General features: G+C 44.4%; 117 protein-coding genes and 1 pseudogene (1 of these 118 only partly in view). 33 read left to right on the top strand and 85 right to left on the bottom strand.

Going from position 1 to position 114,783, the window contains the following annotated elements; genetic code table 11:
• Together JI665_RS17475 and JI665_RS17470 are read right to left on the bottom strand one after the other, a co-directional pair.
• On the bottom strand, positions 1 to 169 hold the beginning of the coding sequence (locus JI665_RS17475) for a response regulator (protein ID WP_206841573.1). 518 nt of this gene lie to the left of the window's left edge; 169 of the gene's 687 nt are visible here — the first part of the coding sequence; its start codon is at positions 167 to 169; its stop codon lies beyond the left edge, outside the window.
• Positions 159 to 1,751 (bottom strand): ATP-binding protein, encoded by a 1,593-nt coding sequence (locus JI665_RS17470; RefSeq protein WP_211202622.1) that lies wholly within the window; start codon positions 1,749 to 1,751, stop codon positions 159 to 161. Before JI665_RS17470 ends, JI665_RS17475 begins: the two co-directional genes overlap by 11 nt.
• An 89-nt stretch (positions 1,752 to 1,840) precedes the next feature.
• Here JI665_RS17470 and JI665_RS17465 point away from each other — a divergent pair, with 89 nt between their 5' ends.
• Positions 1,841 to 2,896 carry a TRAP transporter substrate-binding protein gene (locus JI665_RS17465; RefSeq protein WP_206841564.1) on the top strand — a complete coding sequence of 352 codons (1,056 nt, stop codon included), beginning with the start codon at positions 1,841 to 1,843 and terminating at the stop codon, positions 2,894 to 2,896.
• A 59-nt stretch (positions 2,897 to 2,955) separates the two neighbouring features.
• Here the strand turns inward: JI665_RS17465 and JI665_RS17460 are convergent, their stop codons facing one another.
• The 3 genes from JI665_RS17460 to JI665_RS17450 form a co-directional block, all read right to left on the bottom strand.
• Complete coding sequence (locus tag JI665_RS17460; protein ID WP_206841550.1) at positions 2,956 to 4,149, bottom strand: class I SAM-dependent rRNA methyltransferase; 1,194 nt, start codon at positions 4,147 to 4,149, stop codon at positions 2,956 to 2,958.
• A 107-nt stretch (positions 4,150 to 4,256) separates the two neighbouring features.
• On the bottom strand, positions 4,257 to 5,789 hold the full coding sequence (locus JI665_RS17455) for an acetyl-CoA hydrolase/transferase family protein (protein WP_206841547.1): 1,533 nt from the start codon (positions 5,787 to 5,789) through the stop codon (positions 4,257 to 4,259).
• A gap of 132 nt (positions 5,790 to 5,921) precedes the next feature.
• Positions 5,922 to 6,566, bottom strand: coding sequence for a LytTR family DNA-binding domain-containing protein (locus JI665_RS17450; RefSeq protein ID WP_206841545.1), 645 nt, complete (start codon positions 6,564 to 6,566; stop codon positions 5,922 to 5,924).
• Positions 6,567 to 6,704: 138 nt separating this feature from the next.
• On the opposite strand from JI665_RS17450, the gene cbpA reads away from it, so the two are divergent.
• On the top strand, positions 6,705 to 7,349 hold the full coding sequence (cbpA, locus tag JI665_RS17445) for a cyclic di-AMP binding protein CbpA (RefSeq protein ID WP_206841541.1): 645 nt from the start codon (positions 6,705 to 6,707) through the stop codon (positions 7,347 to 7,349).
• 131 nt (positions 7,350 to 7,480) lie between these two features.
• Here cbpA and JI665_RS17440 read toward each other — a convergent pair whose 3' ends face one another.
• From JI665_RS17440 to JI665_RS17375, 14 genes are all read right to left on the bottom strand, one after another.
• Entirely contained in the window at positions 7,481 to 7,936 is a 456-nt protein-coding gene (locus JI665_RS17440; protein ID WP_206841538.1) for a hypothetical protein, read from the bottom strand.
• A gap of 60 nt (positions 7,937 to 7,996) precedes the next feature.
• Positions 7,997 to 9,205, bottom strand: coding sequence for an L-2-hydroxyglutarate oxidase (gene lhgO / locus JI665_RS17435; RefSeq protein WP_206841534.1), 1,209 nt, complete (start codon positions 9,203 to 9,205; stop codon positions 7,997 to 7,999).
• Positions 9,206 to 9,223: 18 nt separating this feature from the next.
• Complete coding sequence (locus tag JI665_RS17430) at positions 9,224 to 10,489, bottom strand: (Fe-S)-binding protein (RefSeq protein WP_206841532.1); 1,266 nt, start codon at positions 10,487 to 10,489, stop codon at positions 9,224 to 9,226.
• Positions 10,482 to 11,897, bottom strand: a complete 1,416-nt coding sequence (locus tag JI665_RS17425; protein ID WP_206841529.1) for an FAD-binding oxidoreductase — start codon at positions 11,895 to 11,897, stop codon at positions 10,482 to 10,484. The genes JI665_RS17430 and JI665_RS17425 overlap by 8 nt, the downstream gene beginning before the upstream one ends.
• Entirely contained in the window at positions 11,894 to 12,613 is a 720-nt protein-coding gene (locus tag JI665_RS17420; protein ID WP_206841514.1) for a FadR/GntR family transcriptional regulator, read from the bottom strand. The genes JI665_RS17425 and JI665_RS17420 overlap by 4 nt, the downstream gene beginning before the upstream one ends.
• Before the next feature lie 13 nt (positions 12,614 to 12,626).
• Entirely contained in the window at positions 12,627 to 14,591 is a 1,965-nt protein-coding gene (locus JI665_RS17415; protein WP_206841511.1) for a TRAP transporter permease, read from the bottom strand.
• Positions 14,592 to 14,604: 13 nt separating this feature from the next.
• Entirely contained in the window at positions 14,605 to 15,621 is a 1,017-nt protein-coding gene (locus JI665_RS17410; RefSeq protein ID WP_206841508.1) for a TAXI family TRAP transporter solute-binding subunit, read from the bottom strand.
• Positions 15,622 to 15,853: 232 nt separating this feature from the next.
• Entirely contained in the window at positions 15,854 to 16,351 is a 498-nt protein-coding gene (locus JI665_RS17405) for a GNAT family N-acetyltransferase (protein WP_206841503.1), read from the bottom strand.
• Positions 16,352 to 16,369: 18 nt separating this feature from the next.
• A complete protein-coding gene (locus tag JI665_RS17400) occupies positions 16,370 to 17,653 on the bottom strand; it encodes a M20 family metallo-hydrolase (protein ID WP_206841486.1) in 1,284 nt (427 codons plus the stop codon).
• A gap of 272 nt (positions 17,654 to 17,925) precedes the next feature.
• Positions 17,926 to 18,378, bottom strand: a complete 453-nt coding sequence (locus JI665_RS17395; protein ID WP_048010782.1) for a hypothetical protein — start codon at positions 18,376 to 18,378, stop codon at positions 17,926 to 17,928.
• Positions 18,371 to 19,192, bottom strand: a complete 822-nt coding sequence (locus JI665_RS17390; protein ID WP_035326022.1) for a DUF3100 domain-containing protein — start codon at positions 19,190 to 19,192, stop codon at positions 18,371 to 18,373. The genes JI665_RS17395 and JI665_RS17390 overlap by 8 nt, the downstream gene beginning before the upstream one ends.
• A gap of 26 nt (positions 19,193 to 19,218) precedes the next feature.
• Entirely contained in the window at positions 19,219 to 20,079 is an 861-nt protein-coding gene (locus tag JI665_RS17385) for an NAD(P)-dependent oxidoreductase (protein WP_206841484.1), read from the bottom strand.
• A gap of 11 nt (positions 20,080 to 20,090) precedes the next feature.
• The gene (locus tag JI665_RS17380) at positions 20,091 to 21,587 is read right to left on the bottom strand and encodes an aldehyde dehydrogenase family protein (protein ID WP_206841480.1); all 1,497 of its coding nucleotides are present in this window, start codon (positions 21,585 to 21,587) and stop codon (positions 20,091 to 20,093) included.
• Between the two features lie 107 nt (positions 21,588 to 21,694).
• Positions 21,695 to 23,281: a helix-turn-helix domain-containing protein gene (locus JI665_RS17375; RefSeq protein WP_206841479.1), complete on the bottom strand. Its 1,587-nt coding sequence runs from the start codon at positions 23,279 to 23,281 to the stop codon at positions 21,695 to 21,697.
• A 181-nt stretch (positions 23,282 to 23,462) separates the two neighbouring features.
• On the opposite strand from JI665_RS17375, the gene treR reads away from it, so the two are divergent.
• On the top strand, positions 23,463 to 24,185 hold the full coding sequence (treR, locus tag JI665_RS17370) for a trehalose operon repressor (protein WP_206841476.1): 723 nt from the start codon (positions 23,463 to 23,465) through the stop codon (positions 24,183 to 24,185).
• 37 nt (positions 24,186 to 24,222) lie between these two features.
• Here treR and JI665_RS17365 read toward each other — a convergent pair whose 3' ends face one another.
• Positions 24,223 to 25,956, bottom strand: coding sequence for an amylo-alpha-1,6-glucosidase (locus JI665_RS17365; RefSeq protein ID WP_206841474.1), 1,734 nt, complete (start codon positions 25,954 to 25,956; stop codon positions 24,223 to 24,225).
• Between the two features lie 126 nt (positions 25,957 to 26,082).
• On the opposite strand from JI665_RS17365, the gene JI665_RS17360 reads away from it, so the two are divergent.
• Positions 26,083 to 27,528, top strand: coding sequence for a PTS transporter subunit EIIC (locus JI665_RS17360; RefSeq protein ID WP_206841470.1), 1,446 nt, complete (start codon positions 26,083 to 26,085; stop codon positions 27,526 to 27,528).
• A gap of 126 nt (positions 27,529 to 27,654) precedes the next feature.
• On the opposite strand, the gene JI665_RS17355 is transcribed toward JI665_RS17360, so the two are convergent.
• From JI665_RS17355 to JI665_RS17330, 6 genes are all read right to left on the bottom strand, one after another.
• Positions 27,655 to 28,047, bottom strand: coding sequence for a MazG nucleotide pyrophosphohydrolase domain-containing protein (locus JI665_RS17355; protein WP_244671240.1), 393 nt, complete (start codon positions 28,045 to 28,047; stop codon positions 27,655 to 27,657).
• A gap of 56 nt (positions 28,048 to 28,103) precedes the next feature.
• Positions 28,104 to 29,309, bottom strand: a complete 1,206-nt coding sequence (locus JI665_RS17350) for a benzoate/H(+) symporter BenE family transporter (RefSeq protein WP_206841452.1) — start codon at positions 29,307 to 29,309, stop codon at positions 28,104 to 28,106.
• 104 nt (positions 29,310 to 29,413) lie between these two features.
• The gene (locus JI665_RS17345) at positions 29,414 to 30,199 is read right to left on the bottom strand and encodes an STAS domain-containing protein (RefSeq protein ID WP_206841437.1); all 786 of its coding nucleotides are present in this window, start codon (positions 30,197 to 30,199) and stop codon (positions 29,414 to 29,416) included.
• Positions 30,186 to 30,830, bottom strand: a complete 645-nt coding sequence (locus JI665_RS17340; RefSeq protein WP_206841434.1) for a cobalamin B12-binding domain-containing protein — start codon at positions 30,828 to 30,830, stop codon at positions 30,186 to 30,188. The genes JI665_RS17345 and JI665_RS17340 overlap by 14 nt, the downstream gene beginning before the upstream one ends.
• Position 30,831: 1 nt before the next feature.
• A complete protein-coding gene (locus JI665_RS17335) occupies positions 30,832 to 31,197 on the bottom strand; it encodes a hypothetical protein (RefSeq protein ID WP_206841401.1) in 366 nt (121 codons plus the stop codon).
• Positions 31,194 to 31,499, bottom strand: coding sequence for an antibiotic biosynthesis monooxygenase family protein (locus JI665_RS17330; protein ID WP_206841398.1), 306 nt, complete (start codon positions 31,497 to 31,499; stop codon positions 31,194 to 31,196). Before JI665_RS17330 ends, JI665_RS17335 begins: the two co-directional genes overlap by 4 nt.
• Before the next feature lie 466 nt (positions 31,500 to 31,965).
• On the opposite strand from JI665_RS17330, the gene JI665_RS17325 reads away from it, so the two are divergent.
• Together JI665_RS17325 and JI665_RS17320 are read left to right on the top strand one after the other, a co-directional pair.
• Positions 31,966 to 35,025 (top strand): efflux RND transporter permease subunit, encoded by a 3,060-nt coding sequence (locus JI665_RS17325; protein ID WP_206841395.1) that lies wholly within the window; start codon positions 31,966 to 31,968, stop codon positions 35,023 to 35,025.
• A gap of 131 nt (positions 35,026 to 35,156) precedes the next feature.
• On the top strand, positions 35,157 to 35,453 hold the full coding sequence (locus tag JI665_RS17320) for a hypothetical protein (protein ID WP_206841391.1): 297 nt from the start codon (positions 35,157 to 35,159) through the stop codon (positions 35,451 to 35,453).
• Here the strand turns inward: JI665_RS17320 and JI665_RS17315 are convergent.
• Complete coding sequence (locus tag JI665_RS17315; protein ID WP_206841389.1) at positions 35,450 to 36,001, bottom strand: CBO0543 family protein; 552 nt, start codon at positions 35,999 to 36,001, stop codon at positions 35,450 to 35,452. The genes JI665_RS17320 and JI665_RS17315 overlap by 4 nt on opposite strands.
• Positions 36,002 to 36,243: 242 nt before the next feature.
• Here JI665_RS17315 and JI665_RS17310 point away from each other — a divergent pair, with 242 nt between their 5' ends.
• On the top strand, positions 36,244 to 36,462 hold the full coding sequence (locus JI665_RS17310; protein ID WP_206841374.1) for a hypothetical protein: 219 nt from the start codon (positions 36,244 to 36,246) through the stop codon (positions 36,460 to 36,462).
• On the opposite strand, the gene JI665_RS17305 is transcribed toward JI665_RS17310, so the two are convergent.
• Entirely contained in the window at positions 36,437 to 37,198 is a 762-nt protein-coding gene (locus JI665_RS17305) for a MerR family transcriptional regulator (RefSeq protein ID WP_206841370.1), read from the bottom strand. The genes JI665_RS17310 and JI665_RS17305 overlap by 26 nt on opposite strands.
• A gap of 100 nt (positions 37,199 to 37,298) precedes the next feature.
• Entirely contained in the window at positions 37,299 to 37,670 is a 372-nt protein-coding gene (locus JI665_RS17300) for a hypothetical protein (protein ID WP_206841367.1), read from the bottom strand.
• Positions 37,671 to 37,814: 144 nt separating this feature from the next.
• Here JI665_RS17300 and JI665_RS17295 point away from each other — a divergent pair, with 144 nt between their 5' ends.
• The gene (locus JI665_RS17295) at positions 37,815 to 38,069 is read left to right on the top strand and encodes a DUF3949 domain-containing protein (RefSeq protein WP_206841363.1); all 255 of its coding nucleotides are present in this window, start codon (positions 37,815 to 37,817) and stop codon (positions 38,067 to 38,069) included.
• Positions 38,070 to 38,228: 159 nt separating this feature from the next.
• Here JI665_RS17295 and JI665_RS17290 read toward each other — a convergent pair whose 3' ends face one another.
• Positions 38,229 to 39,842 carry an acyl-CoA dehydrogenase family protein gene (locus JI665_RS17290; RefSeq protein ID WP_206841361.1) on the bottom strand — a complete coding sequence of 538 codons (1,614 nt, stop codon included), beginning with the start codon at positions 39,840 to 39,842 and terminating at the stop codon, positions 38,229 to 38,231.
• Between the two features lie 93 nt (positions 39,843 to 39,935).
• Between JI665_RS17290 and JI665_RS17285 the strand changes: the two genes are divergently transcribed.
• From JI665_RS17285 to JI665_RS17275, 3 genes are all read left to right on the top strand, one after another.
• A complete protein-coding gene (locus JI665_RS17285; protein WP_206841335.1) occupies positions 39,936 to 40,325 on the top strand; it encodes a MerR family DNA-binding protein in 390 nt (129 codons plus the stop codon).
• Positions 40,326 to 40,355: 30 nt separating this feature from the next.
• Positions 40,356 to 41,840 carry a class I adenylate-forming enzyme family protein gene (locus JI665_RS17280; protein WP_206841332.1) on the top strand — a complete coding sequence of 495 codons (1,485 nt, stop codon included), beginning with the start codon at positions 40,356 to 40,358 and terminating at the stop codon, positions 41,838 to 41,840.
• A 485-nt stretch (positions 41,841 to 42,325) separates the two neighbouring features.
• Complete coding sequence (locus JI665_RS17275; protein ID WP_206841329.1) at positions 42,326 to 43,204, top strand: aminoglycoside 6-adenylyltransferase; 879 nt, start codon at positions 42,326 to 42,328, stop codon at positions 43,202 to 43,204.
• Positions 43,205 to 43,229: 25 nt separating this feature from the next.
• On the opposite strand, the gene JI665_RS17270 is transcribed toward JI665_RS17275, so the two are convergent.
• Positions 43,230 to 44,537: a uracil/xanthine transporter gene (locus tag JI665_RS17270; protein ID WP_206841327.1), complete on the bottom strand. Its 1,308-nt coding sequence runs from the start codon at positions 44,535 to 44,537 to the stop codon at positions 43,230 to 43,232.
• A 291-nt stretch (positions 44,538 to 44,828) separates the two neighbouring features.
• Here JI665_RS17270 and JI665_RS17265 point away from each other — a divergent pair, with 291 nt between their 5' ends.
• Positions 44,829 to 45,347 carry a hypothetical protein gene (locus JI665_RS17265; RefSeq protein WP_206841324.1) on the top strand — a complete coding sequence of 173 codons (519 nt, stop codon included), beginning with the start codon at positions 44,829 to 44,831 and terminating at the stop codon, positions 45,345 to 45,347.
• A 131-nt stretch (positions 45,348 to 45,478) separates the two neighbouring features.
• Here the strand turns inward: JI665_RS17265 and JI665_RS17260 are convergent, their stop codons facing one another.
• On the bottom strand, positions 45,479 to 46,705 hold the full coding sequence (locus tag JI665_RS17260) for a DUF819 domain-containing protein (protein ID WP_206841321.1): 1,227 nt from the start codon (positions 46,703 to 46,705) through the stop codon (positions 45,479 to 45,481).
• A gap of 206 nt (positions 46,706 to 46,911) precedes the next feature.
• Here JI665_RS17260 and JI665_RS17255 point away from each other — a divergent pair, with 206 nt between their 5' ends.
• Positions 46,912 to 47,601 (top strand): ABC transporter ATP-binding protein, encoded by a 690-nt coding sequence (locus tag JI665_RS17255; protein WP_206841318.1) that lies wholly within the window; start codon positions 46,912 to 46,914, stop codon positions 47,599 to 47,601.
• Positions 47,598 to 48,935 (top strand): ABC transporter permease, encoded by a 1,338-nt coding sequence (locus JI665_RS17250; protein WP_206841313.1) that lies wholly within the window; start codon positions 47,598 to 47,600, stop codon positions 48,933 to 48,935. Before JI665_RS17255 ends, JI665_RS17250 begins: the two co-directional genes overlap by 4 nt.
• A 44-nt stretch (positions 48,936 to 48,979) precedes the next feature.
• On the opposite strand, the gene JI665_RS17245 is transcribed toward JI665_RS17250, so the two are convergent.
• The 5 genes from JI665_RS17245 to JI665_RS17225 all read right to left on the bottom strand — a co-directional run bounded on the left by JI665_RS17245 (position 48,980) and on the right by JI665_RS17225 (position 52,190).
• The gene (locus JI665_RS17245) at positions 48,980 to 49,372 is read right to left on the bottom strand and encodes a DUF1761 domain-containing protein (RefSeq protein WP_312886235.1); all 393 of its coding nucleotides are present in this window, start codon (positions 49,370 to 49,372) and stop codon (positions 48,980 to 48,982) included.
• A 23-nt stretch (positions 49,373 to 49,395) separates the two neighbouring features.
• Complete coding sequence (locus JI665_RS17240; RefSeq protein ID WP_312886234.1) at positions 49,396 to 50,277, bottom strand: AraC family transcriptional regulator; 882 nt, start codon at positions 50,275 to 50,277, stop codon at positions 49,396 to 49,398.
• Between the two features lie 116 nt (positions 50,278 to 50,393).
• A complete protein-coding gene (locus JI665_RS17235; RefSeq protein ID WP_206841293.1) occupies positions 50,394 to 50,849 on the bottom strand; it encodes an SRPBCC family protein in 456 nt (151 codons plus the stop codon).
• Positions 50,846 to 51,190, bottom strand: a complete 345-nt coding sequence (locus JI665_RS17230) for a MerR family transcriptional regulator (protein ID WP_206841290.1) — start codon at positions 51,188 to 51,190, stop codon at positions 50,846 to 50,848. The genes JI665_RS17235 and JI665_RS17230 overlap by 4 nt, the downstream gene beginning before the upstream one ends.
• 268 nt (positions 51,191 to 51,458) lie before the next feature.
• Positions 51,459 to 52,190: a DUF1836 domain-containing protein gene (locus tag JI665_RS17225; RefSeq protein WP_206841285.1), complete on the bottom strand. Its 732-nt coding sequence runs from the start codon at positions 52,188 to 52,190 to the stop codon at positions 51,459 to 51,461.
• Between the two features lie 176 nt (positions 52,191 to 52,366).
• Here JI665_RS17225 and htpX point away from each other — a divergent pair, with 176 nt between their 5' ends.
• A complete protein-coding gene (gene htpX, locus JI665_RS17220) occupies positions 52,367 to 53,248 on the top strand; it encodes a protease HtpX (protein WP_206841282.1) in 882 nt (293 codons plus the stop codon).
• Between the two features lie 255 nt (positions 53,249 to 53,503).
• Positions 53,504 to 53,737: a DUF378 domain-containing protein gene (locus JI665_RS17215; RefSeq protein ID WP_206841279.1), complete on the top strand. Its 234-nt coding sequence runs from the start codon at positions 53,504 to 53,506 to the stop codon at positions 53,735 to 53,737.
• Positions 53,738 to 53,773: 36 nt separating this feature from the next.
• Here the strand turns inward: JI665_RS17215 and JI665_RS17210 are convergent, their stop codons facing one another.
• The 6 genes from JI665_RS17210 to kynU all read right to left on the bottom strand — a co-directional run bounded on the left by JI665_RS17210 (position 53,774) and on the right by kynU (position 60,020).
• A complete protein-coding gene (locus tag JI665_RS17210) occupies positions 53,774 to 54,361 on the bottom strand; it encodes an SAM-dependent methyltransferase (RefSeq protein ID WP_206841275.1) in 588 nt (195 codons plus the stop codon).
• Between the two features lie 73 nt (positions 54,362 to 54,434).
• Positions 54,435 to 55,271, bottom strand: a complete 837-nt coding sequence (locus JI665_RS17205; RefSeq protein WP_206841261.1) for an STAS domain-containing protein — start codon at positions 55,269 to 55,271, stop codon at positions 54,435 to 54,437.
• A 190-nt stretch (positions 55,272 to 55,461) separates the two neighbouring features.
• On the bottom strand, positions 55,462 to 56,805 hold the full coding sequence (locus tag JI665_RS17200; RefSeq protein ID WP_206841258.1) for a sodium-dependent transporter: 1,344 nt from the start codon (positions 56,803 to 56,805) through the stop codon (positions 55,462 to 55,464).
• A gap of 80 nt (positions 56,806 to 56,885) precedes the next feature.
• Positions 56,886 to 57,740 (bottom strand): tryptophan 2,3-dioxygenase, encoded by an 855-nt coding sequence (gene kynA / locus JI665_RS17195; protein WP_197246894.1) that lies wholly within the window; start codon positions 57,738 to 57,740, stop codon positions 56,886 to 56,888.
• A gap of 385 nt (positions 57,741 to 58,125) precedes the next feature.
• Positions 58,126 to 58,755, bottom strand: coding sequence for an arylformamidase (kynB, locus tag JI665_RS17190; RefSeq protein WP_206841255.1), 630 nt, complete (start codon positions 58,753 to 58,755; stop codon positions 58,126 to 58,128).
• On the bottom strand, positions 58,752 to 60,020 hold the full coding sequence (gene kynU / locus JI665_RS17185) for a kynureninase (RefSeq protein ID WP_206841239.1): 1,269 nt from the start codon (positions 60,018 to 60,020) through the stop codon (positions 58,752 to 58,754). Before kynU ends, kynB begins: the two co-directional genes overlap by 4 nt.
• Before the next feature lie 117 nt (positions 60,021 to 60,137).
• On the opposite strand from kynU, the gene JI665_RS17180 reads away from it, so the two are divergent.
• Positions 60,138 to 60,755, top strand: coding sequence for a TetR/AcrR family transcriptional regulator (locus JI665_RS17180; protein ID WP_206841235.1), 618 nt, complete (start codon positions 60,138 to 60,140; stop codon positions 60,753 to 60,755).
• Positions 60,756 to 60,825: 70 nt separating this feature from the next.
• On the opposite strand, the gene JI665_RS17175 is transcribed toward JI665_RS17180, so the two are convergent.
• The 10 genes from JI665_RS17175 to JI665_RS17130 all read right to left on the bottom strand — a co-directional run bounded on the left by JI665_RS17175 (position 60,826) and on the right by JI665_RS17130 (position 71,919).
• A complete protein-coding gene (locus JI665_RS17175) occupies positions 60,826 to 60,990 on the bottom strand; it encodes a hypothetical protein (RefSeq protein WP_206841232.1) in 165 nt (54 codons plus the stop codon).
• A 2-nt stretch (positions 60,991 to 60,992) separates the two neighbouring features.
• Positions 60,993 to 62,234, bottom strand: a complete 1,242-nt coding sequence (locus JI665_RS17170) for a Ger(x)C family spore germination protein (protein ID WP_206841230.1) — start codon at positions 62,232 to 62,234, stop codon at positions 60,993 to 60,995.
• Positions 62,231 to 63,319 (bottom strand): GerAB/ArcD/ProY family transporter, encoded by a 1,089-nt coding sequence (locus JI665_RS17165; protein ID WP_206841228.1) that lies wholly within the window; start codon positions 63,317 to 63,319, stop codon positions 62,231 to 62,233. Before JI665_RS17165 ends, JI665_RS17170 begins: the two co-directional genes overlap by 4 nt.
• A 2-nt stretch (positions 63,320 to 63,321) precedes the next feature.
• Positions 63,322 to 64,848 (bottom strand): spore germination protein, encoded by a 1,527-nt coding sequence (locus tag JI665_RS17160; protein WP_206841226.1) that lies wholly within the window; start codon positions 64,846 to 64,848, stop codon positions 63,322 to 63,324.
• Positions 64,849 to 65,019: 171 nt separating this feature from the next.
• Positions 65,020 to 65,718: an ABC transporter ATP-binding protein gene (locus JI665_RS17155; protein ID WP_206841224.1), complete on the bottom strand. Its 699-nt coding sequence runs from the start codon at positions 65,716 to 65,718 to the stop codon at positions 65,020 to 65,022.
• 14 nt (positions 65,719 to 65,732) lie between these two features.
• Positions 65,733 to 67,193: an ABC transporter permease gene (locus JI665_RS17150; protein ID WP_206841221.1), complete on the bottom strand. Its 1,461-nt coding sequence runs from the start codon at positions 67,191 to 67,193 to the stop codon at positions 65,733 to 65,735.
• Between the two features lie 13 nt (positions 67,194 to 67,206).
• Positions 67,207 to 68,085 (bottom strand): peptidylprolyl isomerase, encoded by an 879-nt coding sequence (locus JI665_RS17145; RefSeq protein WP_206841219.1) that lies wholly within the window; start codon positions 68,083 to 68,085, stop codon positions 67,207 to 67,209.
• 14 nt (positions 68,086 to 68,099) lie between these two features.
• A complete protein-coding gene (locus tag JI665_RS17140) occupies positions 68,100 to 69,299 on the bottom strand; it encodes a S1C family serine protease (protein ID WP_206841216.1) in 1,200 nt (399 codons plus the stop codon).
• A 274-nt stretch (positions 69,300 to 69,573) separates the two neighbouring features.
• Positions 69,574 to 71,127: a vanadium-dependent haloperoxidase gene (locus JI665_RS17135; RefSeq protein ID WP_206841202.1), complete on the bottom strand. Its 1,554-nt coding sequence runs from the start codon at positions 71,125 to 71,127 to the stop codon at positions 69,574 to 69,576.
• 420 nt (positions 71,128 to 71,547) lie between these two features.
• Complete coding sequence (locus tag JI665_RS17130; RefSeq protein ID WP_206841198.1) at positions 71,548 to 71,919, bottom strand: MmcQ/YjbR family DNA-binding protein; 372 nt, start codon at positions 71,917 to 71,919, stop codon at positions 71,548 to 71,550.
• Between the two features lie 184 nt (positions 71,920 to 72,103).
• Between JI665_RS17130 and JI665_RS17125 the strand changes: the two genes are divergently transcribed.
• Positions 72,104 to 73,477, top strand: a complete 1,374-nt coding sequence (locus JI665_RS17125) for a PepSY-associated TM helix domain-containing protein (protein ID WP_206841196.1) — start codon at positions 72,104 to 72,106, stop codon at positions 73,475 to 73,477.
• Between the two features lie 25 nt (positions 73,478 to 73,502).
• Entirely contained in the window at positions 73,503 to 73,964 is a 462-nt protein-coding gene (locus tag JI665_RS17120) for a FixH family protein (protein ID WP_206841194.1), read from the top strand.
• 90 nt (positions 73,965 to 74,054) lie between these two features.
• Here JI665_RS17120 and JI665_RS17115 read toward each other — a convergent pair whose 3' ends face one another.
• Positions 74,055 to 75,176: an NADH-dependent flavin oxidoreductase gene (locus JI665_RS17115; protein ID WP_206841191.1), complete on the bottom strand. Its 1,122-nt coding sequence runs from the start codon at positions 75,174 to 75,176 to the stop codon at positions 74,055 to 74,057.
• 187 nt (positions 75,177 to 75,363) lie between these two features.
• Positions 75,364 to 75,813, bottom strand: coding sequence for a GreA/GreB family elongation factor (locus JI665_RS17110; protein ID WP_206841189.1), 450 nt, complete (start codon positions 75,811 to 75,813; stop codon positions 75,364 to 75,366).
• 339 nt (positions 75,814 to 76,152) lie between these two features.
• Here JI665_RS17110 and JI665_RS17105 point away from each other — a divergent pair, with 339 nt between their 5' ends.
• On the top strand, positions 76,153 to 76,302 hold the full coding sequence (locus JI665_RS17105; protein ID WP_206841187.1) for a hypothetical protein: 150 nt from the start codon (positions 76,153 to 76,155) through the stop codon (positions 76,300 to 76,302).
• Between the two features lie 106 nt (positions 76,303 to 76,408).
• On the opposite strand, the gene JI665_RS17100 is transcribed toward JI665_RS17105, so the two are convergent.
• Both JI665_RS17100 and norA read right to left on the bottom strand, forming a co-directional pair.
• On the bottom strand, positions 76,409 to 76,852 hold the full coding sequence (locus JI665_RS17100; protein ID WP_206841184.1) for an SRPBCC family protein: 444 nt from the start codon (positions 76,850 to 76,852) through the stop codon (positions 76,409 to 76,411).
• 84 nt (positions 76,853 to 76,936) lie between these two features.
• The gene (norA, locus tag JI665_RS17095) at positions 76,937 to 78,124 is read right to left on the bottom strand and encodes a multidrug efflux MFS transporter NorA (protein ID WP_206841182.1); all 1,188 of its coding nucleotides are present in this window, start codon (positions 78,122 to 78,124) and stop codon (positions 76,937 to 76,939) included.
• A gap of 99 nt (positions 78,125 to 78,223) precedes the next feature.
• On the opposite strand from norA, the gene JI665_RS17090 reads away from it, so the two are divergent.
• Entirely contained in the window at positions 78,224 to 79,051 is an 828-nt protein-coding gene (locus tag JI665_RS17090) for a MerR family transcriptional regulator (RefSeq protein ID WP_206841180.1), read from the top strand.
• Between the two features lie 314 nt (positions 79,052 to 79,365).
• Here the strand turns inward: JI665_RS17090 and JI665_RS17085 are convergent, their stop codons facing one another.
• Both JI665_RS17085 and JI665_RS17080 read right to left on the bottom strand, forming a co-directional pair.
• Complete coding sequence (locus JI665_RS17085) at positions 79,366 to 79,566, bottom strand: cold-shock protein (protein WP_009335135.1); 201 nt, start codon at positions 79,564 to 79,566, stop codon at positions 79,366 to 79,368.
• 224 nt (positions 79,567 to 79,790) lie between these two features.
• Positions 79,791 to 79,943, bottom strand: coding sequence for a hypothetical protein (locus JI665_RS17080; protein WP_206841178.1), 153 nt, complete (start codon positions 79,941 to 79,943; stop codon positions 79,791 to 79,793).
• 227 nt (positions 79,944 to 80,170) lie between these two features.
• Here JI665_RS17080 and JI665_RS17075 point away from each other — a divergent pair, with 227 nt between their 5' ends.
• A complete protein-coding gene (locus JI665_RS17075) occupies positions 80,171 to 80,671 on the top strand; it encodes an MEDS domain-containing protein (protein ID WP_244671239.1) in 501 nt (166 codons plus the stop codon).
• A gap of 115 nt (positions 80,672 to 80,786) precedes the next feature.
• On the opposite strand, the gene JI665_RS17070 is transcribed toward JI665_RS17075, so the two are convergent.
• The 3 genes from JI665_RS17070 to JI665_RS17060 are packed head-to-tail and all read right to left on the bottom strand — an operon-like array spanning position 80,787 to position 83,910.
• The gene (locus JI665_RS17070; RefSeq protein WP_206841174.1) at positions 80,787 to 81,224 is read right to left on the bottom strand and encodes a GtrA family protein; all 438 of its coding nucleotides are present in this window, start codon (positions 81,222 to 81,224) and stop codon (positions 80,787 to 80,789) included.
• A complete protein-coding gene (locus tag JI665_RS17065; RefSeq protein ID WP_206841173.1) occupies positions 81,178 to 82,215 on the bottom strand; it encodes a glycosyltransferase family 2 protein in 1,038 nt (345 codons plus the stop codon). The genes JI665_RS17070 and JI665_RS17065 overlap by 47 nt, the downstream gene beginning before the upstream one ends.
• A gap of 15 nt (positions 82,216 to 82,230) precedes the next feature.
• Positions 82,231 to 83,910: a DUF6044 family protein gene (locus JI665_RS17060; RefSeq protein ID WP_206841171.1), complete on the bottom strand. Its 1,680-nt coding sequence runs from the start codon at positions 83,908 to 83,910 to the stop codon at positions 82,231 to 82,233.
• A gap of 156 nt (positions 83,911 to 84,066) precedes the next feature.
• Between JI665_RS17060 and galU the strand changes: the two are divergent.
• Positions 84,067 to 84,926 (top strand): annotated as a pseudogene (gene galU, locus JI665_RS17055) (UTP--glucose-1-phosphate uridylyltransferase GalU).
• On the opposite strand, the gene galE reads toward galU, so the two are convergent.
• From galE to JI665_RS17025, 6 genes are all read right to left on the bottom strand, one after another.
• The gene (galE, locus tag JI665_RS17050; protein ID WP_206841169.1) at positions 84,921 to 85,913 is read right to left on the bottom strand and encodes a UDP-glucose 4-epimerase GalE; all 993 of its coding nucleotides are present in this window, start codon (positions 85,911 to 85,913) and stop codon (positions 84,921 to 84,923) included. The pseudogene galU and the gene galE overlap by 6 nt on opposite strands.
• A 250-nt stretch (positions 85,914 to 86,163) precedes the next feature.
• Positions 86,164 to 88,026 (bottom strand): FtsX-like permease family protein, encoded by a 1,863-nt coding sequence (locus JI665_RS17045; protein WP_206841165.1) that lies wholly within the window; start codon positions 88,024 to 88,026, stop codon positions 86,164 to 86,166.
• Positions 88,001 to 88,765, bottom strand: a complete 765-nt coding sequence (locus JI665_RS17040; protein WP_206841163.1) for an ABC transporter ATP-binding protein — start codon at positions 88,763 to 88,765, stop codon at positions 88,001 to 88,003. The genes JI665_RS17045 and JI665_RS17040 overlap by 26 nt, the downstream gene beginning before the upstream one ends.
• Positions 88,766 to 88,852: 87 nt before the next feature.
• The gene (locus tag JI665_RS17035; protein WP_206841161.1) at positions 88,853 to 89,854 is read right to left on the bottom strand and encodes a sensor histidine kinase; all 1,002 of its coding nucleotides are present in this window, start codon (positions 89,852 to 89,854) and stop codon (positions 88,853 to 88,855) included.
• Between the two features lie 14 nt (positions 89,855 to 89,868).
• Positions 89,869 to 90,558, bottom strand: coding sequence for a response regulator transcription factor (locus JI665_RS17030; protein WP_206841154.1), 690 nt, complete (start codon positions 90,556 to 90,558; stop codon positions 89,869 to 89,871).
• Between the two features lie 73 nt (positions 90,559 to 90,631).
• Positions 90,632 to 91,099: a hypothetical protein gene (locus JI665_RS17025; RefSeq protein WP_206841134.1), complete on the bottom strand. Its 468-nt coding sequence runs from the start codon at positions 91,097 to 91,099 to the stop codon at positions 90,632 to 90,634.
• 181 nt (positions 91,100 to 91,280) lie between these two features.
• Here JI665_RS17025 and JI665_RS28990 point away from each other — a divergent pair, with 181 nt between their 5' ends.
• The 4 genes from JI665_RS28990 (at position 91,281) to JI665_RS17005 (ending at position 94,949) form a co-directional block, all read left to right on the top strand.
• The gene (locus JI665_RS28990) at positions 91,281 to 91,439 is read left to right on the top strand and encodes a Spo0E family sporulation regulatory protein-aspartic acid phosphatase (RefSeq protein WP_206841132.1); all 159 of its coding nucleotides are present in this window, start codon (positions 91,281 to 91,283) and stop codon (positions 91,437 to 91,439) included.
• A 123-nt stretch (positions 91,440 to 91,562) separates the two neighbouring features.
• Positions 91,563 to 92,015 carry a hypothetical protein gene (locus tag JI665_RS17015; protein WP_206841129.1) on the top strand — a complete coding sequence of 151 codons (453 nt, stop codon included), beginning with the start codon at positions 91,563 to 91,565 and terminating at the stop codon, positions 92,013 to 92,015.
• Positions 92,016 to 92,250: 235 nt separating this feature from the next.
• On the top strand, positions 92,251 to 92,997 hold the full coding sequence (locus JI665_RS17010) for an ABC transporter ATP-binding protein (RefSeq protein ID WP_206841127.1): 747 nt from the start codon (positions 92,251 to 92,253) through the stop codon (positions 92,995 to 92,997).
• On the top strand, positions 92,994 to 94,949 hold the full coding sequence (locus tag JI665_RS17005) for an ABC transporter permease (RefSeq protein WP_206841125.1): 1,956 nt from the start codon (positions 92,994 to 92,996) through the stop codon (positions 94,947 to 94,949). Before JI665_RS17010 ends, JI665_RS17005 begins: the two co-directional genes overlap by 4 nt.
• A gap of 6 nt (positions 94,950 to 94,955) precedes the next feature.
• Here the strand turns inward: JI665_RS17005 and JI665_RS17000 are convergent, their stop codons facing one another.
• The 11 genes from JI665_RS17000 to JI665_RS16950 form a co-directional block, all read right to left on the bottom strand.
• A complete protein-coding gene (locus tag JI665_RS17000) occupies positions 94,956 to 95,951 on the bottom strand; it encodes a sensor histidine kinase (protein ID WP_206841124.1) in 996 nt (331 codons plus the stop codon).
• Positions 95,948 to 96,622 carry a response regulator transcription factor gene (locus JI665_RS16995; protein WP_206841122.1) on the bottom strand — a complete coding sequence of 225 codons (675 nt, stop codon included), beginning with the start codon at positions 96,620 to 96,622 and terminating at the stop codon, positions 95,948 to 95,950. Before JI665_RS16995 ends, JI665_RS17000 begins: the two co-directional genes overlap by 4 nt.
• Positions 96,623 to 96,744: 122 nt before the next feature.
• A complete protein-coding gene (locus JI665_RS16990) occupies positions 96,745 to 97,263 on the bottom strand; it encodes a hypothetical protein (RefSeq protein ID WP_244671238.1) in 519 nt (172 codons plus the stop codon).
• A complete protein-coding gene (locus JI665_RS16985; RefSeq protein WP_244671237.1) occupies positions 97,193 to 97,621 on the bottom strand; it encodes a hypothetical protein in 429 nt (142 codons plus the stop codon). Before JI665_RS16985 ends, JI665_RS16990 begins: the two co-directional genes overlap by 71 nt.
• 106 nt (positions 97,622 to 97,727) lie before the next feature.
• Positions 97,728 to 98,213, bottom strand: coding sequence for a nitroreductase family protein (locus JI665_RS16980; protein ID WP_206841119.1), 486 nt, complete (start codon positions 98,211 to 98,213; stop codon positions 97,728 to 97,730).
• A 51-nt stretch (positions 98,214 to 98,264) separates the two neighbouring features.
• A complete protein-coding gene (locus JI665_RS16975; RefSeq protein WP_206841117.1) occupies positions 98,265 to 99,518 on the bottom strand; it encodes a multidrug effflux MFS transporter in 1,254 nt (417 codons plus the stop codon).
• 39 nt (positions 99,519 to 99,557) lie between these two features.
• A complete protein-coding gene (locus JI665_RS16970; protein ID WP_206841115.1) occupies positions 99,558 to 99,947 on the bottom strand; it encodes a hypothetical protein in 390 nt (129 codons plus the stop codon).
• Between the two features lie 129 nt (positions 99,948 to 100,076).
• Positions 100,077 to 100,976, bottom strand: a complete 900-nt coding sequence (locus JI665_RS16965; protein ID WP_206841114.1) for an EamA family transporter — start codon at positions 100,974 to 100,976, stop codon at positions 100,077 to 100,079.
• A 92-nt stretch (positions 100,977 to 101,068) separates the two neighbouring features.
• Positions 101,069 to 101,761 (bottom strand): helix-turn-helix domain-containing protein, encoded by a 693-nt coding sequence (locus JI665_RS16960; RefSeq protein WP_206841112.1) that lies wholly within the window; start codon positions 101,759 to 101,761, stop codon positions 101,069 to 101,071.
• A gap of 431 nt (positions 101,762 to 102,192) precedes the next feature.
• Entirely contained in the window at positions 102,193 to 102,690 is a 498-nt protein-coding gene (locus JI665_RS16955; RefSeq protein ID WP_206841110.1) for a methylated-DNA--[protein]-cysteine S-methyltransferase, read from the bottom strand.
• On the bottom strand, positions 102,680 to 103,255 hold the full coding sequence (locus tag JI665_RS16950) for a bifunctional transcriptional activator/DNA repair enzyme AdaA (RefSeq protein ID WP_206841108.1): 576 nt from the start codon (positions 103,253 to 103,255) through the stop codon (positions 102,680 to 102,682). The genes JI665_RS16955 and JI665_RS16950 overlap by 11 nt, the downstream gene beginning before the upstream one ends.
• 118 nt (positions 103,256 to 103,373) lie before the next feature.
• Between JI665_RS16950 and JI665_RS16945 the strand changes: the two genes are divergently transcribed.
• Complete coding sequence (locus JI665_RS16945; RefSeq protein WP_206841106.1) at positions 103,374 to 104,294, top strand: DNA-3-methyladenine glycosylase 2; 921 nt, start codon at positions 103,374 to 103,376, stop codon at positions 104,292 to 104,294.
• Positions 104,295 to 104,821: 527 nt separating this feature from the next.
• Here JI665_RS16945 and JI665_RS16940 read toward each other — a convergent pair.
• On the bottom strand, positions 104,822 to 105,430 hold the full coding sequence (locus JI665_RS16940) for a YitT family protein (protein ID WP_206841104.1): 609 nt from the start codon (positions 105,428 to 105,430) through the stop codon (positions 104,822 to 104,824).
• Positions 105,431 to 105,508: 78 nt separating this feature from the next.
• Here JI665_RS16940 and JI665_RS16935 point away from each other — a divergent pair, with 78 nt between their 5' ends.
• Positions 105,509 to 106,018 carry a GNAT family N-acetyltransferase gene (locus JI665_RS16935; protein ID WP_206841102.1) on the top strand — a complete coding sequence of 170 codons (510 nt, stop codon included), beginning with the start codon at positions 105,509 to 105,511 and terminating at the stop codon, positions 106,016 to 106,018.
• Between the two features lie 186 nt (positions 106,019 to 106,204).
• On the opposite strand, the gene JI665_RS16930 is transcribed toward JI665_RS16935, so the two are convergent.
• Positions 106,205 to 107,467 (bottom strand): YeeE/YedE family protein, encoded by a 1,263-nt coding sequence (locus JI665_RS16930; RefSeq protein ID WP_206841101.1) that lies wholly within the window; start codon positions 107,465 to 107,467, stop codon positions 106,205 to 106,207.
• Between the two features lie 169 nt (positions 107,468 to 107,636).
• On the opposite strand from JI665_RS16930, the gene JI665_RS16925 reads away from it, so the two are divergent.
• The gene (locus JI665_RS16925) at positions 107,637 to 109,067 is read left to right on the top strand and encodes a polysaccharide deacetylase family protein (RefSeq protein ID WP_206841099.1); all 1,431 of its coding nucleotides are present in this window, start codon (positions 107,637 to 107,639) and stop codon (positions 109,065 to 109,067) included.
• 52 nt (positions 109,068 to 109,119) lie between these two features.
• Here JI665_RS16925 and JI665_RS16920 read toward each other — a convergent pair whose 3' ends face one another.
• A complete protein-coding gene (locus tag JI665_RS16920) occupies positions 109,120 to 109,587 on the bottom strand; it encodes a GNAT family N-acetyltransferase (protein ID WP_206841096.1) in 468 nt (155 codons plus the stop codon).
• Positions 109,588 to 109,776: 189 nt separating this feature from the next.
• Here JI665_RS16920 and JI665_RS16915 point away from each other — a divergent pair, with 189 nt between their 5' ends.
• From JI665_RS16915 to JI665_RS16905, 3 genes are read left to right on the top strand one after another with little or no spacing between them, the layout of a single operon-like run.
• Positions 109,777 to 111,111, top strand: a complete 1,335-nt coding sequence (locus tag JI665_RS16915) for a spore germination protein (RefSeq protein WP_206841094.1) — start codon at positions 109,777 to 109,779, stop codon at positions 111,109 to 111,111.
• A complete protein-coding gene (locus JI665_RS16910; protein ID WP_206841092.1) occupies positions 111,101 to 112,180 on the top strand; it encodes a GerAB/ArcD/ProY family transporter in 1,080 nt (359 codons plus the stop codon). The genes JI665_RS16915 and JI665_RS16910 overlap by 11 nt, the downstream gene beginning before the upstream one ends.
• Positions 112,167 to 113,249, top strand: a complete 1,083-nt coding sequence (locus tag JI665_RS16905; protein ID WP_206841091.1) for a Ger(x)C family spore germination protein — start codon at positions 112,167 to 112,169, stop codon at positions 113,247 to 113,249. The genes JI665_RS16910 and JI665_RS16905 overlap by 14 nt, the downstream gene beginning before the upstream one ends.
• 369 nt (positions 113,250 to 113,618) lie before the next feature.
• Here the strand turns inward: JI665_RS16905 and JI665_RS16900 are convergent, their stop codons facing one another.
• Genes JI665_RS16900 through JI665_RS16890 form a run of 3 tightly spaced genes read right to left on the bottom strand, consistent with a single transcriptional unit; the run spans position 113,619 to position 114,454 of the window.
• A complete protein-coding gene (locus JI665_RS16900; RefSeq protein ID WP_206841089.1) occupies positions 113,619 to 114,059 on the bottom strand; it encodes a GNAT family N-acetyltransferase in 441 nt (146 codons plus the stop codon).
• A 6-nt stretch (positions 114,060 to 114,065) separates the two neighbouring features.
• Positions 114,066 to 114,257 (bottom strand): hypothetical protein, encoded by a 192-nt coding sequence (locus JI665_RS16895; RefSeq protein WP_206841087.1) that lies wholly within the window; start codon positions 114,255 to 114,257, stop codon positions 114,066 to 114,068.
• Complete coding sequence (locus JI665_RS16890; protein WP_206841085.1) at positions 114,254 to 114,454, bottom strand: hypothetical protein; 201 nt, start codon at positions 114,452 to 114,454, stop codon at positions 114,254 to 114,256. The genes JI665_RS16895 and JI665_RS16890 overlap by 4 nt, the downstream gene beginning before the upstream one ends.
• Between the last annotated feature and the right edge of the window lie 329 nt (positions 114,455 to 114,783).

Below are 114,783 nucleotides of genomic sequence, written 5' to 3'. Positions count from 1 at the left end.
TCACCAGATCAGGCTGCAGCTTTTTCGCAAGGCTGATGCCTTCCTCCCCATTTCCTGCTGCCGCGATGATCTTAAATCCTTCCACACTTGCAATGAATTCTTTATTCACTTCCTGGACCATTGGATCATCTTCAATCAGCAGCACACTGATTTCTTCTTTAACCGCCATCTGATTCTCCCTCCGCTTCCATCGGAAAAACAATTGTAAATGAAGTTCCTTCATCTCTGCTTGTTGAAACCTCGATCGCTCCTCCGCCTTTTTCCGTAATTTGTTTAACAAGGTAAAGCCCATAGCCTGTCCCGCCTGATTTATTGGCGGTAAATCCTTTTTCATACAACTTTGGCAAAATTGCTTCCTCTATCCCGCTGCCGTTATCCTCCACCAGCACCGCACAAATCTCCTCCGTCTGTTCAATGCTGATATCTATTTTTCGCTCTTCACGTTCACTATGCTCAAAAGCCCCGAAAGCATTCTCAATCAGATTGCCCAGCAGCAAAACAAAGTCATGGTGATCCAGGCGGTTAGGAAACTCCTCCAGATTGCTGTTTGGGTCGATGACTACTGTGATGCCCAATTCCTTGCCGCGCCGCACTTTGCTTAATAATAACCCTGCAATGGCATCGTTCCTGATTTTATCGCTGAGAAAATTCGAGAGGTTTTCCTGCTCTTCAGACGCATCGAAGGTCAGCTTTAGTGCTTTGTCTGCTTTCCCGAGCTGGATCAATCCTGCAATGGTGTGAAGCTTGTTCATGTGCTCATGGTTCTGCACCCTCAGTGCCTCAACAAAGCTTTTTACACCTGTCAGCTCTTCGGCCAACTTCGTCACTTCCGTGCGGTCCTGGAAAATAGCTACAGCTCCGATCATTTCATTGTCTTTCCAGATAGGAATTCTGGTGCTTAAAATGACCTTGCCGCTTACAATGATTTGTTCATTATAGACAGCACGATTACTTTCTACAATCTCGGGAAGCCTGGTATCTTTTAGCACAGCCCTAATATTCTTGCCTGCGACTTTGCCGGACACATTAAAAATTTTCTTTGCCTTCTCATTGAAAATCGTAATGTTTTCCTGGTTATCAATCGCGATTACGCCTTCATTGATCGAATGAAAGGTGGCTGTCCTTTCCTCCAGCATCCGTTTGATTTCATGGGGCTCCAGCTGGAACATCTGCTTTTTAATATGATTGGCAAGCATCAAAGAGCCGATCAGTCCAAATATGAGCGTCAGCAGGACAATAATGCTGATTTCGTCGGCCAGATCAGCGATAATCTCCGTAATCGAAGGAATCTTATTGCCGACAACGACCACACCGATTTGATTGAGGCTTTCATCTTTAATCGGGATGAATGCGCGGATAAAGGTACCGACGTCTCCCTCTGCCTTGGAAAAATAAATATGCTCGGCAAAAGCCGGTTTCTCATCCTCACCTGCAGATGGCTGGCCGATCAGTTCCCTGACCGGATGGGAATAGCGGATACGCTCCATATTCATGATCACGATATAGTCTGTTTCATTAATGATCCTGATTTCCTCTGCTACTTTATTAACCGTCTTCCAGCCCTGCGGCTGCAGGATTCCTTTTTTCACATCTGACAGCTCTGCCACCGTTCTGGCTGTATTCATCGAGCGTATCCTCAGTTCTTTTTCTTCCTGCTCCTGGATGTTTGCAATAACCACCATTCCGCCAATCAATAAAGAAAAAATAACGACTGCATAAGACAGGATGGTAATCTTCCAGCGGATGGGCATCTGATTCACAAGGGACCCTCCCTTCTGTCTTTACGGATAGAATTCTTGTAAGTATGATAACATTAATAGTTTTAAAAAGGAGGATTCAAATGAAAAGCGCCGCAGGCTATATTCTCCTTGCCAGTATGGTATTGCTGCTGGCAGCCTTCTTTGGCTATCAAAGCTTTTTTCCGCGGGATGCGATTCCTTACGATGATGACCAGGAAGGGCTTAAGGATCAAATTGTCTTCAAGTTCAGCCATGTGGTGGCTGAAAATACTCCGAAGGGCCTTGCCGCCCAAAGGTTTGCAGAGCTCGTCGCCGAAAAGTCGAATGGTCATATTAAAATTGAAGTGTTTCCAAATGGCAGTCTCTATTCTGATATAGAAGAAATAAATGCTCTTAAAGAAGGCCAGGTTCACTTTATTGCCCCCTCCACTTCCAAGCTGGGCATGCTTTCACCGCAATGGGGAGTACTGGATCTGCCTTTTGCCTTCCCTACGCGTGAAGCTGCGCTTGAAGGATTGAACGGGGATATCGGCCAGCAGCTGCTGAGATCCCTGCAGGGCGACGGCATTAAAGGGCTTGCCCACTGGCCCAATGGATTTAAGCAGATTACTTCGAATCAGGGTCCTATCCAAAAACCAGAGGATCTGAAAGGGCAATCCTTCCGTATCATGCAAAGTGATGTGATATCGGCCCAATTCAGCCGCCTGAAGGCAAAGGCTATTCAGGATTCATTCAATTCCACTTACAAGCTTCTTGAAGAAGGCGATGTGGATGGAGAAGAAAATACCATTTCCAATATCTACTCAAAGAAATTTTATAACCTGCAAAAGCATATGACAATCAGCAATCATGGCTATCTTGGATATGCGGTGATGATGAGCGAGAAGGTCTGGAATGAGCAGAGTGAGGGAACAAAGAAGATTCTGCTCGAGGCTTTGGATGAAACAACCGCATGGAACAGCCGGATGGCTTTTGAAATGAACGAAGAACTGCTTGAAAAAATCAGACAGAATTCCTCCATTCAGATTCATGAGCTCACAGCTTTAGAAAAACAGGAATGGCAGGCTAAGCTGGATCCGGTCTATGAAGACTTTTCACAGGAAATCGGGAAGAATCTGGTGGAAGAGATGAAGGAACTGCGGGCTAAATATGAATAAAAAGGTGACAGGCACCTATACCAGTTGGCCGAAGTGGTATAGGTACCTGTCACCCATTTTTACAGCTTCTGTATGAATGCTACTTTAAGATAGTCTCCTTCTTTGAATTCCTTAATGGTGCGGAAGTCTTCAGGAAGAGTGAATTCCTCAAGGATTTTGTAGCGGTCCCCTGTTTGTGCGAACGCTTTTTTGATAAAGTCTTTAAATTTTTTCATGTTGAATGTGCTGCAGTTTGATGATGCCACAATGATTCCGTTTTTTTCTGTGATCTGAATGGCCTGGGCGAGCAGATCCGGGTAATCTTTTCTGGCGCTGAATGTATGCTTTTTGGAACGGGCAAAGCTTGGAGGGTCCAGGATGACCATATCAAATTTCAGCTTCTTCCGAACAGCGTATTTGAAGTAGTTGAACACATCTTCCACAATGATATCCTGAGCCTCAAAATCAATGCCATTTACGCTGAACATTTCGATGGTTTTGCTTTTGCTGCGGTTGGCAAGGTCGACACTGGTTGTTTTCACTGCTCCCCCTAATGCGGCAGCCGCTGAAAAAGCGCCCGTATAGGAGAACGTGTTCAGGACCGTTTTTCCTTCCGCATACTTGTCCCTGATTGTCTTCCGGACATGCCTCTGGTCAAGGAATACCCCTACCATAGCGCCATCATTCAAATAAATGGGAAAGCTGATACCATTCTCCTTCACCATCAGCGGAAAAGATGCCCGTTCTCCTGCTGCAAAATCATCATCCTCTATATAAGTGCCTTTTACAGCAAACCGCTTCTTTTCATACAGGCCCTTAACATCAGCATTGTTCATCAATGCCTGAATCACCGCGTTCCTGAAGGTATAAATTCCCTGACTGTACCAGCTGATCACGTAAAAACCATCGTAATAATCAATCGTGATGCCCCCGATTCCATCTCCTTCTCCATTGAAAACCCGAAAAGCGGTTGTTTCAGGATCACGGAGTAGAGCTTCCCGCCTTTTTAAAGCTTCTTTAAATTTCGTCGCAAAAAAAGCTTCATTGAAGATTTCCTGAGAATTACGCGAAAGAATCCAGCCTCTGCCTTTATTCTGCTTTCCATAATACCCTTTGCCGATAAACTGCCCGCTCTCATCAGTCAGTACAATGATTGCACCCTCTTCGATCCCCTTCGGAATCCGCTGCACCGATTCCTCTGTTACCAGCGGATAGCCATCCTTAAAACCATTCTTATATTTAGAAGCCGCAACTAATTTGATAGCTTTACTCATAATTCCACCCAATCATTTTGTTTAGTATAGCTATCATTGTAACATTAAAAGTGCCAGGCACCTATACCAGTTGGATGAAGTGGTATAGGTGCCTGGCACCATAAGTTTTAACAGAAATTCCACTGCAGAGCTGCTGCCGCAGTTTCTTTCAGCATGGTACCATTATTGGAGAAGTCTGTATGCCAGGAGAGGGCTTTTTCCAGTACGTGCGGAGTCTGGCCGCCTCTTGTGAGGGCTTCCCGGTAATATTCGCGAAGCTGGTCACGGTACAGCGGGTGTGCACAATTTTCGATGATCCGTTCGACGCGCTGTCTTGGAGCCAGCCCGCGCAGGTCTGCATAGCCCTGTTCTGTCACAATGACATCGACATCATGCTCGGTGTGGTCGACATGGGAGACGAATGGGACGATGCTTGAAATCTTGCCGTCTTTGGCAATGGACTTCGTCACGAAGATCGCCAGGCGAGCATTTCTGGCAAAATCGCCAGAACCGCCGATCCCGTTCATCATTTTCGTTCCAAGGACATGGGTGGAGTTCACATTTCCATAGATATCAAGCTCCAAGGCTGTATTAATCGAAATCAGGCCAAGGCGGCGGATGATTTCAGGGTGGTTGGAAATCTCCTGCGGACGCATGATTAAACGGTCCCTGTACCGGTCAAAATTCGTGAAAACCTCTTTCATTTTTTCATCTGATAAAGTGATAGAACAGCAGGATGCAAAGTTCACCTTTCCGGCATCCATCAAATCAAATACCGCATCCTGCAGCACTTCTGAATAGACTTCCAGATTCTCAAACTCAGAATCAAGCATCCCATGAAGCACAGCATTTGCCACCGAACCAATGCCCGACTGCAGCGGTGCAAGGCTATTTGTCAGCCTGCCTGCTGCAATTTCCCCGCGTAGAAACTGAAGCAGATGCTGTGCCATAATGGCGGTGTCTTCATCCGGCGGCACGATTGTCGAAGGAGAGTCCTGCTGATTCGTGAATACGATGCCCTTCAACTTATCCAAATCCACCTTAATTCCAGGAGTGCCGATACGGTCGTCGGCTTTCGTCAGCGGAATCGGATTCCGTTCCCCCTGTCTGCCAGGTTCATATAAATCATGCAAACCTTCCAGCTGTGTGGATTGGGCAAGATTGATTTCGATAATAATGTGTTTGGCATTCTCTGCGAAAGACAGCGAGTTTCCGATTGAAGTAGACGGAATGATCAGCCCATCCTCCGTAATAGAAACCGCTTCCAAAATAGCGAAATCAATAGGATCCATGACATTGGCGCGTACAAGCTCTGCCGTATGTGACAAATGCTGATCGACAAATAAGAAATCCCCCTGGTTAATCCCTTTCCTCATGGTCGGATCGGCCTGAAATGGCAGCCTTTTCCCCAAAATTCCCGCTTCCGCAAAAAGCTTGTCCACATCAGATCCCAAAGAAGCACCAGTATACACATTCACTTTAAAACTCTCATGCCTGGCACGGTCAGCCAGTGCAAATGGTACCGCTTTCACATCACCCGCACGTGTAAAGCCGCTTAGCCCCAGAGTCATGCCGTCCTGAATCCAGGAGGCTGCCTCTTCAGGTGTAACTACCCGGTCATGCAGGCGGCTGTCGCGAATCCGTTCTAAATTTTTCTCCATATTGCTCATCCCCTCCATTATGATATATAAAATCATTTTACCCGGATAAAGAGGGAGCCAGGACTTTTCCGATCATATTACGGAAAATTCCGATAAGACAGCAAATTACAAAGCTGAAACAGAAAGAATTTTCTAAAAACCGAGCAATTTGCGGAAATAGCTGGAGTAAGACTGGCTGACAGGCACCCGGTCCCCATTTTTCATGACGAGGAGAAAGGTGGAATGCGTGTCAGGAAAGATTTCCTTGATATGATTGACATTTACAATGAATGAGCGGTGGCAGCGGATAAAACTGTCCTTCGGCAGCGAATACTCAAAATCCTGAAGCGAGTATTTATGGGTGCCTGAATGGCCGTCAGTATGTACATAGGTCTTCTTATCCTTTGCCTCAAGGCAGACAACCTCGGAAAAAGGAATTGGAATCCAGCCATCATTAGTTTTCATTGTCACAACCGATTTGCCGTCCGTCAAAGCCGGAAAAATGGCGGTTACGCAGCCTTCAAGCTTTCCTTCATGCAAAAATGGCACGGCCATGCCGTGATACGGAACACCAAATACATCGCGGTCAATAAACTCCGACACTCTTTGCTGTGTCCCTAAAGCCTTATAGGCGATCGTTCCTTCTTTTATCATGTCACCCGGCCTGATCTTTAAATCGATGCGCTTGCTCGGCCGGTAATAGATATATTCACTCGTATTGGAAACCGCTATGGATATTTCATCGGAAAACAGCTCTCCAATCACATCCAGCAGCGATACAATTGTAATGCTTTCCAAGTTATCTCAGCACCTTTCATGATGATGGCTTTTTCTTATTTTACAAGTTTTCGCAGGGGGATTCACTTAATTTCTTATCATTGCCGAAAAGGCACCGGCATAGAATAGAGAAGGTTAGGGGTAAAGGAGGATGCTGGTATGCTGATTCGACATCAGATGGTGGAGAAAAAAGATGTTCGGTTTTGTGATGAAACCTTTAATTTGGAACAGGCGCTGCAGTTTTTAAATGAAACTGGTTACCGCTGTGTCCCTATTCTGGATGCCACACATACAAAGTTTGCCGGTAACATCTATAAGGTTGATATTTTAGAATATAAGGAAAATCATTCTATGGATGAACCGATTACGGCTCTGGCTAAAGATCAGCAAACCGTAATTGATGAGGATGACTCTTTCATGAAAGCCTTTTTCACTCTGAAGAGATATCCTTATCTGCCGGTTGAAAATGACCATGGGCAGTTTGTCGGATTGCTGACACATGCGGCCGTACTGGAACTGCTGGAGGAAGCGTGGGGGCTGAACCGAGGAAGCTATACGCTGACTGTAGGAAGCTATGGCACTCAGGGAACACTGAAAAAGATAAGCAGCATTATCAGTAAGTATAGCGATATCCAGGGAGTCATCTCCTTGGACTCATCCAGCTTTCATGTCAGCCTGATCCGCCGTATTCTTTTTACATTGCCGAAGGATACAACAGAGGAAATCCTGGATAAAATTAAGAAAGAACTGGACGCAAATGGCTTTCGGGTGATTGGAGTCGAGTGCCATAATGGTGAGTGTTAACGAGAAAAGTGTAAGCGCCTGACCTCACCCCGACACCTCGAGGGGGGAGGCTGCTAGCACTAGACATTTTTTAACGTTCATAATTTCTTCTTTAACGAGAAAAGCCGTTCCTTGATGGAATGGCTTTTTACTTACCGGTTATTCCGATGGAAGAATTCCTGATATCCGTAAATAATCCATGCGTAGGTGGTGAAGAACAGGAAAATATAGATGGGCTTAAATTTGACTAGCTTATATAAGTTAAATTTTTCATACAAATAATTAAGCGGATAGGCGAATAGAAAGTCCATGATAGCGTTGACAGCCAGATAACGCTTAAAGTTTCCAAAGGTAAAATGAAAGATCCATAAGGTACCTATAAAAAACGGGCCAAGTATGAAGGTTAAATCATTGAGCAATTTCTTGAAGTGTCCGCCCTCTACTGTCCACCATTTAAAAGGAATGGCCAGGATGCTCATAATGAACACTAAAATTCCAGCAAAAACCGAGACGGTGGAAAATTTATTGAATGACTTTTTAGGCAGAAAAAATATGGTCAGCCAAGGAATGACCAAATGAAGCAGCCTGATCGCTGTAGTTGCTTTCATGTAAAAATCCCCTTTCTTCCATATTATGGTTCAGGGGATTTTGAATTATTCTCCAATTGTTTAAACAGCTGATTCCATCTTAAACATTCCATCCATCTTCCTGACGATTTCTTTCCCAATTTCAATGGATGCCGTCGCGGCCGGAGATGGTGCATTTAAAACATGAATGGAGCGTTTGCTCGGCACAATGAAAAAGTCATCGACTAATGAGCCATCGTCCTTCAAGGCTTGCGCTCTGACACCGGCCGGACCTGGAACAATATCATCCTTCTGGATTTCCGGCATAAGCTTCTGAACATTTTTCATGAAGAGCTCCTTGGATGCTGAGCGGATCATCTCTTCCACTCCCTCTTTCATATATTTCTTTGCGAGCTTCCAAAATCCTTTATAGGCGACAACCTCCATAAGGTCTGCCACATTCAGGTCTGTTTTCTTATAGCCCTCCCGCTTAAAGCTTAGAACGGCATTTGGGCCAACATCAATGGCTCCGTTAATCATGCGGGTAAAATGGACCCCAAGGAACGGGAAGTTGGGATTTGGCACAGGGTAGATAAGATTTTTGACGAGGCTGCTTTTCTCCGGTTTGAGCATATAATACTCTCCCCTGAATGGCACAATCTTGACATCCGTTTTCAATCCGGCAAGCTTGGCGATCCGGTCTGACTGCAGGCCGCCGCAGTTTACATAGTAAGCTCCCCTTACCTCTCCCCTGCTGGTCTGGACAACCACTTCTTGAGCCGTTTCGTCAATGGCTGATACTTTATGATTCAGCAGGATGTCCCCGCCTTTTGCTGTAATGATTTCAGCCATTTTTTCCGAAACCTGCTTATAGTTGACAATGCCAGCCATTGGCACATGGATGGCCTTTTTTCCGTTCACATGCGGCTCGATTTCATGGAGTTCAGCCTGGTCAATCATGCGGATGCCAAGGCCGTTGTCCAACCCGCGCTGATATAAATTGTCTATGAGCGGCAGCTCGAAATCTTCGCTTGCAACAATGACTTTTCCGCAGATATCCACTTCAATGCCATGCTTACGGCAAAAATCTGTCATGGACTCACTGCCTTTTTTGGCAAGCCTGGCTTTATAGCTGCCAGGTTTATAGTAAATTCCTGAATGGATGACACCGCTGTTATGGCCCGTCTGGTGGGCCGCCACATGGCTTTCTTTTTCCAGAATGGCCACTTTTGCAGATGGAAACCGGTTCAGCAGCTCCATTCCTGTCGACAGGCCGACAATGCCCCCGCCAATAATGATGTAATCATACATGATCCTCCACCCTTTCTCTTATTTATGATCTATCCCGCAGGCTTCTGCCAGTATTTCAATAATATGGATAACACGGACCTTGTCTTCAAGCCCCTCGCGTTTGACCCCGAGGCACATCTGCAGATGGCAGCCGGGGTTGGACGTGACGATGGTGTCCGGCGAGATACTTTGGACATGTTCCATTTTGCTTTCAAGAATTTCCATGGATTCTTCGTAGTGGACAATATTATAAATCCCCGCCGATCCACAGCACATATCCCCTTTCGGAAGCGGAACATATGTAATGCCTGGTATGCTTTCGATGAGCTGAACGGGATCATCCGCCACCTTCTGAACATTTAACAAATGGCAGGATGGCTGATAGGTCACAGCACCTGAGAGTTCCCTGCTGAAGCTTATTCCGAGTTTGTTCAGTATTACACTTACATCCTTATTCTTTTGTGCGAACACACTGGCACGCTCTGCCCATTCCGGGTCATCTGCGAGAAGGTGATCATATTCAACGAGCATCGCACCGCAGCCGCCAATCGCATTTACCACAAAATCAAAGTTCCCTTTTTCAAAAGCCGCAATATTTTCCTTCGCCAGTTTCCTGGATGTTCCCGTATCTCCGCTATGGTTCTGCAGCGCCCCGCAGCAGGTCTGTTCTTTAATTACAGCTACTTCACAGCCGGCATGCTGAAGCAGCTTGATGCTGAGGTCATTGATTTTGGCAAAAAACACATCCATAATACAGCCTGTAAAAAAAGCAACGCGGGCTTTCGGCTGGCGCTCTGGCAGTAGGATGCCTGTTCTCAGGTGTTTATTTGGCATTTCCACAGCCGGAGCGATCTCTTCAAAAGCCCGAAGCTGTTCGGGAAGAATGCTGAGCAACTTGCTTTTGCGGGCAACCGAATCCATGCCTGTTTTTTGATAGGCCCGAAGTGAAGCTCTCATGGCTGCCAGCAGTTTTTTATTTGGCAAAGCCTTCTGCAGAGCCATGTTCTCCACGAATGGAGCTGGTGCTTCGACAGCTTTTACTTGCTTAAATGACTCGAGGATTTTTCCATATTGAACATTGGTTGGACATGCCGTCTCACAGGCGCGGCAGCCAAGGCAGAGCTCCATCGATTCTGTAATTTCACCGATGGTTATTTTCCCTTCCGCCGCCATTTGCACAAGATTGATCCGTCCCCGTGGAGAATGCCTTTCTTTCCCCATGCTTGCATATGTGGGGCAGGCCGGAAGACAATAGCCGCATTGGACACAGTCAAACGTTTCTTTATAGGCGAGCTGGCTAGTCATGGACTAACACCAGCCTCTGCCCTTTTGTCTCGGGAAAAATCTTGCCTGGATTCATAATGTTGTTCGGATCCCACACTGTTTTCATTCGTTTCATCATGTCCAGCCCTGCTTCCCCCAGCTCCATCTCCATAAATGGCGCTTTCATGGTCCCAATGCCATGCTCCCCTGAGAGGGTTCCTCCCAATTCTATCGCTGCTGTAAAAATCTCCTCTACCGCTTTTTCCACCCGCTTCATTTCTTCTTTATCCTGCTTATCAGTTATGATATTCGGATGCAGATTTCCATCACCTGCATGACCGAATACGACTAAGTCGATTTCATATTTTGCCTTGATTTCCTGAAGCCTTCTGAACATCTCAGGAATCTTGCTTCTTGGAATTGTGGCATCTTCGGAAATTTTCGTCGGCTTTTTTCTCACGATGGCCGGCGAAACGAGCTTCCTCGCTTTCCATAGGTTCCTGGCAGATTCTTCATCCCTTGCAATGATAGCTTCCCTTGCCCCAACTTCCAGACATACCTGCTTCACCTGCTCGCTTTCATCCCTGATGGCGATTGGATGGCCATCAAGTTCAATCAGGATAATGGCATCTACATCTACCGGGAGACCGATCGGCTGAAACTCTTCAACCGCCTGGATCGAAGCCTGGTCCATAATTTCCATTTTCGAAGGCAGGATGCCAGATGTGAGCACCGCCGAGATCGCTTTTCCGGCATCAATAATATCATCAAATATGACCATGATCGTCTGAGTGGCCTGCGGTCTTGGAATCAGCTGAAGGGTGGCCTCTGTGATGATGCCCAGCGTCCCCTCCGATCCAACAATCAGCTTCGTCAGGTCATAGCCTGTGACGTTTTTGACCGTCCGTCCGCCTGTCCGGATGATATTCCCTTCCGGCGTGACGATCTCGAGGCCCAAGACATAATCCTTTGTTACCCCGTACTTTAATCCGCGGGGGCCCCCTGCATTCTCGGCAAGGTTCCCTCCGATTGTGGATACATGGGAACTGCTTGGGTCCGGGGGATACATCAGCCCATGCCGCTGTGCTTCACGGTCAATTTCAGCTGTAATGACACCTGGAGATACAATCGCAACAGTATCTTCCGGGTCGATGATCAGCTTCTGGGTCCATCTGGAAAAATCAAGGACCATCCCGCCGTGGACAGGGAGCGGGCCTCCGCTCAGACTCGTTCCCCTGCCTCTTGGATAGACTGGTATTTTCATGTCATTGGCGAGCTTTACAATGCCTGCCACTTCCTCAGTCGAAACTGGCTGCAGGATGATCTCCGGCATATAGGCTCCAAATGAGCCATCGTATGAATATGAGACCAAGTCTGCTTTTTCAAGCAGAATGCGCTTTTCTGATCCCATAATGCTTTTAAGCCGATCAACAATCTGTTCGGTGATCACAACGGCACCTTCTTTCCTTCCCCTTCGTTCACCTTTAATTTCTTTGTCACATTCTCAAGATGCACCCGCATCGCCCTTGCCGCTCTTTCTTCATCCTGTTCTTTAATAGCTGTATAAATGCACATATGCTCCTGAAAAACCTGTTCGCGCTTTGCTGGAAGACCCACATTCTTCTTAAGGGAAAAGGCTATTGCTTTTCGGTACAGATCATCGATATTTTCCATTACCTGTATCATGAAGCGATTTTTCGTTGCAGCAATCAGGTGTTTATGAAAATTAACGTCTGCCTGATCGCCTACCGCTTCTGGGTTCGTCAGCGTGACTTCAAATTGAACGAGCGCTTCCTTCATTTTTTCCAGGTCGGCCTCATCACGACGCAAGGCAGCAATCGCTGCTGCCTGTGTCTCCATAACCATCCGCATTTCCAATAGCTCAAAAACCTGTTCCACAGGAATATATTCAATCGCTAAGGAACCAAGCATGTCTGCCATATTAACCTCTTTGACGAAGCTTCTGCCTCCTTGCCTGGATTCAATAATCCCGCTGGCAGATAATACGCTCAATGCTTCTCGAACAGGCGCACGGCTGACGCCAAACTGTTTGGCCAGTTCATTTTCGGATGGCATCGGCTCATTTGGCGTGAACTTGCCGTCCTTTATCATGTTCTTCAGCTGGTCCAGCACCTGGGCCGAGATTTTTTTCCGTTCGATTTTCATGGATGTTAACTCCTTATATGGTGATTTCGACTGAACTGCTTTTCTTAACTCTGATGATATGGAAGAGAATCGCAAACACACAAAGCCCGAGTCCGGCAATATCCGTGATCATGCCTGGCTTAATCAGCATTAATGCCCCTGCAAACATTAGGACTCTTTCAACAATCGTCAGCTTGGCATTCAGGTAGTTGCCAAGTGAACTTGCCAGGGCGTAAATGCCCAGCGTGCTTGTGATGACCACAAGTACTACGGATAAAATGGATATCGTTTCTCCCTCTGCTGCCTGAAGCAGAATGATAGGATTATAGGCAATCATGAATGGGATGATAAAGCCAGGAAGTGAGATTCTAAGCGCTTCCCATGATGTCTGCATCGCATTGGCGCCTGCCAGTCCTGCGGCCGTATAAGATGCCAGTGCCACTGGCGGTGTAATATTGGACAATGCACCAAACCAGAACACAAAGAAGTGTGCCGCGATCGGGTTAACGCCCGCTTCCACAAGTGCAGGAGCTGCCGTAACCGCAACGACAATGTAAAGAGCTGTGGATGGAAGCCCCATGCTTAAAACGATGCAAGTGAGCATGACGACGATTAAAATCAGCCAAAGCTGGCCGCCCGTTAATTCGACAATATTATAAGCTAATGTAGATCCAATTCCCGTCATGGTGACAACGCAGATGATGATTCCGATTGCTGCGCAGGCAATCCCGACTTGAATTGTCCCTCTTCCGCCTTCAATGAAAGCTTCAATAGTTTTAGAGATCGTGATTCTTGAAGATTTATCCTTTGCCAGCCAGCTCGCCACAATGACTGCACCGATTCCGGCAAATCCGGCAAATAAAGCTGTCTTTCCCATTAATAGCGTGGTGATGACAACGATGATCGGAATAAGCAGGACACCGCGTTCCTTCAGGATTTGGACGACATCCGGGATATTTTCTTTGCTGATGCCTTTCAGGCCTTGCTTTTTCGCTTCAATATCAATAGCAAAAATCAATGCGATATAGTAGAGAAAGCTTGGTATGATCGCTGCCAGGATGACCGTTGTATAAGAGATTCCAAGGAACCCGGCCATGATGAAGGCCGCAGCGCCCATAATCGGCGGCATGATCATTCCGCCTGTTGAAGCAGCAGCTTCTACAGCACCGGCAAACTTTGGCTTAAGTCCAATGGATTTCATCAATGGAATCGTAAAAGCTCCTGTTGTCGCAACATTGGCAACCGCACTTCCGCTCAAAGATCCTGTCAGTGCGCTGGAGATGACCGCTACTTGGGCAGGGCCTCCACGCTTTCTGCCTGCAATGGCCAAAGCCAGATCATTGAAAAGCTGGGTGGCACCGCTGACAGACAGGAAGGCACCAAAGAGGACGAACATGACGATGAACGTGGAAGCAGTCGAAAGCGTTAATCCCAGCACGCCCTCAGTCGTCATATAAAGACGGTATAGAAGGCGTTCTAGTGAAAAGCCGGCATGTCCGAAAATCCACGGGAAGTATGTGCCAAACAGGGCATATACAATAGCGCCTCCACACAGGATCGGGATAAATATCCCAACCGCCCGTCTCGAAGCTTCAAGGAGGACGATGATCGTAATGGCACCGAAGACATAGTCAATCATAATCGGCTGGGAGCCCCGGTCCACATGAATCGTTGTGTAATTCAGGAGCAGGTATCCAAGACCTGCAATGGCAAGTGCCGCAAATATATAATCAGGGGCTGTAAACCTTTTTTGATTGGAAGACTTTCCGGCAGGATAATAGAAAAAAGTCATAACCAAAAGGATGCCCAGGAAAATCAGGTTTCTATAAATCTCCTGAATATTGGATAACCCATTCGAATAAATGGCAAAAACAGAAAACAATACAGCGATGATGGCAGCCGCTTTTTTATATGGCCCCTCCAGCAGACGCATGCCGCCGCCTGCTTCTTTATCCAGATCGGCTGGCTGTACAATAGGTTCGCTTGTTGATTTTGTCATTATTTTCCCTCCTTTATTTCGCTTCCGGCGGAATTAGATTTTCAGGTATATCAAGACCTGCTTCTTTAAAATATCTGTAGGCTCCGGCATGCAATGGAACAGATACTCCATCAAGGGCCGTTTCCAATGTCATTTCCTTGGCAGAGCTATGAACCTCATACATTTCATCCAGATTTTCATAGAGTGTTTTGGTTAAAATATAGATGGTTTCCTCGTCCATTTCTTTTGTTGTGGATAATAGGTTCGGCTGGGCAATGGTGTTGATATCTTCGTCAATGCGAGGATAGGTCCCTCCAGGAATCACATAACGGTACCAGCTGTCAGATACTGCATTAATGGCATCCAGCTGCTCATCAGTTACTTCCAAAATCGATGCTTTGACATTACTTGCATACATATCCGTTACAGCGGAAATCGGGATTCCTGCCGGAAGCGAGCCTCCATCCAATCTCCCGTCACGCATCGCGGAAACCGTGTCACTATAACCAAGATACTCTGGTGAAATATCTTTTTTCGTAAGTTCAAGGCCATCCATCATCACGACTGTGGATTGCTCCGTACCGCTTGCCTGCGGCCCAACAGAAAATTGCGTTCCTTTAATATCGTCGATAGTTCCGCTTTTGATCTTGCTGTTCATCAGCACAAAATGCTCCACATTTGGCCAGAGCATGGAGATTGTGCGCAGGTCCTCATAGCGCTTTCCTTCAAAGGAGCCATCTCCTCTATAAGCCTGAGACGAAATTAACCCCTGAAGAATGGCAAGCTGTGCTTCCCCTTCACGAAGCAGTTCAATATTCTCAATGGATCCGGCTGAAGATTGGCCGCTCGCCTGGATTTTCTCACCCTTTAAATGGCTGCTCCATACATTGGCCATTCCAACCCCAATCGGGTAATATGTACCTCCTGTTGAAGCGGTGGCAACGGATACAAACTTTTTATCCTTGTTCTCGGCCGCTGTCCGCACACCAACAATGGCAATAAAAACAAGTGTCAGAACCGATATGATAATCTTCCACTTTTTCTGAATCATAAAATCCTCCCTTTCCAGTAAGTATGTAAGCGCTTTTTCTAACTTGTATTACAAGTATACAAGATTACAGGATTTGAATTCAATTAAAATTCAGACTTTTTGTTTTATTCCGGAAAATAAAATGGGCTCATCCTTTGATATTTCTATGTTTTCAAATGTAAAAACAGGAGATTTTACCTGGAGATAAAACATAAGAAAGGCCATTTTCTCTGTGCAGAAAATGGCCTTTCTTTTATAACAGCTTACCCATATAGTATTCATCGGCAAATTCGCCGTTTATCAGTAGCGAATGTTTTTTCGTGCCTTCAATCTGGAATCCCGTCTTTTTGTAAAGGGCGACACCTGCCTCATTACGGATAACAACTGTAAGTTCCAGCCTGTGGATATCGTGTTTACGCGCCCAGCGGTCAAGCTCTTCAAAAAGCTTGGTGCCGATCCCCTGGCCTCTGTGTTCGCTGAGGATGCCTGCAACGAGATAGGCTGAGTGCTTATTTCTCCTTGCCGCACCGCCAATGGCCATTACAAAGCCGATCAATCGGTTCTCTTTTTCCGCTGCGATGATGGTGGAATGATCTTCTTTTTGAATGGCTTCAATTCTTTTTCTTTGTGCCTCGGCTGACGTCTTTCTTTCACCTGGCTCGAAAAGCATGTAGTCTGATTCGTTTTCTGTTTGTGTGATCAGGTTGGCCATTGCCTGGGCGTCTGCTGGTTTTATGTGGCGGATGATCATGAGGATTTCTCCTTTTTACTATTTTTTCATAAGCCCTTCAACAAAATCCTTCAAAACGTGCACACCATATACACAGTCATTTAATGACGTCCATTCCCGCGGATTATGGCTGATGCCATCCCTGCTGCGGACGAACAGCATGGCGGCCGGCACTTCGGTTCCGACGATCATGGTGTCATGCCCGGCTCCGCTTGGGATGTAAACAGGATTAATATTGAACTTCTCAAGGGATTCTGCAATACCAGCCTGCAGGCTTTCATTAATTGGCAGAGGTTTGATTTTGGCATTCAGCTTCATTTGCACACCGATACTTCGCTCCTCTGCTATTTTCACCGCTTCATTCTTAATTTGATCGAGCAGCTGATCCCGGGTTCCTTCAAAAATATCCCTGATATCAACGGTTAATATTACTTTCTGGGCAATGACATTGAAGCCATTTGGATGCACGTTCAGCTTTCCGACAGTGGCAACAGCTGTATCACTGACCTGCTTTGGAAAATTCTCAATGGCAGCTACAAACAATGAGGCAGCCACAAGCGGATCTTTTCGTCCAGCCATCGGCGTATTTCCTGCATGTCCAGCTTCTCCTGTAAAAGTAACCTCCAGCGAGGCTGGCCCAGCAATGCCTTTTACCACTCCAACTGGCTGATTCTCTCTCTCCAGCACCTTCCCCTGCTCGATATGGACTTCCACAAAGGTTTCGATTTCACGCCTGTTTTCTCCTGCCTTTAAGCACTCTTCCGCACTGCTGCCATATTCGGTCAGCACTTCCCGAAACGACTTGCCATTTTCATCCTGCAGGCTATCCATTTCCTCCGGCCTCAGCTGATCCATAAATGCCCGGCTGCCTGTCAAGCTGCTCTTGAATCTCGAACCCTCTTCATCTGAAAAAATCACAATCTCATACGGCTTCTCCGTTATGTAACCAGTTTCTTTCCATGACTCTGCAACTTCCAATGCTGAGAGAACCCCTAACGGTCCATCGAAGTGCCCCCCATTTGGAACACTGTCTACATGGGAACCGGAAGCGATTGAAGGTCCTTCTGTTTTGTTTTCCAATCTGCCGAATACATTTCCTGCTCCATCTTCAGTCACAGTAAGACCAGCGTTTTTCATCCACTTGATTACTAGCTCTTTCGCTTTCTTCTCTTCAGCAGAATAGCCTGGGCGGGTCACCCCTCCGCTTTCCATGAAGCCTATCCTTGAAAGCTCATCAAGTCTTGAGGCCAATCTTTCTCCGTTTACACCCGAATGAGTAAGTTCTTGGTCATAATCTTTTAATAACTGTTCATAAAGGTTCATGGGTTTCACTCTTTCTAATTTTGTTGAGATACTATTGACACTGTGAGATTACTGGAATGTTGATTCTGCGCGAAGTGACCGATATTTTGGAAAACTGACCGATAAAATAGAATTTCGACCGATATATCAAAAAAGTAACCGATAAATTATTAATCTGGCCGATAAACCTGTAAAAGAGGCCGATATCTTTAGAAACAGTGCCAAAATAATGACTTTATGCCTGATTCAGAGCAAAAAGCCCGGCAGATATCCACCTGCCAGGCCGCAAATCATTAAATAATCCCCTGCATTCGTAGAATAATCTCGGCAATTACTGCAGATCCGATGAAGGTTCCGAAGAACACGAAGACTGCGACAATAATGCTTCTCCAGCCCAGCTTGGAAAAGTCAGCCCAGTTCTTTCCGATCGAGATCCCTGCATAAGCCAGAATTGGCGTAGCAAGAGCCAGGATATTGACCTGAGTTGTCCACTCGACAACATATTCAGATCCCGGTACTCCCGGAATGGAAACGATGATTCCGATAATCCCGATATATCCGACGCTCGGGATATTGCCTGGCAGCACTTTTTCAAGAATCAGACCCAGCACACTGATGACAATTAAAACTAGCATGCCCGGAATGGCTGCAGACGGCAGGATATCGTAGCCTACCCAGTTGCCGATCAGCGCTGAAAGACCAAAAATCGCCAATATTAAAAACCATTCAGTGATATTTTTAAGCATGGATATCTCCCCCTTTGTCCGCAGCCTTTTTCTCTTTGCGTTTCATCATGATGCTGTACAGCTTTTCAGTAAGAGGCAATCCAATAAAAATACTGGCGTACAGACCCGTTGAAAGTGAAAGCAGGTTGCTGGCGCCTGCGAAGGCAACAATCTGTGCCTCCATTTCAGGAAAGGCAGCGACAAGCGATCCGCTGGCGGCCGCCATCATGCTCCCGCTTCCCACCCCCGACGCCATCGCGAACGACAGCGGATGGAGCGGCGTAATCGTGGCCAGGAATCCGGAAATCAATCCAAGGAAGGCAGCACCAAATACAGTACCGAAAATATAAATAGCCATTACTCCTCTGCCTTCTGGCGAATCAAATCCGTATTTATTCATAATCAGCCCGACGTTCGGCTCCCGGCCAATCGAGTGGGTCATGCCAATAGCTTCTCTTTTAAAGCCAAGAAAAATGGCTACTGGCAGTGCAAATAAAATCGTTCCCAGGTTACCAAGTTCCTGCAGCAATAATGATGGCCCCGCCGCAATGATTGCCTCGATTTGCGGCCCGATCGTTACCCCAATTTTCGCAATTAAAAGAGTAACTCCCAGCACGATGAGGGGCTCTGCATTTTTAGCCTGTTTTTCTTTAATAAGCGGAGTGAAGTAAAGTCCCAGTCCCAGGAAAAAAGCATAGAGCATAGGCAGCAGCAGAATAACCCCTGCTCCTACTTTAAAGCTGATCTGTCCAATCGCTTCGGTAGCCGCAACCAGAACCAGCACAACGGCATGCAAGCGCCAATCTTTTAAAATTTCTGTCTTTTCATTTTTCATGTTTTCCCCCCTAAATTAAAAGATTACTAGATAGATCCGCACACTGCGGAAGAATCAAGCTTGCCCTTCCCTTGCTCCATCGCCTTTTCATAGATATCGCATACCAGCTGACCCAAAGGTGAATCTTCACTATAAAATTCGGCTGTTTCTTTGTATAAGTGAATATCCTTATTCATGTGCTCCAGGCTGAACAGCACATTCCCGTATGTATGCTGAAGGATATTCTCACCGAATACGGTAAGGACGCGATTATGTGCAGACCCGCTTTGAATGACTTCCGCCAGCTGAGTCCGGCTGACACCGGCTTTCTCCCCAACTGCAAGGACCTCCCCCAGGCCTGCAGTCGTTAAAGCAACAAGCATATTGTGGCACAGCTTTGCCACCTGTCCTGATCCTGAAGGACCCAGCAGAAAAATATTTTTTCCAACGCTCTCCAGGACCGGGCGAATGTCCGGCAAATATTTATCTTCTCCCCCAACCATTATAGTCAGCGTACCGGCATCAGCACCCTGCGGTCCCCCGCTCAGCGGACAGTCATAAAAATGGGTGCCTTGCTCCTTTGCAGCCTGATTTAACTCCTGGGCTGTTTTTGGGTCAATGGTGCTCATATCCAGAACGAAACTGTGAGGCTTTAAAGCGGAAAAGACACCACTTTCACCCATCATAACATCTTTTACAATACCTGGTCCAGGCAATGAAGAAATTACTAGATCCGCCTGTCTTGCTGCCTCGAATGGAGAAGGCTGGGGAATAGCCCCCAGCTCCCCGCATTTTGCGAGTGCCTCCTGACTTGGGTCATAAGCATACACCTGATATCCGTTTTTGATTAAATTTTTCACAATGCCTTTTCCCATGGCCCCGCAGCCAATCACGCCTATGTTTTTCATCCTCTCCCTCCTCAAGGTTTTATATAAACTGTTTTTGTATCCAGCCAGAAATCCAATGCCGTGCTGCCCTGTTCACGCGGTCCGATGCTGGATGTCTTTTTGCCGCCAAATGGAAGCTGGTTTTCATAATGGTTGGATGGGATATTCACGTGCGTGACGCCTGTTTCAATTTTCCGGACAAAATCGAATGCTTTTTGAAGGTCATTCGTAAAAATGGCAGATGACAGGCCAAAGTCCGTATCATTTGCAAGCTCAATTGCCTCGTCATAAGAATTTACTTCCATCACAGCCACAACCGGCCCGAAAATCTCTTCCTGGGCGATTGTAAAATCCTTCGTCACTTTACTGAAAACAGTTGGAGCGACGAAATAGCCATTCGCCATATCGCCATCTGTCAGCTGCTTTCCGCCATATTCGAGCACCGCTCCTTCTTCGATGGCACTATTGACATAATGGAGATACGTATTCAATTGATGCTTATTTGCAACAGCACCGTTGTCGAATCCTTCCCGGATCCCATTGCCAACCTTTATTTGCTCTGCTTTTTCAACCAGCAGTTCAATGACCTTTCGGGAAATGGAACGGGGAGCAATCACGCGGCTGGTTCCCGTACAGCTTTGGCCGTTATTATAAAATCCGCTGATGACCACGCTCTGAACAGCCTCTTCCAGATTGGCATCCTCCAGAATGATCGTCGCATTCTTCCCGCCCATTTCAGCCTGCATTTTTCCGCCATGGGCTGTCACAAGCTTGCCAAGGTGGATGCCCACATCAGAGGAGCCAGTAAACGACACTGCCTTAATTTCCGGATTGGTCCCAATCTCTTCTCCCACGACAGAACCCGGGCCCGTAATCATATTCAGAACTCCCGCTGGCATTCCGGCCTTCTCGAACAGCTCGACTACTTTCACTGCGATTAGAGACGTGTCACTTGCGGCCTTATAGATGATCGTATTTCCCGCCAGCATGGAAGGTGCAATTTTATAAATAGCGATTCCGAGCGGAAAATTAAATGGCGTAACGACAGCCACCACACCCAGCGGCTCCTGAATCGTGCAGGCGAAGGTTTTCGGATCAATCGCAGGCACGGTTTCTCCCGAGATCCGGTTAGCCTCGCCGCTGAAGTGCTTCAGAGCCTGAACCGTTGCATCCACTTCCTTGCGGGCTGACTCTATCGTTTTGCCTACTTCCTTCGTAATGATTTCAGCTAATTCCTCTTTTTCCTGCTGGATGAGAAAGATCAGTTTAAAAAGGATGTCCCCCCGGCTGATTGGAGATGTATTTTTCCACATGGGAAAAGCCCTCTTTGCACTCTCAATTGCTTTTTGCACATCAACCTCATTCGATTTCTGAAAGTAGCCCAGTACCTCATCTATATGGTTTGGATTCAAGCTGGGATACGTCTCCCCTGTCACAGAAGGAACCCATTCCCCTCCGATGTAATTGTAATAAGTTTCTGCACCAGTATTCCTGATCTCAGTTTTCTGGCTATTAACCTCTGTACTCATCCAATCTCTCCTTATCGCTTAAGTTGAGATTATTATAATATTTAGAATATTCTATGTACACGTGCCGATAGACAAATATTCCTTCCCTTCTTTGTGGCAATCCCCAATTAAGGGTTTAAAAAGTCGAAAACCTGGAAGGCCAGGACAACTGTAATCCAATCTTCTTTCCGGGAAAAATCAAGCTGCAGCTCGCTCTCGATTTTTTTCATCCGGTAAGCCAGTGTATTGGGATGAATATGCATCTCTTCTGCTGTTTGTTTGTGGCTTTGATTATGTGCCAGAAAGATTTGCATCGTTTTCAAATATTCTGGCTCCATCTTTAAAAGAGAGCCAATTTTATCGGATACAAATTTATTCAGCAAGCTGCGGTCGGTGTTGAGCCATAGTCTTTCAGCACCAAGTTCAGAATAAGTGATAAAGGATTTGTGCTGATGATTTTTGGCAAATGACAGGGCTTCGGCAGCTTCCTGATAGGTATCTGTCATATCTGTTAAGGCAACCTCTCTGCCCAAACCAATGACTGCTCTTTTCACCTTTCGCTGAATATCATCAGCTAAATTATGGTCATATTTTTTCCGGCCATTCACCAGAAGTGCAATGATTTGGTTTGATTTCGTAAAAATGATCGAAGTATCACAGTATGTAATCAGGATCTGCTCGATCGATCGGATAAGCTTTTCTTTCTGAAGGATGGAAGCAGCATCCCATAGAAAACCAGACTTGCAGTCCACCATCATACAGGCGACACTGCTTTTCTCGTTCAGGCGGAAAGTTTCCAGAATCCTGGTATTCAGGCGTCCGCCATTGATTAAATCATGAAAGGCCTCTTCCCTTAGATGCATCTCTTTTTCAAAAAGCGTATTCTGCCTGACAAACTCCAATGACAAAGCCGTTGAAGCGTGTTCAAGAGCAGCCTTCTGGATATTTGTCAAACGCTCGATTGGTTCATTCAAAAGGAAATACCCGAAAAGTTCGTTGGAATTTATGATCGGAAATGAATGGGAGGTCTCAACTGGCGACTCTGCAAAGATTACCGGGGTACTCAAAATATGACTGATCGTATCCAGGATATACGAAGTTCCCCTCCCCTCCAGCAGAATCTTCGTGAATTTCCGGTGGATATCAAGGGATTGGCTCAGTTCTTCATTTTTTCGCTTCACTTCTTCGTAAAGCTTCGAATTCATGATGGCAATAGCCGCCTGGTCTGCCACCACCTCCAAAACATGAAAGTCGTCTTCAGTAAACTGTACATCATTGTCGAAATTATCCACCACAAGCACACCGATGCAATCTTCTTTATAAACCAATGGGACGACGATTCCGCTTTTCACATCCCGCTGGAAAACGCCATTAAAAAAGTGAACATAATTTGTCTCATTCATCCGGCTCATATGCTCCCTGAACTCACTCCCTGAAGCAATTACGCCTTTCTTAGTCAGAAAAACCTGTCCAGTCAGGGATTCTCCAGGCTCAAACTTCACCTTGCTCATAAAGCCAGCCTCCACCCCAACCCCACTGGAAAAATGCAATAATCCATCTTCCTTTAATGTGTAAAGGATGGTTGTGTCAGCATGATCTACTAAATTAAAGGCTGCTTTTACCAGCCTCTTTAGAATCTCCTCCAGTTCAAGAGATTGGGTTAAACTCCGATTAATTTCCAGGAGGCTTGAGATTTTGTCCTGCATGATGGTCATGGCTGTTCTCCTTCCTATCATGATAGTTAAAATCTATTATAGGTGATATTTTGTACAAAATGGCCTTTTCAAAATGGTTTTTCCTAATCTGGTCTTTGAAAGTTAGATTCTGCCTTCAAATTTCACAATTAGACTTTGGAAAGTTATTATAAAGTTAGAGAAAATGCATATAGGAGATATCATGGCAAAAATTAAGTATCTTGAGATTTATAATGATTTAAAAAATAAAATAGACAGCAAGGTGTATGCGTTTCAGCAGCTGCTTCCTTCTGAGAATACCTTGATCAAGCAGTATGAATGCTCCAGGAATACCGTACGGCGGGCGATTGCCAATCTTGTTTCCGATGGGTATGTCCAAACTATTCACGGGCAAGGCGTCCGTGTGATTTTTCAAGAGCTAAAGCAAAAAGAGTACCTGTTTGGCGGTATCGAGACGTTTAAGGAGTCTTCAATCAGAAACAAAAATAAATACCGGACTGAAGTAGTTTTTTTTGAAGAGAGAATCGTAGATGAACAACTAAGACAGGTAACTTCTTTTCCAATCGGGATTAAAATCTATCATTTGCAAAGGGTCCGATATCTGGATGAAAAGCCTTTGATTATTGATTACAACTATTTTCGAAAAGATATTGTAAAAGGATTAACAAAGGAGATTGCAGAGGATTCTATTTACGAATTCATGGAAAATGAGTTAAAGGAAAGCATCATTACAACGAAAAGAATGATGACAGTTGAAAAGGTAAATGAGCTGGACCAAAACTATTTGGACCTGATAGAATACAACTGTGTCGCCGTTGTCACCAATTTCACATATAACTCAGATGGAGTCATGTTTGAGTTTACTCAGTCAAGGCATACCCCTGACTCCTTCGTGTTTTTTGAGCAGGCACAAAGGATAAAATAAACTATCCCCGGCATATTGACCCCGGGGATTTTTCTTATTATGCCCTCGCTTGCTGAACCTTAGCAGCCAGATAAATGAACGCGCTTGCCGTCCAAGTAAAGGACGGGTCCCTTAACCCTTCACCTGTAAGAGCATTAAAGTTTTCTGCAAATCCATTCAGATGAACAAGTTCGCAATATTTTTCGCTAACGGACAGCGCTGCCTCTTTTTCGCCGCATCTTTCCAAGGCATCGATAAGAATTAGCGTGGTGGGTGCCCAGATAGCGCCGCGCCAATAGGCATCGTCCTGGTAAAGACCGCTATCAACTGCCTCTGAAGCAATGCCCCAATTTGTCGTATATTTGCAGCCCGTAATGGTTTCCACCATTTTGTTTCTTGCAGAAACCGGCAGTTTATCTGCGATCAGAAGAGACATGAGCGGCAGGAAACTCTCGCTTTTAATCACTTCACCAGTAGACATGACACGTGCGGCAGGAAGATCATCTACAAGGAAATAGGAACAAAACAGAGCTGTCAGCCTTTTGGATTCCTGTTCCCAGAAGAATTTCTCTTCTGATTTTCCGAGCTTTTCTGCAACCGTCGCAAGCATATCCATATCCTTGATTAGAAAAGCGGTCAGATCCGGCGAGTCTATGATATTCGCATTTCTGAATACCGTGCTATTATCTTGTCCCGAATCATTACCATGATGGTATTCAGGGATGCCATCTTCATTGGAATCTTTATAGGTCAGATAAAACTGGACCTGATTCTCTATTTGATGATAAATGGTCTCAAGCTGCCCTGTTGTGAAGTCCATTTTTTCCATCATTTTTGCATAAGTCCAGCCGTGCACAGGCGGTTTGGCAAAATTCCAGCGGATGGTCGAGTCACTAAGCGAACCAGGAATTTGTCCAAGCTCATCCTGATAATCAAAAAGGACTGCCATTTGATCCCATGCCAATTGCGGATCAACGTCAGCCAAAGCAATCGCGTTAAAGCAGTGATCCCAGCTCCATGTGCCAAGGAAATAGTTATTTGAGACGAACATCGTATCCCTCTTCAGGTAGCCTTCCGGCTTAACAACTGAGGACCAATTAATATACGCCGCATTGATCTGGGTATCCCTATATTTTTCAGGGACCTCAGGCAGCTTGCTGCAATAATTCTGAAAGGCTTTCCTGCTGTTTTCAAAAGATTGGCCAAAGCTGTATTCCCGTTCTGCTGGCTTTCCTCCATGTGTAGGAAGGTCTTCAATAACACATAAAAAACCGCTCTCAGCAACAGGTGAAATTTCAATAGCAGACTGATTTTCTGCTTTATTTGTGCTTCCCCTGCTGTCCATGTAGACATCCTGATTCAAGGAAACGGATCCCCTAGGACAGAAAATCATAAATTTGGTTAAGTTTTTATAGCTGTTTACGATACAGTACTCGCTGCCTTTTTTCCCTAATAAATAATTATATTCAAAATTGTAGACGGGCTGCGTATCCAGAAGGAGTCCAACTTTTTCTCCTGTTCCTTTAATAACAATCCTCGAATCACTGTCAAAACAGATAAAAATTTCACCGCCGGATAATCGGATAGTGATCTGATTATAGTCTGCTATGTATTCGTAATCCACGGGTGCTCCGCTGACAGTCGGAATCAGCTTTAGCACATTCATATGGCTTCTTGACTTGCCTCTTAAAGAGTTTAAAAAAAGGCCTGTTTTTAATGCCTCCCCATTTTCCTGAAAGGCAAGAGCCATATAAGAGCCATAAAAGCTTAACGGTGTTTTCGTTATATCCATGATAGCCGGACACTCCTTAAAAATTTTTCAAAATTATTTGTATATACAAGTCGATTATATTATACTAAACTTGTTTAAACAAGTTGGGTATTTATGAAAGCCATTACATAGTGAGGTGTAAGCCAGATGTCAAACTTTAATGAAAACGTTTCCTCCATAATCGAAAACATCGGAGGAGCAGAAAACGTTGTAACCGCAACACATTGTGTCACCCGGCTGCGATTAGTGCTGAATAGCGAAGAGCTGGTTAATGTGAAGAAATTAGAAGAAAATGATCTTGTAAAGGGAACCTTTTCAGCAAGCGGCCAATTTCAAGTCATCATCGGACCTGGATTGGTTGAAAAAGTATTTGCCGAGTTTGTGAAACAAACAGGCACAGAAGAAGTTTCTTCAGAGGAATTAAGAGAAATTACTTCTAAAAAGAAAAACGTCCTTCAAAGAGGAATCCGAGTGCTCGCAGACATTTTTATACCGATCCTGCCTGCCATCGTTGCAGCCGGTTTATTAATGGGACTAAATAATGTACTAGCGAACCCTGGAATCTTTTATGAAGGAAAATCCGTGCTCGATGTTCATACAGAATGGTCCGGGTTTGCAGGAATTATTAATCTGATTTCAAATACAGCCTTTACATTCCTGCCCGCACTAATTGCCTTTTCTGCTGCAAAGAAATTCGGGGGCAATCCTGTATTGGGAATTGTTCTTGGCTTAATTATGGTTCACCCGGAACTTATGAATGCCTATGCATTCGCATCTGACCCAGAATCAGTCGAGAACTGGAACCTATTCGGTTTTGAAATTGCAAAGGTCGGGTACCAAGGACAAGTTATTCCAGTCCTTTTTGCGGCGTATCTGTTAGCAGCTCTTGAAAATAGCTTGAGAAAAGTCATTCCGGAAAGCCTGCAGCTATTGGCCGTTGCTCCAATCGCACTGATCATTACGGGTATTGCGACATTTACAATCATTGGACCTGTTACTATGGCAGGCGCTAACTGGATTACCGACGGTATTTTGTATCTGTTCGATGTTTCACCGGTTCTGGCTGGGGCAGTATACGGACTGATTTCACCGCCGCTTGTTATTACAGGAATGCATCACTTATTCCTTGGTGTGAACCTGCAAATGGCTGGCTCCCTTGGCTATGTTACCCTTTGGCCAATCGGCGAAACGGTTACACTCGCTCAAGGTATCGCAGCCTTAACCATGTTCTTCTTAATTAAAAACAATAAAAAACTCAAAAGTGTTTCGCTTTCCGCAACTGTATCAGCTTGGTTAGGCATTACAGAGCCAGCGATTTACGGAGTTAATCTGAGATTCAGATATCCATTTATTGCGGTCATGATTGGCAGTGCCATTGGAAGCGCATACCTTTCCTTTATGGATGTAAAAGCCACCTCTGTAGGTGTTGGCGGTATACTCTCCTTCCTTTCTGTATTTCCGGAATACTGGGGCTCTTACTTTACAGGAATGGCAATTACAGCAGTCATCACGGTAGGATTAACATTGCTGTTCAGCAAGGGGAAAATGTTTAAATCGAAGGAAGTTAAAGCAGAAGTGACGGAAGCAGCTTAAAAATTTTAAAGAGCCCAGAGGCTCTCATAACAAAGACACCCTCATCATACTGAGGGTGTCTTTGTCAGCTATAGTTTGAAGACTTTGTATACAAGGTTATAGGCTCCTATTTCTAACTTTTAATTATCAAGCAAGCCTATTTTTCTGCCAAACTCCCATCCCTATTCTTCCTTTTACGCACTTCCTCCATCTTCCCGTAAAACTCTCCTCCAGGTCAAAGCCAAAGAAGTTATAGAATTTCACCAGATAGGCCAGGCAGTCTGCGAGTTCTTTGCCAAGGTCTGCTTTTACTTGCTCTCTGGCAAACTGAAATGCCAGTTCTTCATCCATCCCTTCTTCTGCATATTCGCGGACAAGGTTAAAGGCCTTACGCAGCTCTTCAGCAACCTCCGCTACTTCGGTTGTCATGAGCATATAGTTATTAAGCAGGGAATCGCGGCTCTTGGCATAATTCTCGTCGCTGATTTCCCAGCCCATCCCTTTTTGATAATCTCTCATAAAGCTTTGCAATACTTTCAATCTATTAACACCTCTTCTGATACTTTCGACAAATTTCGGGTGGTGCCTGTCACCATTTATCTTTCTACCGTCCGAGCCAATAACGCCCCGGCGATGAGTCCCCAAACGGGAGCGCTGATATGCAGAAAGCTTACGCCTGATAGGGTGACGATGAAGGCTGCGAGTGCGCTTAACCGCAAACGGTTTTCGGAGAAGCCCAATTGCAGGCTTGAATGGAGGACGCCAATCAGGGCGAACCCGGCCAGCAATGAAACGAATGCCTGCGGAAGCGATTGGATAAAGGGCACGATTTTCCATGCAAATATGCCGAAGACTATCGTAATCGCGCCTGAAACAACAGCTCCCATATACCTTTTCTCCCTGTGGCCTGAATCCGGTCCGGCACAGATGGCGCTCATCATGCCGGCGATATTGGCACACTGGCCGCCAAAGAAGCTGGTAATCACGGAGAAGACGCCGCTTGATGAGACGATTTTACGAATTGGCGGCTTGAAATCCTCGCTTTCCAGTGCCCCGATTCCTGGTGCAGCATCATTGCTCAGTATCAGCAGCGCGAGCGGCAGGGCAATCGTCACAAGCCCCATCCAGCTGAATTCCGGCATTTGGATAGACGGCAGGAAATAGGCAATCTCTTTAGCCGGATTTAAATCAGCTGTCAAATACAAGACTGCAAAGGCAACTGCAACGGCCGCAAGTACAGGCGGGAACTTCTTCACATATCTCGTAAAAAGCAGAAAACTGATTAAAGCCGCTCCCCCGGCAACAGGCATTTCCTGAATGGCCGGTACGAGCTTCACGACATAGCCGGCAACCAATCCGCCAAGCATGGATGCGATGACTTCTTTCGGCACCCAGCCAATGATTTTAGTAAACAGCCCAGAAATGCCGACCAGAAAAATCAGCAGCCCGGACATCACATACCCGCCTATCAGTTCAGGATACGAATATTGGGCAGTCACAGTCGCTAAAAAGGCCGCTCCAGTAATCGAATGCCCTCCTGTGATGGGAATCCTATATAAAAGCGGGAGGAGGATGCTGTAGACACCCCCGAAAAAATAAACCGCAAACATCCAGTTAATCGTCTGCTGGTCATTAAATCCCCCTGCTGACGCAGCCTGTAAAATGATCAGGGCCGGCCCCGTCATAACTAGTGTGCTTGCAATGATTCCAGATGAAATGTTCTCCGCTGTCAGATCTCTTATGAACGAACCCTTCTGTACTCCTTGACTGTATCCGCTATGCCTTTCCTTCGGCAAACCCATTTTTTCTGCCCCCGACTTCCAATTATTTTACTTACTATCATGATTTTAAATGAGGTAATTGTCAAACTATTTCGCATTTGGAAATTTTGAAAAAAAAAGACCTCCTAAGAGGCCCCTAACTCATTCCGATTGAAATAGACATTTAACACTTGCTTTAGGGATTGATCGATCTGCACCCATTCATCCAGCTTATAGTTATTCAGCACTTTCGCCAGGTTTGGCTTAATGCCGATCAATTTGATGATGCTGCCTGTCATGAAGTTCAGCGTTTTAATCAGCTGGGTGAATTTCTCAATGCCTTTTCCTTCAATTTCCCCAACCGCTGTAAGGTCAAAGAGAATCTCATCATATTCGCCGGCAAAAACAGCTTTAAGACAGCTTTCGGAAATAACGTTTATTTTATCTGCTGTAATATCCCCAAATAAAGGTATGAGGCAAAGAGTTTCCGACAGTGGAATAAACGGCCCGGACAATTGATTCAAGCGGATCAGCACCTGCTCCAGCTCTTCTTTTTTCTCCAGAAGTTCAAAGTCGGTTGAGGACAGGCGCTGCTGCAGCTGCATCAGTTTATCCATCAAGCCTTCATTTGAGCTGTCTTTTGGCAGAAACAGCATATTGGCATAGTCCTCACTGTCCCATTGAATATGGACCTCAAATAAAGATAGCGATGTTTCTCTGGTCTTCATATTCAGTTCCAGCTTCACGGGATCCAGTCCTGGCTCCCTGCTGTACTGAATCAGCTTTTCGATGCTCTCCTCATCAATTATGCCTTTTAAATGCCCCTCGCTCAGGTCAAAGCTTTCACGTGCTATGGCGGAATAGCTAACTATTTTTCCGTTCCTGTCAGCTTTTAAAAAAGCAAGCGGAAGCGGCTGATCAAAAAATTGCATTTTGCTGTCCCCCCGCTTCATAGTTTTGCAGCCATTCCATTGTTTCAGGCAAATTCTTCAGAATGACTGTATGATCGGAGCAATAAGGAAGCAGGTCATACTTCCCTGCTAAACGCCCGCCAAGAAGAACCGACGGCTTATGCGGCAGTTTGGCAAATGCTTCTGCATATTCCTTCAGCTTCGGCAGGTGATAGACAATGCTGACCGAAAGTCCGATTACGCTTGGCTTCCAGTCTTTTGCCGTTTTCAGCGCATATTCCAAAGGCAGGCTCGGGCCAAAATACTTCGTTTCCCAGCCATGCTCTTCAAAAAGGCTGTTGACCATTTTCAGGCCAATATAATGCTGTTCCCCATCCAGGCATAGAAACATGGCTTTTTGGCTTGATTGTCTTTTTTCCCGCTGGTAAGCGAGTTTTGAGAGCACAAAATCACATGTAGCTGTTGCCAAATGTTCGTCTGCCACTGTGATCTGATTTGTCTCCCATAAAATGCCGATATGTTGCATCGCGGGTGTAATCAAATTTTGATAAACTTCGAGACGCGATAGCTGCGGGTGCTTTTGAATGGTTTCCCAAACTTTTGCAGAATTGCCTTCCAGCAGCAGGGAAGCGAGTGTTTCAGCCTGGTTCATCTTACACTCCTCCCTTCACAGGTTCACCTTTCAAAAGAGCAATAGCTTCAGCCAGATAAAGATGAAACTTTTCTGCCTTCTCAGCAGAACCTGTATCATCAGCCAGCACAGCTTGAATGATTTCGAAATTGTCGATCAGATGCTTGGTCTTCATCCCATGCTTCTTTAAAATGCCATCAAGCCAGACGGCATAATCAGTGAAAAAAGCAGATTGGTCCAGCTCATACGCTGTCTCGAGATGCTTCATATGATGATGGTTATCTTCGCGGCACTTCTCTTTTCCTTGTTCCCCAAACCGATCCAGCAGGGAAGGCTCCCGTTCATAGATCTTTTCGGTAACATTGTTTACGATCTTTTCATAGTTCACTTAGCCACCACCTTATATTGCGTCACTTTTGGAACCACTGCAGCCAATTCCTGATCCGGATACTTTTTCTCTAAATCATGGATTCTCTTAAAATCCTCACTCCGAACCCAGTTTAAATAGTTTTCCTTTGTATCAAAGATGAGCTGAACGGTCAGTTCACCGGCGCGCTTATCATTCTGCAGCAGCAGGAAATCGATAAACCCCTCCGCCTGGTCGACTGACCGTGAGCGATTTTTATATATGCGAATGACTTCTTCCGACTTGTCATCGGGAACGTCAAATGTTGAAAAAACGGTGTACATGAACTCTCCTCCAATTTTGGGAGTTTTCTGGCTTTATTAAGTATAACACATTGATTGGGATTGTCATTTTGGGAGGTTTATAGGCAATGGATGAGGTTTTTTGTTTGCTGGACGGTTAACTGCTGTTTCTATTTATCTCTAAATTTTCGTTGTTAATATGGACGATTAACTACCATTTTCTCCCTTCGCTCCACATTTTCGTATTTAATCCCCGTCCCCCTTCTTCTCAGCCTTAAGTCCGATGCCAAGATATGTCTCTGGCTCGTTATGACTCTCGTTATTCCCGGTTAAGATAGTATCTGTAATAATTGTTAAGTTTTTCCTGCAAACAAGATCATATTTTGGCGAATTAGGTCGGACGAATTATTGGAAAATTAAAGAAGTAGTAGTTATTAATACCTATTTTCCTCTGTATAATTAGATCTTGGGTGCAAATTTTCACTATTAGGGAGTTAGGAGAATGTTTATGAAATTATTAAAAATGATTGTGCAGAGAAAGATTCTGGTTGCCCTTATGACGGTGCTGATTTTGGCCATAGGCAGCTTTTCCATTATCGAATTGGATAAAGAGCTGATGCCTCCGGTAACGATGGATGGCGCTTATGTGGAAATCAGTGCCGGTGAAATGGCAGCTATTGAAGTGGAGCGATCGATCACCAACCCCTTGGAGCAGCAAATCAGGGGGATTGAGGGAGTGGAATCGGTTGACTCCACATCGGCGATCGGACGGAGCTCACTTCAAGTTACATTTGAACAGGGCCGGGGCGACGATCTATTTAAAGTAGTAGAAACCGCTGCGACCGCCGCTAAAGGGGAAAATGCCGCGATCACGGATGTCACTTCGGGCCAGTATGGGACCACGCAAAGCTTTGAATTCTATATGGATGTATCAGGCGGCAGCATGGAGGAGATGACCGCTTTTGCCAAAAAGGTTCTTGAACCGCGCCTGGAGGCATTGCCGGAAGTCCGCGACGTATCGCTTGCAGGGGTTCAGGAGCATGAGGTAATCATTGAAATGGACCGCAGCAAATTGGCTGAAAAAGGGCTGGATGCCGCCGCTGTGATCGGTGCGATTCAGCAGGTTAACAGCGAAGCCACACTGGGAGAACTCAGCAGTGATGACAGCTCTCCTTCCCTCCGCTGGAATACGAAGCTTGAAAATGTGGAGGATGTACAGAATATTAAAATCCCCTCACAAAACGGGTTTGCCGATCTGAAAGATGTTGCAGATGTTCAATTTCAGCCGATCGAAAGCTCATCATTCGTCTGGAAAAATGGAACGAAGGATTTCATTTTTGTCCAGGTTGGCCGTGCTGCAGATGCCACGCAAATTGAAATGGCAGCCGCGGTTCGCGATGAAGTGAAAAACATCCGCGAAGACGGACTTGTAAAAGGCTTTGAACTGAACGAAATGGTGGCACAGGCAGATTATGTGCAGGAATCCATTGATGGCGTGACCGGCAACATTTTAACTGGCGGCGTCATTGCCATTGCAATTCTGCTGATCTTTTTAAGGAATGTAAGGGCCACCTTTATCATCGGCCTGTCGATCCCAACTTCCATCCTGCTGACGTTTACGGCGATGTGGGTTTTTGATTACAGCTTTAATATCCTGACACTGATTGGGCTCGGTCTGGGGATCGGGATGATGGTGGATTCTTCGATTGTTATCATTGAATCCATCTATCGAAAGAAGGAACAGGGACTTGGCAGGCTGGAGTCCGTTTTGGAAGGTACGAAAGAGGTTTCATCAGCAGTTATTGCTTCGATGCTGACAACCATTGTTGTATTCCTGCCCATTGGCCTGATAGGCGGTGATGTGGGCACATTCATGATCATGCTGTCTGCTGTTGTAGCCATTACACTCATCAGTTCGGTTGTCGTCTCGTTTACTTTGATTCCATCTCTTTCGGAAAAAATGCTGATGCTCCGCAAGCCGAAGAAGGAGCGCAAAGAAGGGCCGATTATGCGCCTCTATAGCCATATTGTGGCCTGGACCATCCGGAAAAAGCGGTACAGTTTTGCGGTTATAGCGATTTTCTTCCTGATGTTTGCCGGTTCATTAACACTTGTGACGAAAATTCCGATGACGATTATGCCCGATATGTTTAACCGTTACACAGAGCTGATGGTTGACCTCGAAACGGGTATTTCCATTGAAGATAAAGAAGACATCGCTCAAGGAATCAATCAGAAACTGCAATCGATTGAAGATGTAGAGTCAAATTATGTCATGGACAGCGGCGGCATGTTCTATACGATCATTAATATGACAAAGGGCGATGACATTACAAGAGAGCAAAAAGATGTCAATGAAGACATTATGAAAGAACTTCGCAGCCTGTCTGATACCCTCCCGGTTGAAAATGTCCAGAGTGCGATGTCGGCTGGCGGGGGATCACCGGTCCAAGTTAATATTATGGGCGAAGATTTTGCAGATCTGCAGAAGCTTACCGGAGATTTTACAGAGGAGCTCGAAATGATTGACGGCATCGTCGGTGTGACCAACTCGATGGAGCGCACATCAGAGGAACAGGTTGTTGTTTTAAATGAAGAAGCGATTGAAAAGGCAGGCTTAACCCAGCTGCAAATCAGGCAGTTTATTGAGCAGGCATTCATGGAAATGCCTGTCGGGGAAATGGCCATGAACGAAGAAAATGTGCCGCTTGCCTTGAAATGGGCTGAGAAAACAGATTCCAAGTCAGATCTGCTGAATTTAAAGGTTCCAACTGCCCAGGGCGAGAAAGCATTATCTTCCTTCATTGAATTGAAGAGTGTAGATACACCAAATGAAATTCCCCATCATGACGGGGAGCGCTTCATCTCCATTTCAGCTGATATTGAAGGCAAGGACCTAGGTGCCGTGAACCGGGATGTCCAAAAGCTGATCAATGATTTTGAAGCCCCTGCTGGCTATAGTGTGGCAGCTGCCGGAGATATTGAACAGCAGCAGGAATTAATCATGGATATGGTGTTTGTTTTAGCGATTGCGATTTTCCTTGTATACCTTGTGATGGCTGTCCAATTTAACCACCTTGGCCACCCGCTGATCGTCATGTCTGTTATACCGATGACCATCGTCGGCGTCATTCTCGGTTTGTTCCTGACGCAGATGGAGCTTAGCGTAATGTCAGGAATGGGAATTGTGATGCTGATTGGGATTGTGCTCAATAACGCCATCCTGCTGATCGACCGTACGAATCAGCTCCGCCTGGAAGGCTTCTCGGTTGAGGATGCACTTCTGGAAGCAGGCAAAAACCGGATCCGGCCGATATTCATGACCACTCTGACAACGGTTGGCGGAATGCTTCCCCTTGCTCTGGCATCGGGAACTTCGGGCAACTACCAGGCGCCGATGGCAACGGTCATTATTTCAGGCCTGCTGTTTGCGACCTTTATCACGCTGCTGCTGATCCCGGCGGTTTACCGCTTGTTCACCACGTCCAGTCTCCGCTTTGGCTGGCTGAAGAAAAGGCAGAAAAAGAAAAGCAGTGATGTTAAAGTGATTCCGGAGACCGTTAATTAACATATTTTCGCCCCCTCAAATACTGAGGGGGCTTTTGCGGATTTTCAAGCACTATGGACAAGGGCTCTCTCCTTCTGTTTTTTCCCTCATATATTAGTAGGAGAAAGGAGTGAATCCCATGTGCCAATTTTGTGTTGAAGAATATTATTACAAGAAGAAAGTCTGCTGCAAAAAGAAAGACAAACATGAACATCACGGCTGCAAGAAATGCACCAGCGATTTTAAACCTCACTGTTCATGTACAAAATGCTCTGATGAGCATAAAAGATGTTCCTGCAAAAAATGCTCTGATGAGCATAAATTTCATCATTGCTCTTGCAAGAAGTGCTCATTTGAACACAAGCATTTCTGCTGCTGTAAAAAATGTTTCCATAGCTGCGACTATTAATCCAGTAAAACAGCGGCCAGCTTTGCTGACCGCTTATTAATTTTTTTCAACCGCGCGCTTTAAGGACAGCATTAAAAGTCGGACACCAAGAAAAAAGAGGATAAAACAGATGAAGGAAGAGGTGTGAGTCCAATTGATAAGGACAAACATATTCAAAAAGCTGAATAACGGTTCAAAGATATAAGCAAACATGATTCCAAGGCCTACGGCTGCAAAGGCATAGCTTTTCCACGTACTGAAGTACTGATAAATCAGCATGCCCGATATGGGGATCACCACAAAATCTGCAGGCAATAATGGCGGAATAAAATGCAGCAGCTTATCCGGATAACCCCACAAAAGAAAGTTCACTCCCACAACATCAAGAAAACAGGCGAAGATCGCACAGAGCAGCCCAAAAGCAAGTATTTCAAAGAACCGCCCCTTATCCACCAGCCTCCACCAAATAAAAAACGGCAAAATGCTCGCAGCCAGCAGCACCCACCAGTTAAAGCTGAATAAATCCTCCTTCAGCCAATGCTCAAGAGAAACATCTCTTAGCTTTTCTCTAATGTTTTGCTCATCTTTATAAGAAGGAATGCGGCTCATTTTATCACCTGTCCACCCGAGTTGGTATCTTCATACTCATCTTTCCCCATGGAAGTAGTTACATACAGTAAGCCGATGGTTTTAATGAAATATTGGCGGGTTTGCGGGGTAGGTGCAGATATTCTACTATGGGCGCAATATGGTGGGGATAGGTGATTGAAACGGCGCATATCTGGCGTGATGGCGCAATTACTAGTGATGTGGACGCATTTAACGCGCAATCATGATGCGGGTGGGCGCATTTGTTGGATGCAGCGGCGCATATCTGGTATGGCAGCGCAATTTCTGGTGATATCGATGCAATTAACATGGCGGACGGCATAATCAAAATAAAGAACAACACAATTATAAACCAAAACAACACAATAACCGGCAGCAGCGCAGCATACAGTTTTCACAAAAAAAAGCAGCTGGCAGAGCCAGCCGCTTTCGTTTCTATTGCTGTCCAGTATAGATGCTAATCGCATCTCTTAAAAACTCAGCTGCACCTGGACGAATTTTTTCATAATAGGCTTTAAACCTTTCATCTGCCACATACATTTCCGCCAGGCCGGCGTGGGCCTCTTTGCTGTATTCACTCCAATAGAATGTGATCCACTGCTTGTGCAGATCAGCCGCTTTTTGTGCAAGCTCGCCTGCCGGATTGCCTGTTTCCATGGCTTGTGCTAAAGTACTGTTCACTTCTTCGGACAGTTTGGTTACGGCCTCATGCTCCTCCTGGGTCATGTTCATTAGTTTAGCATTGGACTTATCAACCGTCTCATCGCCATACTTCTCACGGATCTCTTTTCCATATTGTTCCTCATTATCTTCAATCATTTTCTTTTTGAATCCTTCAAACTTCTCTTTGTCTGACATGGTCGTTCCTCCTTCTGCTGACGCTATGGTTTTTTCTACATTCGTAATAAGCAGATCGAGCTGTTTTCTTTTCTCAAGGAGTTTCTCGCGGTGCTCCTTCAGTGCATCTGCAGCATCGAAAGCGGGTGCTGTGATAATTTCCTTAATTTGTTCAAGGCTGACGCCAAGTTCTCTGTAAAACAGAATCTGCTGCAGTCTGTCAACTTCCTGCTGGCCATAGATCCTGTATCCTGACGAATTGGCTCTTGCCGGCTTAAGAATGCCAATTTCATCATAATACCTGAGGGTCCTCGAGCTGACCCCAGCCAGCTGAGCGAGCTTCTGGACTGTGTATTCCATGCGATGATCCTCTCTTCGAAAAGTTTTAGAAAGTACTTTCTGTTTCTTACGATACACCTTTACGCAGCGTGAAGGTCAAACACTTTTTATAAAAAAATGATTAATCCATCTTTTTAATCAGGAGAGCGGCGGTCGTCTTTGAAATTCTGCATCCATCCAGGTCCGCTTCCTTTAATAATTGAAGGTCCAGTGCCGATTTTATTTTACTTTCATCCGGTCTTTTTAAAATTAACTCCGGCAAGTTCAATTCTTCCAGTCTTTTCACCGTTGCTTCCGGATCAAACTTTTCCATTCTTCTAATCTGCCTCTGCAACCGGTAGCCTTCAATCCTCACTTCCCCTTTTTCATTCTGTCCCAACGCTGTATCGAAATACTGGTGGAACATGTCTTTGAGTTTATCGAGCTCGGCTTCCAAATCCTTTTTCCTGCGGTTCAGCTCATCAAACCGGACCAGCATCTCTTTTGTAATCATGTATGGATCGCCTCTTTTCATGGATGATATTTCATCTTATTTTGGAAGCGGCGGATTTATGCATAGACAAAGAACATATGTTCTAAAATACAAACACGAAGAATTTGGTGTAAAATGGAATTAATATTCCTGGGAGGGGACTTGATGCTTTTAAACATTTTTTGGGGAATTCTCGGCCTGTATGTATTGCTTTCTCTCCTAATCCTGCCAACGCAATACCGCTTTTTGACCACTTTAAAAAAGGAAGAAGCCAAAAATAAAGCGAAGGGAAAAACGCAGGGAGAGATGTACGACAATATGGGAGCAGGCGAACTGGTTGTGCATGAGAACATCCAGGGAAACCCGGTCTTTTTTCTGGCTAATTTCCTGGCATCGGTTATCTATCGGATTAAGCATTGACCGTTTCTCGGATAAGATATTTAGATTTCGCGGTTATATCGAGCATTTCGAGGATATATTTATTTTTTCGCAGTTATATTAAAAATTTCGCGGACATTTGTAAATTTTCCCGATTAAGTTACTAAAATAGCCTGGCGGGCTTCCGCCAGGCATCTTTTTTTACTGCAATTCTTCCAGCGCAATCGTCTGATATGCTTTAAAAAAGGAATCGCAGAACACATCCCACTCTTCAGCCGCTTCCATGGAGGCTTCGCTGACTTCCCCGCACACCGGACGCTGCAGAAGATCAGTCAGCTGCTCTGAAAATCCAGCAATCGTTTCCTGAGAAGCACCTTCCAGAACGTTCGCCACAAAATCAGCTGGCGGATACCAGTTTGCCACTCTCTGAATATCGCGGTAAATTTGCGTCAGCAGCAGATTGCGCGGGCCTTCCCACTGTTCATTGACGGCAACATCCCGGAATATGCGCGGCAGTGAGGAGAATTCCTCCATGACGCCATGGCCGGCAAAGACAGATATGGCATCGCGCAGGACCTCTGCTCCTTCATACGTTGCACAGATTTTCTGCAGCAGCACAAGCTCCCTCAGGTTAAACAGCTGTTTTCTCTGTTCAAGCGGCTGATCTACCGGAATCCCTGCATTCAGTGGCTGATTCAGGCGCAGAAACAGGTCATAGATTTTAAAAGCGCCTGCCGCGGTACGCTGTGCGGTGTTTTCAATTTTTTTCAGCGTTCTTGCAGATAGCGGATAATCTTTTACCTTCTTGCCAAAAACGGACCGGAAATCACCATAGAGACTGGCTTCCCGGGCAGCACGGAGCATGAATCCTGCGCAGGCAATTCCGATTTCAAGCCGCGATAATGTCAGGACTATGCCGACTGCCACTGCCACCCCTTTTCCTGCCGGTCCAACCGGATAAGCCAGCGCCCCATTATACTGGAACTCTCCTGTCGGCAGCTCGGCCGTGCCCATTTTCCACTTGATGCGGTTGATTTCATAGCCATTGCGTACCTCCTTTTCCTTATCCCCTGGAAGCCATGACGGAACAATGAATGTCGACACTTTATCAGTGCCGGAAATTTTCGCGGTGACTACCGAATAGTCGGCATGGGCAACCGAACAGAAAAATTTATTGCCGTACAGCCGATAGTTTTTTCCTTCTGAAACGGCCTCAAGCACATTGGCAGGCAAATCGGAACCGCCCTGAATCTCCGTCATGAATTGGGCACCGATTGCAAAGTCCCCGTCCAGCCCCTCTTTTGTATGCTGTAAAATTTGCTCCAGCTCTGGGATATCTTCATTCGGATATTGTTCAAGGAGTGCAATTAATCCAATCGTACAAGTCAGCGGACAGGCGACACCTGCCTCCCCCAGCTGATGAATCAGCATGCGCTTTGCGAAACTTTCCCAGGATGTCATTTGGCTGGAAAAAAGCCCTGCACCGAACACTTCTTTTTCCAGCTGATGCGTTTCCATTGGACGGACGACACGGTCAATGCGGTGATTGAAGGCATCAAAATGAAGCATATATGGGCGGACTTCCGGCCTTGCCGCTCTTTCTGCAAGGGTGTTCCATTTGGAAGAAACAGCAGGAGAAAAATCCAAAAGCTCTTTATGTATCTGCTCGTATTGTAGGTCTGCATATTTCTTCAGGGCTTTTTGCAAAAATGGATCATCCTTATACCAATCCAGATCGCTGCGCTTCTCTAAAAACTCATCAAATGAGTACGTATTCTTTCCTCTTGTCTGCACGTCCCGGGAAGTAATATTCATGGAAAAATCACTCCTTTTTTAATTGACAGAATATAATTTTCAGAATTATTATAAAACTAAGCTAACGTTAACGTCAACTAGGAGGATACATAAATGACAGAGGAAAAGGTTTTTACCATCAGTGAGCTTGCCACGATGTTTGATATCAGCTCAAGAACAATCCGCTATTACGAGGAAATTGGCATGCTGACATCAGAAAATCGGGACAGCCTGACCAAGCAGCGCAGCTATACGAATCGGGAGCGGCGGCGCCTGAAGATGATTCTGCGCGGAAAAAAGCTCGGCTTCAGCCTCCAGGAAATCAAGGAGATGATTGGTCTCTATGAATCAAATCCGGAAGGTGAAGCGGAAAAAAGCAGGATTATTGCATTCGCTGACAGCAAGCTAAAGGAAATCGAGGAGCAGATCATACAGCTGCAAATGCTGCGGGAAGACATTCTGACTTACAAAGAAAAATATGAAAACAGCCGGGTGAAAACATAAAATTATTCTTATTAAAAGGGGCTGATTGAAGTGGGAGCAACGATTCACGGAGTATTGGAAAGAAACGCAAGGAAGTTTCCTGAAAAGGACGCCTTTATTACGGCGTCAAACCGCCTGACATATGGTGACATGAACCGCACATGCAACAGGCTGGCACGATATCTTCAGGAAGAAGGAGTCCGGCGCGGCGATTGTGTGGCGGTGATGTCGCGCAATAATGAGCACTTCTTTTTTGCTTTTTTTGCCTGCATGAAAATCGGCGCCATTCCGATGCCGATGAATATCCGTTTGATACCGAAGGAACTGGGGGCTATTTTTCAAAATGCGAATGCTGCTGGGGTTCTGTATGAGAATGAGCTTGCTGAAACGGTGAATTCGTTAAAAGAGAATTTGAATTTCTATTTTTCGATTCAGAATGCGGCAGAGGCTTCTGCTCATTTTTCTGACGGGAATCTCGATGTGCCGATTGATTCGCTGGATATCTGCGAGATTCTTTTTACATCCGGAACAACCGGGACGCCAAAAGGAGTGGTGTTTAACCATGAACGCATTTTGGCAATCGCCTCGGCAGTTTCAGTTAATTTCAGCTTGTCGCATAAAGACTCCATGCTTACCCTGATGCCGCTCTCCCACTCTGCTCCATTGAATACTTTCTTCATGAGCGGGTTTTATTGCGGCGCAACCCATGTGATCGGGGACTTTACGCCTAAAGGCTTCTTGAACTGGATTCAGGAGGAAAAGACGACCTTCTCATTTGCGGCTCCGGTTGCCTATTTGCTTGCGGCCAAGGATCCGGATTTGCCTACTTATGATTTATCCAGCATGCGTGTTTTTGCATATGGCGGTGGTCCGCTGGCACTTGCCTCCTATCATCATGTAAAAAAAGCATTTCAAAACGAAAACTTCTATCAGGTTTACGGTCTGACGGAAGCGGGACCGAATGGAATTTTATTATATCCGGATGAACATCTGGAAAAGGCCGGAAGCATCGGCAAAAATCCGACGGTTAATATGGAAATCCGGGTGGTCCGGCCGGATGGCACAGATACAGACCCTAATGAATACGGCGAGATTCTTCTGACTGGCGACAGCATCATGCTGGGATATGACAATAACCCGGAAGAAACGAACGCGGCGATGAAGGATGGCTGGCTCTATACCGGGGACATTGCTTATCGGGATAGGGATGGCTACTTTTATATTGTGGACCGTAAAAAGGATGTCATCATTTCGGGCGGCGTCAACATTTATCCGCGTGAAATCGAAGAAGTACTCGCGAAGCATGAAGCTGTTTTGGAATCCTGTGTGGTCGGTGTGCCGCATGAAGAATGGGGTGAGACCGTCAAAGCTGTCGTCGTGCTGAAGGGAGATGCTTCTGAAGAGGAATTGCGTGCATTTGCTGCTGAACACCTTGCTGAGTTTAAATGTCCGCGTATTTACTCATTTGTGGATGAACTGCCGCGGAATGCGAGCGGGAAGATTTTGAAGCAGCAAGTGAAATTGGTGCATGCTTAATTGGATGGGGGATCAGGTACTTGGAAGGTGCCTGATTCTTTTTTGTGTATGGAAATTTTATGGCAGCAGGTTGCTGGCTCTGATAGTTTAAATGGCTTCATGGCGACTATTTTTCTTGACTCTGGTTCTTTTTCGGCTTCATGAGAGCTTCATGGCAACTATTTGTCTGAATCTGGTGCCAATTATTTAATCTCAATGAATAACGACGAAAAGGGAGATTCATCAAGAAATATGGGAGTTAATCCAAATCATTAACGACCATATGAGAGATCCATCAAGAAAAATGGGAGCTAATCCAAATCATTAGCGACCATATGAGAGATGCACCATGAAATATGGGAGTTAATCCAAATTAATAACAATCAGAAATACTGAACCCCCTCCCTCCCGCTCAGTTGCTTTTTTCGGGTTTATAATGAAAATAGCAGGAATTCTCCCCTAAAAAAAGTATCTTAATAGTACGACCAAACAATCCAGGAGGCCCTATGAAGTCAAGAACCGAAACCGATATGATGAATCTGATTTTATCAACAGCCCGTGAGGATGTGCGGGTGCGCGCGGTTATTCTGAATGGCTCGCGCGCGAATCCGAATGTGAGGAAGGATATTTTTCAGGATTACGATATTGTGTACATAGTTAGGAAAATGGAGTCCTTTACCTATGATCATAGCTGGGTGGATGTATTTGGTGAGCGGGTTATGATGCAGATGCCGGAGGAGAAGGTGCTGCCGCCTGCTGACGGCCATGGCCGCTTCCCCTATTTGATGCAGTTTATAGACGGGAACCGGATTGATCTGACGTTGATTCCAGCTGAAAAGATAGAGGAGCTGCTGGAGCCCGATAGTCTGAGTGTGCTGCTTCTTGATAAGGATGGGCTGATTGGATACATGCCGCCAGCCAGTGACCGGGATTATCTCATTAAGGAGCCGGATGCTCAGGAGTTTGCGGATCTCTGCAATGAATTTTGGTGGATCACAATGAATATCAGCAAAGGGCTTTGGCGCAGGGAGCTGACTTACGCGATGTTTATGCATGAGCAGATCAACCGCAATGTGCTGATTACAATGCTCGAATGGAAGGCCGGCATCGCAGCCGATTTTACAAAGAGCGCTGGCAAAGCCGGCAAGTATCTGCCCAATTTTCTTCCTGCCGAGGTATGGGAGGAGTTCGAATCCACCTATTCAAACGCCGATTTTAATCACATATGGGAAGCCCTTTTTACCATGTGCTCCCTTTTCAGAAAAGCGGCAGTCAAGGTCGCAGAAAAGCTGGGCTTCGAGTACCCATATGAAGATGATAAGCATGTAACTGCATTTTTAAAGCATGTCCGCAGCCTGCCTGCCGATGTATCATCCATCTATTAAAAAATCCCCTTCACAGGGGATTTTTCTAGTTATTCTTCAATTCCAGCTGTTCGAACGCAGACCAGTTCACCATTTTCTCAAGAAGAATGGAGATCAGGACGCCCATTAGAAGCCCGTTGGATAAGAATGGCTGAATCAAAACCGGCAATTCTGCGAACACCGCAGCGGGTGTATTCATCAAGCTGATGCCGATCAGGACGGGTGCGGCTAAACGGAAGATTGTGTCTGAGTTGAACACTTTTCCGCTTAAGCTGTTGAAAGCAGTCCCGAACAGCTGCAGGTACGCGACAAACAGCACGGCGTTCCCGACTGTTACCGGCATGCCGGCCAGCCATGAACCCAGGTGCGGAATCAGGCCAATGACCGTCAACAGCGCGCCGCCAATGAAGAATGGTGTTCTCATCAATATTCGCGTACTCTGAAGGAATCCGATCGATGAGGTAAATGGCGTATATGGCACCAGGCCAAACCCGCTTCCAATCACCGTAAATACTGCGGTGATAAAAATCGATCCGCGGTACTCGCGCTTCCCGGAATCTTTTTTAAATAGACGGTCACTGGAGCTGATCGAAGCGACTGTATTGCTCAGATTCATCAGACTGGCAAAAAAGGTGACTGCCACAATACCGATTTCAAGGTTAGGCTGTCCCAGCGGAAAAAGTGTAAAGCTCACATCTCCGGACGCTCCCCCCTGCACCGCTTCACCTGCAAACAGGAGATCATAGCCGATCCAGCCTGCCAGCAACCCAATTAAAATAGAAAAATTGCTGATGACGGCGTTCCCTTTTAATTTTAATAGACTCACAAAAATAACAAGTGCAAAGGAATAAAGGGAGATGGGAACATCAATGGTGCCATGTTCACTGACCTTCATCATGCCTTTGAAAAAGATGAAAATCAGCTGGAAGGTTAATAGGAACAGGTAAACGGACATCACCATCAGGCTGAATATCGATTTTAGCAGAGAGATGCCGTTGAAGGCTGCGAGAATGAGCGTGACAGCAGATGCCAGGAGTACACCTGTCGCAATTCCTCCCCCGATTTCCGAATAGCTCATTCCAAGGGACGACGCCGACAGGCCAAGGTTTAAGATGACTCCCCACAGCAAGCCGGAATGGCCTTCCATGAGCGGATAGCGATGTCCTTTCCAGCCTTGAAAAATGGTCGCCAATCCCGTAAAGATAAGCGAGGTTCTCAGCATCATCGCAATCGTTTCTCCCGGCAGCCCAAACACTGTTCCAACCGAGATCGGGACCATCACTGTATTTGCAAAAATAAAAAATAGCCATTGAACTGAAGAAAATATTGTTACGGTACCAAACCGTTTATCCAAGGTATCAACACCGCTTTCTATTATTTCGTTACTCTAAAAAATAAACCAGCTATTATTATAGTACAAATCGTGAAAAATTTCTTTGGATTTTTCTTGAAGAAAGGTGGAATTTGGAGGAGAGGGAGCTGGAGCCCTGGCCGATCAAATGACCGATATATCTAAAAAGGGATAGATAAATAAGCCGCGGGCTGGAATTCTTTTTTACAAAAAGATAGTTATAAGTACGGACAAACTAATCCCTATTTAAATATAATATCGTGTAAAAATTGTATGGGAATGGATGTGGAAATTATGTCTCCAAGGAAAAATACTGCTAATCCAAATCTCCTGACTCCCAGCGAACTTCATTCTATTAATTTCTGGATATCAAGCATGAAAAAATGGGAAAATAAGGGGAATTATTCAAAGGTCACTATGGCAAAAAGGACTTTGCGGTTACGGTATAGATTTCTGGGAAAAGGATATACCAGAATTGTCTATGATATGGGGAAAAATTATGTGTTAAAGGTTGCCCTTTCAGATCTTGGCCTTAAGTGTAATAAAACTGAATGTGAAATTTTCACTCATAGTCCTCCTGACATAAAAAAACATCTTTGCCCAGTCATACAATACGGAAATGGCTGGATTATAATGAAAAAAATCCCTAATAAAGTACCTGATAATAACCGATTTAATAATCAAATCCTGCAGCTGCATAATAAATTTATAAGCCACGGGATAATACCGAATGACTTTAAGAAGGCAAATTTGGCATTCTCCAAAGAACAGATCCTCACAGTTATTGATTACGGAAATTTTATTCAGAATTAATCATTTATCTTTTTAGTAATATATTTCACATCCCTCTTCTCAAATCATGATTCAACATCCCTGCTTCCCAAATCCCAATGTTTAATTCAGCATAAAAACCCGCAATAAGTTTTGCGGGCCCTCCTCCATTTTTACATAAACCCCGAAAACCACAGTCCGAGCGCGGTTCCGACGTAGTTGCCGATAATATAGCCCAGCGTTCCGACAACAAGTATCGGTCCGATCAAATCCTTCCAGCCTTTGGCGATGGCCATGGCTGCAGCGGTGGTCGGGCCGCCGACATTGGCATTGCTGGCCAAAAGAATTTCCTCGAGGTCATATTTTAGTAGTTTGCCTGCTGTTAAAGATACAGTCAGGTTCACTGCGACTATAATGAACACAAACACCAGCAGAAGCGGGGCATTTTCGATAATCAGCGGGATCGATGCCGGGATGCCGATCACGACAAAGAACAGGTAAATCAGGAATGTGCCGATTTCCTGGCTTCCGTTAATAGACTCGAAGTATCTCGGAAACATAGCCAAACCCAGGAACGTCAGAGTAGTCAGCATCAAATACTTGTCTCCAAACAGCCCATTTACGAGATTGATAAAGAAAGAAACGTCATCCCCGGAAGGAATGGCTGCGTCCAGGAATTCAGCGATTTTAAACGAAACAATCACAAGCAAAAAGGCTGTTCCGACGGATAACGCGATATCCTTTAAAGAGATGTCCTTTCGCTTCCAAAAGCTCTCGGCAAGTGTCTTCCCCTCTTCTCCTATACTTCCGTTTTCCACCTGGTCAACATGCGGCGTTTTAAAACGGCGCCGGAAAAAGCCAATGGCCGGTACCATCATAAGAACTACGAAGTAAATGGCCATCATTAAATTATCGGCGACAACTGCGGCGGAAACCATTTCTCCAGGCGTCTCGAATTTTGCCGCCATGGCCGCGAAATTTACCCCGCCGCCAATATAGGATGCGCTGAGCATCGCGCCTAGTTTATCAAGGACAGGTATATGATCTTTCAGTAAAAAGAAACTGATGATCACCCCTGCCACTGTTCCAATGGAGCTGATCAGAAAGATAATCAGCAGCCGGCCGCTTTCCTGCCAGATTTTTTTAATCTTCACATGAAAAAGAAGCAATGGGATCGCAAGCGGAATGATAAAAGTCCAGACTGCATCATATACTGGCGATGCAGTTGGAATAATGCCGGTATTGGATAGAATAATGGCGCCAATCAGGGCAACAATCGCCCCTGAAATTTTTGCTGCCCAGCTGTAACGCTGCTCCAGATAGATGCTTGCCGAGGCCCACACCACAATACTTCCCCATAATGTTACATAATCATCAGCTTTAATAAGTGTCTGCTCCAATAGCATTTCCTCCTTTTTTACAGTGTCACTATTACTCATAGTAGCTCTATCTCTTTTAAAATTCAAAATATTCAAACCCACAAAAAATGATTCGACAAAATTCGGGTGGTACCTGTCACCAAAAATTATTTTATTATTTTTTGAAGCCGAAAGTGCCCTTTCGTACGTCTAGATGGCAGACACTTTTTTAGAAGGAAGGTTATTGCGTGATAGAAGTTAGAGAATTAAGCCATGCGTTTGAGATTGGCAAAAAAGAAAAGAAGACGGTTATTCCGGTATTGGAGGGTGTTTCTTTTTCAGTGGAGAAAGGCGAGATTGTCACAATTGTGGGCAGGAGCGGATCCGGGAAGTCGACGCTTTTGAATATCATCAGCGGTTTCATTAAGCCGAAGCATGGTGAGGTCTGGATTCATGGCGAGAAGGTCAGTGATTATAACGAAGGAAAATTCGCTGATTTCCGCCTGGCGAATCTCGGATTCATTTTCCAGAGCTTTCAGCTGATTCCGAGCATGACGGCTTACCAGAATGTCGAGCTCCCTCTCATTCTCAAGGGGATGCCCGAAAAGGAAAGACAGCAGAAGACGGAAGAGACGTTAAAGCGTGTAGGACTCATTGAATATAAGGATCATTATCCAAGTGAGCTTTCCGGCGGACAGCAGCAGCGTGTCAGCATCGCCCGGGCGCTTGTCGTGAATCCTCCCCTCATTCTTGCTGATGAACCGACTGGCAGCCTGGACAGCGAAACAGAAAACGAGCTGCTCCAGTTCATTCAAGAGCTGAACCGTGATCTGGGCATTACGTTCCTGATTATTACGCACGACGAAAAAGTGGCAGCCATCGGCCATAAGACAATTGAAATCACAGATGGAAGGGTTATGGAGGGTGTATTGGCATGAATTTAAAAGATCAATTCCGATTTGTAAGGCAAAATATGAAAAAGAATAAAACAAGGCTGTTTATGACGATATTAGCCACAGCAATTGGATGTACCTTTCTGATTGTACTGGCATCAGTCGGATTCGGCCTCCATAAATCGATCATCCAGGATGTAATGGAAGACAGCCTTGTGACGGAAGTTCAGGTTCACGGCAAGGAAGCGGGCGAAGGAAATTTTCAGGGCATCAAAGATGAAGATATCCAGCATTTTCAAGAAATCACCGGGGTAAAAGCAGTCACCCGCAGGCAATCTCTGCAACAAAGCCCGATCTTTAAAACAGAGGATTATACCGCTCAATCAGAAGCCGTTTCGGCCTATTTCCCTGAAGAAGTGAAAGCAGGATTCGAGCTTTCTGAAGGAAGACTCCCGGAAAAAGGAAATGAAGTAGTGGTTGGCTCCTCCTTTGCGGATGGTCTGTCTCTAGAGCCGAAAGAAGGAGAGAATGCCTTTAATGAGGATGGAACGATAAAGGAAGAATACGCCTACAAGGGTGAGTTAGTCGGAAAGACGATTGAAATGGAAATTATCAAAATGGAGGATGGCAAGGAAATCAAAAAGTCCATTCCCCTGACCATAACCGGGGTCACAAAAAAGCCTTCTAAAGAATGGATGCAGATCCGCACGGTCTTCATTTCTGAAGACACCTTTAAAGAAGTCGAAGCTTTCACCGGCACACCTGGCGGCAGTCCCGAGCAAGTGGAAGGAGCTTCCGAGGATACCGGCCGAATATACGATAGAGTCAGCCTTTACGCTAAAGATGTCGAGGCTGTCACAGGTATCAATGACAAATTGAAAGACGGCAATTATATGGTTTATTCCATCGTAAACGAGATGAAGCAGATTAATATGGTTTTTACGATTCTAAAAATCGGCCTTCTCTTCATCGGAACCATCGCTTTAATCATTGCTTCCATCGGCATTTATAATACAATGACGATGGCCGTTACGGAGCGCGCCCCCGATATCGGCATCATGAAAGCGATCGGCGCCCATCCGAAGACGATTAAGCGGATCTTTGTCCTTGAAAGCAGCTATATCGGACTGCTTGGTGCCCTGATTGGCACGATTGTTGCTTATGGAATCAGCTATGCGGTCAACCTGGCACTTCCGCTCGTGCTGGAAAGAGTATTTGAGGAAGCTCCGCCTGAGGGCCTTATGCTTTCTTACATTCCATGGTCCCTTACTCTGATCAGTGTGTCGATTTGCCTGACTGTCACCATCTTCTCCGGCTGGCGTCCGGCCAAGCGCGCGACACAGGTGGATGTGCTTAAAGCGATGAGGCGGGAAGTATAAAGCACTTTAACTGAAAGAAACATCGCCGGCTGAAACCGGCGATGTTAATTTAATACCCCATGTAAGGCACCCAGAAGGGTGAAAATAATAAGATGATCTCCAATGGCAATCAGAAATGCCTTTTGGCTCATCAAACCGAAAAGCCTATTTTTCAGATAAACCATGGAAATTAAGAGGCCGATCATAAAGCCCAGTGCCAGACCTTCTATCCAGCTTCCGATTTCAATCGATTGTACAAGGATACCGATGAAAAAAGAACTGATAAACGCAATAATGACAGAAATCAAATATTTAAGAGGGCCTTCACTTTGGTGGTCCTTAATTTCATTGCTTCGTGATTTCTTCCCCAATAATGAAGAATAGTAGATTCCCCCATACATCATATATAAAACCCCGCCAATCAAGACAGCTAAAATATTCACTGAATTCCAATCCACCACTACTTCTCCACACACCTTTTCTATTTTGGTTCGATGGCCAGCGCAATAGCTTTAACTCGGCAATTAAGAGAAAGTGAGCCTGATTCTTCATCCAGCTGTACGAATTCAACCGGATTTCCGAGATATCTGTATCCGCTTCTTGGAAGCCAATAGCTGTAGAGCTCCGAGTAGCATTCAATGAACGTGCTTCTTTCACTGTAAGGAAGAGGCTCTTCAAATTCATAAACAACATGCTTTCCGCCTGCAAATTGATAAACAAGCTCGTCATCCTGATCTATGACCGCACTTTCATCAACCCCGATGCAGCAGTCATACCGGCTTTTTTCAGGAGGCGTAATATACGGATTATTCCTCGGGACACCTGCTATCATCGTATTCAGATTCAGGAGCCCTCTCGATTTGGACCAATGATAGATTTCTTCCCACACATCCGGAATCCCCTGTGTATACGGGCCGATGCTTTGCCTCTTTACGATTGTGCAAGCCGGCAGCTCAATGGCCTTCACTTTTGCCAGGTCCAGCCATCTAAAATCATTATAGGTGTTTGAATGAGATCCTTCTATCTGAATCTTGCTATAAAGTTTAGATTTCTTTTTAAAATTTTCCCGGAATGAGTATGTAAAATAGGATAAAGATGAAAAACCGCACATCATCGCAACTTGTGTGATTGGAATATGGCGTTCGTAAATTAAATAGTGGGCCGCATCCTCGAGGCGCAGCCTTTTGATATACTCAGCAGGCGTTTCACCTGCAATTCCTTTAAACGTCCGCTGAAAATGATAAACGGAATATGTCGATACTGCCACAAGCTTTTCAAGCGGAAGCGGCTCACTTAAATGGCCATCAATATATTCGAGCACTTTATTGATTTGTTTTTGCTGTTCTTTTCCGTAAGAATTCACCTTGTAGCCCCTTATTTTCATAATACTATCGATTATATCTTACATTAGCTTTATCGCCATAAGCAGGAAAAATTAAATGAAAACGCAGTCTCCTTTAGAGACTGCGTCAGCATAGGCTATTCCATCTTCATTGCTTCCTCGCGAACCTTCTGCAGGAATTCCTCTACCACTTTCAGGTTGTTTTTATCGCCGCCAAGCTTCAGCATGGCCCTTCCAACGAAGTTTACCCCTTTATTTTCCCCTTCATAAATAAACCTGGTGCGGGAGTCATCTATTTTGACCAGCGTAAATGCAAGTGTAATTTCAAAGGCTTTTCCCAATACAAAATGGATCTGCTTATGCTTTTTATCCTCTGAGTTCTCATAAGCCAGTGTTTCGACAATATAAGTCTCCAGGCGCTTGCCTTCTCTGTAGGTTTGCCTGTGCTTTGCCCCTGCTTCATCTTCCCTTTTTTCGATCAGGGTGTGCTCTTCGACCTTGGGCATGATTTTCTTTATGTGCTGGTCGGAAAACAAGATCCAGACCTTTTCAATATTTCTTTCAATCATGATTTCTTCTTTCCATTGAATCACAATTCTTCCTCCTTCCCCGAATCCAAAAAGGCATCGATTTCATCTATTTGACCTTGAAGCTCCTCCATCTGCTTATCGATCAGCTTTCTTTTTTGCAGCAGCAATGCTTCAAGATTGGCGAATGATTCATCCTCCATCACTGAAATCATTTCCTGAATGGTGAAGCCTAATCTTCTTAGTTTTATTAACAGGATAGCCAAAAAGTAGCTGCCGTCATCGTAATACCGGTAATTGTTTTTTGAGTCTATGAGAGCGGGCTCCAGCAGCTTCACTTCTGCGTAATATCGCAATGTTTCCTTCGTTAACCCGGTCATTTCCGCAAACTCGCTAATCTTGTACATCGCTTCCTCCCATTTATCTTAAACTGTGGGGTGCACCACACGGTCAATGCTTTATTTTCAGTGTACAAGAAAAAAGCCTTAACGGCATCGTCCGTTAAGGCCTCCGGGTTTATGGGCTCAGCATAAATCTCAATGCACGGCTTAAAACGGAAGCGGTCTTTTTCGATCGTTAAATCTCCCGTACCGTTCACAACGGCACGCAATATATGCTGATTGGTAAATATGGGCATAAAAAAACATCGCCTCTTATTGGCGATGCTTTACGGACTTACCCATTTAAAAATAAGGTAGCCGTTACATATTTCTTTGTCAGCGACTTGTAGTAGGCCGATAAAACCGTCAATGATGCCGTAACAAGAATATTGGAGACGATGTCTTTCTGCTGATCAGTAAAATCCTGAAAACTCTCCAATGTTTTCAATGCTTCTTTTTTGATGCATTGCTCTGTCTGATCGTGCATGCTTTTTCCGGCACTATTGTGCTGATGGGCTTTTTCAAAAATAGCCGCGTAAGCAGAATAAAAAGGGATCGGCTCTATCAGATCGTCTGTGCGGTCATCCAGATCATTAAAAAGTAGAGCAAGAATTTTTCGGATCGAATCGAAATCAAGCGTTGCTTTCAGATCCTCCACGATAAAAAGCATAGCAGCCTGGTCGGCCGAATATTTCTTGCCGAGCTGCGGACTGCCAATCAGGTCCTTCACATCCCGCTTCACCCAGTTTTGCACGGCAGTCGAAGATAGATGGGTAAATTCAATCTGGTTTCCCAGTGCGACGATTTCATTGAGGGAAAAGCCGATTTTCTGCAGATCTGCACGCAGCAATTTTTCGAATATAGCCGGCATTTTGGTATCCAGAAAAGCTTCGGTTGACATTCCATTTTTTTCATGAGCACCCGCCCATGCCTGCTGGAGGATTTGTTTGGGCGAATGCCCTCCTTCCCCCTTCAGCGACAGAAGGAAATCAGCCATGCTTTTCCTCGATAGCTGGAATAATTCCAATATAATCAGCCCCTGCGTTCTCTTTTCGATGCTTTCATCCTAATGGTTTCAATGATCACAGTCAACGTCTATTTCGTTACCGCCTAGTTTTTACTTGTCATTTCACTTGAAAAATTATATTATATAGTCAGAAGACAAGTTCATATGAACTCAAAAATAGATTAAAGGGTGAGGAAATGGGTAAACGTATTTTTTACTTTTTATTGACGAACGTGCTTGTTCTATTGACGATCAGTATTATTTTCTCGCTGATTGGCGGAGGAAATTACATCAATGCCCAGGGCGGCATTGATTTCGGCGCATTGCTTGTGGTCAGTGCCGTGATAGGTTTCACGGGCTCCTTCATTTCCCTGTGGATGTCCCGCTGGATGGCCAAGAGAATGATGAATGTCCAGGTGCTGGATCCGAATGGTGCCCTTTCAGCAACTGAACGCGACATCGTGGAAAAAGTTCACCGCCTTTCAAGATCAGCAGGCTTAACACATATGCCTGAAGTGGGAATTTATCATTCCCCTGAAGTAAATGCTTTTGCAACAGGCCCTTCGAAAAAACGCTCTCTTGTAGCGGTTTCAACTGGATTGCTCCAGGAAATGGACGACGATGCCATTGAAGGCGTCATCGCCCATGAGGTTGCACACATTGCGAACGGAGACATGGTCACCATGACCCTTCTCCAGGGGGTTGTCAACACATTCGTTGTCTTCCTTGCTCGAATCGCAGCCTGGGTGGCATCCCGTTTTGTCAGAGAAGAAATGGCACCGATTGTACATTTTATTGCCGTAATCGTGTTCCAAATCGCCTTTTCAATCCTTGGAAGCCTTGTGGTCTTCGCCTACTCCCGCCACCGCGAGTTCCATGCGGACCTTGGAGGAGCTGACCTTGCCGGCAAAGACAAAATGACACATGCCCTGCAGATGCTGAAGGCCTACTCCAGCCGCGTTAAGGGTGAAGAACAGACAGCGATCTCTACTTTGAAAATTAATAACAGAAGCAAAGCTTCCCTGTTCTCGACACATCCGGATTTGGATGAGCGCATTAGACGATTGAGTGCGAAGTAAGCAGAAAAACGCCAGCGCCTTGTCCGCCACTGACAGCTTGAGAGGGCAGGATGCTTGCGCTAGACATGTGAAAGGGTGCCCTGAATGGGGCACCCTTTTCATTTTCCTTCATCTCCAATTCTCTGAATATTGTTTGCCCCTCCATTATCCGGGTAATCTCCTAGTAGACAGCAGGAAAAGCATCGGGGCTAAGGCTGGGACGGTTGTCCCGATGCGGCACCCTGGAAAATTAATTAACGCGAGGAGGACATGAACATGAGCGGTTTCCAGCGCATTGCACTTGTACTGACGATCATCGGAGCCATCAATTGGGGGCTGATTGGATTTTTCCAATTTGATTTAGTTGCCAGCTTATTCGGGGGACAGGATGCAGTTTTATCAAGAATAGTCTATGGTTTAGTGGGAATTGCCGGATTGATCAATCTGGGTCTCCTCTTTAAAGCGAGCCGTGAATATGAAAGAGAACCGGAATCAAGGCCAGTTCGATAAAAGGAATTCCTCCACCCAATATGGCTGGGAGGTTTTTTAATCAAACGTTTGATTAAACCGATAGACCAAAAAACGCTCATTTTCATTGCCCTCGAGGACCACCTCTTTTATCAATTCAAATGGGGTGCTGTTTTCCAGATAAAAAATATAATCTTCTGAAGGGTAATATAAAATGATGTCCATTGTACGCGGTTTCTCTTCGGCCGAGCGCAGGATGCTGTTGACGACTTTCATGAAAATCTGCACCGAAAACGGATTGAAAAAGTAAAAATGGCTGTCCTGCGGTGTTATTTCATACTCCTGTGCCAGGATGCACTGAAAACTGATTCTGTCTTTTTCCCCTTTGTAAGTCAGCAGATTTTCCAGTGCCTCACGGTAAAAGTCTTCACTCATCTCCACACCGGCAGCGGATGCCCGAAATGTATGGTGAATATAAAATGGCAGCCGGCCTTTGCCGCAGCCGAAATCCACCAGGCGGTCACTGCTTTTAAGCCCGTATTCGCTGAACAGTTTTTCCAGACCCTGATATGGAGTGGGCTCGTAGCGGTGGTAGTGGAATGATTTATGGAATCCTTTCTGGTCGTCGCTTGTATGGATGTTGAGTATTTCATCAAAATTTTTCATGCTGGATTCCTCCGCTAAAAAATGCCTGCCGCCATCCAAATTGGACAGCACCAGGCATTGTGATATGTAATACTTATTTCGATTCAATCACTAGATATTCTCTTAATGTCTGCTGTAATGTTCCCTTTGTTTCCGCCTGATTTTCGAATGTTACGCCGGCATGGATCATTTTTCGGACAAGTTCAGCACGCAGCCCTGTAAGGACCGCATCGCAGCCCATCATTTTGATGCCGCTCAGGATCTTTTTGAAGTGAACAATAACGTCAATTTCCATATCGGCTATTCCGGAAAGATCCATGATTAAGGTCTGGATCTTAATGGATGAGATATCCATCAGAACTTTCTCTTCAATCGTCTGAATCCGGTAAGAATCAATCATCCCAATCAGCGGCAGTACAGCGACAGAAGTGCTGACCGGAATAATCGGCACCGACAAATGCTCAACCAGTTTGCGCTGTGATTTAAGCATTTCATCTTTATAATCAGAGTAGCTGATGAAGAAGTTATTTAAAAATTGGTCAACATGATCATTGACTTCCTTTTCCATATTATAGAAGTCATCACCTACGGTCTGCTGCCCTTTGATTTTGTCAAACTGGTATAAAAAGTACCACAAAGTGCGCCGGATCGCCTGTACCCATTCCAGCTTAAATGACAGCGTCAGAGAATGCTCCGCCCAGGCAACGCCTTCCTGTCTGGCAAAAGCAATCAGCTCTTCTTCTTTATTTTCGGCTACATATAAAGCCATTTTCTCGGCATTTTTTAAAAGATCGATATTGCCTCTCTGGAGGATTTCATTGATTTTAGAGGCTACATTCACAGCCTCAGATAATAATTTTTGCTGAAAATTCTCACGATTTGCGACAATAAACCCTGCTATATCCTTGGTATCCTTGTAAGTTGCTTCCATTTTAAGCATACGCCCCTTTGTTTTATATACTATACACTTTCGTTTTTATCTCGAAAAGTCCTTCTCTTAAATATGGAAGATATCATCATGCTTCCAGACCCCAAAGTTTATATACCCTTATTAATTTGCCCATAAACCTTTAATTTGATTTTTTTATCACGAAAAAAAGCGCCGAAATTGGCGCTTCTTTTTAAAAAATTCCTGATGTGCTGATAAACACAACAACAATCGTAACAGGAACCAATACTTTCATCAGGATGTTCCACGCTGTGTACATGCCAGGGGAAATATCGCTGCCAAGCAGAAACTCCTCTTTTACAAGCTGTTTGTCCATTCTTATAGAAATAAACAGGGCAATCAGTAGGCAGCCGAGAGGAAGCAGGATGTTGCTGACCAGGTAGTCGGTTGCATCAAATATATTTTTTCCGAAAATGGTGAAGTCCCCAAGCAAGCTGAACGAAAGCGCAGCAGGAATCCCGGCGGCGAACATGACAATACCGGAGATCCAGGAGATTTTTTTCCGGGAATGCTTTCCGTTTTCGATGAATGCAGAGACGATGATTTCCAGCATGCTGAACGATGATGTCAAAGTGGCAAATAAGAAAAGCAGCAGGAAGATCGCCAGGAACATTTCCCCTAATGGGATCTGTGAAAAGACGGCCGGCAGGACCATGAACAGAAGCCCCGGGCCTTCAGCCGGTTCAAATCCGAACGCAAACACAACCGGGAAAATCGCCAATCCTGCCAAAACAGAGATAATAATGTTCATGATGACAACAGAGCCCGCTGAATTTGGGATGCTTACTTTTTTATCCAGATACGAGCTGTAAGTGACCATGCACGAGAAGCCGACTGCCAGTGCAAAGAACGACTGTCCCAATGCATAAAGGGCCGATTCCCCTGTGATTTTGCTGAAGTCCGGGTTCAGGAAGAACTTGACTCCTTCCATCGCTCCATCCAGTGTCAGTGCACGTACCACAAGCACGATAAAAAAGATGAATAATAGCGGCATCATATATTTGCTTGCAGCTTCAATCCCATTCTGAATTCCGAATGTGATGACCACAATGTTAATAAGCAGAAAAGCTGCCAGTCCCAATAGTGTCCAGCTTGGCGTGGATGTAATCATGCCAAACAGTTCCGGATAGGCTGCACCTGGCGTAATGATTTGGCCGCCAATCGACAGGACTGTATAAATCAGCACCCAGCCCCCAACAACCGAATAAAAACTCAGCAGCAGGAAGCAGCCGACAACGCCAAGCTTGCCGGTAATGGTCCACGGACTGTTTGGAGCCAATTTATAATAGGCAGACACCGCTTCCTTCTGTGCCCCGCGCCCGATAATAAACTCTGAAATGAGCATCGGTAGACCGATCAAAATCGTAAACGCGATAAACATCAGCAAAAAGGCGCCCCCGCCGCTCGTTCCGGCCACATACGGGAACTTCCAGATCGCTCCCAGGCCAATCGCGGCACCGGCCGAAGACATGATAAAGCCAAATTTAGAAGACCATTGCTCTCGTTTTGTACTCATAGTACCCCCCCTGTTCTCTATTTTTATGCAAGGCCCGATTCAAGAAGACTTTCGGGCCCCAATCCCCTTTAAATCCTAGATTACAGCTCTGTGCGGATATCCCAAAGTTCAGGGAAGAAGCGCTGATCCAATACTTTTTTCAAATAGCCGACACCTGATGAACCGCCTGTTCCCATCTTAAAGCCGATGATTCTTTCCACCGTTTTCATATGGCGGAAGCGCCACTGCTGCAGCCAATCTTCAATATCCACAAGTTTTTCCGCAAGCTCGTATAACTCCCAGTACTTTTCAGGATTTTTATACACCGTCATCCAGGCTGCGCGGACCGAATCATTTTCTTTATATGTTCTGGTTACATCTCTATTCAGAATGTCTTCATCAACTGGCAGGCCTGCTTTGTGAAGCGCGCGGATGGCTACATCGTATAAGCCCGGCTTTTCGAACGCTTCCGTTAACTTCGCATGCAGCTCAGGATCTTTTTGGTAGATTTTCAGAACATGCTCGGTTTTGTAGCCTAACGCAAATTCTACCATACGATACTGGTAGGATTGGAAGCCAGATGCCTGGCCAAGCGAATCGCGGAACTCCATATACTCGGACGGCGTCAATGTGGACAGCACATCCCATGCCTGAATAATTTGCGATTGAGTCTTCGAAACGCGCGCCAACCGCTTTTGTGCTGTAGATAAATCATTGTTTTCAATCGATTCGATGGCTGCACCCATTTCATGAAGAATCAGCTTCATCCACAGCTCGCTCACCTGGTGAATGACGATGAACAGCATCTCATCATGATGTCCGGAAAGCCTGTTTTGCGCGGATAGGATTTTGTCGAGCTGCAGGTATTCGCCGTATGTCATGTTGTTCGTGAAATCTGTATGGATGCTCTTTTCAGAGGTTGTCGCGTTTACGTCCTGGTGTTTTTCGTTGCTCATGTGAGTTCCCCCTTGGAATTGGTTCTTGTCGTTCTCGATTCGGTCTGGTTCTGAGGCCCGGTATATCAGTGACTGACCGATATATCTGGAAAGTGACCGATAAATTGAAAATCTGACCGATATTGTTATGTGATTGACCGATAAATTATTTTTTTGGCCGATATACCTGCTTCGGCTTGCGGCCGAACTACATTTGGCCGGTAAATCCCGCAGTTTGGCCGGTATTTCATTCAAATCGGCCGGTAAAAGCTATTTCTGCTGGCTGATGCGGTTCCAGCAAGGCAGAAATTTAGCATTGGCCGCCTGTTCGGGCGTTAAATAGGCTTTTTCGGGCGTTAAACCTTCCATATTGGCCGGTAAATGCGAGATTTGGTCGTTCCCGCGCTTAAATCGGCCGAATAACAGCCCGCACAGGGCTGCCATCTCCGTCTTGTATCGGGAGCGGCAGGGCAATTAGTTCGTAATTTCCTTCTTCTATCTCATCCAGCATGATATTTTCCAGAATATGAATGCCATTTCGATATAACGCATGGTGTGTTTCCATCTCTTTGCTGTCGAGGGCATCGACGGATGGCACATCCACTCCGAGCAGGCGCACGCCTTTACTGCCGAGGTAATCCGCCATATCCGCTGTCAGTTCAGGGATCCGATTCGGAAACACTTCCGAATTATTCGGAACCGCGGTCCTAAGGAGGACACGTTCTACTCCTTCAAGATCAAATCCTTTCAGAACTTCCGAATCCACCGTTTCATAGGCAGATACATCAATTACCCGCGCAGGCCCGATATACAGCTCGATGTCCAGGCCCAAAATCTTTTCGCCTTCGTCATTAAAATGGAACGGTGCATCGACATGGGTGCCGGTATGCAGACTGGTCGTAATTCTCCCGATATTGACAGAGCCGGTTTGCTCTTTTGTAAAAGCCGTTTCATAGCTGAATGGCGTATCTCCGGGCCAGTGAGCGATGCTGTTAGTCAGCGGCTGAGAAATATCGATCCATCCTTTTTTCATCATGCTACCACGCCCCGCTTATTTTCGAATTGCTTATATTTTTCCTCTTCCATAATACCTTTAAGGATCTGAACTGTTTTCCAGACATCTTCAAACGTATTGTAAAGCGCAACCGGCGCCAGGCGGATTCCATTTGGCGCGCGGAAATCCGGGATGACTCCCTCAGCCTTCAGCGCCTTGCAGATTCTTGCTGCTTCCGGGTGCTCCAGATAAATATGGCCGCCGCGCTTCTTTTCATCAAGCGGGTTGCGCAGGATAAATCCGTGGCCATCAAGTTCATGCTGAATCAGCTCAATCATATAGCCAGTCAGTTTAAGAGATTTTTCACGGATCCTTTCCATGCCAGCTTCATTAAACATGCTGAGTGATCCAATAATTGGCGCCATGCTAAAGATATTCGGAGTTCCAATCTGATATGCGCCTGCATCCTCTGCTGCTGTCAGCACATGTTCCATATCAAACTGCTTATCCTTCCGGGAGCTGAACCAGCCGGCAAGTCCCGGCACCTGGCCAAATTGGCGCTTGTTCACAAACAATCCGCCCGTTGAGCCCGGTCCTCCATTCAGATGCTTATAGTTGCACCAGAACGCGAAATCCACATCCCAATCACTGAGAGAATGCGGGACAGATCCAACTGAATGGCATAGATCAAAGCCAATCTCAATCCCGCGTTTATGCGCTTCTGCAGTCAAATACTCCATATCCAGCACCTGACCGCTGCGGTATAAAACACCCGGCAGGACAATCAGCGCGATTTCATCTGTCATCGCCGCGACAATGTCTTCTTCCCTCAAGGTGTGGCCATCAGCGCTTTTCACCTGGACAAGATGCTCATCAGGATGATAGCCCTTCAGTTTCACCTGGCTTTGCAGCGCATAAATATCGCTTGGAAAATTCAGTTCATCTGCCAATATCTTCGTTCTTTTTCCTTCCGGCTTATAAAAAGTCGATACAAGCTGGTGCAGGTTAACGGTTGTGGAACCGCTTACAACCACTTCCTCCGGATTTGCCCCTACTATAGGAGCCAATTCATTTCCGAGTTTTTCAGATAGATAAAACCAGGGATTGTCCCCTTCTGTCCAGCCGTCAATGGCATGGTGCTTCCAGGAATCCACCAGGTCGAGGAGTGACTTTTCCGCACGCTTTGAAAGCAGTCCAAGTGAATTGCCATCCAAATAAATTCCATCTTCTTTTATATAAAACTCTTCCCGGTAGGACAGGTCATTCCCGGCATCCAGTCCGATTGCATACTCTCTTGTAAAATCCATAGATTTCCAACCTTTCAGAATATTTATTATTTACGAAAATTATATGGTTTGATTGACACTATGTCAATGATATAATGTCAGTATAGTTATCAGAAAATGAACGAAGGAATGAAATAAATGAAGAACCCGATCGATCAATTGCCGGCAAGGCAGCAGCAGGCCCTGAAAACACGCCAAAAGCTTCTCCAGGCCGGAAAAGAAGTTTTTCTCGAGAACGGTTTCCAAAAAGCAACCATCTCACAAGTGATCAAAAAAGCAAAAACAGGCTACGGCACGGCGTACGTCTATTTTAAAAATAAAGATGAGCTTTTTATTACCTTAATGGAAGACCTCATGAACCAGTTTTACGAAGTGGCCGAGATGCCCTTCAAGCCGCAGGCCAAAGAAGAGGCCTATGAAAATATAAAGAAGCAGGTCAGGCTGTTCCTGCAGCTGGCTTTGGACGAGCGGGACATGATGAAGGTCGTAAAAGAGGCAATCGGCGTCTCACCTGAGATTGAAGAAAAATGGTACGGAATCCGCGAACGCTTCATCGAGCGCATTTCCGTCGATATCCGCTACGCACAGGCGCAAAGGCTTGCCAAAGAGCACCTTGATCCTGCTCTTACCGCTAGAGGCTGGTTTTATTCCAATGAGATGTTCATGTGGGAGCTGGTGATGAATAAGGAAAAGTATCAGATGGATGACGTGATTGTGAATCTGACCAGAATGTATACGGGCGGATTGTATGAATAATTTAATGCCACAAATAAGGTGCCGGCCCAAAGTTTCCTTTAGGCCAGGCACCTTATTTTCAGGAGATCATCTAACCTGAGTTTAATATTGAAAAAAAAGGAGTTACGGCTATGGCCAGCGCTAAAGTGAACACGGCAATGGAACCAGCCTTATTCTTATTTTGCCAAAGTTTAAACGCAAAACCAGCTGTATACATAAAAACCACGATCATGATTCCCCACGCTAATGCATTCAATTTTAATCCCTCACTTGCTCTAAACTTGGCAATTCACTTTGTCTGCCAAATTCACCAAATTTAATTTTTACAGCAACATTAACCTTCATATTGGGATAAGATTTCATCCAGTCGAACTTTTCGTATTCCGGGACCGTTGAGAAGTGTCTTCTGGCACTCAGCGACCAGCCGAATGGTTCTCCTTTAAATTCTTCTTGTGTTTTAGCAACGAGATCATTCATTTTTTGTGTGATTCTTTCCTCAATATATTGTTTTAACTGGGTTCTCTTCCCTCTATGTTTAGCATAGTTAACCATACTATGATCGGACAATATTTCCATATAAAGCGGGACCGCCACATCAATGGACGGTACTCCATGTTTCAGATTCATTTTTACTTCATTCGCTTCTTTCTGCATAATTCTTGCTGCAATCCGGTATCTTTCGTCAAAAGGGTCAGGAAAAGAAGTTAAAATGTCCGCCTTGACTATCGTATCATTTAAAAGGCCTGAAAGCCGCGTTTCTTCACCTGTAAGCCGTCCAATCATTCTTCCTTCTTTAAAAACAGCTGCCCCTATAAATTGGGTTTTATTTGTTTGCCCTTCGGTTTGAAGTCCCCCTGCAAAAAATTGCTCCTTCTGCTTCCCCTCTTTTTCTTCCTCAGCAGAACCGTATATAGCCAGGAAGAGATTAGCATCCGCTTCAGCAATCCTAAAAAATCTATGCAGATCTGAATCGGGTATAAAACCGGTTTGGATCCCGTGTTCTAATATTAAATTAAAGTATTTATGAATTCGGGTTTCCAATTTAGGGTCATTTTCATTTATAAACTTACTGGCTTCTTCTTTGGTTACGATCAATGGAATGTTTCGTTTAATCTCCCTGTCTTTTGTGGCATCATACATCCATCTGATAAAATCCCCGCTTTTAGCGAAATCTTCAGAGACGATCATAACACTCAATAGATCATAGACTATATCTTTCGCAATAGTAGTGTTTGCCAGGTTCTTTGATGTGATGATGTCACTTGTTTGAAAGGATAAGATTTCCCGCGGGGGTTCATCAGATCCTCCCTGTTGTTTGGATAATTCAGGGTTTGAAATGAGATAAGTTATTTTAATTTCATCCTCTTTTTCCCCCTTATCCAGGCCCACGGCAACCACATAGGCTCTTTTGTCTATACTGATTTGATCCCAGCAGCCGCTTAACAGGAAAATCATCACCAATAAACAGAGATATTTACATAAATGCCCGTATTTCTTCATTTCTTGAATTCCCCTCTTAGTTTTGCCGTAATCCATAATACAAAGGGCAGCCCTAAAAAGAATGGAGTAATAAGGTGGAGGAAATTCTGCCTTAGATTAAAGATCGTAAAAGTTGGGGTTTCCGGTATCATCCCAATGAAAACAAATAACGTCGCCAGTGTCGGGATGATATATTCAAATTGCTTAATGTTGAAAAGGCCTCCAAACAGCAAGGCACAAAGATACAAATAAACGGCAAAGCGAACAAAAGTGGACAGCAGCCAGAAAGGGAAGATAAACATCTCTACATTGGTCAGAAACCCGAATTGAATATACCGAATGGCTTCATGAAAAGGATAATTCATCATTTTTACAGCGATATAATCAAATACCAGCACAAAGCCAAACAGGGCAAAGGTAAGCTCTAAAATAACAAAAATAAATCCCAGCCGTTTCCATTTTCTATAGTCCTTTGAACTTTTTATTAAGGGAGCAATCAGACTGAAATATACAAAGTCTGCAAAAAGAGAGGAATTTGCTGTACTCTCCTTCATAATCTCCCATTTGCCTGGTCCAAAAATAGGAAATATAAAATGGATTTCCCCTTGGATATAAATCATGATCAACGCAGCGAAAGCGGAGATTTTGATCCAGAGCAATACAGTCCAGGCGAATGATCCAATATGCTCCAGTCCCTTTTTTGCTCCATACACGGATACAGCCATTAATAGGACATAAATAATAAGTGCGGGTGTTTTCGTAAAATACATAGTTCCGATTATGTCTGTATAAATCGCTGTGTCAATAATAATCGCATAGGATTGAATGCCCCATAATAAAAACAGAATGATAAATCCCATGTATTTTCCAAACAATTTTTTAATGATCTCGACTAAGCTTTTGCCTTCATACAGCGAAATGACTTTTATCAGAAGATAGAGAGGGATGATCGATATCATTCCCATTATTATTGGTGCCATCCAGGCTGCATTCCCTAATCTTTCATATAAAATGGCAGGGGTATCGTCAGCCAGTTTTGTCCCAACAGTCAGGATAATGATTGCGATAAATTCCCTTCCGCCTATTTTTCCCTCTATTTTCTCCATAATCATTCTCCTGATTTTTTCTGTAAGTCATCCGGCTTTAAGTACCCTGGCCTAAATATCTCCTTTTGTATCAGCCTCCTAAAAACCGTATCCTTGGATGATGTATAGGCAGGTGTCATCGGTGCTAAGTAAGGAACACCAAAGGATTTAATAGAAACCATATAAAACAGCCCAACTGAAAATGCGGCTGTCATCCCATAAAATCCGAAGGAAGCAGCTGAAAAAATAAAAAAGAATCTAATTAAACGGATGGCAAAGTTCATACTTATATCTCCAATCGCAAATGAACTTAAGCCTCCCAGGGCAACCACAATGACCACAAGAGGGCTGACTATATTTGCCTGGACGGCGGCTTGCCCTAAAATTAAAGCACCTACGATTCCAATGGTTGGACCAATGGGGCTGGGCACCCGCAAGCCGGCTTCCCGAATCAGTTCAAAAGCAATTTCCATAAGCAGGACTTCCACAACAGAAGGAAAAGGCACGATTTCTCTTGTCGCCGAAATGGCCAGCAACAAATCAGCCGGTATCATCTCAACATGGTAATTGGTTATCGAAATGTATATGGAAGAAATAAATAACGTAATAAATACGGCAAGTATACGCAATGCCCTTGTGAAATTCCCGTATATAAAACGTAAATAGCGGTCTTCAGAGGTATGAAAAAAGGACCAGAATGTAGCCGGGAAAATTAAAGAAGCCGGTGAATTATCCATTAATAAAACAATATAGCCGTCTTCTAAAAATGAAGCGGCACGATCCGGCCTTTCTGTATACAAAATCGTCGGAAAAAGGGTTATATGGCTTTCTTCGAGATATTCTTCTAAAATGGAGAGATTCTGTATAGCATCCACATCAAGTGAATTTACTCTTTCTTTAATCGTGTGGAGCAAATTTTCATTTGCCAGATCTTTTATATAGACGATAAAAAGTTCGTTATTCGATCGCTTGGAGATTGTGGTCGTTTCCACTATCAGATTTTCATTCTTTATTTTCTTTCGGATTAATGAAATGTTTGTGCCTGCTTTTTCATTAAAGGCTTCCTTTGGCCCTTTTATCACAACTTCATTTTCAGCTTTATCAATACCTCTGCCCTGAAAATTATTGGAACTGATAATATATGCTTTCTGATCACCCTCTACCAAAAGTGCTGCATTTCCTGTGTTTAACTCCTTTAAGACATCTCCAATTTCTTCCACAGCAGTTAATGATTGTGCAGAAACAATATCCTTAATTTCTTTAGAAGAACCATTATTTAAAAGTAAAGGCTGGAGGACGTGCTCCTCAATAATCTTCGTATCCGATATGGTGCTTATATAAAAAATGGCGGCTTTCCTGTTTAATCCGCCAATATGAAAGGTACGGACTTTTACATCCATATTATCCGGAATGGAATAGATCGATTTTAACTTTTGGACTGTTTTATCCAAATCAAGATCAATGTTTTTTTCCTTATGTGAATCTTCCTCTGCTGAAGATTGCACTTTAAATGGAAGATGCTTTCTAAAATAAATACTTTGTTTTTTCATTTTCAGCTCTCCGGACTTTTCTCTCATTGTGCCACTATAAAATAGAATTATGCGTTGAGAATGGGAGTTTGACTTTAGAGAGCAAGGTTAGCTATATAACCTTTCCGTCCAGCTGCTTATTGCAGTGCCATTCAAAAAAGGTGCCTCCTCCCTCAGGAAAAGGCACCTTCTTCAATTCGAAACCAGCTCGGATTCATTCAATGTAACCGTAATACCCCCTTTCGAAAGCTTCACAACCACATCCGAATCTCTCGCAATGTCGGGGTCATGCGTAACCACGATCACGCATTTCCCTTCTTCATGGGCCAGCGCCCGCAAAAGCCCGACAATCTCCCTGGCGGTATCTTCATCCAGGTTGCCGGTCGGCTCGTCCGCCACAATCAGCTCGGCGTCACAGCACAAAGCTCTGGCAATGGACACACGCTGCTGCTGGCCCCCGCTTAATGTAAGCACTTTTTGCCGGGCCTGGATTTCAGAAATCCCAACCCGCTGCAGCATTTCCAAAGCAATTGCCTTTTTGTTTTTCGCAGAAGACCCTGTAATCTCCATCGCCGTCAATACATTCTGCAGGGCTGTCATATAGGGAAGAAGATTATAAGATTGAAAGACAATCGAGACATATTTGTTCCGGAACCGCGTCAGTCCGATCTTTCGGATGTCCTTTCCTTCGTACAGCACTTCCCCCTCTTTCGGAACATCCAGGGCACTGGCCAGTGCCAGGAATGTCGTTTTCCCGGATCCGGACGGCCCGATTATGCTGTAAAAATTCCCTTTTTCAAAACTCACATTAATATTTTTCAAGATATCGTGTTTTTTATTTTCATGTTTATACCAGTAGCTGATATTTTTGAATTCCAGCAATGAACTCATTTTTCCATCTCCTTTTAATCCTGCTTGCTTAGAATGGCTTTTGGCTGAAGGCGCAATACGGTTAACGAAGGCAATAATGCCGACAATGCCGCAATCACGAGGCCAATTAGGGCAAGGAAGCCAAGATCTTCTCCCGTCACCTGTACATTCATTTCATCTACTGTCTCCACTGTTTCCTGAGCCTGCATCATTCCCGGACCGAAGCCGCCCATGCCCCTTCCTCTGAAGGATTCAGGTGTATTGGTCTGTTCCGCTGATGCCAATTCCTGATTCAGGAGCTGGTCGCCAAGCTGGCTCGCCACCACATTGCCGCTCGCTGTGGCAATGCCGAGCGATAACACAGCCACGACTAAAATTTCCGCCATAAACTGGCCTGCGAGTTTCCACCTTTTTTCCCCGATCGCCAGCAGGACGCCCATTTCATACTTCCGCTCACGGATCGACATCATGACGATCAGTCCCAATATGATAGCTCCGGCAATGGATACCAGGTACACAATATTTTTCGAAAATCCGGCTACATTCTCAATAGGGCCGACCATTTGCTGATAAAGCCGGTCATCGGCATCAAGCTTGAACGTTTCGAAATCGATGCTACTCTCTGCTTTTGCCTGATCGATAAAGCTCTGCATATCGGCAGGATCATCTATGTAGTAGATGGCGCTATCGATTGTATTTTCATAGTCAGATCCCTTTAGTGCTGCGCCAGCAGTGTATGGAACATATAGTTTGTTATAAGGATTCAGTGCTGTGAAATCCATTGCCTGATCAGATCCTGCAGAAGCTGTTTGATAGATTCCGATCACTTCAAGCTCCATTACAGCCGTTTCATCACGAGGGTTCGTGACGGTAATCTTATCACCAACACCAAGCTCATTTTCTTCCGCCAATGTCTGTTCAATCAGCGTGACATTTTTTCCAATATGCTCTACTGTGATCCCGGTTCCTTCAACCAGTTCCGAGGTTCCATCCATAAACTCCGCAACCGAGTCTGTAAACGCAACACCCTGCAGGCTGACATCCCCCTGCATCATTCCGCCCGGCATGCCTCTTCCAGGCTCCTGCCCTTCACTGCTTTCCTCAGATGTGTCAGAAGCAGCCGACTCGCTTTCAATCGGCTCAAAATCGGAGGCTAGCCCCGTAGTGGATGAGTAAAAATTATAGCCTTTAATCTGGTCATAAGAAGCCAGTTCCTCTGCGGCTTCAAGCGGGACAGGCACTGACTGGAACCGTACCCTCTCCCCTCCGCTCTGCTGCTGGGACATCGCCTGCTCTCTCAGTTTTTCCATATCTGCCTGCAGGGTGACATCTGCCCCCAGCTTTTGGCGGGCGAGATCACCCGACTTTTCGGCAGCTGTCTGGATCGATAATCCAGCCAGCACTAATACACAAATCACGGTAAATACGAAGATCTGCAGAATACTTTTCCCTTTTCGGGCCTTCACGCTTAAAAACGCTCGTTTTAAAAAATTCATCTCAAGATTCCCCTCAGCCCTCTAAATAATTCTTAATCTCATATTCTTCAAACTTTTCTTCCAGCCAGGCGGTGTATTCAGTCTGCATCTCTGTTTCGAATAATGAATTTTTAACCTCTTCTTTCACATCTTCATAGACTGCTTCTTTTGCTTCCTGCTTTTCTGCGACTTTGATTACGTGATAGCCATATTCGGTTTTAACAGGATCGCTGATTTTTCCCGGCTCCAGCGAGAAAGCTACCTCTTCAAATTCTTCGACCATGTCTCCCCTTCCGAAAAACCCGAGGTCTCCGCCAGCATCTTTGTTGCTTTCATCGGTCGAGTATTCAGCCGCCAGCTCTGCAAAATCGCCGCCATCATTCAGTTTTCCAATGACTTCCTTTGCCGTGTCCTCTTCCTCTACTAAAATATGGCTCGCTGATACCTGTTCCTCCTGGGCAAAGCTTTCTTTGTTTTCGTCAAAATAGGTTTTCATATCTTCTTCTGAAATCTCAATCCTTGGTTCCAGAAGCTTTTTCGTTGCAAGGTAGGATTCGATATCCTCCTCAAAATCAGCCATCGAGAGACCGCTTGATTCGAGTGTCTGCTTTAAAGCATCCTCCCCGCCGTATGACTCTGCATATACAGCCTTTTCCTCATCAATTTCTTCCTGTGTCACTTTCACATTTTCTTTCTTCGCTTCCTGATCAATCACTTTCTCGGTGATAAGCGAATCCAGAAGCTCCTGCCCGTACTGGCCAACGAGACGCTCATGCAGCTCATCCCTGCTGATTTTTTCCCCGTTTACAGTCGCAGCCGCATCATCCTCTATTATTGTAAAAAAGATGGCTGCCGCTGCTCCGATTGTTAATACACTGCCTAAAATCCAATAGAAAACTTTCTTATTCTTCATCCCGTTCCCCTCTCCTAATTCACTTTCTGATTGCTTGTCAGCGTGACTTCAGCTGTTTTCAATTCTCCCCCCCGGTAAAATTCAATTTTCACCTTATCGCCAATTGAAAAACCGCTGTATAAATGCTTGCGCAAATCTCCTGAATTCGTGATTTGCTTTCCGCCAATACTGACGAGAATGTCCTCTGCCTGCAATCCTGCTTTAGCTGCAGCGGAGTCCGGATCTATGTTTGCTACAATCGCTCCGCTAGTCACCCCATCAGGAAGATTGCGCAAATATTGAGGCGGCACTTCGTCAAAGCTTGCCAATCCAACGCCAAGATACGGGCGGATCACTTGACCATTTTCAATCAGCTGATCAATCAGTGTTTTCACTTCATTGCTTGGGATTGCAAACCCAAGCCCTTCCACTCCGTTATCCGCGATTTTCAGGCTGTTGATCCCGACCAGCTGCCCGGCTGTATTCATCAATGCGCCGCCGCTGTTGCCGGGGTTGATCGCTGCATCCGTCTGAATGACATTTAAGTTCCATTCCCCTGCAGAAGTGCTCACTTCAATCGAGCGGTCGACCGCACTCACGATGCCCTGTGTCACCGTTCTCGATAAATCTAGGCCAAGCGGATTGCCGATCGCCAGCACCTGATCGCCGGTTCTCAGCTTGGAAGAATCCCCAAACGTCATGGCTGCAGCGTCTACATCCCCTTTGATTTTCAGCACCGCAATGTCTGTCAGAGCATCGGTTCCAATCAATTCTGCTGTTGCCTTCTCCCCATCATGCAGCGTCACCTGAATTTCGCTTGCATTTTCAATCACATGGTTGTTGGTCACAATGTAGGCCGCATCATCTGTCTTTTTAAAAATTACCCCCGAACCCGTACCGCTTTCTGAAGCTTCACTCGACTGGCTGGACGGATTATTGTTTTGCTGCTGCATATTCACAACGCCGACAATCGCCTTCGAAGCCTGTTCAATTGTATCCGCCAGGGAATTGGATGTGGCAGTTACTGGCGTCACATCAAGATTGGATGAGCTTTCAGCTTGTCCAGTTTCTTCCGGAACCGTTGCCTGCGGTGTGTCTTCCTGGAAATACGGAACGGCTGTCAGCGTAAGAGCCGAGCCCAGCACACCTGCTGCCACGGTTGACAGGAATCCTTTCCATACCGGCTTTTTCACTGCCCGGTTCTCCGTTCTGCTTTCTTCGTTAAACTCTGTCATAATTGAACACTTCCTTCTTAATCTATTTTGAATTGAACTAGTTTTCGTTTGCCTTACAAGTCATACTTTAAAGGCCCAATGTGTCAGGAAAATGTCAAAGGCTTTTTTTTTCGAAAAAAACTTGTTCCACTCTTGATAAAAAGGGATTGGCCCAGCAAAACACTTGTTCCTGAGAAGCCATCAAATAAAAGACGCAGACCAAAACTATTATCGAGATCCCCCCCCCCAAAAAAAACACACATGGCGCAGAGGTTTGCACATGTGTGTATAAAGCTTATTTAATCGTTACTTTTTTCCCGTCAAATTTGGTTAGCGTAAAGCCGTTAAAATGCTCATTAAAGGATGAGCTGTAATCCCGCAGGAGCCCAATAGCCACTGCTTCACCAAGCTTTAGCCCTTCTATGCCATCAGAACGCCAATGAACACCTGCTGTGTCTCTGCCAAGGGAAATATTCACACCAAGCTTATTAAGCTCCCCTCCTGCTGTCAGAGGGGTGCCCGGATAAGGAAGCAGGGAGAGTCCATCGAAACTTGCTTCCACCGGATCCGGAATCACAAATGATTCGTTGAAAAATGCTTTAAGGATCGTAATCCCAGCACCTGCAATGCATGCATGGCCGGCAGGGTAGGCTGGATGCGTTGGACAGCCTTCCGGATAAGCCATAGGCAGGAGATAAGATCCATATCTGCTGTAAACCTGAGTAAGCACGCTGGATTCAAGGAGTTCTGAGTGGATCGGGTATTTAGCCGACCCATTCATATGGTTATGAACACGCCCGCCAAATTCTTCGGGACGGAGCCTGCGGTGGACGAGGAACTTTTGAAACCAGGCCGCTTCGAGTGCCATTCTCCCTGCTTTTGTGACCATGTCCAATATATGAGCAGCCCCGAAGGTAATGAATCCTCCCTGGGTAGCCGACTTAAGATAAGGGTTGTGCGCATCGAGAGCAGAGGGCCCATAACTAAGTAAAATTAAACAGGCCGAAAGCGGACATTGAAATGAAAAATCATAATGTACATACTCACCTAAATCACGCCCATTGCGGATATAGCGGGGCACCGGATCTTTTATAGGTTCTTTAGATGAAGAGCCATTTTGTATGTCCAGCCATTCTTCATAAGAAGTCATATGATCAGACCCAGCCAAAGTGGTGCGGTATTTCTGGGGAATGTCTGCAGCACCAAATGGAATGCCCTTCCAAAGAAACTGTGAAATATAGGGACCTGTAAGATTACCTGGAAACTGACTGCGGAACAATGTTTCAGGAGTGACCTTTCCGTTAACTTTCGGTCCTCGAAAATCAGAAAATCCTGATAGTTCAACAGCAGCCTCAGCAATCAGGGGATCACTATCATAGGCCATGAAAGGAATATCCCTTGTAAGTGCCTGCCAGTATAACTCTGCCATTTCTCCCGCCTCCCAGGCGCTGCTGAATGCTGGAGGCTTGGACAGTTTCAATTGATGGCAATCCGGTCCAATTAAATCATATACATAGGAAGCCTGTGGATTGGAAAGCTTCACCTTCCCTCCCATTGGGATCTTTTCGAAATCTTCCGGATTTCCTGACTTTAAAGCTTCCAAATACTGTTCATACGCATCGGATACAACTTCTCCAAGAGAATTGTGGGGAAGCCCTTTAGAGTAGCTGCCTATTTTCCCGGGAAGCTGTTCGTCCCCATTGCATGGATGTTCTTTCGGCGGCAGGAGCAGGTGGGAAGCAGCAGACATAAGGCGGATGCAAAAGGCTGCCTTCATGCGCTTCCACCCAGTTTTAGGAGCTATTAAGCAGCCTTTTTCCTTATCATAGTAAATTTTCTTTTCTTCCATAAAATCTCCCCTGTATCTTTTATTTGGTTTCTTCATGATGATCATTTCATTATATTCACAGGGCAGCTGCAAGCTTGGGTAACAAACTAGAATTCCCCTATTCATTTTGGAAAATGAAAAAGAGGATTAATGGAATTCTCTCAGAAACCCTGATTCCACAAAAAAATGCGCAGAGAAACTTTCTCTGCGCATGTCATGAATCCTTTTCAATCCCAAATCGTATTATAATATAACTAACTAAAAAGCGAGGTGTGGAGAATGTTTGTTAAGCTTTTTCATAAATCAAACCGCACAGGTAAAATCGCCATTCTCACAAGTACCATCCTTTTATTAATAGGCGGATTGACTGCCCTTTTCCTTTAACTGAACCCGGATGATTTGTCTGGGTTTCATGCTTCTAGGATGAACTTCCCCCTATTTTCAAGCTTTCAGGATAGATTTAGGCGCTGTCCTCAAATAAGCTTCTTTTATCAAGCCTTCTGCCTCATTCCACTCTAGTTCAAGATCGCCGAGGATCGAGGTCCAGCCATGCTGTCCGATATAGGGGGTCTTGAAAAAACGGCTGCCTCCCTGCAATAAAAACTCCTGCGTTTCTTTTGATGTTTTCATGGCAATGGACGGAATGCCCTCTTCGTTTTCTCCCAAAATAACAAAAGGCTTATCTTTCACCCGAAATGAAGTATGTCCAAATTTATCAACCTGTTCGGCGGTTTCAGGAAAACCAATGGCAATCTCCCTTACCTTTGCCAGAACCTCTAAGCTTTTTTGCGATTTCAATTGTTTATGGATCATCTAAAAACTCCCTTGTCTGTTCTTTAATGACACTATTCAACAATTTATTAAGAAATCCTTGTATAAAAAGGAAAGTTTCTGGCAGTTATGATTTTGCCAAAAATTTTTTTCAAAACTTCATTCATTTCTCACATTCCCCTTTTAAGATATGAAAAGAAGATGGACGAAGAGGAGCTTTGATGACATGGAAACGGTTAAAGAAATGACGGATATACAAAAACAGCCGCAGACTAACGCATCACTGTACAGAACGGTTTGGAGATGGCATTTTTATGCGGGCATTATTTTTGCGCCATTTCTTTTTATTCTGGCTGTAACTGGAGCAATCTATTTATTTAAGCCGCAAATCGAGGGTGTCCTTTATCAGGATTACTACGAAGTCACCCCTCAGGGTGAAAAAATTTCTGCTTCACAGCAGATTGAAGAAGTGAAGAAGCTTTATCCGGATGCAGCAGTGACGGTGTACCGTCCTGGGGAAAGCCCCGATCGTTCCAGTGAAGTCGGCATTGTGAATAACGATGAATCGATTACTGTTTTTATCAATCCTTATACAGGTGAGTCCCTCGGGGAATTAAACAGCGAAGACCGGATTATGGATAAAATTGAAGAGTTTCACGGGGAACTGATGGCTGGCACTATGGGAGACCGGGTCGTCGAACTGGCTGCATGCTGGGCGGTTGTGCTGATCGTAACAGGGCTTTATTTATTGTTTCCGAAGAAAACGACAGGCGTGGCTGGTGTGCTTTTTCCGCGTTTGAATAAAGGGAAAAAGACTTTTAGAAGAGATTTGCATGCTGTACCTGCCTTTTGGGTCACAGCAGGGATGCTCTTTTTAATCATGACAGGACTCCCGTGGTCCGGATTCTGGGGCACGAACTTTCAGTCGATGGCAACTAATACCGGGCAAGGTTATCCTCCTGCGATCTGGGTTGGAAGCGGACCCCAGTCAACCATCCAAACGAAAGACATTGCTGATGTTCCATGGGCAGCCGAAAATCTGGACGTGCCTGCTTCGGACATTCAGGGATTCATTCGCCTCCCGATTGATGATGTAGTATCTATTGCGGAACGTGAAGGAGTGCATCCAAGTTATTCAATCTATATTCCGCAGTATAAATCGGGTGTATACACTCTTTCCGCCTTCCCGCCAAAAGCGCAGGATGAGATTACGATGCATATCGATCAATACACAGGTGCGGTTTTGACGGATTACCGCTATGACAATTATGGCTGGATCGGAAAAATGGTCGCTTGGGGAATTACACTTCATACCGGAACACAATTTGGCCTGATCAATCAATTAATTAGTCTTTTCATTTGTTTAGGCATCATCCTTGTGGCCGTAAGCGGCTATTATCTGTGGCTCAAACGCAAGCCGAAAAAAGAAATAGGTGCGCCAAAACAAGCTGGGTTCAAAAATACAAAGGGATTCTTCCTGCTGTTAATTGCCATGGGAATCCTATTCCCATTAGTCGGCTTATCGATCATCGCTGTTTTGATGGTTGACTTAAGCTTGATTCGAAGAATACCTGCGTTGAAGAGGTTTCTGAATGCGTAAGTTTAGGTTAAGGGAGTCTAATACCGTGAAAAAATATATCTTTATGGTCCTGCTGCTGTCATTGCTGAGTGCATGCTCACTGGATGAGAAAGCAGCAGAGCTTTACAAACAGGAAACTCCGCTGAAGCTGGAAATACAAACACCTGACAATTTCACAGCTGGAGAACAGGAGACGATTAGAGCCACACTCACACAGGACGGCAAGCCTGCTGTTCATGCCGACTTTGTTCATTTTGAGATATGGAAACAGGACGGCACTGTCCGATATGGGATGGAGGAAGCAGCCGATGAGGGCGGTGGCGTCTACAGCATCAGCAAGGATTTTGACAAGGATGGCCTTTACTTTGTAAAAGTGCACGCCCAGCAAGACGATAGCCTGATCATGCCGCAAAAGCAGTTTATTGTGGGAGAGCTGTCGAAAAGCGACGTGGAATTCCTGCAAGAAGGAACAGGCAGGCAGGAAGCGGGGCAGGGTCATCATCATTAAGGAAAGATGGAGAAATATGAAAACAAAAGGGCAGAAATGACAGTAAAGACTGTCACTTCTGCCCTTTAATATAATTTCTAAATGTATCAATTAATCTACAACCGGAAACCACCCTGGAGTGTTTACGATTGCCTGCCAGAGCGGATCCGGGATGACCAGCTTTTCCTGATCCTTTTTGGATAAAGTGGTGGCAATTTGAGACTCTTTGCCTTCCTGCACCTTCTGCACCCAATCGGGCTCCATAATCAATTCCCGGCCTAGAGCAACCATGGCCACTCCCGTTTCCAGTGCTTTTACGGCTTCATCAGGGGTATGGATCGACCCTACTCCGATAAGCGGCAGGCGATTATCTATTTTTTCTAAGAGATGCTGAATTCTCGGCTTAGCTTCATCAGCCCCGCGTCTTGGCTTGGACCAGAACTCCATCAGGGAGACATGAAGGTAGTCCAGCCCTTTATCTGACAGCACATCGACCAATTGAAGTGTATCTTCCATTGTGATCCCTGGCTCAGTAGGCTCTTCCGGAGAAAAACGGTACCCGACAAGAAATGGCTCTTTCGCATGTTCTTTTACCGCTTTTTGGACTGCGTCTATCACAGCAAGAGGGAACGTCATGCGCTTTTCAAGGCTGCCTCCAAAACGGTCCTCGCGGCGATTTGAATGCGGAGAAAAGAATTGCTGAATTAAATAGCCATTGGCTCCATGAATTTCGACGCCATCATAGCCTGCCTGGATAGCCCTGCGAGTTGTTTCGCCGAAAGCGGTAATGATGTCCTCCACTTCCTTTTCCGACAGTGCTCTTGGCGTGTTGCTGCTTCCTTCAGATGCAATCGCACTGGCACTGACTGTTTCCCCATTTGGAACGAGCTCTGGAGGGCATTCCCTCCCGCCATGAAAGATCTGGAGAATGGCTTTGGCCCCCTGCTCTTTAATGCTGGCTGCCAGCCTCGAAAGACTAGGAATCATCCCATCGTGATCGCCGCCGAATTCACCATGGAATCCCTTTCCGTTGGCAGACACATTTGTACAAGCCGTAATCACCATTCCGGCCCCTTTAGATCGGCGTACGTAATACTCGATCTCGGCATCTGATACGGTTCCATCCGGATGGGATGCAAAATTGGTCATTGGAGCCAGGACCACTCTGTTTTTTAATTCCACATGATTTTTTAACTGAAGAGATTCTAATAGCGGTTTATAGCTTGGATTCATGTAAATCACTCCTTTTTTCGTTCAAACCTAGTTTGTTTAATGTTTACGCAAAATAAACTGACAGCGAAAACGATACTGTAATATTATAAGTTACAGTTTAGGAAGTCAATTATTTGAACCTCAAGCTCCTTCCGCCTGGCGGACAGGGGGACAGGTCCTCTGTCCCTCTGCTCCAAGTAAAAATATGTTAACCTGTCTCCTGATCCCAATAAGAAATATTTTCAATTACCACATCCAGCTGACCGCTTGGGATAATCAGTGAGGTTTGCTCACCCAGATTTTTTAACAGAAGCTGCCTGCCGACAGGAGACAAGAATGAAATGCAACCATTATCAGGGTCCGACTGATCGGGCAGGCATATATAATAATCCTCCCGGTCATCCTCCCCGTCGAATAACACGGTTACCTTTGTTCCAATCAACACTTTTCGCAAAGGCGGTTCTCCAGGAACCTGATTACAAAGCGCAATGTATTGCTCCACTTCACTTACATAAATACTAAGGAAGTCTTTTTTCCGCTCCTTTAACGGAGTGGAAGATACATAAAGGCTATTCAAATCCTGATAGTTTTCATCAATAAACGTCAGCTGTTTAATAAAGTACTCTTTTTCAGTCAGAGCCTCAAGACTATGGTTCATAATAGATACCCCCCTTGCTGGGATCAAACACCTGGCAAAACTTCAATTCTACTGTCATTTCCATGCACCATCCTTCTTTTGAATATATAAAAAGCAGACCTTTCCCGTTTACGAAGAAAGGTCTACTATATATTAACAACATAGCATATATGTACCTGAAAAGCCAGCTAACTTATGGGCTCACCGGCAGGCTTCCGGAGGATTATCATCTGAATCTAAGAAAGTTCTTTCACCATCAATTGGACGCCCCGCATCATTTCTGGGCCATCAAACCTGTGTCCCCCTTGAATAGTTTCACAATTATTAAGCAATCTAAACTGTGTATGGGAGGTGAAGATATTGTCACGTCAGAACGGCAAATCAGAGAAGCAAGCAGCGAAATCCTCAGTTGATAATCGTCAAGGTGCAGGCTCAGAATATGAAAGAGAACGTGCTGGGAAAGTGGAAGGATACGGTCAGCCATACCCGGAAAATGGTGCTAAAAATTAATTATCTTTAAGAGTGAATTAATCGTTAATTCACTCTTTTTGTTTACCACGCAAACTTTTCAGGCATTACGCCTGGGTTAACTGACAGTATCATAGTAGAAATCTTATTAATGGATTAATGACGCTCTCAAATCACTAATGCCATGTTCCAAATAGCCCTTGAGGCAAGTCAGCATATAGATCCAGCCTTCTTTTTGTCCCAGCATCTTGCTTACGGCTTCAGGGTCATTTTCATCAAGACCAGATTCGTTCACCTCAATGATTGTACTCAAATGATCCGGTTCATTCAGTGTAATGGCAACAATTGTTTCTTCATTCGTTTCTCCGCCCCATGAAAACACGATTTTCTTACTTTCCTCAATTTCTAAAACATTTAAAATGCCTTCAGCGTTATATTCATCATATTTTACTATAATCGACTTGCCTTGTTCCCATCTTTCAGAACTCGACGAGAACCAGAAGTGACCGATTTTAGCTGGGTCTACGATTGCTTCAAACACCACATTTGCCGGCTTATTTATTTTTATTTTCGAAGTTATTTGAGTATCCACAATAAATCAGCTCTCTTTCAGATCATTAATACTTCTTATTATATCCTGCACACTATATTTTTTTATAATGTGTATTTTAATTAGCTATACTGCCTTGACCACTTTGGATGCCTTCTCTGCAGGCTTCTTCCATACCAGCGTCAATCCAATCCCAAATGCCAGGATGACCGTTGCAAAATAATAAGGATAGTTAATATCGATATCAAACAGCATTCCCCCAATAATAGGGCCGCTTATATTCGCGAGGCTTGTAAACATCGAGTTCATGCCGCCAACGAAGCCTTGTTCATTGCCGGCGATATTCGAAAGATAGGAAGTGACAGCCGGGCGAAATAAGTCGAATCCTACAAACACAATGAAGGTTACAAGTAAAATCGAGAAGTAGGAATTAACAACAGTCATTAAAAACACAAGCAGGCTGGATAGTATTAAGCTGTAGCGGATCAGTTTGATTTCGCCCCAAATGCGGGTCAGTCGGTCAAACAGGAGGATTTGGGATACGGCTCCGAAAATGGCCCCTCCCGTGATTACAATGGCGATATCTGATGGTTTAAAAGCAAACTTGTGATCCACAAATAAGCTAAAGAATGATTCAAAAGCAGCCAGCCCAAATGAGGCAATAAAAATCAGAATAAAGGCCAGGAGATATTTTGGCTCCATCAGGCGTCGGAAGCCGCCTCTGCCCTCTACTGCCCCTTCCTGATTTTCCTCTTCAGTGCGCTCAGGCTCAGATAATAAAATCATCGAAAGCACTGCTGCAAGTGCACCCATTGCACCCGCAAAGAAGAATGGCACTCGCGTACCAAATTCCGCTAAAAACCCGCCGATGCCGGGACCGATAATAAATCCGGTACTAATAGCGGCTGACATATACCCGAGTGCCTTTGGACGGGTATCCGTCGTCGTGATATCAGCGATAAAGGCTGTCACGGCCGGCATAATAAAGGCCGCACTAATTCCGCCCAAGATCCGGGAAACGAACAGCAGCTCGATCTCTTTGCCGATCCCGAATAAAAATTCAGAAAGGCCGAAAATAAATAGGCCGGTAACAATCATGACCTTCCTGCCCCATTTATCGGCTGCTCTCCCTGCAAACGGGGAAACAATCAGCTGGGCCAATGCAAAAGCGGCTGTTAAATACCCGATGGTAGTGCCAGTTATGCCCAATTCATTCATCAAGGTAGGCAGGACAGGAATGACCAGTCCAATACCCAGAAAGGCTATGAATAAATTCGTCAATAATAATCCTAAAGTGATTTTTTGTGTTTTCATCTATATCATACTCCTTACAAAACAATCAAACTTGATTTAATTATACGTTTTATCCTAGTGTATATAGTAACTATATAGTCAAGGGCAGTGATGTAAAAAATGAGTAAAAAAGATGGCAAATATTTAACGACTGGTGAATTCGCAAAGCTTTGCAAGGTTAACAAGCAGACAATCTTTTATTACGATCAAATCGGGATTTTGTCCCCGGTAAAGAAAAATGAAAAAGGCTACCGCTATTATTCCATTCACCAATTAGAGTTATTTTTTGTGATTGATTTATTAAAGGATCTTGGCATGTCGCTTAACGATATTCAGCAGTACATGCAAAATAAATCGCCCGAAAGCTTTCTATCCATCATGTACCGGAAAAAAGAGGAAATTGTAAAAAAACGGCAGGAAATCGAAATGAAGGAGAAAATGATCGAGGCCAAAATCGGATTAATGGAAGAAGCTTCTCAGCTTGATTTTAATAGGATTACGCTTCAGCCATTGCCGGAAGCAACCCTATATCTAAGCAGGAACATTCAAAATATACCAGATGAAGAATTTGTGGAGGTCATCTCGGATTTTATTAATGAATTGCAGCTTTCACAGCTTGATTCAGGATATCCGATCGGATCTATAACAAAGCGGGAGCAGGTGCTGAAAGGGGAATTCTCCAATTACAGCTATTTGTATATCGAGCAGCCCAATCCAAAGGAGGGACATCCATATTTTCGGGCCGTAAAAGGTGATTTCCTCATCGGCTATCATGTTGGGAGCGAAAAAACTATCACCGATACCTATAAGCGCCTTTTCTCAGAGATGGAACGGCTGCATTTAACCTTAGGGGAGCATGTTTTTGAAGAGTACATTTATGATACCGTAGTACAGAATGATAAGGAGCATTATGTCACTAAAATTATGATGCAGGTTCACCGGGGATAGGATTCCCGCGGTTAGGAAAATTCACAATAATATGATACACTTGATTTACCATTTGATTTACCGTGTACATGTGCCCTGCTCATTCGTGAGCAGGGTTCCTTATTAGAAAAGCGTAAGCGCCTTGTCCACCCCCGACAAGCACAAGACGAGCCTCCCGGAAAGGCGTCCTTTGCCTTTTTGGGAGGCTTGGCTTGTGACCTCGAGGGGGTAGGCGCTGGAGCTAGACAGTAATCGACGCTCAAAATTTTTACTTCCTAATTTTTCACACAAAAAAACAGGCCCATAAAGAGCCTGCCCTGAGTTTGGTTATATAATTAAGCTTTACGCACGTTAGCTGCTTGAGCTCCACGCTGACCTTGCTCAACATCGAAAGTCACTTCTTGACCTTCTTCTAAAGATTTATAACCTTCGCCTTGGATAGCTGAGAAATGAACGAATACGTCTTCTCCACCTTCGCGTTCGATGAATCCGAAGCCTTTTTCACTGTTAAACCATTTTACTTTACCATTTTCCATTTTTGTTGCCTCCTTGTGCGTATCAACACACATTGTGTTACTATCCTTGCTCTCAGTGATCATCAAGACGTAAAGTTTTACTCAAACTATCCTTTACACCGAACAAAAATAATTCTTATTCAGATTAACACTTTTCAGAATTATATGCAAGAAAACACACAATAGAAAACATCGTATCTCCATTCGAGCGTACTCACACTTCAAATATTAAACAAAAAAAACTGCTATTTCATAGCAGTCATAGATAGAGCCTTAAGAAGTAAAAGAATATCCTGATGAATGCTGTTGCATACTTGATCATCGCTGCAGTTCTCAAAATCAGCCTGCAAACGTCCAAGTTCTCTAATAAATAGTAAGTTTTCTTCCTTACTAAGCATAGTGTATTCGCTCCTTTTTACATAGGAAATGCACTATGTCGTTTCAGGGTAACACTATTGCATTTTATTTACAATCAATCAACAAGGGTTTCGAAAGACGAATTTCTCCTTTCCCTGATGAACCCTTTTCAAGATCAAAGTATGATAAACTGAATTAGCAGGCATAAAATGTCAGAATTCTGCGGGGTGCAAATTTGGAAAGGATACATCTAAAAGAAGTTCATACTATGCAAGACCTTACTAAGGGACATGTATTATATTTCTTCAAGAACCAGGACCAATATATTTCAAATGTTATGGAATTTGTTCTTTCCGGATTAGAACGAAATGAATACTCCATCATTATAGAAAATGACCGAATGACTCCACTGATTAAGGAAAGCCTCACAATGAAGTTAAATAAGAGCTGCCTGAAAAAAGTAAAGTTCATCAATAATTATGACTTCTATTATGCCAAGGGGGACTTTAGAGTTAATTCTATTTTCGATTACCTCCCAAACTTAATTGAAGGTTATTCAGAACAGGATTTAACTGTCCGGAGCTGGGCTCATGTCGAATGGCGTGACGAACTGGAAGTCAGCAAAAAATTATCGGCATCTGAAAAAGAAGCTGATCTAATTGTTGCCAAAACAAAACTTCTGTCTGTTTGTGCCTACGATTCAGACAGGGTTAGTCAAGAATTAAAAGAAAGTCTTCTATTTTGCCATAATTTTTTTGTAAATGAATGAACAGAAAAATACAGACAGGATTTACTGTAAATAAAATTAGTCTCACCTTTAATACGTGAGACTAATTTGGCTCCCCCGTAACATTCCCAAACCTGCTTTGTTGGCAATAGTTTCACTATTTAGTAAAAACGAGGTATTTTTGCCCGATATAGTTAGTTGATGTGTAAATGCCCGCTCCCAAAAGAACCGCAAGCTCTTCAGGCGAAACATCATGCCCGAGCAGGGTAAAAGTCTGGATAAACTCTGCAGCCATGCCGCTTATGGAATAAGAAAGAATATAGCACAAAAACAGAATGAAAATGAAGCGCACCGCACTGCTTTGAATGCGGGCCCTGCTCCTAAAGGTGAACGATCTGTTGAGGAAATAGCTGACCGCTGCCCCCGCACTGTTTCCCAGAAATGTTGCAGTCCAATACGACATCCCCGCCAAATCCAGCAGCATAAATATCATAGATAGCCCGACAATTGTATTCAATGTTCCCACAAGCAAAAATCGAATAAAGGTATCAGTTCGTTTCAGATAATGTTCCAAAATGAATGTCCGCGAACTCATCATCATGGTCTCCGTCCGTAATTAAATGGCGGGAAATCGGTAAATTAAACGCATCTACTTCAATCGAAAATTTAGGTCTGCGTTTTGTCTCTTTATAGATTTTCCCGATATATTCCCCCACCAGGCCAATAGCTGTCAGCTGAAGCCCCCCAAGCATCCAGATCGAGGCGATTAATGATGTCCAGCCGGTTTCCGTTTCGCCAAAATAGCGCAATCCTAGGAAGTAGAGGCCAAATAGAAAGCTGATAAAAAAAGAACCGATCCCCAATGCCAATACCATCCGGATCGGCGTCACGGAAAAAGAAGTAATGCCCTCAAAGGAAAGGGCCAGCATTTTTTTCAGAGGATACTTCGTTTCTCCGGCAAGCCTCTCTTTGCGGTCATAGTAAACATGGGCCGTTTTATAGCCCAGCAAGGGCACAATTCCGCGTAAAAAAAGATTGGTTTCCTCATAGCGCTGCAGCTCTTCCAGGGCACGCTTGCTCATCAGGCGGAAATCAGCATGATTATAGACAAGATCTACGCCCATTTTCTTCATTAGTTTATAAAATCCCTGTGCCGTGCTTCTTTTGAAAAACGTATCACTGTCCCTTTTTTTCCTTACTCCATAGACAATGTCATATCCTTCACGGAATTTCAGGATAAACTCCCGGATCACGGCAATATCATCCTGAAGATCGGCATCAATGGAAACCGTGCAATCCGATATTTTTCCTGCGGCTGTTAATCCCGCAAGCAGGGCATTCTGATGTCCTGCATTTCTGGCAAGCTTCAGCCCCCGTACTTTTGGGTTATTCAGGCTCTGCTTATAAATGATCTGCCAGGTCCTGTCCCTGCTGCCATCATCCACAAACAATATTTTGCTTTTATCAGAAACAAGATCCTCATTCAGTAATTCTTCAAGCAGCCCATTCAGCTGATCAATGGTATCCTGCAGTACCTCCTCTTCGTTATAGCAAGGAACTACGATGGTGAGTACCGGGTTGGTCATTCTAATTCCCCCTGCTTATATGGCTTTATAAAGGTAGATTTTCCACACAGAGCTTTTTGATTCAAAAACCTTCTCCAGCCTAAGCTGATTATCTTCAGCATTGTCGATCGGGACGGATGAAAAAAGATAAGAACCGCCCATGGCCTTAAAGGCTTCTGTATTCAACTCAAGATTCTTCAGCCTTTTTTTCGTCCGCTTTTTAAACATATAATGCTTTCCAAGCTCGTCCGTAAAGAGATAGCACCTTCCGCCCCATTCATCAAAATAAATCCGGATACCTTTGTTTTTTTCCAGTTCTTTCTCAATGATTTTCCGAAATTGATATTTGTATGTTAAGGGGTAAAAATTATTATACGTATCCAGCGTGTAGAAGCCATTATACTGGGCAATGGCAGGATGAAGGCCAATGCTTGCAACACGGTATTCCTCCTGCGGTTGCCCAATATATTTTTTAACATCCAAGAACTGCTCTTCAGCATAAAATTGCTTGATCGTTGGCTTATCCTGAAAAAGGATTTCCTCGTTAAAAAATGAAACGGTAATCACCTGCCCCAGCACAAAAACCGGAACCAGCCGCCTCCAGAACGGTCCATGGGACCAAATGATTTTCAAGGAGAGCGCGAAAAGCACATAGATAACCAGAGGCCTTAAAAAATGATACCTGGCAAAGTTGAATGTATCCAGAACATGGTAACGCTCTGTAAGCGGCATCCAGCCTTTGTAAAACCAGAAGGCATACCATGCTGATAGGGCAAAGTTAAGCAAGAAAAGAAATAAAAACACCTTTTCCTTCTTCCAATTTTTCTGCCTTTTCGTCATAAATAGCGCCACGAACATCAGCGGAAGAATGACCAGAGTATGCATCGAGGCAACATGGTGGTGCCCTAGAGCAAAGTTTTTTAATGTCAGCCTCACGCAATGCCAGAAGGTTAATCTCGCATGAAAATATTCATCCCGGCTGTTCGGCTCATCGTCAAACAAAAAGGAAAAAACAAGCCTGTATTCCACGATAAAAAAGATTCCAGTCATATAGGCAATGGACAGTATAAATGGCCAATTCCATGCTCTTTTTCTGATTACATCTGTCAGCCAAAATATCCCCATGGCGCTCAGGAAAAAGAAAAATCCAAGAACGATGCTCGAGTATAATGGCAATAGAGTTAGGACCAGGATATTTTTCCAGGATCTTTCCCCTTGCCTGATATTTAAAAACGCCCAGAGCGCAAGCGGCATCCCAAGCGTGCTCAGCATACCGGAAGGCCAAAATGGCGTGAAAGCAAAAGCTAGAGCTGTCCCAATCGTAATGGGTCCCCACTTCTCTTCTTTAAGGAAGTGCTTTTTCAAAAGCAAATACATGCCGATAAAGGCAAATACCCTTGTAATCGTCTGGCTGAGTGCATAGGCAATCATCGTCGGGAAGAGGGCATACAGCCACACAATTAAAGTAAATTCAGAGCCAAATGCATTTCTGGACAGATTTCCATTTATAATCTGCGGAATAACAGCATCTATTGAACCTGTCAGCTGCCCGCTTTCAGCCAGGACTTTATACCAGGCCAGATTGGAATCCAGATTATCATGAACGCGGATATGCGCGTTTTCACCTAATATATACAAAGGGGATACAAACAGGACCAAAGCAATAATGGCGAGAATAAGGAGATTTTTCTCGGCTGTATTTTTTTTCAAAAGCAATCTCTACACCTCTAGGTTCAAGATTATTTACAGGCTTAGGGTTCACGAACACGTCCAAAATATTCCCGAACAGCCTAATTCACACCATAAAGGGATAATACAACCTGCCCGCTCATAAAAATAGGTGACAGCATTTCTAAATAAAGGGGGAATTAAATGATTAAAAAAGCGGTCATTCCCGCTGCAGGCCTTGGAACCCGGTTTCTGCCGGCCACAAAGGCACAGCCAAAGGAAATGCTCCCCATTGTCGACAAGCCCGCCATTCAATACATTGTCGAGGAAGCCATTGCTTCCGGGATTGAAGATATCATCATCATAACCGGTAGAAACAAACGGGCTATTGAAGATCACTTTGATAAATCGGTTGAAATGGAGCTGCTGCTGCAGAAAACCGGAAAGCTTGAAATGCTTGAGGAAGTTCGCGAAATAACCAATATGGCTGATATCCATTATGTCAGGCAAAAGGAGCCGCTCGGATTGGGGCACGCTATTTTATGCGCGAGAAAGTTCATTGGCAGGGAGCCGTTTGCCGTCCTCCTTGGCGATGATATAATTGATGGGGAGCCTCCTGCCATGCTGCAAATGATTGAGCAGTATAACCAAACAGGGGCAAGCATCCTCGGATGCAGTGAGGTTCCTTTGTCTGAAGTCAATAAATATGGAATTGTCGGCTATTCAGAACAGAGGGGCCCATTATACAAAGTGGATAGCCTCGTGGAAAAACCTCCTGCTGAAAAAGCCCCATCTGCCCATGCGATTATTGGCCGCTATATCTTAACACCGTCGATCTTTGACATGCTTGAGAACGGAAGCCCGACAGCAAAGGCGAGCTGCAGCTGACAGATGCCCTCCATGCTTTGCTTCGCCGGGAAAAAATTTATTCGTACCTGATCCGGGGAAGCCGTTATGATATTGGAGATAAATTTGGCTTTCTTAAAGCCTCGATTGATTATGCCCTGCAAAGACCTGAACTGAAGGAGAAATTTTCACAATACTTAAGGCAGATTCGATTATGATTTGCGATATCCGTCAGGATGGGACCTGTGCCAGCTCCAGGCATCCTCGATGATCTGGCGGATACTTGTTTTTTGTGGCTCCCATTTCAGCATTGACCTTGCTTTTTCTGATGAAGCAACCAGTTCTGCCGGGTCTCCAGACCGACGGGGAGCAATCGTCACTTTAAAATATCTGTTTGTTACCTCAGCTGCGGTTTCAATTACTTCTTTTACAGAAATCCCTTTGCTGCCCCCCAGATTAAAGACAGTGCTATCCCCTCCCTCTTTCAGGTAACGGAGTGCCAGCAGATGGGCTTCAGCCAAATCTTCTACATGAATATAGTCCCTTATACAAGTACCATCCTTTGTTGGATAATCATCACCAAAAATGGAGACAGATTCTCTTTTTCCAAGTGCCGCCTGCAGGATAATCGGGATCAGGTGTGTCTCGTTCTGATGGTCTTCGCCAATCTCCCCTGATGCCTTTGCCCCTGCAGCATTAAAATAACGGAGCGACACGAACCTGGCTCCTGATGCCTGCGCCCACCAATGGAGCATCCGTTCAATGGCAAGCTTTGTCTCGCCATACGGGCTTGCAGGCTTGAGCGGCGCGTCTTCCCGTATAGGCTGGCTTTTCGCATCACCATATACTGCGGCGGTGGACGAAAACACAAGCTGTTTAACCTTATGTGCTTCTAAAGCTTTTAGGAGGCTATGAGAACCAAGTACATTATTATCATAGTAATTTAGAGGATTTTTCATCGATTCCCCTACCAGGGATGATGCCGCAAAATGAAAGACTGCCTCTATTCGCTCACTGGAAAGGACACTATTCAGAAAATCCTGCGATCTGATATCCCCCTCATAGAAGGCTGCCTTCGGATGGACCGCCTGCCTGTGGCCCGCAGCCAAATGATCAATTACCACTGTTTCATACCCTTTTCGAATGAGTAGATCTACAATATGTGAACCAATATAACCTGCTCCTCCTGTAACCAAGATTGCCATTCCATCACTCCTGCATAGGTTTATATTCTCTTTTCTATATGCAGCTTTGAGGGTGAGTATGATAAAACTGCGGAGTCCCTCATTCCCCGAATGAGTATCAGAATCGGCTCTTCTGTTCGGATTTCTCCTTTTCCTGTCCGAAGTGGCTCCAAGTTCGGACTCCTCTGACCGGTTTTCCATTCCCCTTTCCCTTGTCATTTTCAATTAAAAAAGGGCCAGATTCATCTGGCCCCCACAATTCTAATTAAATTTAAATCGATGCCTTTATCTGCTTCGTATAGAAAAAGCGCACTATAAAGAAGTAAACAACCTGGATGGCCAGGAAAACACTCAGAACAGCAACTGATTCCTTAAACAGGTTAAAGTAGAACAGGTTCGATAACGCTGTCAGGGCTACAGCACCATGGATAAGAGCGACGAGGATCGGCGCGAAAAACAGAATCATAGTCTGTCTGTTTAAAACCTTTTTCAGCTCTTTCTCGGTTAACCCCATCTTGGAAATCGATCTGAATTTTTGTTTATCTTCATCCAGGTCCATGTAGAGCCTGAAGTACAGGAAGCTGCCGGCTGATACGAAAAAGACAATCCCGATAAACAGACCGACAAATAAAATGGGCCCGTAGCCTTTCATAATCTCATATATTTCGTAGTCTACTGATGTAATTTCATATCTTGGCAGTTCCTTGTACAGCTTTTCAGAGGCAGCCATTACCCTTTCCTCTCCATCTGTTGCCTGCCAGGCGTAATAGCTTTCCTGAAACTCTGGTTCAGGAAGCTTTTGATAGTCTTCATCTGACACGATAAAATAGGAATCTGTTGCCGGCAGTGCTTTCGAATGAATGGCTTCCTCTGGCTTTAAAACAGTGCCGGACTTCAGTGTAATCGTTTCATTCAGGAGTTCCTTCGTTTGCCCGAAGTTGGTCCCTTCAAACTCAACTGTCATTACTTGCCCGTCTTTTAAGTCAACCGGATCTTCATCAATGAGCTCGGCAAAGCGGTTAAAATCGGATTGACCCGCAATCAGAATGGAATCCCCGCCAACTTCAAAGTAGCGTAAAACAGTATGCTCCGAATCCGCTTCAATCTTTTCTTCCTTTAATGTTTGATTGATAAACTCAACATTCTTCACTTCATTTTCTTCAGAAGTTTTATAGGAAAACGTTGTGGAATTGACATTTTTTATGTTTGAGGTCAGCACGGTTTGAAAACCGAATAAAGAACCAATTGCACTGAACGCAACTGTTGAAACCATCGCCACCATGAAGAAGGTTCGTGCATTATCCTTCATGCGAAAGGCCAGATCTGAAAACAGCAGCATATTGGTCTTAAACCAAAAAACACGTTCATTTTTCTTTAATCTTCTAATAATATAAACACTTAATTGCGTAAATAACAGGTAGGTGCCAATGCAGACAACGATGATCACCGGCACCATTGCCGCTACAACGACTAACCCTTTTGCGATTAGTGCAGCAGCATACCCCGCACCTAATAATAGGACAGCCAGCATCGTTAAGAAAAGATTCGCTTTTGGCTCACCCTTTGACATTTTATTTCCCTTAATTAATTCAATCAGCTTTTTGCTGCGCAGAACATACGTCACAAATAAGGAGATAAAGAAAAATAAAATAATAAAAGAAATGAAGGTGATCAGGATGGCCTTCACTGGAAAATAAAAAGACAGTGCCCGCTCAATAATCAGCACATTTTCAGCCAGCAGCAAAATCGCCTTTGCAAATACAACGCCGAGGAGAATTCCGCTTAAGGTTGCCAGAAAGCCAATCAGCATATTTTCCAAAAACACCATGAGACGAATCTGTTTCATGGACATGCCCTGCATCATTAATAACCCAAACTCTTTTTTCCGGGACTGCAGAAAAGAACTCATAGAATATAAAACAAAAAAGAACGAAAACACATAGATAATGCCTGCTGCTGCATTCATTCCCTTCGTTACAGTTGAGTTCATGCCATCCCCGCTTAATGCTGGATGATTCGCAAAAATCGAGAAGGTAAAGAAGACCATGACTGTAAATAAACTGCTGAGGAAGTAGGCTGCATATAAGCGTTTGTTCCGTATGACGTTATTAAACGCGAACTGACGAAAGGTCATGTGCATCCCCTCCAAGCAAAGAAAGTGTATCAATGATCTTCTGGAAAAAAGCCTGGCGGTTATCACCGCGGTGAATCTCCGAATAGAATTTTCCGTCACGGATGAAGACGACCCTGTTGCAATAGCTCGCGGCCTGCGCATCATGTGTGACGAGCATCATGGTTGTCTTCTCAATTTTATTAATCGACTCAAGCATTTCCATTACATCTTTGGAAGACTTGGAATCCAAATTCCCTGTAGGTTCATCCGCCAGCAGCAGCTTCGGCGTATGAATCATCGCTCTAGCCACAGCCACTCTTTGCGCCTGTCCGCCTGATATTTCATACGTCCGCTTTTTCATAATGCCTGTAATTCCCAGTTTTTCAGCGATTTCGTATGCCTTGTCTTTCATTTCCTTCACTTTTTTCCCGTCCAATGTTAGCGGCAGGACTATATTTTCTTCAACCGTCAAGGTATGAAGAAGGTTGAAGTCCTGGAAGACAAATCCTAATTCACGGCGGCGGAATTGGGCCAATGCCTCTTTTTTTAAGACATGGGGATTTCTTTCATTGATCAGGATTTCCCCTGTTGTCGGTTCATCAATGGTGGCAATCATGTTCAGCAGTGTCGTTTTTCCGCTTCCCGAAGGACCCATGATTCCGACGAACTCACCTTCATCAATGGTTAAGTTAATATCTGTTAACGCACGATAGGCGATCTTTCCTTCATAAATCTTGCTTACTTGCTTCACTTTTAGCATCACAAGTTCTCCTTTCACATTCAGTTGACTTGTGATCAGTATATCTTCTATACCCATTTCAAAAAATCGATTTCTCTTTCACTTACCTTACAAGGCTGTAAGGTTCTGTGTTTTTCCAAAGATCAGCCGGAAAAGAGACCCTTCCCCCATCTTGGATTCCAGCTCAATGCGATGGCCAAGATGATCGGCTGCCTCCTTCGTCAAGTACAGCCCCATACCTGTGGATTCTCTGAATTTCCGTCCATTTTCACCCGTATAAAAAGGTTCAAACACACGGCGCTTGTCTGATTCCGGAATCCCGGCGCCAAAGTCCTTCACTTCTAAAACAGCTTCTCCGTTTTTTTCAAAAATGGAAATATCAATTCGATTGCTTTTCCCTCTGGAATACTTGACCGCATTATTGATCAGCTGAGAAAGCATAAAGAAAAGCCATTTCTCATCTGTCTCCACGATCATGTCCTGCTTCTCCTGCAGGAGATTTGGATACACCCCGTTCCGGATATAAAGCCGTTTGTTTTCTCCATTCACTTCATGAATGATTTGGGATAAGTGTACGGGTTTTATATGAAAATCCTGTTCGATCGTCCGGAGTCTCGCCATATAGAGGATGGTGTTCAAGCCCGTTTTCATCCGATCCGTCTCTTCACGAATACTGGAGGAATCAGGTTCATCCAGGTTTTGCGCAATCAGTTCAATGACAGAAAGCGGGGTTTTCATCTGGTGGACCCATTGATCCATAAACTTCAGATGCTCCTCCTGCCTGGATTCCAGCTCTTTAATTCTCGTCTGGTAATGTCTGTACTGTTCCTTCAGCAGATGATCCAGCGCCTGTGAAATCGGTGAGTTCTCTGTTGTTTGAAAAGAATCGTCAAGGGAAGCAAGTTCCTCCGTCAGCCTCTTATAAAACTTGCGGCGGCTAAAATAGTGGTATGTCAGGTATGCCGTGAGAAAGAATAAGCCGAGAAAGATGCCATAAAGGGCTGGCAATAGATGACGATAGCCATCCAGCCAGTAAATGGCCAGAATCATAAAAAATTGAACGACCTGTACAGCGATTAGTAACGCATGCTCTTTAAGGAATAATTTCATGTTTCTCCAGCCTTTCACCAGGTAACGATCAAACGGTAGCCTGCGCCTCTCACTGTTTCGACCGCTCCTGAAAGCCCGATTGCCTCAAATTTTTTTCTTACCCTCGCCATATTCACATTCAGCGTATTCTCATCCACATAGACCTGTTCATCCCACAGCTTTTCCAGCAGGTCTTCACGCCCGGCCACACGCGGGTGCCGCTCCAGTAAATTCTCAATAATATCAGCTTCTTTTTTGGACAGCGGAACGGTTTTATCACGGAAACACAATTCCAGCCTTTCCGGAAACAGCTTCAATCCCTCTGCCTCGAGAACTCGTTCCTGGGCCTGCGTGGCATATTCCCCGTAAGCCCGCCGAAGCTGGCTGCGGATTTTCGCCATCACAATTTCTGGATGGAACGGCTTGGTGATGAAATCATCGCCGCCATTCTCAAGCGCCATCACCTGGTCCATCTCCCCTACCCGTGCGGAAATGAAGATAACCGGACAAATCGACTCCTTGCGGATTTGCCTGCACCAGTAATAGCCATCAAAGCTCGGAAGATTAATATCCAGGAGCACAAGATCCGGTTTATGCTTATGAAATTCCCCCATCACATCATCGAACTGTTCCGCAGCCGCAGCATCATACCCATACTTCACTAAGTGTGACTGCAGGTGCTCCGCGATTTTCGGATCATCCTCAATAATATATACTTTCTGCATCCTCTCACTCCTTTGTCTAGAAAATTATGCCATAAGGAGAACAGGAAAAAAAGAGCTGCCTCAGCAGCCCTTTTTAGACACAAGCTTTCTTTTCTAATACACTAATCCATTTGTAATACCCAATAAGTATGGTTAATAGAATCGGATTAACAATGGCAGAATACCATATACTCCACCAGCCATAATGAAAAAAGCCGAATGGATGAGGCAGCATGGCAATAGATTCATAGGTCAGCAGGAAAATTTCCCAAATAAGAAAGTAACTTACCTTTTTCATGAAAGATCCATTAAAAGGGTACCAATTGATAAACATCAAATTTATGGGCGGAATTAAGATTGTGTAAGCAGGAAGTGCTACCCAGTCTATTCCTTGAGTAAAGTACCAGTATCCTTTGTACTTTAGATCGATAAAAATATCAAAGAATAGTTGGAATGCAATAGTAAAAACCCAAATATGGACAATTTTATTGGCTGATATCCCTTTAATGGTCTTATATAATATCAAATTAAACACAGCACCTGAGGCAATTTGTAAGATCATTTTCCACTCCGGAAAGTTTTTAGATATTATTTGCATTAAGCGGTAATTCAATCCTCTCAAAACACTCCTCTGTTTATTAATTTTTTGTCATTTAGAGACTAGTTTTGTCGAAATGATTCAATGTTTTTCCTTAATTTGCAATAATAGTTCCTGGACTTTTATTATTTAAAGGAGTAAATAAATGTGTCATTTTTGCAGTGAACTTAGAAGGAAGATTCAACTTTTTAGAAAAACACTTATTGAAACTGGAATAAAGAAAGGTTTAGAGCATCCTGATACTATAAAAAACAGTCAGATATTGGATGAACTTATCTTTAGGTTCCAGTCCAAATGTAAATAGGATTCATTACAGTAAATGAACTACTTTTAATAGAAACTCACTTCTCCGCCAAATAAGCAGATAAATTTCAAAAAGAGGGCAAGATAGATAAGAAATAAATCTATAAAAACCCGGAGAATCTGAATGGTTTATATCTTAACAATAACAACGCTTGCTATCAACTCTATATTGATTTTCATTATTCCATTAAAATTAACCCGGCAGGAGCTTTATACAACCTGGCTGGCTGTCACTCTAAATGCGCTCCTTGCAGATTTGATTTTTGGGCATGTTTTAGACCTATACGACTTAATGGATCCAGGTCCCCAGCTTTTTGATTTATTTATTGAAATCACCCTGCCGGCAACATTCGGAATCCTATATGTTAACTTCATGCCTAAACCAAAGAAGAAATTTTTGCTTTACCTTTTGTTTTGGGTCGGTTTTTCAGTATGTTACGAAGTCCTATCCAGTTACTTTGGCTACGTAGTATATAAGGGCTGGCAAGTATGGTGGTCAGCCATCTATTATATTGGAGCCTGCCTTTATATGCGCTGGCATTTTAGTTTTATAAGGAAAGAAAAGTATCAGCATTAAATAGAAAAGGACAAGCCGAGAAGCAGTGCCTCAAAAAATGCACATACAACTAAGTCGAAAAACAAGCAGTCCATGTCAATGCGTCTGCTTGTTTTTTTCCCTTCAATAAGATCGTCTGCATTCGATCCTGCCGACTCTGCCTTCAACATGACAAAAGTGTCACTTTACATTCTGTTACATCGATGGCTGGCGGGAAAAATGGCCGGTATAGTAGGTAGAGAAGGAGGTCGAAATCATGACCAAGATGATACAAACAAAAAACCTATCGAAATCTTATGGAAAAACACAGGTCTTAAAAAATATTGATTTGACTGTTGAACGGGGGGAATTGACTGCCATTATGGGTCCCTCCGGCTCCGGAAAAACGACGTTAATGAATACTCTATCAACCATTGATGCCTTTAGCGGGGGGAATGTTTGGATAGAGGAAAATTCCCTTTTAGATATGAAAAAGAAAGACCTGCGGGAGTTCCGCCAAAAAAGAATGGGATTTATTTTTCAAGACTATAACTTACTGGATACCTTAACAGTGAAGGAGAATATCCTCCTCCCGCTTTCGCTGCAAAAAACACCTGTTTCCGAAATGGAAAAGCGAATAGCAAAATTGATTGATGCCTTAAATATTGAATCAATTTTACATCAATATCCTTCTGAAATTTCCGGCGGTCAGAAACAGCGTACAGCTGCCGCACGGGCAATTATTACTAATCCCGCAATTGTATTTGCTGATGAACCAACGGGTGCACTCGATTCCCGATCTGCTACCCAGCTGCTGGAACAAATTCAATTGCTCAATGAAACATTCAAGACAACCGTTCTGATGATTACTCATGATCCGTATGCAGCCAGCTACTGTCAGCGGGTAGTTTTTCTCCGTGATGGAAAAATCGTCAACGAAATGTTTAAAGGGGAGCAGACGGAAAAGGAATTCTTTGACCGCATCCTGACGATTCAAAGTGCTATAGGAAGTGGCCGGCGATGAACTTAGTGGATTTATCATGGAGGAACATGAAGCGGAACTTCCGTTTGTATTCCATTTATTTCATTTCCATGTTTGTCGGGGTTGTCATTTACTTTACCTTCTCTGGTCTAATGTTTAACAAAGATGTAGTCGAAGCCATTCAAAATAAAGAAAACTACAAAATGGTTATTTCCCTTGCTTCGGTGATCGTCTTTTTATTTATTGTCTTCTTTATTTTGTACGCGAACTCCTTTTTCATGAAACAGCGAAAAAAGGAATTCGGCATGTATTTACTTTACGGAATGAAAGAAAGACAAGTTGCCGCAATGGTCTTTTTTGAAACATTATTCTTGAGCGCGATTTCGGTTTCCAGCGGTATCTTAATCGGTGGATTGCTATCGAAGTTTTTCGGTGCTGTATTAATGAACTTAATGCGATACAATGAGGACATTTCTTTTGCTTTTCCATTGGAAGCGATTGTTTCAACAGTTCTGTTATTCGCCTTATTAATCATCATCATTACAATTCAAAGTTATTTTAATGTCCGGCGTGTCCAGTTAGTGGAATTGTTTCATGCAAAGGAAAAAATGGATAAATCGTTTACATTTTCTTTTGGCCTGGCATTATTGTCCATTATATTGATAGCCGGGTCTTACTATATGATTACCATAGGTGATACAGACATCTGGAAAGACCATTTTAAAGAAACATTAACTGCTGTAACTGTGGCTCTGATTGCCGGGACGTATTTATTTTTCCGCCAGTTTTCCGGCTGGATGCTGCAAAAGCTGAGTCAAAGGAAAAATTATTTTATTGGCAGTAAAATGTTATGGATATCCTCTCTCCGTTTTTCCATTCGGGGAAATACCATCAATTTTACATTCAATTCACTGATTAGTGCGATTGTCATCTTTACAGTCGGATTTATCGCTGTAGATTACGCTGTGAAAGGTGAAGTTGTAAAAAAAGAATTCCCGAACCATATTGCCTTTTCGACCCAGGATGCTGAAACTCAAAAACAAATTGAACAAATTATGAATGACTCTCATCCAATCATTGATCATGAGACCATTACGGGCATACAAACAGAAAAAATTCAAAATAGAAATGCATTTTTTAGCCATCCCGAATATTACACCGAGGAATTTTACCTTTTTCCGGAATCCCAATTAAATGCAATTGTTGATTTGCGAAAAATGGGTGAAAAAGCAGATCTAAAAGGTGAAGAAGCCATTGTATTAACAAGAGGAATTGATAAACCGGAAAAATTTAAAAGTTCTCAGCCTGAAATAACCGTTTTGGAAGACCATACATTTCGTGTAGTCGAAAAAATACGATACCCGCTGTTAAGTATCCCAACGAGCCCTGGCGGCAATACCAAGCCGCAGCCTTCAGTACTCATTATTTCAAACGAGGCTTTTGAGAACTTAAGAGAACATCACACCCTTTCTTCATTTGAAATTTATCAAATCGAAGATCCCAAAACATCAAATGATGTATCACGAGAAATATACGACCTCATTATGAAAACAGAAGATGCCTATTATTCTGCCTATATTGATATGTATTCTGTAGATACGGAGTCGTCTTCTTTAATCCTGTTCTCCGTTGCCTTTTTTGCCGTTATTGCATTGTTTGCTTTAGGGAGTGTCATTTACTTTAAACAGCTCCGCGAAGCTACAGAAGAACGGGAACACTACGCCATTCTGCGAAAAATCGGTGTGGACGACAAAGACATGAAAAAGATCATCCGAAAACAATTGCTGTTCGTATTTTTGCCGCCGCTCCTGCTGGGGCTGCTGCACAGCTGGTTCCTTTTATATTACACAGTCATCCTAATCATAAAAGATTTGCCTTCTTTAACGACGATTATTTTTTCAGTCATGGGATTATATGTGGTAACGTATCTAATCTTTTACGTTTCATCCGTATCTATTTACTACAAAATTGTCAGCGAAAAAAACACACGATGAGTTGCTTTACTCATCGTGTGTTTTTTTCATTATTAAAAACGGATCGCAATCAATCGGGAAGTGAACAATAAATTGGGTGTACTCTCTCACATTCGACGTACAGCTAATGTAATGCCCTAACTTATTGCTTAACTGCTGGGCTAAATATAAACCCATTCCGGTCGACTTCGAATACAATCGCCCCGTTTCTCCGGTAAAACCGCGATTAAATACTCTCGGAAGATCTTTCTGGCTGATGCCAATCCCATTATCCCGAATCAAAAGCTGTTTTTCCTGTGGAGTTTCTGATATGGAAATGGTAATCTCTCCGCCAGGTTCTGTATATTTCAAACTGTTTGTCAGAAGCTGATTGACGATGAACTGGAGCCATTTAGGATCACTTTGAACCTCCAGCTTATCTGCCTGTATGTGAATGCGGATGTTTTTTGAAATAAAGGTTTTTGAGTGGGACTTTACAATATCCTTAGAAATCTTGATAATATCACATTTCCGGATATCGTAATCCTGATTAAAGCTGTCTAGTTTAGCGTAATAGAGTGCTTGATCAACATAATTTTCAATTTTTGTGATTTCTTCTCTTAAACTGCCTGCGTCCATATCAGTTTGCTGCAGCAGGCGAAGAACGGCAATCGGTGTTTTGATTTCATGGAACCAGGAGACGATAAAGTCGTAATGATCCTTCTGCCTGTCCTGAATCCGATTCATTTCACGGATATGTTCACGCTTCAACTCATCTATGTGGGCTTTAGCGAATTCTCCTTCCAGAGACAGGCTGTCATATTCCGCCCTTTCCAATTGCCTAATCACACGCAGATTTTGCTGGTACCGATATACTAAAAACCCGATTAATACAATAGAAGATAGGGCGAAGGCATAAAGGAAAGTCCCCCATGCCAGGCTTCCATTGATATCAGTAAAAAAGATCGCTGCAGAGATCAGGAAACTGATCAGATAGAGGATTATATAAGGTTTTTCATAGGATAGAAAACTAAGGAAGTTCATTCAATTAAATACCCTAACCCTTTCCGAGTGATAATAAAGTCCTCTAGTCCAATTGCGGCAATTTTCCTGCGCATCCGATTCACATTCACGGTAAGTGTATTATCATCGATAAACTGCTCCTCATTCCACAGTGCCTGCATTAAGTCATCCCTCGAGACGATTTTCCCGATATTCCGCATCATCAATTGCAAAAGGATGAATTCATTCCTGCTAAGCTCATTGCTTTGCCCATTAAATTCAATCGTTGAATTGGTTACATTTAATTTCAGGCCGCGATGGATGAAACGGAGATTCTCCTCTTCCTGATAGGTGTACTTCCGGCGGATGAGCGCACTGATTTTCGCGAGAAGGATATCCAAATCAAAGGGCTTCTGGATAAAATCATCTCCGCCCATATTAATGGCCATTATTATATCCATATTCTGATTTCTGGAGGAAAGGAAAATGATCGGCACTTTTGAAACAGATCGTATTTGCTGGCACCAATAGTATCCATCAAAAACGGGAAGATTGATATCTAATAAAATGAGATGTGGACTTTTCTGCTCAAATTCCGTCAGCACCTCGTCAAATTGGGTTACCTCCACCACATCATATTGCCATTTTTTTAGCGTATCAGCGACAATCCGTCTGATTTTTTCATCGTCTTCTATCATCATGATTCTATACATAAAAATCCCTCTTTACTGGAATAATGGTTACCGTTCATTCCGGCACAATTTCTTTAAGTCATTAGGATAGGTCAGTTACTATTATTCCACAAGCAGTATATTTGAAATGATCTATTTTTCCATTAGTGATTAAGCTCATCAATGGTCTTAAAAATTCTCGCATACACATCACGAATAGATTCATCAGTCAGTTCGTCATTATACAACCCATACCCCCAACTATGAAATGCATCTTTTTTTTTCGATTTAAGAACTCCCACAGCATAGCTTTTACCAGCTTCCCACTTCCATGAATCATTATATTCTGTGTCTTTAACAGTAAACGGGATATGACTGCTGGCTGATATAAAAAAGAATGGAATGGATGAATCTGAATATGTCTCTGCATAGTTGGGCTCAGCAGCTTTAGGAAGATTTTTCTCCGACATTATTACTGCATCATAAGAGCTCAATTCCTCATTTGTAAGTTCATCAAAAGAAATTTCATTAAACTTCACTTGTTCTGCATTCACTTCTGGCGGTTCTCCAATTATCGCAATCCTTAATGTCCTTCCCTCATACAGCTCGAAGTCAGGGTTTTGAGTACAAGCTGATAGTAAAATGGTCAGAGTTAGCAATATATAAGAAATCTCTCTTGTCATACTCATCACCTTTGCCAAAATTAATATAAAGAATTGCTCCTATTATCCCAACAATCATTAGCGCGAGGCCCTTTTTAGCATTTCTTTGCTTGAAAAGAGCCATACATCCTGTAAGTATGCCGATGGTCACTAAGCCGGCGCCTATATGCTGAATGATATTGATTTCTGAAATACTGCCGGTAATACACACTTGAAAACCGATGCATCCGCCTCCAAAAATAAGGAGAAATAAAGGGTTCTTCAACTCTTCTTTAGCATCCTGCTGTTCCTTTTTGTCCATTCTTTTATAAGTTTTTATAAAAAGGAAAATCGGAATCGCCCATATTAAAATGATTAAAATAACCTGTAAGAAAATCATATGAACCCCTCTGGTAAGATATAAATCTATTACTTCAAAATCATACCATATTCTAACAAAAACGAAAAAGAGCGCCATCCATTGGATAGGCGCCCTATAAAAATAATTATGATAAATGCTTTATTTTCCTTTCAACCGGTGTACGCTCCTTCGCTTCAGGTACCTCCTCAGGAAAGCCTACTCCAAAAATACCAACTACATCGCAATCATCCGGGACATTTAAAGCAGTTCTTGCTGCAGCTGAAACCCCCAGGGAAGACCAGAATGTCCCCACTCCTGATGCCCACGCCATCAGCATAAAGTTCTGGATAAAACAGGATACTGCAGCCATGTTCTCATTTCGTTCCAGATCGGTTGCTCCATGCTTGGATAGAATGGCCAGCACGACCGGTGCCTGGCAAAAATCGGTCTTGTGATTCAGCTTAGCCCTTGTTTCCGGACCAACAAATAATACTTCCCATGGCTCCGTCATTTTATGGTTGGGTGCCATGGTCGCAGCCTCCAGCCAGGAGGTGATTAGACTATGCTCCACTTTATCAGATTTGAATTTTTTTATGTTGCGGCGAGTCGTGATTATTTTCTGTATATCCATTGTTAATTTCCCCTTTCATTTATCATTCATTTTACTGGATTAATAGGTTATTTACATCACAGCCTTCTCATTATCAATGGATTTCCCACTGGGCCGGGCTGCCAGGAACATATAGGACAGAACAGCCCCGGCACTTGCACATGCTATGACAATCCCCATCGATTTCGCCGGGCTGTCTCCTAAGCCGACAAGAGGAGCCACACATCCCCCAAAGATTAAGGATAGTACCCCCAGTAATGCGGAGGCACTCCCTGCCGACTTGCCCTGATTTTGCATGGCAAGCGAGAAGCCTGAAGTACTCACCATCCCAATACTTGAAACAACAAAGAATAACGGCGGCAAAATAGCGTACAAGCCTGCATCTAAAAGAAGCATGATTAATAGAGCAATAGCTCCCATGAAAGAGATGCATATGCCAGCCGTAAAAAGCTTCCTTTCACTGATCCGCCCCGCCAGTCTTCCCGTGATTTGACTGGAAATGATGATTCCAAGACCGTTGATGGCAAAGATCAGGCTGAATATCTGCGGGCTGGCCCCATAAATGTTCTGAAGGACGAAGGGCGATCCGGATATATACGCAAACATGGCAGCAAACACCAGGCCTTGCGACAATGCATACCCTATGAAACTTCTATCCAATAAGAGCTGCTGAAAGGTCGTTAATGTGTTTTTTATGCCGCCCTGTGAACGGGAATCATCTGCCAGCGTTTCTGGCAGACCAAATAGTACGACAAGAAACATTACCAAGCCAATTACGCTCAAAACGATAAACACTCCCTGCCAGGGAGCAATCCGCAATAACTGGCCGCCAATTATAGGAGCAAGAATGGGGGCCACACCATTCACTAAAGCCAGCAGAGAGAAAAATTTGGTCAGCTCGGTGCCTGAGTATAGATCCCTGACAATTGCTCGGGAGATGACAATCCCTGCTGCCCCGGCCAGACCCTGAATAAACCTCAGCACAATCAAGCCCCAGATGGACTGGCTAAAAGCGCACAAGAGAGAAACGGCAAAATAAATCAGTAATCCTAAAAGAAGGGGCTTCCGGCGTCCGCGTACATCACTGAGCGGCCCTGCAAGCAGCTGGCCTAAAGAAAGGCCAAGCAGGAAAAAGGTCAAACTTAGCTGTACAAGGGACGGCTTGGTATGCAAATCAATAGCGATATCAGGCAGAGCCGGCAAATACATGTCGATGGATAGAGGAGCAAACGCAGCCAAAGTACCAAGTACGATCGCCATCCATAATCGCCTGGACTTTGAAGGTGCACCCTGTGCATTACTTATATTTTCTAAAGAATCATTCATTGATTTTCCTGCCTTTTCCTATGAATTTGGACTTTGAGCTCAAAGATTATTGATAAGAATCCGGATGGCTTCTGAAACATCCACCTTTTTTTCCTGGCAGAAATGATTCAGCTTTTTAAACATCTCTTCATCCAGCCTGACATGGATGGAATGCTTAAGTTTTTGGCCTTCAGGCTTCTTGGGACGTCCCCTTCCGATTTTCCGCTGTCCTGTCTCATCTCTCCAAACGGCTATGGTCACATACCCGTCTTTTTCCAGCCATCTCTGAAGATCATTTTCCTTCCAAATGCGTGCCGCATCATTCTCATGTTTTTTTAGATATTCTGTAAGATCCTCACCTTCAAGACCTTTCTTTTTCGCTTTATGGATCATCTTATTTCTAAGAAACTCTTCATATTGTTCGAGTGAAGTTAAGGTTTGCTCTTTCATAAACCCTCCGGATTATTTTTTGTTCTACAAAAAATAATAAAGAAGTTTATTTCACAATGCAATCTTTTTTGTTCTACAAAAAAAGAAAGCCTAATTTCTCCGGGAGAAGATAGGCTTTCTATATGAATATCAATGTTTCTGAACCACTCCAGGCTCAAGATCTCTTTCAGAACTTTTTGGAGATCCTATCAAAACGCCAATTCCAAGCAATAAGAGAAGGATCCCTAACCAGGAAGTCATGTTTAAAGATTCCCCTAATAGAAAAACGCCTAATAATGCTGCAGTTAAAGGCTCCGCCAGCGCAAGTGTGACCGCTGTTGAAGAGGAAACATGGACAAGCCCTTTTGAAAAAAGGAAATAGGCAATTCCCGTAGCCAGAATCCCCAGGTGCAGACTGACAGTCAAACCCCGAACACTCGCAAGCCAGGACATGTCAAAAATAAATAAGAATGGCGATAGAAAGGTGGCACTTAGTGTGAACACAACGGCAACGACTGATAGTGATGAATAATTTTCAACCAGATCCCTGCTGACAAGCGTATAGCCTGCAAATGTCAAACCAGCCCCCAATGCCATTAATAGTCCAGCCGGGTCCATTTGAACCGAATTTTTGTTCATGAAAAGCAGAACACAGCCCAAAACGGACAGGAAGGTAGAACACCACCAAATGGCAGACGGGCGTTTTTTCAAATAGAGCCATTCAAGAAAACCCGATAAGATCGGCGCACTCCCGATCGCTGTCACGGTTCCAATGGCTACTCCTGTAAGGGTCACCGCTGAGAAGAACAATGGCTGGTACAGCGCCATGCAAAGTGAGGCCAACAGGGTGTTCCTGATAGGCCAATTTTTCAGGTCCAGTTTCCCCGCCATCAGAACCATGCATAATAAAAATAAACCGCCTGCCGCCAGTCGGGCAGCCCCGATGGCAATCGGGTGTGCGCTTTCCGGCGCAAAGGCCTGCGTTGTACCCGTAGTCCCCCAGAGCACTCCGGCAAGCAATATAAAAAATGGAGCCGCTTTCCCGTTCATGTTATCACCTCAATAAAAAAAGATAAAAGGAATCATTAAACTTATCTTAGAAAAATTCCTGGGAATTTTCTTTACCAAGTTTAATATCCCTTTTATCCATTCTTAAGGATCCTGTATTTTTGAGGTGCTATTCCTTCACTGCGGGTAAACCACCGTGTAAAGGAGGAAGAATTTTCGAAGCCTAATTCCCCGCTGATCACCGACATGGACCAGGAGGTTGACATTAATAAATGCTTCGCCTCTTTCAAGCGCAGATCAGATATATAGCCTTTAGGGCTTTTCCCGGTCTTCTTCTTAAACCATGCGGAATAATAGGCCGGATGATAATGTTCGATTTGCGCCAGAGTCTCCAATCGGATCGACTCCTTATAATGCTTATGAATATAGTCAATCGACGGGGGTTTGGCGACTTGCAGTTTGCTGGTCACATACCTGGTCAAATCTGCCAGGGAGGATGTATCCCCCTGATTCCCCGCCTCTCCCAGCAGCAAATAACGGATCGAAGACCATTGCTGATCTAGCTGAATGTACATACTGCTGGTCTCTTCCGGCAAATAAGGCGCCGGGATATCCAGAATTAAAAATTCATTCCGGTCCATCGACCGATAGTTATGATCAAACCCTGGCGGAAGATAAAAACAATAGTCGGGGTCAAGCTTGATTTCCTGCCATTTCGTCTCGATATCCAGGGAGCCCTGCAAAGGAAAAAGAAACTGGCCAAACTCATGCTGGTGCGAATGAAACTCTCTGGAATAGGATCTTTTTTCGCAGGTAATGCTTTCCATTTTACTCCCCCCCCCCTGATCATGCTTTAGTTTATTATAATCCGAAACTATGAGGGATGAAAGATTGGATAATGAATCGGACTCAAATCCTCGGTTTTCTCCTTATCCTGTCCGAATAGGCACTGCATTCAGACTCAAATCCTCGGTTTTCTCCTTATCCTGTCCGAATAGGCACTGCATTCGGACTCAAATCCTCGGTTTTCTCCGCATCCTGTCCATATAGGCACTGCATTCGGACTCAAATCCTCGGTTTTCTCCGCATCCTGTCCAAATAAGCCACACATTCGGACTCAGGACGTTTTTTTTATCCCTCTCCTGCCTGATTAGATCCGAATTCGGATTTATTTAGAAGTATCCAAATTAATATCGCCTCAAGCTATATACTCATCCCAGCTGCTGAATAATAAAAATAGCCGAAGATGACCATCTCTTCAGCCTTGTTTCTCCAATTCAAGCAGAAACTGCTTCATTTCAATCCCCCCGCGATAGCCGGTTATCGCACCATTTTTGCCGATGACACGATGGCATGGGACCGCGATTAACAGCGGATTGGCACCGATTGCTTTCCCTGTTGCCCGGACTGCCTGCGGCCTGTTTATTTTCTCTGCGATATCCGAATAAGAGACTGTTTTCCCGTATGGGATCTGCACTAATGCCTCCCAGACTTCCTCTTGAAACGGAGTCCCTTTCAAATCCAGGTCCATTGAAAAAATTTGTCTTTTCCTCAGTAGAAATTCCTGTAATTCCATCATGTATGGCTGCAGTGCTGCTTTATTTTCCACAAGCACTGCAGCTGGAATATATTTTTTCAGGGACCTTTCAAATTCCTCAAACTCCGGGTCAGATCCACTATAGCAGAGACCCTTTTCGGTTTTCGCCAGATAAAGGCTCCATTCCCCTTCCTGCAGGTTCGCCCATTCAATGTTCATTCTCCCGCTCCTCCCTTCTTTTGGTTCGATATGCCGCAGGTGTTGTACCCAGCTTCTTTTTAAATAAAGAGATAAAATAAGGGGTGCTGGGGAATCCTGCTGATGCACCGACATCGGCTATCGATTGCTCCCCGGCCTCCAGCATATGAACGGCTTTTTCGAGCCGGATATCCTGAATATACTCTGTGGGCGACTTCCCGGTGACCCTTTTGAACACCCGCTGCAAATGAAAGGGACTTCCATGAAACAGGTCCCCCAAATGATGCAATGTAATCGGGCCGCTATAATGCTGGTCGATCCACCCGGTTATTTGCTTAATCCATTCTTCTGCAGGCAGGCTGAGGCCTTCCGGTTTGCAGCGCTTGCACGGCCTGAAATTTTCTGCCAGTGCTTGATCAGCATTTTGAAAAATAGCGACATTGCCGATATTCGGAACTCTCGACCGGCACGATGGCCTGCAGAATATCCCCGTCGTTTTAACGCCATAAAGAAAGAGACCATCATAGGATTTGTCGCAATCCTTTATCGCGTTCCAATATTCTTCCGGAATCTGTTCATAAGCCACCTGCGATCACCTCTGCTAAAAAGTATACACAAAAAAGATTCATCATCAGCGATTTCTAAATATAAACGCAAGATAACGTAATCCTGAGAATTTACAATAAAGAAAAGGAGGAATCCAAATGAGCTCTTACTTTGTAAACTGGAAAGAGGATGAAAATGGCCTGGTCCTTTTCACTCCGCATGAATTCAGCTTTTCCGAAAACCTGCGATACTTATCAAGATCGGCAAATGAATGCCTCTATGAAATTTCCGGGGAGACAATTAGACGCGCCCTTGCCATCGGGAATGAAAAGCTGCTGCTTGAAATAAATGCTGTGTCAGATCAATCTCTCTCCGTCGTCATTCATAAGCCCGTCACGCATCAAATGAAAGCGGAAATTGCGGCATATATTCATGATTGGTTCGACCTCGGAGCCAGCCTGACCCCATTTTATGAGATGGCACAAACAGATCCCTTGCTGCAAAAGCCTGCCGAGCAATTTTTCGGACTGAGAGTTATGGGAATTCCCGATTTATTCGAGGCTCTTGCCTGGGGAATCCTGGGGCAGCAGATTAACCTTACATATGCGTATACACTAAAGCGGCGGCTCGTTGAAAAACTTGGGGAGTCCCTGGAAAACGGCGGGAGTAAATACTGGCTCTTCCCTGAAGCGGAAACGATTGCCGGGTTAACCATCGAAGATCTAGCCGACTTAAAAATGACCGTTAAAAAATGCGAATATCTGATAGACACAGCCCGCTTAATTGTAAACGGCGAGCTTTCGAAAAAGGACTTGCTGAACGCGGGAGATGTGAAGGCTGCAGAAAAAAGGCTGACCAAAATACGCGGCATCGGCCCCTGGACCGCCCATTATGTCCTTATGCGTTGCCTGCGCTTCCCAAACGCTTTTCCAATCGATGATGTCGGCTTGCATAATGCGATCAAAGTGATCTTAGGCTCTGAGAGGAAACCGGTGAGAGAGGAAATTCTGAAATATTCCGCTCGCTGGGAGAATTGGGAAGCGTATGCTACTTTTTATTTGTGGAGAGTATTATATTAAAATTATTTGCACAGTGCCATCTTTGAAAAGCTGATTTGACACAGAGTGACCGATATATTGAAATTTTGACCGATATCCTGTGAAAGTGACCGAAAAAATGAAATTCTGACCGATACCCATTTAAAAGTGACCGATAAAATATAAATCCGGCCGATTTCCTTTTGAAATTGGCCGTTAAAATGAAAATCCGTCCGCTCCCCTTAACATTTGGCCGATATATCTGATAAAGGACAGGTCCCCCTGTCCTTTCTATGTCAGAATAAAATATAGTGGTGTCATCACAAGAAATAAAGCCTGAAAGAAACACCCTCCGGCACAGCCAAGACAGCCATCATCCGCCAGCTGCTCCCCTGCTTCATATGTATTCTAGCCTACATCCCAGCCATTGTCCTCTTCTTCATTATTCTTTTTGCTATTATCCTTATCTTCTTGCAGCTGAATCATAGTATCCCCACTTTCATGTTATTACCCTAGAACAATAGTGAAATATTTTCCATAAAAAAGAAAAGACCTGCAAGGCCCTTTCTTTAGTAATGAATTTTATATTTCTCCGCAAGGATTTTTATATCAACCTTGTAAATGAGATCAATCATCCGGGTCCCGATCATCTGGCAGATCACCGCATATACAATAACCTTCCAGTCCACGACAACCCCTGTAAGCAAAAGCAGACTGCCATTTATGTAAAATAGCGTCCGGCCCGGCGCACTTCCCCTAGCTTTGGAAATGATTAACGCGAGGATATCCATGCCCCCAGACGAAGCGCCCATCCGGAATAAAATGCCGACTCCCACTCCAAAGACTACTGCTCCAAGCAAAAGATCCAGGAGAACCGGATTCAGCGGTTCCGTTATGTATGTAGTCAGAAAATCAATCGTAACCGAAGTAACGGAAACGCAAAACAGCGTCCAGATCACACTGCTTTTCCCAAGCCATTTGGCCGCTGCCAGCAGCAGGCCGGCATTCAAGACCCACAATGTCACCGAATAAGGCGCGTCCAACAGATAATTGAATAAAACAGCCAGACTTGCCGCACCGCCTGACGGGATAAAATGCGGAAACAAGAAAAAGGTCATCGCGATTCCCTGGATGCTGGCGGCCATTCCCAAAATCAAAGATTTATAGAGTACGTGCATGACAAAAACTCCTAACGTTTTTCCTCACTCTATCTTATAATATTTTCATAGAAGAGAAAACCGCACGAGGTGAATAGAATGACCATTTCTTTTGAAACGGAACGGCTCCTGCTCCGGACCATGCAGGCCGATGACCTGGAAGCAGTTTATGAGATTTGGGGCAGCCCGGAGGTAATGAAATACTGCGGCGGCGCCAGCACTAAAAGCCGTATCCAGCGCTCCATCGATTTTTACCGGCAGCTGCAGAATGAAAAAGGCTACTCGGTTTACACTGTTCTGCTAAAAGAAACCTCCGCCATCATTGGAGTTTGCGGGTTTAACCCGGCAGAAGATGAACACGAAGTCGAGCTCCTCTATCATTTTAATCAGCACTATTGGGGAAAAGGATATGCTGCTGAAGCTTCCGCTGCTTGCTTGACCGCTTTAAGGAAAAATTGCCCGAACGTCCGGAAAATGGTCGCGGCTGTGGATCCGGCCAACCCTGCATCAGGGAAGGTGCTCGGGAAAATCGGCATGACCACAGCTGGGATAAAGTGGTTTGAAGATACACAGCAGGAAGAACTGTGTTTTGAACTGGATCTTACGTAATAAGCTGGCCTGCAAGCCAGTTTTTCTTTTTGTTTTTCAGCTAATTTCATCCGATTTTCTAAGTTCCCGAACCGTTTCCTCAAATCTCAGGTTTGTTTCCCCATTATTGCTGGCCGTTTCCTCTATTCAGTAAGACTTTTTCCAAATAAAAAAACCTGGCACTCATCAAGAGTGCCAGGCTTTCCATTAACAAACCGAATCCGTAGATTTCGGGTTCTTCAATCCAAACAGCGGACGGATGAACAGAGCCACGCCCGTACCAAGCATGGCCATGATGGCCCATACCCAGCCGTGCAGGCTGAAAGATGCGATTCCGCCGAAGTAGGCACCGATGTTGCAGCCGAATGCAAGACGGGAACCATATCCCATCAGCAGTCCGCCAACAATCGCAGCACCGGCAACACCAGGCTTGATTTTTCCAGGCTTAAACGTTCCCTGTGATGCTGCTGAGATGAAGGCACCAAGGATGATTCCGAAGTTCATAACGCTTGTAGAATCAGCAAGAACTGTATTTTTCAATGCCGCTAAATTCGGCTCTGATGCAAAATAACCCCATGATGTTACGTCGATTCCCATTGCCATCAAGGCTTTTCCGCCCCATAGTGCGAATGCGGAGGTGATGCCCCAAGGCGTTCCGCGGACAGTCAGAGTCAATGCATTCAGCAAAGCCAGGACGATAGCGGCTGCGAACAATGGCCATGATCCTCTCAACACTTTTTTCCACCCAGCCGTTGTAGGCAAAGCTTTCATCATTGGCGCTTTTCGCTTTTTCGCGATTTGCAGTGTTACCCAATAGATCAATGCAAATAAGGCAAGCTGCAGAATCAATGCTCCTCCGTAGCCGAGTCCAGTTGATGTAGCCAGGGAGATTGGCGGCAATGCCGGTGTTTCTTCCATCCAGAATGAGAAGTGGTACGCACCGATCGTGGAACCAGCGATGAAAGAAATCAGCGTCAGGATCATGGAGGACTGCCCTCCGCCTACCGAATACAAAGTACCGGAAGCACAGCCATTTCCAAGCTGCATCCCGATTCCAAAAATAAAGGAACCAAACAGGACGCTGACTCCTACTGGAGACACATATCCTTTAGGCTCGATTCCAGTAAAACTGAAACCAGTGCTTAGAATAATCGCAAAGAATGCTGAAGCAACTGCCAGCATCAGCATATGCGCCTGCAGGCCCTGCCCGTTTCCGACGCTTGCAAAGCGCCTGAATGCAGATGTGAAGCCGAAGCGGGCATGAAGCAAGGTCATGCCGAGTGTAACTCCAATAATAAATAGAACTCCCTGTGTCATGTTCGCTGCATTTATAATGGAAATGAACAAAATGATAGCTGCAAGAACGCCAGCTGCAACAAAAGGCTTTTGAATCGGATTTAAGTTTGAAACAACTGTTGTTGGTGCTGAAACCCATGATTTACTTTTAACTTCTACTTGAGCCAACTTCATTCACTCCTTTTCTTATCACTTTAGTCGGATTAAAGTGTTATTTTATACTATATTTCTTTAAAAGTAAATGGTGAATTTTTCTCCAGCCCGATGATTTTCCCATTTTCACCTGATATAATTATATATTTGGAGAGTCATAATTTTAAAGACAGGAAAGGAAAGGATATCATTGCTTAAGCGGTTAAAATGGCCATCATGGGTATTATTCAGCATCTTCATTGCAGGCATCTATTATTTCATCAGCTCTGGAACTGACACCAGCCTGCAGGCTTTTTCCAGAACAGAAACCACTTCCCCGGCAGCTTTCCCCGGATTAAACCTTGAAACCCGGACAAAGGAAACGAAATCTTATACCCTAGCGATCAGTACTCCGATCACTGAAATTGAGAATTTGAACAAACCCATGAAAGAATGGATCCAGACTCAGGAAAGGGATTTCCTGGAACCTGTGAAGGCAAACAGGCAGGTGCTGGACAGCGAAGAATTCCGTGCCCATCTCAATATCAAGGCTGAGCCGAAAAAAGTCTCCGATACCATGTACACCCTTGTATTTGAAGCTTACCAGTACACCGGCGGCGCAAATGGGCAGGCGGCAGTCAAAACGTTCACTATCGACCTTGCGAATCAGAAAATGGTGCAGCTTGCCGATGTAATCCGTATGGATGAGGAGTCCCTGACGCCTCTCAGAGCGATGATAAAAAAACAAATCGGCGAGAAGGACGAACTCAAGGGCTATTTATTTGATGACCTGCTTGACGAAGCGCTGGAAAACCCGTCGAGCTGGAAATGGTCACTGAGCGGCAAGAATTTCACGCTTTATTTTAACGAATATGAAATTGCGGCCGGTGCAGCCGGAGCGGTCAAAGTGAAAATTCCAATCGAACAGATTCGTCCACTCTTAAAGGATGAAATCGCCCAGCACTTGAAACTCCCAGACATTCAGCTTCCTGAACCGGAAGTCAAGGAACCAGAAGCTCCTCCGCTGGATCCAAACGGCAAGTATATTGCCCTAACCTTTGATGATGGGCCACACCCGAAAGTCACACCGCTAATACTGGATATTCTAAAAAAGCATAACGCAAAGGCTACCTTTTATATGCTTGGCAGTCAGGCGCAATTCTATCCTGCAATCGCAAGCCAAGTGGCTGAAGAAGGCCATGAAATCGGAAATCACAGTGACAGCCATGCGGACCTTTCATCCCTCGGAGAAAAAGAAATCCGCAAAGAAATGGAAGAAGCCAGCAGCAAAATCAAAGAAGCAAGCGGCCAGCTTCCTGCTACCGTCCGCCCGCCTTATGGGGCCATGAATGAAGATGTGAAAAAAATTGCCGGAATGGCCCATACACCGCTTATTCTATGGTCGGTCGATTCACTTGATTGGAAAACACTCAATGCCTCGGCTATTCAAAAAATCGTGAAGGCCAATGCTGTGCCAGGCTCCATCGTCTTGATGCACGATATCCATAAGCCAACTGCTGAAGCACTTCCGGACCTGCTGGCCTACCTTGAAAAAGAAGGCTACGAATTCATTACCGTCTCCCAGCTTCTATCCCTCCAGGAACAGGAAGTGACCGGTACGTTTTTTGGAAAACGGCAATAATCATTCAGACAGACGCTCAGGATAATCCTGGGCGTTTAATTTTTCTTTTCATTCATTGATGCAGAAGCCCTGCACACTTTTCATAAAACTTAATGGCCCCGCCGTCCGCCCCGTAAACCTCTCCGCTATGCGTCCAGCCGTATTTTTCATAATATCCTTCCAGATCTGTCTGGAGATAAAGTTTTTTAAATCCAAGCTTCGCCGCTTCTTCAATAGCATGATCAAGCAGCCGGGAGCCAATCTTCTTCCCTCTGCTGTTGGGATCAACGTACAGACATGCCAGCCACGGATGCAAGTCCTGCCGGCTATTGAGGTCATTGCGGATTAGTGCATACGTGCCAATGATTTCCTCATTCTCGATCCCAACATAAAACCTCGGGATGCCGTCTCCCGATGTCCCTGAATGGATCATGCAATCCTGATAAAAGCGGAAGTTTTGCTCATTCCCCCACTGTGCCCAGAAAAATTGAACTGCGCTCTCAACTAAATGCGGATGTTCGTGCACTGCGATAATATTCATTTGTCTTTCCTCCCACTTTAATTATTCCTCTCGAGGTTTGATAATTCCTGGCTGAACTCTTGTTCAAAGTACGAAAGTTACCTCTTGTTTTAGCCGAGGGTTAAAACGCTAAATTAAGTATTTAGGAATAAATTTTTCCAGAAAGCGAAAATTAATAATATTTATGTCTTTATAAAGGGGTAACCCGCAATGGATCGATTTATTAATGAAATTAAGGCTGAGCTTGGGAACAATGGCGATTTTCATCTTCAAAGGGACTATCTTGCGGATGCAGCCGTTATGCTGCTGGGATTTAATACACTCATTGATTTTATCAAAACGAGAACGGTGCTTCACAAGCACGCCGAGAGCATCCTTTTGCAGAATCATCCTTCTGGGGATTTATGGCGGGCCATAGGGGAAGTGATTGAAGGGGATGTCCGGAAAGCCATTTCATCCATATATGAGGGAAAACTGATTATCCATTTTGAAAACACCGCCCGTTTTATCATTATGGAGCCTGTACCCGCGATGCTCGATCGTTCGATTGATTCACCCACAAATGAAAATGTTATTCAAGGAGCATTGGATTCCTTTACAGAAGGAATCGATACTAATATCGGCCTGGTCCGAAAACTGGTGAACTCGGACGAAATCAGAATCGACTCTTTTTCAGCCGGCCGCAGCCGCAAAAACAAAATATCCTTGCTGTATATAGACGGCCAATCGGATATGGAGCTGATTTATAGCATACGTGATCATATTGAAAAAAATATGCAAATGGAAGTATGTGATCTGCAGGGACTCGCCAAAATGCTGGGGTTTCCATCATGGAATGCTATTTCAAAATTTAATACGACTGAGCTGCCCCATCATGCGGTCCAGAATCTGAAAAAAGGAAAAGTCATTCTGTTTGTGGATCGATTGCCTTTTGCGCTGAATCTTCCAAATTTGCTCTGGGATATGTTTGCTGTTGAAAATGACCGGAATTTTCCTCTCCCCATCATGCTAGCCATTCGGGCGATCAGAATCATCGGCATTTTAATCACGCTGATAACACCCGGGCTGTATGTGGCACTGGTTTCCGTAAACCCTGAAGTCTTGCAGATACAGCTAGCTTTATCAGTTGCCCAAAGCCGCGAAGGAGTTCCTTATCCGGCATTGGTGGAAATTATTTTCATGCTGCTTATTCTGGAATTAATCCTGGAAGCCAGTGTTAGGCTGCCAAAATCCATTGGACCCACTATTACAATGGTCGGGGGTATTATCCTGGGGCAGGCTGCAGTCGAAGCGAAATTAGTCAGCAATCTGCTGATCATCATTCTTGCCGCCACTACCATTGCCAACTCAACCATCGTCGGCTTTCAGAATTCTGTTTCCATTCGGCTGTTCAAATATGCCATTGTGGTCCTGGCGGCGATTTTTGGCATCCTGGGGCTGGTTGCCGGCTTGGTTTTCGTTGGCGCTTACCTGGCAAGCCTCAATACCTACGGCAAATCCTATCTCTACTTAAATTTAAAAGGGAATGAAAGCAATGGCGGATAAAAGTTTGCATGTCATGCTGATGTATGTCATCAGTCATTTGGGCCTGATTTTTTTTATGTATCCCGGCAATGTTATTTCAAGCACAGAGCAGGGCCACTGGCTTCCTGTTCTGGTCGGCGTGGTCATTCATTTCATTTTCATCTCTATTTATATGAAGGGACTAAGCTATTTTCCGAAAAAAGACATTATTCGCATCTATGCAGGAATCGGAAAAGGGACAGCTATCTTCTTTATTGCCCCGGTATTCTTATATTTCAGTATGATTTTATTGATAACGCTCCGGGCTTATGCCGAAATCATCACCATTGTCTTTTTATCCAACACTCCCTTATGGGCCATCATGCTCTTATTGATATCTATTTCAACCTATATAGCAGCCAAAGGAGTCGAAACCATTTTTCGCACTGGCCTTCTCCTATCCCTTTTATTTCTTCCCATCATCATCTTTATTTTCTTCACTTCTTTTCAAAACGTGGATTGGAGGTACTTTGTTCCTTTAGATGCAGATCTCGGATTCATTATGAAGAGAACATACTTGGAAAGCTTTTTTGCTTTCTCTGGAGGCTTTCTGTTTCTCGGTTTTGTCCAGCCTTATTTATCCTATGACAGAAAATATGTATTATGGGCCGCCGCATTCCTTATTCCCTTTTTCCTTTTTTCAGTCTATATTCCGGTACTGACTTTTGGGCAAGCAACATCAGCCACAACCTTCCTTCCATATGTTGTGGCTGTGGACGCCATCAATATTAATTGGCTGATGTTCGACAGGGTTACGATGTTTTTTCTGTTGAGCCTCATCTCCTTTATCATGCTTTATCTTGCCCTTGTGTCCTGGAAAGCAATTCGAATCTTAAGTCATTACCTTCCTTCCATTAAACCGGTAAAATTGTTGCTCGTGCTATCCGCCTCAGTCTATATTTCATGTTTTTTCATTCCGGACTGGAAGGATGTTGAGAAATTATTTTGGTGGAATACGTTTCTGAGGTTCTACATTTTAATTGCAGTTCCATTTTCAATCTTTTTCTTTGGACGCCGCATGAAGAGGAAGGGTAAAGATGAAACCATTTAATGTAAAATCTAAAGCCCCTATTACGGTCTGTCTGCTTCTGGCAGTGATGACATTAACCGGCTGCTGGGACATTAGGGATATCAATCATCGGACACTTCCTGTTGTCCTTGGCATTTCTACTGTTGAAGATGATCAATACAAGGTTTTCCTAAAAATTCCTGAGCCTGTGGAAGGGTCTTTGGAAGTAAAGATTGTATCCGGTACTGGGGAAACCATTTCCCACGCGGTCGATGTCATCAGCCGAAACATGGAGACCAGTGTAGACCTGCTTCATGTAAAAGTAATCATGATTGAGCGGAAAACGGCTGAGGAAGGCATGAAGGACATTATTGCCGGTTTCATGAGATCACGGGAAGTATCCCCAAAAGCGCTAGTCACGATTTGTGACCAGAACATGGATGAGTTTTTTTCGATACTTTCAGAATCAAAGAATCTTAAAGGGACCAATATGTTCGATTATTTCGAAAAAAATGCAGGCTGGAATCCGGAAATTGCCCTTACAAGAATATGGGAAGTCTACCGCAGCATTCATTCCTATACACGTGATGTGGCCATCCCGCTGATTGTTACCGGTGAAACGACAACTTACGAACAAGTCGGCTCTGCCGTAATAAAAAACGGAAAGATGGTGGAGCAGATCAGCAATGATGAGACCCTGCTTTTCAATGCTTTTAATAATGAAAGCACCCATGGACAAATTGAAGTCCTGAATCACGCAAGTGTCATGATTATCGGCAACTCCATGGACCACCATACTGACTTGACTGATAAGCAGCCAGTTTTGCAGAGCCGAATAAACCTAAAGGTTGTCGTCCTCGAAACAAGAGGAAACACATCCAGTGCCATGATCAAAAAAGAATTGAGCCATCTCCTGTCAAGCCGATTCAGCAGCATGTTAGCCAAACTCCAGGAAAGCGAAGCAGATATTCTGGGCTTGGGGCAATTGTATCGCACAAAAATTGACCGAAAGGAACTGAAAAACTGGCGGTCCATTTACTATCCAAATTTGAAATCTGATATCAAGTTTCATATAGATGTTCAAAATGAGGGGTATTTAAGAACTACCTGATGGGACAGTGAACCTGTCCCTTTTCTGGTCACAGGTTGAATAAGTGTGACAATTAAGTACGCTTAATGTCGGTTTGCTAAATTTGAGTGTACTATTCAGCTTGATTAGTTCCGTTCATTATCCATATTGCGAAGAGAACGATTCCATCTCATTAGTGCCCCTATCTGCGTCCCCCAACTCAAAGAGAACGAACCCCCACATCCGTCCCGCTTGTTTTTGCACCATCCTCAAATTCTTTTTGGAATTACGATTAGATCACACTTATAAAATCGAAATTAACCATTAAAAAAGACAGGGTGAATAAAAATTTTTAATCAATTATGAAAATTTCATAAACAAATAAATAGAGGCTGCCCATTTTCGGCAGCCTCAGTTATGTAATCGTTTCTGCAGGATTATCTTATGCAAACCTTTTTCATCAGTATAAGTTTCAATCACATCAAATCCATGCTTAATATTTAAAATCAGCATGCTTCGCCATTTGTTCATCGTCTTCGTCTTGACCACTTTATATCCCGTTTCTTTTAGGTATTCATGCTGCTTTTCCATCAGCATGGAAGCAATCCCGTCTTTCCTGTAATCAGGGTCGACTCCGCCCAGCCAGCTATAAAATGTACCCTGATCAATGGCATACCCCATTTTATATCCGATCACCTTTTCTCCATCCATAGCCGTCAGCACCAGCAATTGGGGTTTGCTTTTCATTTTGCTGACTAAATGATCAGATTCGCCAAAAATGGTTTTATGCAGTTCTAAAATCCCTTTTAAAGTTTCTGCATCAGGGATTGAGTTAAAAAGAGTAAATTTCATATCCCCCTAATCACCCATATTCTCTAATAATCGGCCCAGCTTTTCCTCCACACGCTTCAGCCTGTCGTTTCTTCTCTTGAAAATAAAAAATAGAATGACGATAATCGCTGGAACCGTCAGTAAAAAGGCAAATGCCAAAAGTTGAAATAAGATATCGCCAGCATTGAATCCGGATTGAGATAAGATTAAGAAATTCATGAGGATTCCCCTTTCTGGGATGACATGGTTAAATTATATAAATGTCTGAGGGAAACCACGAGAGTAAAAACTGCCAAAGCATTAGTCACGGAAAAGAAGTCTATACCCGTTATCATGTTTCGAATCATCAATATTATGGCAATTACAGAAATAATGATGGCTGAGTAAAAATCAAACCTGCCGCTATTTTCTTTCAAAACCAGTCCCCCCTTTATGATACTTTACGATTTTTTTGGACGGAAGGTTTCATGTCCTGCCATAATAATGCCTGGTGAGCAGCAATTTTTTTTTTGCAAAACACAGGTTCGGGTACTCTTATTGCAAATCGAACGCACCAAATTTAATGAATTCAGACTATATTTGCAGGTTCAACCCATCTATTTGCAAGTTCCCCCTTCCTATTTGCAAGCTCCCCCATTCTATTTGCAAGTTCCCCCATTCTATTTGCAAGTTCCCCCTTCTATTTGCAAACTCCCCCATTCTATTTGCAAGCTCCCCCTTCCTATTTGCAAGCTCCCCCATCCTA

It is taken from the genome of Bacillus sp. NTK034 (assembly GCF_017303275.1).
Lineage (GTDB): Bacteria > Bacillota > Bacilli > Bacillales > Cytobacillaceae > Cytobacillus.
This window is presented reverse-complemented; position numbering and strand designations above follow the sequence as displayed.

What these genes read in the sequence shown, in the direction of transcription:
- JI665_RS17345 (WP_206841437.1), bottom strand. Translation starts at nt 30,199, where the DNA reads ATGCAATTTTTTGATCAGCCGCTTCCGCTTGCTTTTTTAAAAGCTGAC.
- JI665_RS17470 (WP_211202622.1), bottom strand. Translation starts at nt 1,751, where the DNA reads ATGCCCATCCGCTGGAAGATTACCATCCTGTCTTATGCAGTCGTTATT.
- JI665_RS17385 (WP_206841484.1), bottom strand. Translation starts at nt 20,079, where the DNA reads ATGAAAAACATAGGCGTGATTGGCTGCGGGGCCATGGGAAAAGGCATT.
- treR (WP_206841476.1), top strand. Translation starts at nt 23,463, where the DNA reads ATGGCAAAAATTAAGTATCTTGAGATTTATAATGATTTAAAAAATAAA.
- JI665_RS16990 (WP_244671238.1), bottom strand. Translation starts at nt 97,263, where the DNA reads ATGACAAGAGAGATTTCTTATATATTGCTAACTCTGACCATTTTACTA.
- JI665_RS16940 (WP_206841104.1), bottom strand. Translation starts at nt 105,430, where the DNA reads ATGCACGTACTCTATAAATCTTTGATTTTGGGAATGGCCGCCAGCATC.
- JI665_RS17085 (WP_009335135.1), bottom strand. Translation starts at nt 79,566, where the DNA reads ATGGAAAATGGTAAAGTAAAATGGTTTAACAGTGAAAAAGGCTTCGGA.
- JI665_RS17430 (WP_206841532.1), bottom strand. Translation starts at nt 10,489, where the DNA reads ATGACTAGCCAGCTCGCCTATAAAGAAACGTTTGACTGTGTCCAATGC.
- JI665_RS17215 (WP_206841279.1), top strand. Translation starts at nt 53,504, where the DNA reads ATGAGCGGTTTCCAGCGCATTGCACTTGTACTGACGATCATCGGAGCC.
- JI665_RS17315 (WP_206841389.1), bottom strand. Translation starts at nt 36,001, where the DNA reads ATGAGCCGCATTCCTTCTTATAAAGATGAGCAAAACATTAGAGAAAAG.
- JI665_RS17285 (WP_206841335.1), top strand. Translation starts at nt 39,936, where the DNA reads ATGACAGAGGAAAAGGTTTTTACCATCAGTGAGCTTGCCACGATGTTT.
- JI665_RS17160 (WP_206841226.1), bottom strand. Translation starts at nt 64,848, where the DNA reads ATGAAAAAACAAAGTATTTATTTTAGAAAGCATCTTCCATTTAAAGTG.
- galE (WP_206841169.1), bottom strand. Translation starts at nt 85,913, where the DNA reads ATGGCAATCTTGGTTACAGGAGGAGCAGGTTATATTGGTTCACATATT.
- JI665_RS16895 (WP_206841087.1), bottom strand. Translation starts at nt 114,257, where the DNA reads ATGAATTTCTTAATCTTATCTCAATCCGGATTCAATGCTGGCGATATC.
- JI665_RS17015 (WP_206841129.1), top strand. Translation starts at nt 91,563, where the DNA reads ATGGTTTATATCTTAACAATAACAACGCTTGCTATCAACTCTATATTG.
- JI665_RS17090 (WP_206841180.1), top strand. Translation starts at nt 78,224, where the DNA reads ATGAGTAAAAAAGATGGCAAATATTTAACGACTGGTGAATTCGCAAAG.
- htpX (WP_206841282.1), top strand. Translation starts at nt 52,367, where the DNA reads ATGGGTAAACGTATTTTTTACTTTTTATTGACGAACGTGCTTGTTCTA.
- JI665_RS16965 (WP_206841114.1), bottom strand. Translation starts at nt 100,976, where the DNA reads ATGAACGGGAAAGCGGCTCCATTTTTTATATTGCTTGCCGGAGTGCTC.
- JI665_RS17080 (WP_206841178.1), bottom strand. Translation starts at nt 79,943, where the DNA reads ATGCTTAGTAAGGAAGAAAACTTACTATTTATTAGAGAACTTGGACGT.
- JI665_RS16980 (WP_206841119.1), bottom strand. Translation starts at nt 98,213, where the DNA reads ATGGATATACAGAAAATAATCACGACTCGCCGCAACATAAAAAAATTC.
- JI665_RS16945 (WP_206841106.1), top strand. Translation starts at nt 103,374, where the DNA reads ATGAGCTCTTACTTTGTAAACTGGAAAGAGGATGAAAATGGCCTGGTC.
- JI665_RS17180 (WP_206841235.1), top strand. Translation starts at nt 60,138, where the DNA reads ATGAAGAACCCGATCGATCAATTGCCGGCAAGGCAGCAGCAGGCCCTG.
- JI665_RS17170 (WP_206841230.1), bottom strand. Translation starts at nt 62,234, where the DNA reads ATGAAGAAATACGGGCATTTATGTAAATATCTCTGTTTATTGGTGATG.
- JI665_RS17230 (WP_206841290.1), bottom strand. Translation starts at nt 51,190, where the DNA reads ATGTACAAGATTAGCGAGTTTGCGGAAATGACCGGGTTAACGAAGGAA.
- JI665_RS16960 (WP_206841112.1), bottom strand. Translation starts at nt 101,761, where the DNA reads ATGGAAAGCATTACCTGCGAAAAAAGATCCTATTCCAGAGAGTTTCAT.
- JI665_RS17420 (WP_206841514.1), bottom strand. Translation starts at nt 12,613, where the DNA reads ATGAAAATCGAACGGAAAAAAATCTCGGCCCAGGTGCTGGACCAGCTG.
- JI665_RS17415 (WP_206841511.1), bottom strand. Translation starts at nt 14,591, where the DNA reads ATGACAAAATCAACAAGCGAACCTATTGTACAGCCAGCCGATCTGGAT.
- JI665_RS17115 (WP_206841191.1), bottom strand. Translation starts at nt 75,176, where the DNA reads ATGAATCCAAGCTATAAACCGCTATTAGAATCTCTTCAGTTAAAAAAT.
- JI665_RS16900 (WP_206841089.1), bottom strand. Translation starts at nt 114,059, where the DNA reads ATGAAATTTACTCTTTTTAACTCAATCCCTGATGCAGAAACTTTAAAA.
- JI665_RS17075 (WP_244671239.1), top strand. Translation starts at nt 80,171, where the DNA reads ATGCAAGACCTTACTAAGGGACATGTATTATATTTCTTCAAGAACCAG.
- JI665_RS17275 (WP_206841329.1), top strand. Translation starts at nt 42,326, where the DNA reads ATGAAGTCAAGAACCGAAACCGATATGATGAATCTGATTTTATCAACA.
- JI665_RS16975 (WP_206841117.1), bottom strand. Translation starts at nt 99,518, where the DNA reads ATGAATGATTCTTTAGAAAATATAAGTAATGCACAGGGTGCACCTTCA.
- kynA (WP_197246894.1), bottom strand. Translation starts at nt 57,740, where the DNA reads ATGAGCAACGAAAAACACCAGGACGTAAACGCGACAACCTCTGAAAAG.
- JI665_RS17140 (WP_206841216.1), bottom strand. Translation starts at nt 69,299, where the DNA reads ATGACAGAGTTTAACGAAGAAAGCAGAACGGAGAACCGGGCAGTGAAA.
- JI665_RS17375 (WP_206841479.1), bottom strand. Translation starts at nt 23,281, where the DNA reads ATGACCATCATGCAGGACAAAATCTCAAGCCTCCTGGAAATTAATCGG.
- JI665_RS17265 (WP_206841324.1), top strand. Translation starts at nt 44,829, where the DNA reads ATGTCTCCAAGGAAAAATACTGCTAATCCAAATCTCCTGACTCCCAGC.
- JI665_RS17030 (WP_206841154.1), bottom strand. Translation starts at nt 90,558, where the DNA reads ATGCAGAAAGTATATATTATTGAGGATGATCCGAAAATCGCGGAGCAC.
- JI665_RS28990 (WP_206841132.1), top strand. Translation starts at nt 91,281, where the DNA reads ATGTGTCATTTTTGCAGTGAACTTAGAAGGAAGATTCAACTTTTTAGA.
- JI665_RS17350 (WP_206841452.1), bottom strand. Translation starts at nt 29,309, where the DNA reads ATGGGTTTGCCGAAGGAAAGGCATAGCGGATACAGTCAAGGAGTACAG.
- JI665_RS16930 (WP_206841101.1), bottom strand. Translation starts at nt 107,467, where the DNA reads ATGAAGTTGGCTCAAGTAGAAGTTAAAAGTAAATCATGGGTTTCAGCA.
- JI665_RS17110 (WP_206841189.1), bottom strand. Translation starts at nt 75,813, where the DNA reads ATGAACCATAGTCTTGAGGCTCTGACTGAAAAAGAGTACTTTATTAAA.
- JI665_RS17150 (WP_206841221.1), bottom strand. Translation starts at nt 67,193, where the DNA reads ATGAATTTTTTAAAACGAGCGTTTTTAAGCGTGAAGGCCCGAAAAGGG.
- JI665_RS17200 (WP_206841258.1), bottom strand. Translation starts at nt 56,805, where the DNA reads ATGAGTACAAAACGAGAGCAATGGTCTTCTAAATTTGGCTTTATCATG.
- JI665_RS17070 (WP_206841174.1), bottom strand. Translation starts at nt 81,224, where the DNA reads ATGAGTTCGCGGACATTCATTTTGGAACATTATCTGAAACGAACTGAT.
- JI665_RS17045 (WP_206841165.1), bottom strand. Translation starts at nt 88,026, where the DNA reads ATGACCTTTCGTCAGTTCGCGTTTAATAACGTCATACGGAACAAACGC.
- JI665_RS17035 (WP_206841161.1), bottom strand. Translation starts at nt 89,854, where the DNA reads ATGAAATTATTCCTTAAAGAGCATGCGTTACTAATCGCTGTACAGGTC.
- norA (WP_206841182.1), bottom strand. Translation starts at nt 78,124, where the DNA reads ATGAAAACACAAAAAATCACTTTAGGATTATTATTGACGAATTTATTC.
- JI665_RS17340 (WP_206841434.1), bottom strand. Translation starts at nt 30,830, where the DNA reads ATGAACCAGGCTGAAACACTCGCTTCCCTGCTGCTGGAAGGCAATTCT.
- JI665_RS17065 (WP_206841173.1), bottom strand. Translation starts at nt 82,215, where the DNA reads ATGACCAACCCGGTACTCACCATCGTAGTTCCTTGCTATAACGAAGAG.
- JI665_RS17000 (WP_206841124.1), bottom strand. Translation starts at nt 95,951, where the DNA reads ATGAACTTCCTTAGTTTTCTATCCTATGAAAAACCTTATATAATCCTC.
- JI665_RS17210 (WP_206841275.1), bottom strand. Translation starts at nt 54,361, where the DNA reads ATGAAAAATTTTGATGAAATACTCAACATCCATACAAGCGACGACCAG.
- JI665_RS16955 (WP_206841110.1), bottom strand. Translation starts at nt 102,690, where the DNA reads ATGAACATTGAATGGGCGAACCTGCAGGAAGGGGAATGGAGCCTTTAT.
- JI665_RS17465 (WP_206841564.1), top strand. Translation starts at nt 1,841, where the DNA reads ATGAAAAGCGCCGCAGGCTATATTCTCCTTGCCAGTATGGTATTGCTG.
- JI665_RS17325 (WP_206841395.1), top strand. Translation starts at nt 31,966, where the DNA reads ATGAAATTATTAAAAATGATTGTGCAGAGAAAGATTCTGGTTGCCCTT.
- JI665_RS17125 (WP_206841196.1), top strand. Translation starts at nt 72,104, where the DNA reads ATGGAAACGGTTAAAGAAATGACGGATATACAAAAACAGCCGCAGACT.
- JI665_RS17010 (WP_206841127.1), top strand. Translation starts at nt 92,251, where the DNA reads ATGACCAAGATGATACAAACAAAAAACCTATCGAAATCTTATGGAAAA.
- JI665_RS17205 (WP_206841261.1), bottom strand. Translation starts at nt 55,271, where the DNA reads ATGGAAGCAACTTACAAGGATACCAAGGATATAGCAGGGTTTATTGTC.
- JI665_RS16910 (WP_206841092.1), top strand. Translation starts at nt 111,101, where the DNA reads ATGGCGGATAAAAGTTTGCATGTCATGCTGATGTATGTCATCAGTCAT.
- JI665_RS17040 (WP_206841163.1), bottom strand. Translation starts at nt 88,765, where the DNA reads ATGCTAAAAGTGAAGCAAGTAAGCAAGATTTATGAAGGAAAGATCGCC.
- JI665_RS17410 (WP_206841508.1), bottom strand. Translation starts at nt 15,621, where the DNA reads ATGATTCAGAAAAAGTGGAAGATTATCATATCGGTTCTGACACTTGTT.
- JI665_RS17400 (WP_206841486.1), bottom strand. Translation starts at nt 17,653, where the DNA reads ATGAACCTTTATGAACAGTTATTAAAAGATTATGACCAAGAACTTACT.
- kynB (WP_206841255.1), bottom strand. Translation starts at nt 58,755, where the DNA reads ATGATGAAAAAAGGATGGATCGATATTTCTCAGCCGCTGACTAACAGC.
- cbpA (WP_206841541.1), top strand. Translation starts at nt 6,705, where the DNA reads ATGCTGATTCGACATCAGATGGTGGAGAAAAAAGATGTTCGGTTTTGT.
- JI665_RS17295 (WP_206841363.1), top strand. Translation starts at nt 37,815, where the DNA reads ATGCTTTTAAACATTTTTTGGGGAATTCTCGGCCTGTATGTATTGCTT.
- JI665_RS16995 (WP_206841122.1), bottom strand. Translation starts at nt 96,622, where the DNA reads ATGTATAGAATCATGATGATAGAAGACGATGAAAAAATCAGACGGATT.
- JI665_RS17290 (WP_206841361.1), bottom strand. Translation starts at nt 39,842, where the DNA reads ATGAATATTACTTCCCGGGACGTGCAGACAAGAGGAAAGAATACGTAC.
- JI665_RS16970 (WP_206841115.1), bottom strand. Translation starts at nt 99,947, where the DNA reads ATGAAAGAGCAAACCTTAACTTCACTCGAACAATATGAAGAGTTTCTT.
- JI665_RS16920 (WP_206841096.1), bottom strand. Translation starts at nt 109,587, where the DNA reads ATGAATATTATCGCAGTGCACGAACATCCGCATTTAGTTGAGAGCGCA.
- kynU (WP_206841239.1), bottom strand. Translation starts at nt 60,020, where the DNA reads ATGGATTTTACAAGAGAGTATGCAATCGGACTGGATGCCGGGAATGAC.
- JI665_RS17395 (WP_048010782.1), bottom strand. Translation starts at nt 18,378, where the DNA reads ATGCTTAAAAATATCACTGAATGGTTTTTAATATTGGCGATTTTTGGT.
- JI665_RS17005 (WP_206841125.1), top strand. Translation starts at nt 92,994, where the DNA reads ATGAACTTAGTGGATTTATCATGGAGGAACATGAAGCGGAACTTCCGT.
- JI665_RS16915 (WP_206841094.1), top strand. Translation starts at nt 109,777, where the DNA reads ATGGATCGATTTATTAATGAAATTAAGGCTGAGCTTGGGAACAATGGC.
- JI665_RS16935 (WP_206841102.1), top strand. Translation starts at nt 105,509, where the DNA reads ATGACCATTTCTTTTGAAACGGAACGGCTCCTGCTCCGGACCATGCAG.
- JI665_RS17165 (WP_206841228.1), bottom strand. Translation starts at nt 63,319, where the DNA reads ATGGAGAAAATAGAGGGAAAAATAGGCGGAAGGGAATTTATCGCAATC.
- JI665_RS17405 (WP_206841503.1), bottom strand. Translation starts at nt 16,351, where the DNA reads ATGATCATCCGCCACATAAAACCAGCAGACGCCCAGGCAATGGCCAAC.
- JI665_RS17460 (WP_206841550.1), bottom strand. Translation starts at nt 4,149, where the DNA reads ATGAGTAAAGCTATCAAATTAGTTGCGGCTTCTAAATATAAGAATGGT.
- JI665_RS17155 (WP_206841224.1), bottom strand. Translation starts at nt 65,718, where the DNA reads ATGAGTTCATTGCTGGAATTCAAAAATATCAGCTACTGGTATAAACAT.
- JI665_RS16985 (WP_244671237.1), bottom strand. Translation starts at nt 97,621, where the DNA reads ATGATTTTCTTACAGGTTATTTTAATCATTTTAATATGGGCGATTCCG.
- JI665_RS17135 (WP_206841202.1), bottom strand. Translation starts at nt 71,127, where the DNA reads ATGGAAGAAAAGAAAATTTACTATGATAAGGAAAAAGGCTGCTTAATA.
- JI665_RS17365 (WP_206841474.1), bottom strand. Translation starts at nt 25,956, where the DNA reads ATGGATATAACGAAAACACCGTTAAGCTTTTATGGCTCTTATATGGCT.
- lhgO (WP_206841534.1), bottom strand. Translation starts at nt 9,205, where the DNA reads ATGTATGATTACATCATTATTGGCGGGGGCATTGTCGGCCTGTCGACA.
- JI665_RS17145 (WP_206841219.1), bottom strand. Translation starts at nt 68,085, where the DNA reads ATGAAGAATAAGAAAGTTTTCTATTGGATTTTAGGCAGTGTATTAACA.
- JI665_RS17300 (WP_206841367.1), bottom strand. Translation starts at nt 37,670, where the DNA reads ATGATTACAAAAGAGATGCTGGTCCGGTTTGATGAGCTGAACCGCAGG.
- JI665_RS17455 (WP_206841547.1), bottom strand. Translation starts at nt 5,789, where the DNA reads ATGGAGAAAAATTTAGAACGGATTCGCGACAGCCGCCTGCATGACCGG.
- JI665_RS16905 (WP_206841091.1), top strand. Translation starts at nt 112,167, where the DNA reads ATGAAACCATTTAATGTAAAATCTAAAGCCCCTATTACGGTCTGTCTG.
- JI665_RS17330 (WP_206841398.1), bottom strand. Translation starts at nt 31,499, where the DNA reads ATGTACACCGTTTTTTCAACATTTGACGTTCCCGATGACAAGTCGGAA.
- JI665_RS17305 (WP_206841370.1), bottom strand. Translation starts at nt 37,198, where the DNA reads ATGGAATACACAGTCCAGAAGCTCGCTCAGCTGGCTGGGGTCAGCTCG.
- JI665_RS17250 (WP_206841313.1), top strand. Translation starts at nt 47,598, where the DNA reads ATGAATTTAAAAGATCAATTCCGATTTGTAAGGCAAAATATGAAAAAG.
- JI665_RS17440 (WP_206841538.1), bottom strand. Translation starts at nt 7,936, where the DNA reads ATGAAAGCAACTACAGCGATCAGGCTGCTTCATTTGGTCATTCCTTGG.
- JI665_RS17380 (WP_206841480.1), bottom strand. Translation starts at nt 21,587, where the DNA reads ATGAGTACAGAGGTTAATAGCCAGAAAACTGAGATCAGGAATACTGGT.
- JI665_RS17130 (WP_206841198.1), bottom strand. Translation starts at nt 71,919, where the DNA reads ATGATCCATAAACAATTGAAATCGCAAAAAAGCTTAGAGGTTCTGGCA.
- JI665_RS17360 (WP_206841470.1), top strand. Translation starts at nt 26,083, where the DNA reads ATGTCAAACTTTAATGAAAACGTTTCCTCCATAATCGAAAACATCGGA.
- JI665_RS17025 (WP_206841134.1), bottom strand. Translation starts at nt 91,099, where the DNA reads ATGATCTTACAAATTGCCTCAGGTGCTGTGTTTAATTTGATATTATAT.
- JI665_RS17390 (WP_035326022.1), bottom strand. Translation starts at nt 19,192, where the DNA reads ATGAAAAATGAAAAGACAGAAATTTTAAAAGATTGGCGCTTGCATGCC.